Below are 115,343 nucleotides of genomic sequence, written 5' to 3' on the forward strand. Positions count from 1 at the left end.
TCTACAAAACAGAAAATTATGGTAAATCTTGGGATTTAATTGTAAACGGAATTGCGAATGAAGATTTTACAAGAGCTTTAAGAGCAGACCCAAAACGTAAAGGTTTATTATACGCAGGTACAGAAAGAGGTATGTATATTTCTTTTGATGATGGTAAAAACTGGCAAACTTTTAAACAAAATCTACCAATTGTCCCTATTACAGATTTAGCAATAAAAGACGATAATTTAATTGCTGCAACTCAAGGTCGTTCTCTTTGGATTATTGATGATTTAACTCCTTTACATCAGTTAAACACATTAGAAAAAGAAGATGTTATTTTGTACAAACCAAAAGATGCTTATAATTTATCTGGTGGTAGAGGAAGAACTTCTAGAACTTCAGGAACAAACCATTCTGGAGGTGTAAATATTTATTATTATATCAATGAACTAAAGGAAAAAGATGTTGCATCTATTTCTATTTTTGATGCCAATGATAACTTGATTAAAAAATTCTCTACAAAGCCTGATAAAGATAAAAAAGAAGGCAAATTGAACATAGAAGAAGGCAACAATATTTTTAATTGGAACATGATGTATGATGGTGCAGAATCTGTAAAAGGTATGATTTTATGGTGGGCTTCTTTGTCTGGACCAATGGCTTTACCTGGTACTTATAAAGTTGAATTGACTGTAAATGATGTGAAAAAATCGAAAAACTTTTCAATTGTTAAAAACCCAATGTCTGAAGCTTCTGAAAGTGATATGAAAGCTCAGTTTGATTTTATTAATGACATCAACAAAAAAATGACTGAAATTCATAAAGCTTTAAAGAATGTTGCTAAAGTTAAAAATCAAGTTGGTTTGTTAAAAAAATCAATCAAAGACAAAAAGAAACATAAAGATTTAATTGATTTTGCTGATAAATTAGTAAAAGATATGACTATTGTTGAAGAAAAATTATATCAAACAAAATCTAAAAGCGGGCAAGATCCTTTAAATTATCCAATTCGTTTGAATAATAAATTAGGTCATTTAAATTCGTTAACTAGAATTGGAAACTATGCACCAACAAATCAAGCCATTGCTTTTAAAAATGAAATTACAAAAGAAATTGATCTAGAATTGGAGAAGTTATATTCGTTATTTGATAAAAATGTAAAAGAGTTAAATACTAAAGTTAAGGAGAGTAATATTGATTTGATTCAGTTGGATTAATTATAGTGTAATTTATTTTCTTGGTATACTTTTTAAAAAACTCAAAAGAGTGCTAAAAAGTATACCAATTTTAAATTAATTGCTATACATATTCTGTTGAAAATAAAACACGTAAAAACAAAGTCCAAAACAGAAGAGTTGTAATTAAACTTATTAAAAATAAATTATTTCATATTTTTATCTGTCATATACATTCCGTAAAATAAACTCAAAATAATTTTATAAACCCAAAATTGAATCCATTTTCCGTTATTAAAATTTGTTTCTGCAATATTTATTAAATTTCCTGAAAATATATCACTAAAACTATTTATTAGCAATGAAATTATAGTTACGAAAACAAAAAATGGAACTGAAATCTTAAGTGTATTTACCCAAAACTCTTTTTGTTTTACTTTTTTTAAAAACGACATAATTTTTATTTTTAACGGTGAGCAATATTAACAAAATTATAATTATATTTGATACTTATTCAATATCACTTTCATTCTCCAAAATAAATGAAGAGTAGATCACTTTTTATCTTATGTACTTTTATCATCTTATTTGGCATAAATAAATTCAGCTTACATAAAGACATTCACAGACAAAATGAAAATCTTACTGTTGTAAACATTTCAGGTAAACAAAGAATGTACAGTCAAAGAATCTCAAAATTAGTTTTGACATACAACAATGTTAATGAAACTTTTTTTTTGGAAAACACCATAAAATTAGAAGAAATTCTTTCCGAATTTTCTAAAGCCCATCAACTTTTAAAATCTAATTATTTTGAAAAATATGATGATTTCTATTTAAAAGAATATTTTGGTGAAATTGATATGTTTTATTCAAACATCATTAAAAATTCAAGATTACTCATCAAAAATCAAAATGATAAAACTGAAATTAACAAATACATCAACTTAACCTTATTCAACACTGAACGATTTTTACCTATAATGGATAAAATTGTAGTTAGATATGAAGAAATAGGAAGAAATAGAGGGCAGAGTATTCTAAATCGCGAACTTACTTTTAATATAATTCTTGCTATTTTATCTATATATGCAGTTTTCTTTGTAATTTTTCCTTTGGCAAATGCTAAAAGAGAATAAAACTAAGTTAGCTTTATTTTAGTTTTTCATTATTATGATGACGATTATGATCTCGTTTTGTTTTAATATCTAATTTCTTATCAAAAGCATCTTGTAAATCAATACCTGTTTGGTTTGCCAAACATAGTACAACAAACATAACATCTGCTAATTCTTCTCCTAAATCTTTATTTTTATCAGATTCCTTTTCGCTTTGCTCACCATATCTACGTGCAATAATTCTGGCTACTTCACCAACTTCTTCTGTTAATTGCGCCATATTTGTAAGCTCATTAAAATAACGAACTCCGTGAGTTTTAATCCAATTATCTACTTGTTCTTGTGCATTTTGAATATTCATCTTTTTTGCGCTTTCAAATATATTTTAGTTTAATAAAATTGCTAAAAATTCATAGTTACACCTAGAGTTCCAGGTGCAAACTGCAAGTTCCAAGCTACTTTTTTATCCTTTTTAATTTCATTGTATTTATCATCATACTTTGTGTCTAAAAAACGATCTATGGCTTCTACAATAAAAATACTAATTGCTGTAGAAAAAGCAACATCAGAAATCCAATGAAAACGATCTAAAATTCTACTAAAACCTGGTATAGAACCAATGGTATATAAACCAGCTTTTATCCATGGATTTTTAAATTGTTTAGCAATTACGTAAGCATTTGTAAAACCTAACATTACATGACCAGAAGGAAAAGAATCGTAATTGTAAACGCGATCTATATGAAAAGGATCGAATGTAGCTTTACCTACTTCTATTCTAGGTCTGGCTCTACCAATAATTCTTTTTGATACTTGCTGTAATAAACCAGCAGCAGAAGCAGATGAAATCAATAAAACTCCTGTTCTTCGTAATTTAGGGTTTTTAGTAAACAAACCTGCTAAATAAACAGCACCTGTTAATCTGTAATTGTTATTAGGGTCTCCAATATTATTACCATAGTTTACTAACCAATTTGGTGCTTTGGGTCTGTAATTTACAGCCCATCTATCTACATTATCATCAATAAAATAAAAAGTTGTAGTACCAGCTGCAACATAACCTAAATTTGTAAATTGCTTTTTTTGCCAATACAAAGGTCTTGAATATGCATAACCCATACCTCCTGCAATATTACCTAAATCATAGGTAAAATTTTGCCATAGATTTTTTTCTGTATCTAAATTAAAAGATACTTTTTGATTTTGCGAAAAGCTATTGAATGAACAGAAAAATAACAGAAAAAGAAAAACTCTTTTCATCATAAAAAAAAATTTGAATCCACAAATATAGTGGTAATAAAATAATTTAGTTTATTTTATATGCTATTCAATATTAAAACCATAATATATTTTAAGTATCAATAAAGAAGAACGTATAGAGATTATTCTTTTAAGCTAAAAATTCACAAACAGTTTCATAAAAATCTTTGGGATTTTCTGCGTGCAACCAATGACCTGCATTAGCAACTTCTACAACTGTATTATTAGGAAAATGATTATCGATAATAATTTGTTCTTCTGGAATTATATAACCCGATTTCTCTCCTTTTAAAAACAAAGTATCTTTATCAAAGGATGTATTTTGAGGTAAAGGTTTACCAACTTCTGGATTATTTTCTGTTAAAGATTGTAAATTAAATCGAAAGCCTAATTGTCCTTTTTCTACCCAATAAACATTTTTCATTAAAAATTGACGAATGCCCAATTCTGGTATATATTTACTCAATTGCTCATCTACCAGTTTTCTTGAATTTTGGATAGAAAAATCAACAGAATTTAAACCTGCTAAAATTGCATTATGGTGTGGTTCATAGGCTTTAGGTGAAATATCAACAATAATTAATTTATTAACGAAATCTGGATAATTTACAGCAAACAACATTGCTGTTTTTCCGCCCATAGAATGCCCAATAATATTTACATTTTCTATTTGATGATGTTTTATGTAGTTGTATAAATCTTCTGCTAGAAGCTCATAATTAAAAGCATCTGTATGAAAACTGCGTCCGTGATTTCTTTGGTCTATTAAATGTACTTGGTAATCTTCTGAAAACTGATTTCCCAAAGTTTTCCAATTATCAGACATGCCAAAATAACCATGTAAAATAAGCAATGGCTTGCCTTCTCCTTTTATTGTTGAATGTAGTATTGTATTTTCTGTCATTTTCTTTTCGCTGTAAATTTGAGTTAAAAATTGCTGTTAAAACAATTCTTTACTGCTAATGTCTAAATAATTTCGTTTTACAAAAATTAAAATAGTTTCTAAAACTTCGCCCATATTTTTACATTTTTTAAACTCAACATCACCCACATAATCTATTAAATCTTGTTTTAAACGTTCTATATGTTTTGGAAAAGAAATATTATCTTGTTTCATACATCTAATGATGTGCTGAATTCTATCTGGTGAGCTGATCATTCTTTTTGCAATGTAAGATCGTTCTTCAATTTTATACTGATTTATAGAGCTGTTCTGTAATTTTTTACCAACCATTTCTACCATTTTAAAATTCTCTTTTAAGAACTGTAAATTGTACACTTTTAAATTACCTTCAAAAGATTGTTGATCAAAATCTATGGCTCTAATTTTATATACAATATGATCGAAATCGTGAATAGGTGTAATTACATAATTATAAGATCTCATATCACCCAAAAGACGAATAAAACAACGCTCTTTAAACTTCACAAATTCTTTTGCAATTTGCGACTTTTCTGATTCTGTACATTTTGGCAAAAAATTATCGATAAAATCATCACCAGGAATTCCAGAAATATGCTCTTCTATTAAAGTGTCTTTATACACCAAGTAATTCATGGTGTAAGGAGATAAAATGTGCTCTAATTCTAAACCATAAATACGAGAAGCATCAGCCTGTTTTACATAAAAATAGGTAAAATTATCATTTAAAATATTACGAACTTTAATACGAAAAGGTTTAGAATTACCAAACGTACAAAAGTCTATGGCATCTATATTTAAAAAAGGAATGGTATTATCATTACCATCAGAATGTAAAATGGTGTAAATCTTTTTTAAACTTAAATCAATTTCATTTCTATCCCATTCAGAATAATAAGTTCTTACCCAAAGTGTGTCTTCATCATTCTTATCAAACACAGTTACTGAGCCCTGAAAACGCAATAAATCGTTGTACAAAATACTAATTTTAGTACTTCTGTTGTGTTTTTTTAAAAACGCTGTTAGTAACTTACTAACAGGAAAAGTAGGTTTTTTTTTAGATATTAATTTTTGATTATCAGCCATAAATTCTGTGGTATTTTACAAAAATAGGGATTAAATTAGACGATTTCAAACATCTTACCAGGTAAAGGCTTTGTAACACCTTTTAATTCCATTTGTAATAAAATTGATGACAATTGAAAAATAGGAATATTACATTCTAAAGAGATTACATCTAGAACTTGAGCTCCTTTTAGGTGTAATAAATCGTAGATTTTTTGTTCACTTTCATTCAAATCAATAAATAATTGTTTTTGAATTACTATAGGTTGTTCTTTAATATCCCAATTTAGCATTTTAATAATATCTGATGCAGATGTTAACAAATGTGCATTATTATTTTTTATTAAATTATTGCAACCTTTACTATAAATATCTGTTGTTCTTCCTGGCACTGCAAATACATCTCTATGATAAGAATTTGCAATATCTGCAGTTACTAAAGAACCTCCTTTAGATGCACTCTCTACAATAATTGTTGCTTTAGAAATACCTGCAACAATTCTATTTCTCTTTAAAAAATTCTCTCTTAAAGGTTGTTCTTCACTCCAAAATTCTGTTAAAAAACCACCATTTTCATTTACTTCATTAATATATTTTTTATGCACTTTAGGGTAAATTTGCTCAAAGCCATGAGCCAAAACAGCAATAGTTTGCAAATTATTTTTTATAGCTGCTTTATGTGCACAAATATCTACACCATAAGCAAAACCACTAACAATTATTGGGTTATATTCTGCTAATTCAGTAATTAAATTATTTATAAAATCTCTTCCATAAGAACTCATATTTCTGGTACCAACAACAGATATTATTTTATCATTTTCTAGATTGATGTTACCATCTCTAAAAAACAAAATAGGGCTATCAATACAATTCTGAAGATTTTTAGGATAGTTTTTATCTAAAAAATAAGTGTACTTAATATTATTTTTTAAAATATAATCGAGTTCTTTTTCTGCAAGTAATAAATTTTCTTTGTCAAATAAATGTTTTAATGCATGAGCTCCAATACCATTTATTTTTTCTAAAATTGATGTTTTTTCATTGAAAACTTGCTCAACATCACCTACATTAACTATTAATTTTTTAGCCAAAATATCTCCTATAGCTTTGCTTTTTTGTAAGCGTAAAATGGCTAATAATTTTTCTTCTTTCAATAGAACTCAATTTTAAATACAATATATAATTTTTTACTGATATTTTTTTGAAATAATTTAATTTATAAAATAAATATTCTACTTTTGTATTTATGAATTTAGCCAACTATATAAACGATTTACTATACAGATACGATTGCGTAATTGTACCTGATTTTGGAGGTTTTGTAACTAATAAAATAGGTGCAAGTTTAGATGAAAACACGCATATGTTTTATGCACCTTCTAAACAAATTACTTTTAATAGTCATTTAAAAATAAGTGATGGTTTATTGGCTAACTACATTGCTTCTTCAGAAAATATTTCTTTTGAAAAAGCTTCTAATGCAATTACTTTATCTGTAATTAGATGGCAAAATGAATTACAATCTAAATCTTTAGAGATTGGTGCTATTGGTGCTTTATCTTTAAACGATAATGGTCAAATTATTTTTGAACCAAACAGTACAGTAAACTATTTACCAGAATCTTTTGGTTTAACTACAGTTACAAATTCAGCAGTAAAAAGGCATCAAGAAATTGTAAAGCCTTTGGTACCTATTGTTAATAAAAAAGAAAGAAAAGGAATACCTACATTTATTAAGTATGCTGCTACAGCTGCAATTTTATTAACTTTAGGTTTTACAGCTAATAATTTTTATCAACAAGGTAAACAAGAAACCATACTTGCTAATCAGCAAAAATCTTTAGAGAAAAAAATACAGACTGCAACATTTGTAATTTCTAACCCTTTACCAACTATTGAGTTAAACGTGGTAAAAGAAGCTGCAAAACCATATCATGTTGTTGCTGGTGCTTTTCAAATTAAAGAAAATGCTCAGAAAAAAGTTGATCAACTTAAAAAACAAGGGTTTAATGCCAGTATTATTGGTGTTAACAAATGGGGTTTAACTCAGGTTGTTTTTAATAGTTTTGCTGATAGAAATGATGCTATAAATAATTTGTATAAAATACAAGCTACTGCATCTAAAGATGCTTGGTTATTAGAAACAAAATAACTTTTATTTAGGATACTATCCTTATATCTTTGCAGAAATTTTAAAAGAATGGAAGCAAAAAAATCTATAGAATCTTTAACTGTACTTACAGATTTAGTTTTACCTGGAGACACTAATTATTTAGATAATCTTTTTGGTGGCGAATTATTAGCTAGAATGGATAGAGCTTGTAGCATTGCTGCCAGACGTCATTCATCTAGAATTGTAGTTACTGCTTCTGTAAATCATGTTGCTTTTAGTAAGTCTGTACCTGTAGGTAGCGTTGTTACTATAGAAGCAAAAGTTTCTAGAGCTTTTAACTCTTCTATGGAAGTTTATGTTGATGTTTGGATAGAAGACAGACAATCTGGTAAAAGAACAAAAGTTAACGAAGGTATTTATACATTTGTTGCTGTTGATGAAACAGGAAAACCTGTACAAATACCGAGCTTAATACCAGAAACAGATTTAGAAAAAGAACGTTTTGATGGTGCTTTAAGACGTAAACAATTAAGCTTAGTTTTAGCTGGTAAAATAAAACCAAATGAAGCTACTGAGCTAAAAGCTTTATTTAGTTAAAAATAAAAAAAATGGAATTCTTAAATCATTTTAAAATTTTAGAGTCTTTTATTATTCTTATTTTAGGCTTTTTCATTAGGTTACTCGTAACCAACTCTTTAAAGAAAATTCAATTAAAATTCGGTTTTCAACAAGCAAGAATAATTGTAACGAATAAAATAGTTTCTGTACTAATTTACATTACTTTAATTGTTGTTATTGCTTTTATTTGGGGAGTTGATGAAAAGCAATTATTAATTTACATCTCTTCATTTTTAACCATTTTAGGGATTGCCTTTTTTGCACAATGGTCTATTCTTTCTAATATTACAGCAGGTTTAATTTTGTTTATTAATTATCCTGTAAAAATTGGAGATACAATTACAGTACTAGAAAAAGACAATAACATTACTGGAAAAATATTAGATATTGGTGTGTTTTTCATCACTTTAAAAACGCCAGAAGGCGAATTAATTACAATACCTAATTCTGTAATTATTCAGAAAAACATTCGTTTTAAAGCTTAAAATATCTTTAAAAAAGAAAAAGTGCAATTAAAAATTGCACTTTTTTTTATTGACAATAATTAAATATTATGCCATCTGCTCTTCGTGTTTACCTTCGTAAACCTCTTCTACTAATTTATCATTAAATGCAGGTAAATCATCAGGGTTTCTACTTGTTACTAAACCAGCATCTACCACAACTTCTTCGTCTGACCAATTTGCACCAGCATTAATAATATCTGTTTTAATAGAACTAAAAGAAGTTACATTTCTACCCTGTAAAACGTCTGCTTCTGCCAATAACCAAGGTGCATGACAAATAGCTGCAACAGGTTTATGATTATCGAAAAAAGATTTTATAAAACTAATTGCGTTTTTATCTCTTCTTAAAATATCTGGATTAATAACTCCACCAGGAAGAACTAACGCATTATAATCTGCTTGTGTAACTTCGTTTAAAGTTTTATCTACTTTATAAGCTTTACCCCAATCTCCATTGTTCCAAGATTTTATTTCACCTTTTTCTAGTGATACAATTTCTACATCTGCACCTGCTTTTTCTAATGTTTTTTTTGGTTCTCTTAATTCACTTTCTTCAAAACCATTTGTAGCTAAAATTGCTACTGTCTTTCTATCTAAATTTTCCATTTCTATGTTTTTAAGATTCATACAAAAGTTAATACTTTATTAACTCATTTCAAATTTATGAATGATTAAAACCATTGTTTAACTCATTAGATTGTGAAATTGACACAAATACTATTTTAAGAAAATTTTATCTTTTTAAAATCCAAGAAGCAGGATTTAAACGTGTTGTATTTTTAAATAACACAAATACAAGTTTTGTTTTTTTAGAAACTTTGTCTGTAAAAATTCTACCAATATCTTGGCCAACCTCTATTTTATCGCCTTTTTTAACAAAAGAGTTTTCTAAATTATTATAAGAAGTTATGTAGTTTCCATGACGAATTAATACATTTTTTGTACCTCCAGAACCCACCAAAATATTTAAAACTTCACCTTTAAAAATAGCTTTTGCATTGCTACCATTACTTGTTACAATATGTAAACCTGTTCCGTTTATGATAATTCCAGGAAAAGTTGGGTGTGGTTGTTTACCAAATTTTCTAACCACAATACCTTCTTTTACAGGCCAAGGTAACTTACCTTTATTAAGCTCAAATTTAGCTGCTAAAGCTTTTGCTTCTGGAGTTAATATAAAACTACTGCTCTTTTTAACAACTGTTTTATTTGTTTTAGATTTACTTTTACTTAATGCCAATCTATTGGCTTTAGCAATTTCTTCTTTAATAATTTTATCTATTCTAGCAGCAACTTTTCTCTCTTCTTTAGCATTTCTTTGAATCTCTCTTTTGTATTTACCTTCTTTCTTTTTGATTTGAGAGATTAAACTTTCTTGATTCTTTTTATCAGACTCAATTTCATTTTTTTGATTTTTTTCAACCAAAATTAAAGTGTCTTTTACTTTCTTCTGATAAAACAAAGAATCGTTTAATTTTTTAATAAAATTTGCTTGAACCTGAATTTGTTCGCCTTGTTTTTTTCTGAATTGTGTATACTGTTTGGTGTATTCTAATCTTTTATAAGCTTGATAAAAGTTTTGCGAAGACAATAAAAACATTAATCTACTTTGTTGTGATTTACTTTTATATGATTTGTAAATCATCTCTGCATAATCTGCTTTTAAAGCTTTTAATTCTTTATTTAGCTTTGTGATTTTTCGCTCATTTCCATTAATTTCGTTCGTTAAAAGCTTTGCTTCTAAATTAATTGTATTAATTAACTTATTACGAACATCAATTTTTCGGTTGATGTCTTTTAAAGCTTCTAAAGCATTTTTCTCTTTTTTAACTTCATTAAAAAGCAATTTGTTTAATTTTAGAATTTCAGATTTATACTTTTTTCGCTGATTTTCTAACTGCTTTCTAGTTTGACTAAATGCAGAGAAATTCATCAGAAAAACTAATGATAAGAGAAGATAATACTTTATAAACTTCATTAAAAAGATAACTTTTTATAACCTTTTGGTACACTAAAAGACATATTTACGTCTTCATTAAAAATAACAGATTTGTATTCTAAATCTATGGTTGTTAGCGATTTTTTATTCTTTGCTTTAATATTTATCCCTGTAGGGAAAACAACTTCATCAATTAAACTATAAGAAGGGTATTTTACATCTAATCGTAAATCTTTTTCTGTATTTATAATGGTTTGTTCATCTAATTTAAAATGTGCAGGGTTTATATTAAAGAAAACATCAAACAATGCTGCTTGTTTTTCTGGAGATAAAACATACCTGTTATTAACAATTTCTACTTCTTGATCTTCTGCTCTAACATCCATTAAAGATTGCCCTAAAAACAAATTCTGTAGCTGTTCAAAGTTAATTTCTACACCTAGTAATTCTTTTATCATAGAAAAATCGCCCTCAAAAGAATTTTTAAGTAAAGACGAATAATAACGTACAGAAGTTGGTGTAATTTCTGCTTTAAAAACCGTTATAAATTTGCTTCCTTTTAACCAAATTACTTCGTCTTTTTTCATTTTCATGCTAACAGATAAACTTTGCTTTGTTTTTCCATTATCAAAATTCATCTTTAATTTTGCATCAATTGTATTTTTATCAAAATTAGCAGCAACATGTTTTTTTGCTACTTTTCTTGCTGAAATACTTTTGGCTGTTGCAGTTGCATCAATCATGTTTTTTGTTGTTTTACAAGACGTAAATATTATTGTAAAAAAGAGAATGTATTTTATAAACTTCATGTATTAACTCTTCAATTTATTAGCTTTTTGCTGGTATTTATTTTCTTCTTTTACATTGCCTAAACCTTTATAGGTTTTTGCAAATTCATTATAAAAATCTACTTCCATTTTATCTTCTATTACAAAATCGATACCATTTTGTAAAGTAGTTAACGCATTTTTATAATTTTTCTGATTATTTAATGCTTTGGCTTTCATTAAATATACAAAAGGTTGTGCAGGAAAAAGTGTAATTCCTTCTTCACTAAACTTTAATAACTCTAATGGTTTATCTGCAGATAACTTTAAAATCTTTTCTAATACTTTATAAGATTTATCTGTTTTAAATTGATTGATTAAACCAGTTATATCTGTAAGGTTTTCATCTTTTTTTTCAGGTAACTTGGTATTCTCTAAACTATATTTAATTCTTTTTAATCTAGAAGATAACATATTATCCTTTTCTAAAGAATTCATTAAAGCAAAAGCTTTTTGATATTGTCTATCATACAAATAAAGTCTTACTAAAAACTCTTTTTCTTTAGGATTAATAGCTATTATTTTTTGCTGATTTTTAATCGCTTCTTTATAGTTTTTCTCCTTTTGGTTTATTTGAACCAAGTGCTTTAACATCCAAAGATTATTTACATCTTTAGCTAAAGCTCTGTTAATATATTCTTTGGCTAATAAAGTATTATTGAGTAATAAATAATTCTTAGAAAACTCAAAAAAAACTGCAACATCATTAATTAAAAGTTGATTACAATTTTCTAGGTTTTCAATAGCTTTTTGATGATTTCCAATCGATTTTTCTGATAATGCTTTAAAAAAATAATGCTGAAACTTTAATTCTGCTTCTTCAGTTAAATCTTCTTTTTCAGGTATACTGTCTTGCGATAAAATATCAACAGTAATTAGCATAAAGAACAAAGACAAAAGAGACAACTTTATGTTTGTAAAGTGCCTCTTATTATTAATATTTATTTTCTTTATGCTAGACATATATTATGTTAACTCTGTATAATCACCAATACTTACAGAGGTAAATTCGCCATTATATTTTGCGTGATTACCAATCATTGCATTATCTAAATTAGCATTAGAAATGTCTACATTCTTTTGAATTAAAGAATTAACAATTGTAGAATTATTTACTAAACTATTAGAACCAATAGAAACATATGGGCCTACTTTAGAATCTCTTAAAACTACGTTTTCTCCTATATAACAAGGCTGAATAATTTCTGAATTTTGTAACACAACATCATCAGAAACTAAGTTAACACCAGCTTCATGCTCAAACGAAAGAGTTTGTTTGTTAGTATCTACAGTTGGGTCTTTTTTACCACAATCCATCCAAGCATTTACAGTTCCAGGTATAAATTTTGCACCTTGTTGCTTTAAAGATTCAAGAACATTGGTTAATTGGTATTCGCCATTTTCTTTTAAATCATTATCTATTAAATGCTGAATTTCTTTTAAAACTTTTTCACCACTTTTAAAATAATAAATACCAATTATTGCTAAATCTGATACAAATTCTTTTGGCTTTTCTATAAAGTCTGTAATTACACCCTCTTGTAACTTAACCACACCAAAAGCACTTGGGTTTTCTACTTGACTAACCCAAATTGCACCATCTGCGTTTACATCTAATTTAAAATCTGCTTTAAATAAAGTATCTGCATAAGCAACTACACATGGCCCACTTAAAGATTCTTTTGCACAATAAATAGCATGTGCAGTACCTAAAGCTACATCTTGCACATATACAGAACCTTTTGCACCTAATTCTTTTGCAATTTTTAATAATTTTTCTTCTGTATCTGCAGGAAAACCTTTGGCTCTACTACCTATAACAAATGCAATTTCTTCTATTTCTTCATCTATTACAGAGGCAATATCTTCTACCAATCTTTGTACAATAGGTTTACCAGCTATTACTGTTAGCGGTTTTGGAACTGTTAAAGTATGAGGTCTTAAACGAGAACCAATACCAGCCATAGGGACAATAATTTTCATATAATATTTTTTAGTTAAACACTACTGCAAGATAACATTAATTAACAGATACTAAAATTGTTTTTTATTCTAAAAATCTCTTAAAATATTTTAGAATTGTTAACTCTCTCCCCATTTATAGGGAGGCTTCCCCCCATAAATAGGGAGGCAAAAATTTCACCATAAATAGGGATTGACAGATAGCTTTATTTCATTTAGATTTACAGTGTAGAAATAGATAAATAATCTTGTCCCCCAATTAGTTATTTATTTTTACACATAGATAGAAAATAGATAAATAATCCACCCCCCTTTGTTGTTTATTTTAAATGATGTAAAAAACCCAAGTTAACTCTTGGGTTTTTTGTTTCTTTGCAAAAACTTAAATCGTGAATTACCTTTCTGTAGAAAATATCTCTAAATCTTATGGAGAACGTGTTTTGTTTCAAGACATTTCTTTTGGTATTAGTAAAGATCAAAAAATAGCATTTGTTGCCAAAAACGGAACAGGTAAAACATCCATTCTAAATATTATTGCTGGTTTAGATACTGCTGATGAAGGCCAAGTAGTTAGTAGAAAAGATATTTCTATAGCATATTTAGCACAGAGTGATGATTTAGATCCAAATTTAACCATTGAAGAAACCATTTTTGCTACAGATAACAAAATACTTTCTATTGTTAATCAGTATGAAAAAGCATTAAAAAACCCAGAAGAAGCAGAAGCTTACCAAACTGCTTTCGATTTAATGGACCAATACAATGCTTGGGATTTTGAAACACAATACAGACAAATTCTATCTAAATTAAAATTAGACGATTTAACTCAGAAGATTTCATCGCTTTCTGGTGGACAGAAAAAACGTCTTTCTCTAGCTATTGTGTTAATTAGTAAACCAGATTTATTAATTCTAGATGAACCAACAAATCATTTAGATTTAGAAATGATTGAGTGGCTAGAATCATTTTTTGCCAAAGAAAAGATTACACTTTTTATGGTTACTCACGATCGTTATTTTTTAGAACGCGTATGTGATGAAATTTTAGAATTAGACGAAGGTAAAATCTACAAATACAAAGGTAACTACTCTTATTATCTACAAAATAAAGAAGAACGTTTAGCCCTAGAAGCTACCAATTTAAGTAAAGCCAAAAGTCTGTTTAAAAAAGAATTAGACTGGATGCGTAAACAACCAAAAGCTAGAACTACAAAATCAAAGTCTAGAACTGATGATTTTTACGCAATTAAAGAAAAAGCGCATCAACGCAGAAAAGATCATTCTGTTCAATTAGAAATAAATATGGAACGTTTAGGAAGCAAAATTCTTGAACTTCACAAACTGCATAAATCTTTTGGAGATAAAGTAATTTTAGATGGTTTCGATTACGTTTTTAAACGAGGAGAACGAATAGGAATTATTGGTAAAAACGGAACAGGTAAATCGTCTTTTTTAAATATTCTTACACAGAAAAGCCCTGTTGATGCTGGTAAAGTTGTTATTGGCGAAACTATTAAGTTTGGTTATTATACACAGGCAGGAATCAACGTAAAAGAAGGACAAAAAGTAATAGAAGTTATAAAAGAATTTGGTGAATACATCCCTTTATCAAAAGGAAGAAAAATTTCTGCTTCGCAACTTTTAGAACGTTTTTTGTTTGATAAAAAGAAACAATACGATTTTGTAGAAAAACTTTCTGGAGGTGAACAAAAACGTTTGTATTTGTGTGCTGTTTTAATTCAAAATCCTAATTTTTTAATTCTGGATGAGCCTACAAACGATTTAGATGTTGTTACCTTAAATGTACTCGAAAACTTTTTGTTAGATTATCCTGGAAATTTATTGGTTGTTTCTCACGACCGTTATTTTATGGATAAAATTGTGGATGCTTTATTTGTTTTTAGAGGCGATGGTGTTGTTGAAAACTTTCCTGGAAACTACTCAGATTTTAGGGCTTATGATAATTCTACAGAAAAAGAAGTAGAAAAAGAAAAGCCTGTTGTAAAAAAAGTAGAAAAGAAAACTACTAAAAGCAGCTTAAGTTTTAACGAAAAAAGGGAATTTGGTGCTTTAGAAGCAGAAATTGCAAGGTTACAAAAAAGAAAAGACACCATTGAACAACAGTTTGTAAACGTAGAAATTGCTGCAGATGATATTCAGAAAAAATCTGAAGAGTTGCAAGAAATCATTATTACTTTAGAACAAAAAGAGGAACGTTGGCTTGAAATTTCTATGAAATTAGAAGATTAATCTACACTAACAATATTTTTTTCTTTTACTAATTCTTCATTATTAAAGCGTAATAATATTTGTGCAACTGCAACTGTGTCTTTTTCGCAATACCTAACAATTCTTTCGATATCTTTTTCTTGGTAATAAACTTTGGCTACTTCACTACCATCAATATCATCTTTTGGTGATGGCACTCCTAAAATAGAAGTTAGTAGTTTTAAGGAAGTATAATGCTTGTAATCGCCAAATTTCCATAATTCTAGCGTATCTAAATGCGGAACTTCCCATGGTTTTTTACCAAATAAATTCAGTTTTTTAGGTAATTCTATTTGATGTACAATCATTCGTCTCGCAATAAAAGGAAAATCGAATTCCTTACCATTATGAGCACATAAAATATTTGTTTTTTTAGCAAAGTGTTTGTCTAATAAATCTTTAAAATCAATTAGAACCTTATTCTCATCATCACCATAAAAAGAAGTTATTCTTAGTTGTTTTTTGTCTTCTACATCTACAAAATAACCAACAGAAATACAGATTATTTTTCCGAATTCAGCCCAAATTCCTGCTTTTTCATAAAACTGTTTTGCTGTAAATTCATCTTTACGTTGGTATTGGGTTTTCTTATCGAACAATTCTTGAGTTGTTTTAGAGACGTTTTCCCAATTTTCTTCTTGTGGTACTGTTTCTATATCTAAAAATAGAATATCGTTTAATTTATAGGTAAGATTCATAGCTTTATTCCTTTTTCATTTCTATAAATATAATAAAAAAGAAAAAGCTCTGAATAAATCAGAGCTTTTAAAATTTCAAAAAATTTGTTTTTATTTAATCACTAACTTGCTAGTAGCAATTTTAGTACCTTCTGTAACTTTTAAAATGTATAATCCTGATGCTATTGAAGAAACATCAATATTAGATTTTGTTGCAGAAAAGCTAGTAGATAAAACTTGTTTACCTAATACATTAAAAATAGCAACTTCTTTTTTATCTGTACTATTAGTTGTAATTGTAAAACGACTATTTTTTACAGGATTTGGATATGTTGCAAAACCTTCGATTTGGTTATTTTTAACTGAAGCTGTTACATTATAAGTACCTAAAGGAAAAGGAGTAGTTGCAGTTGCATTATTTGTTCCCTCTTCTAAACCATCTACTCCACTGTAAGTCCAGTTCGAAGATGTAAAAGTTGTTCCTTCTGGTCCTGTATTAGATTTTCTGTAAGCCCAACCATCTAAATAATCATAAGCTTCTCCAGAAAAATCATTATTAACATCACCATAAACATCAATAATTTGACCATTTTCATACAACTCTATTGCATCATCTCCGTTAATAGTTAAAACTCCTGAAGTATAAGTTGGATTCATACCAAAAAATGCATTAAAGTTTGTTTCTTCAGTAGAAATATATATAAATGTACCAGCTGTAACTGCATCATCTGGAAAAGAAAACTCTACATTACCAGCAGTAGAACCTTGACCATTTGTTACAGAACTCACTCCGTAAACACTTAAATCTGAAATATCTTTTAAAACATAAATTTCTACACCTTTAGGAGTACCTCCTGAAAGAGATCCATCATAAATACCAGATATTACTAAACTATTCGTATTTGCACCATAAGAATTACCAACAACAGAAAAAGATTTATCGTCAACAGTAATAGAAGTTATAAGAACATCTCCAGTATAATTACCTTCTGATAATCCAGCTTTTAAACGCATGTATATGGTAGTTTCATCAATTGAACCAGAGTTGGGCGTTAATGTTACAGAAGAATCAAAACCAGAACCTGTTGTTAAAGAAACTTCAAAGTTTGTTGGTGCTGTAACTTTTAAATCTCCTAATAAAAACAAAGCTTCAACTGTAAAAGTTTGTTCAGCTGAAGGCAATCCATCAGCAATAGAATAATTAAAATCATCTAAATAAGCTGTATAATAAAACTGAGGATCTGCAGGACTTACAACACCTGTTAAAGTACCAGTGTTATTTACTGCACCTGCAGAAGACGCTACAGCATCTCCTGTATATGTATTTACAGACAACCCTGCTGCAAGCCTTAAATATACTGTTGCAGAAGCAATACCACCTGTTTGAGGAATTGAAGCAGAACTACCAAAACCAGTACCAGATGATAAAGAAACCTCGAAGTTAGCTGGCATTTGTAAGTTAATATTATCTGTTAAGTTTTCTCCTGAAATTACAACAGTTTGTTCTTCTGAAGGACCATAACCTTCGAAATAATCGAAACTAGAAGTTGAACCAGTTACTGTAATAGTTGGAGTTGTAGAAGCTATTTCTGAATATGTACCTACAGGAAATACTGATCCACATTCACCATTTGTTCCAGTATCATCAGACTTATCACAACCATCTAATGCATTTACACCACTAAAAGTCCATTCAGAAGCATCAAAAGTTGTACTTGGACCTTTACCACTATCTCTATAGGCCCAACCATCTAAATGATCCCAATCTGTATTTGAACCATCTTCACCTATTCTACCTAAAAGATCCACAATTGTACCATTTTTATATAATATAATTGTGTCATCACCATTAACACTAGCTACACCATCTTCATATTGAGGTGTAACTCCTAAATATTGTGTAAAACCAGCTGAAGACCCAGTATTACCTAGATAAATATAAGTACCTGCTGAAATATTATCATTAGGAAAAGTATACTCTTCACCTGCAGCATCAGCTCCATTGGTTGTACTTTCTAAACCGTAAATACTTAAATCTGATATATCATTAACTGCATATAACTCAAATCCTTTTGGAAAACCTCCTGGCAAAGGACCATCAATTACTCCTGTAATTAAAAAGTCTTGCCCAAAAGACAGTAACGTAAAACTAAAAGTTAATAATAATGTAAAAAAGTAATTTTTTTTCATGTTTGTTTGTTTTTGAATTAAAGGGATAAATTTAATAAATTTTATTTAGTAATGGTAAATATGTCTGATTATGTTATTGTTAAATGCTAATATTAATATTTAGGTTACAATATTAAATCATTGTTAAGAAGCTGTTATTATAATAGAATTATGAGTATTTTTGAATTTTATCAGATAAAATATTATGAATAAAAAAGATATTAAAATCTTATTAGTTGATGATGAGCCAGATATTATTGAGATTATTGGTTACAATCTAAAAAACGAAGGCTATCAAATATTTACAGCCGCAAATGGTTTAGACGCCGTAAAATCTGCAAAAAAAAATATACCTCACCTAATATTATTAGATATTATGATGCCAGAAATGGATGGTATTGAGGCTTGTGAAAAAATTAGAAAAATTAAATCTCTAGAAAATGTAATAATTGCTTTTTTAACTGCAAGAGGTGAAGATTATTCTCAAGTTGCAGGATTTGAAGCAGGTGCAGATGATTATATTACCAAACCAGTAAAACCAAAAGTTTTAGTAAGTAAAATAAAATCTTTACTAAGAAGACTAAAAACTGAATCTGAGACTGAAGATTCTCTTAAACTTGGTGATATTATTATTGACAGAGATGAATATGTAGTTTATAAATCTGGCAAAAAAATTGCACTACCAAGAAAAGAGTTTGAACTTTTTTCGCTTTTAACATCTAAACCTGGTAAAGTTTTTAAAAGAGAAGTTATTTTAGATACTGTTTGGGGTAATGAAGTTGTTGTTGGTGGCAGAACAATAGATGTGCATATTAGAAAACTTAGAGAAAAAATTGGTGATAACCATTTTAAAACCGTTAAAGGTGTAGGTTATAAATTTGTTTTGTTAGAAGACGAAGGTCAATAAAAAATAATTAAGAGTTAAATACTAGAATTTTTGAAACTAAAAAAAACATACTCTTATGCTTTATGGTCGGCTATTTACCTAACCTTGCTTGCGGTTGTAATTTCCATGATTTCTTATTTTATAATTAGTGAACATTTAGGTATTACCACAATCTTAATTTCTTCGATTGTATTATTTATTATTTCTTTTTTTATTATTCAATACAGAGCTGAACATTTTATTTACAGAAGGTTAAAAAAATTATATCAAGAAGTTTCTATTTTAAATGTAAATGATTTAAAAAGAGAATCTGCAACTACAGATATAGAAAAACTATCTAAAAGTATGCAAAAGTTTGTTGAAGGTAAGCGACTAGAAATAGAAAGCTTAACAGAAAGAGACTCTTTTAGACGAGATTTTTTAGGCAATGTTGCTCATGAATTAAAAACACCCTTATTTACTGTACAAGGTTATATTCTTACCTTAATTGAAGGCGCCATTAATGACAAACAAATACGAATGAAGTATTTAGAAAGAGCTAATAAAGGTGTTGAAAGATTGGTTGCTGTAATTAAAGATTTAGATATGATTGCTAAATTAGAAAATGAGGGAACAAAATTAGATGTAGAAGTATTTAATATCTTAGAGCTGATTCAGAATGTTTTTGATTTGTTCGAAATGAAAGCCAAAAAAAGAAACATCACTTTAACTTTTGATAAAACTCATGAATTTCCTGTTTTTGTAAAAGGCGATATAGAAAAAATTGAACAAGTATTAATTAACTTAGTTGTAAACTCAATTAAATATGGAAAACCTAATGGAAAAACTTACGTTAGTGTTCAAGATTACTCTGAGAAAAAATTTATAATTAAAGTTGTTGATAATGGTGAAGGAATTAAAAAAGAACATATTTCACGATTATTTGAACGTTTTTACAGAGTAGACCAAAGTAGATCTAGAGAGCAAGGTGGCTCTGGTTTAGGCCTTTCTATTGTAAAACATATTGTTGAAGCCCATGATGAAAACATCTTACTAAAAAGTGTTTATGGTGAAGGTTCTGAGTTTTCTTTTACACTCGAAAAAGCGAGGTAAAGAAATATATACATCTTCTGATTTATATAAAAACAATTTGAATGTTAGCTTAAAGCTTTTTTTTTGCTAAACTAAATCAAAACCAATATCTTTTCTGTAATTCATTTTATCGAAATTAATTTTATCAATGCTTTTGTAACTTTTTTGTAAAGCTTCTTCTATAGTATTTCCAAAAGAGGAAATAGCCATAACTCTACCTCCGTTTGTAACAACTTTATTGTCTTTTATCTTAGTACCTGCATGAAAAACAATTGAATCATTAACGTTATCAAAACCAGTTATTTCTTTTTCTTTTTGATATGCCTCTGGATATCCACCAGAAACTAACATTACAGTTGTTGCAGTTTTATCTGTAACAGAAAAAGATTTTTGATCTAAAGTTTGATTTGCAACACCTTCAAATAAATCGAATAAATCAGACTCTATTCTTGGCAATACAACTTCAGTTTCTGGATCTCCCATTCTTACATTATACTCTACTACAGAAGGGTTACCATTATCATTCATTAAACCTATAAAGATAAAACCTCTATAATCAATTCCGTCTTTTTGTAAACCAGCAATTGTAGGTTTAACAACCAGTTCTTCAACTTTATTTAAAAATGATTCATCTGCAAAAGGTACAGGAGAAATTGCACCCATACCACCAGTATTTAAACCAGTATCTCCTTCACCAATTCTTTTATAATCTTTTGCTGATGGTAAGATTTTATAATTTTTTCCATCAGTTAAAACAAAAACAGAAAGTTCTATTCCTTTTAAAAACTCTTCAATAACCACTGTCGATGATGCTTCTCCAAACTTTTGATTTGACACCATTTCTTCTAATTCTGCTTTAGCTTCATCTAAAGAATTTAAAATTAAAACTCCTTTACCAGCAGCTAAACCATCTGCTTTTAACACGTAAGGTGGCTCTAATGTTTCTAAAAATGTAAAACCTTCAGTTAGATTATCTTTAGTAAAAGATTGATACTTTGCTGTTGGTACATTATGCTTTTGCATAAATTGTTTAGAAAAATCCTTACTACCCTCTAATAAAGCTCCATCTTTTTTAGGACCAATTACAGGTATGTTTTTTAATTCTGCATCAGCTAAAAAGAAATCATGTACACCTTCTACTAAAGGCGCTTCTGGCCCAACAACTACCATATTAATATTATTCTGTAAAACAAGATCTTTTACAGCTATAAAATCAGTAGGATTGATATTAATATTTTTTGCAATTTTATCTGTACCAGCATTTCCTGGGGCTACAAAAAGGTTGCTAATTTTATTGCTTTCAGAAAGTTTTAATGTAAAGGCATGTTCTCTACCTCCAGAACCTAAAATAAGTACATTCATTTGTTGAGTGGTTAAGTCTGCAAATATATTTAAAATGTTTAGAATTCTACTTTTGAGAGAAGTACATTTTAATTTTAGTTTACTTTTTATTTAGTAAGCTTTTTCTTCTTTAAGAAAAACATTAAAAAATGTTTGAACAATTATTTTAATATCTAGAAAGAAAGACCAATTTTCTATGTAAAAAATATCTAATCTTACTCTATTTTTAATATCAGATTTTTTAATTACTTCTCCTCTATAGCCGCTAATTTGAGCAAGACCAGTAATACCAGGCTTTACAGAGTTTCTTACCAAATAATTTTCTATTTCGTTGGTATATTTTTTTGTTTGAATATTCATATGTGGTCTTGGACCAACGATACTCATATCACCAAAAAGAACATTAAAAAATTGTGGCAACTCGTCTAAACTAGTTTTTCTTAAAAATGCACCAACTTTTGTTATTCTTTTATCATTTTTAGATGCAGAAACTTTATCAGCATCATTATTAACCGTCATTGACCTTAATTTAAAACAAGAAAACTGACTACCATTAATTCCATCTCTTTTTTGTTTAAAAAACAAAGGCCCTTTAGAATCAATTCTTATAATTATCCATAAAATAGGTAATAGCCATGAAAGAATTGTAACACACACAATTAGTGAAAAAATAATATCTAGAATTCGTTTTGAAATGTGTGTTTCTACTTTCTCAAAAGGAAGTGGTTTTGGTTTTAAAACAGGAATTGTACCAAAATATTCTAAAATAAAATCTTTTCTATAGATCGCTTTATTTTCTGGTAGAATTCTTAGTTCAAGGTCTTTTTCTTCAGCAAATTTTCTAATTTTAGTAAGTTGATTTGCAGTAATCTCTGAAGGATTACAGTAAATTTCATCTACCTCTTCATTTTTAAGGTATTTAAACCCCTTTTTTACTGCTCCTAAATATTCTTGTGATTTGTATTCTGAATTTGAGAAAAAACCATTAAAACGATAACCAAAATCGTTTTTAGAATGAAATAAATCTTTTAATTTTTTTGCTGAGTTAATTCCACCAAACAAAACAATAGATCTATGGTCTTTACCTTCTGATCTAAACTTTCTAAGTATATAGAAAATAAAAAACTTGAAAAAAGTTATAAAAGATAAAATTAATAAGAAAATAAAAATCTGATTACCAACAACTTCCCCTTCTTTAAATACAGAAAAATAACTTAGATAAGCAAGACCAAAAACAAAAAATTGCGACATTAAAAGGGTAATAATAACCCCAACTTGTGTATACCTATAAACGTTGTAAAACTTGGTATAATAGGTTGTTATTAACCAAGAAATAATAATGTAGGTAAGAAATGAAGTATTTAAATAGTCTTTAAATGAAGTTGTAAAAATAATTGAACATATTAAAAATAGATCAATTAAGATTACTAAAGGCTTTATATAAATGGATTTCCTTTGTTTCAATTCCTTATTTTTAAGAAGTTAGTCTAACATTTTTTTAATGTTATAAATTAATGTTAAACAGACTGCTAATATTATAATTTAAAAGGATAATAAAAAATAAAAGTGAAAAATAATTGAATTTTAAACAAAAAAAAGTAAAAAAAATAAAATTAAACTAATAAAAACCTCAAATATTATTGATAATTTATTTTAGAAAAATATAATTTTCTATAAACCCCATTTATAGAAGTATTTAATTGCAGATATAGTATGTCTGAAAAATAATTTCATATCTCTAGAGGATCCTTGTTTTAATACGTGTTTAATTTCTTCTTTAGGAAAATAAAGCTTTCTTTTTCCTGATTCATCTATTTTTTTACAAATATCTACATCTTCCATATACAAGAAATAACGTTCATCAAAACCTTTTAATTTTACATAATCATCAGTTTTGTAAAGGTGAAAACAACCTGCAAGGTAGTCTGCATAAAAAGGATTGGTTAAATCTTTGTCTTGGTATTGCCCTTTAAACACTTTTGGTTTTAAAATGGGTTTAAAAATTGGAAATCTTCTAGCAATGAGTTCTAAAAACTGTGGATATCTTCTACAAGAATATTGGTGTTCTCCATTTGGGAACAACACTTTTGGAGCAATCATCGCTAAAGATTCGTCATTTTTTAATTCTTGAATTAAATTAGGAATGACAGTTTTTTCGAAATAAACATCAGGGTTTAAAATTAGATGAAAATTGGATATATTCTTAATTTTTTCTATTACTACATTATGACCTGCTCCAAAACCTATATTTTCTCCAATTGCTATGTATTCTATTTCTATATCATTAAAAACTCCTTGAAACAGTTTTTCACTTGTATTATCAATTAAATATAATTTCTTGGTTAATGGAACGCTTAAAAAGGATTGTATTGTTTGTGACAGCTCTTCTAAATCTTCATTATAAAGGACAATTGATACTGTTAGTTCTAATTTCTCTTTCATTTTTTAATATGCTTTTTCTTCTCCTTTAAGAACATTTAAAACAGTCTGAATTATAATTTTAACATCTAAAAAAAAAGACCAATTTTCAATATAAAAAATATCTAATCTTACACGGTTTTTTATATCAGATGCTTTTTTTATTTCACCTCTATAGCCGCTTATTTGAGCTAAACCTGTTATGCCTGGTTTTACCACATGTCTTTTCAAATAATTATCTACATCTTTCTGATATTCTAAGGACAAACTTTCTAAATGTGGTCTAGGCCCAATAACACTCATGTCACCAAACAATACATTTATAAATTGAGGTAGCTCATCCATACTCGTTTTTCTTAAAAAAGCTCCTATTTTGGTTACTCTTTTATCATTCTTAGTAGCATGAACTTTATCTGAAAAATCATTTATTCTCATAGATCTGAATTTATAACAAATAAATTCTTCACCATTTAAACCTTCTCTTTTTTGTTTAAAAATTAATGGTCCTTTTGATTCTAGCTTTACTAAAACCCAAAGTATAGGCATTAACCAAGATAAAATAAAAACACAAATAAATAAGGAAAAGAAAATATCAAAAATTCTTTTAATGTATAAATTCTGAGTAAAATCGAATGGTAATTTATTAACATTAATTACCATTAAAGTATCATCATAGTATTCTACACTTTGATTCTTACTGTATAATTCTATGGAATCTGGAATTAATTTTAATACTATATCTTTTTCAGTAGCAAACTTGTTAATTTCATTTATTTGTTCTTTTGTATGTTCTGATAATGACAGATAAATCTCATCAACTTCATTTTTGTTCACATACTCAAATACTTCATTAAACTTACCTATTTTTTTTTTGTTTTTGTATTCTTTATTAGAGAAAAAACCTAAATAGTTATAACCTAAATTAGTTCTACTTTTAAACAACTTTATTACATTTTTTGCTGATTCATCAAACCCTAAAACTATAGTAGATCTTAAATTATTTCCTTTTGATCTATATTTTTTTAGAAGTATAAACCAGAAAAATTTATTCACTATTAAAGAAGCAGTAATTACTGATAAAATTAAAAATTGATTATTAACTATTTCTCCTTCATTAAATAGACCATAATATGCAAAATACCCCAAAAAAAACAAAAAAAATTGTTTTATAATTAGAGAAAATAATCTGAGAATTCTAGTATGTCTATAAACCTTGTAATAACTAGAAATATATGATGTTACACACCAAAATATTGTTAAATACAACAGAAAATAAAAATTAAGATATCCTTTATTATAAAGAAGATAAACTATTATGTTAGTCAATAAAATATCTACAATTAATTGTAATGGTTTTATTAAAAATGAATATCTTTTTTTCAATTATTTTTTTTTAAGAAATTATTCAATGTCGTTTTAAAATTTTCAAGAAAGAACATTTCTTCAAAATTCTTTGAATAATCTCTAATCCATTTTGGATCAAATTTATCTTCAACTGAAATAAAATAATTCAAAGAATTTTGCAAAGAAAAAACATTTTGTTCTTTAAAAAAAATTCCTGATGATTTAGATACATTTTTTTTGTTTTCAATAACTGTTTCTAAGGCTCCTCCTTTTTTAAAGGCTATAACAGGAACTCCTTGAGACATTACTTCTAAAGGTATCATACCAAAATCTTCTTCTCCAGGAAACAACAAGGCTCTAGAATTTTGGATATAAGACTTTAGTTCTGAATCTTCTAAAAAACCTTTAAATTCAATATTGTTATTCGCTTTTTTACTTAACTTCTCTTTTTCTGACCCATTACCTATTATAATTAACCTCTCTCCATTTTCATTAAAACAATCTACCAATAAATCTATTTTTTTATAAGGTGTTATTGCTCCAAAACTTAAAAAATATTTTTTATTATTTGATACAATTAAATCATTATTAAATAGTTCTGAAGATATTGGTGGATAAATAACAGCTGCTTTTTTATTATAAAATTTCTTAACTCTTAATGCTACATTTTTAGAGTTTGCTATATAAAAATCAACATTATCTTTTGTACTATAATCCCATTTTCGTAATCTTTTAAATAAGAATTTTACCAATGGCCTTATTAAAGGATTTATACTATTTAAATACTCATCTGTATATCCCCAACAATACCTCATTGGGCTATGAATGTAACATATGTGTTTTGCATTATTATTAATTAAGACTCCTTTTGCTGGTCCTGATTCTGAAGATATTATTAAATCATAATCATCTTTTAATTTTAACGAGTTTACAGCATTGGGGTATAAAGGAAAAATTTTTTGATAATATTTTCTAAAAAATGGTGTATTATATTTTGAAGTATAAATTTTATGCCCTTTTAAGTGATCTCCATATTGTTCTTTATCATAAAAAAGGGTATAAATATCTGCTTGTGGGTATAATTTTAAAATTGATTCAACTACTTTTTCTCCTCCTCTACGTGTAATAAACCAATAATGTATAATTGCTACTTTCATCTGTTTACATTTTAGTTTAGAAACTTAAAAAATATAAAAATCATTATTATTTAAAAAAAGAAATCCTTTTTTTATCATTCGATATATCTTGATAAATTAAACTCACAAAAAAAGAAAATAGAACAATCCCTCTAAATCTTTCCATTAAAGCTTCTGTAAAGCATTGAAGAAGAAAAAATAAAATAAAAGCTAGTCCCAGATAAGCCTTACCCCTGTAAAAAACTACAATTAGTCTAAAAGTTATAATTAGGAATATTACAAGCATAATTATACCCCCAGAAACAAAATAGTCTAAATATTGATTGTGTGCATTGGTATAAAGCACACTATTCCCTATTTTTTTTTGTTTTTCTATCAATTTTTCACGTCCTTTCTGCATTCCATGACCTTTTAAATATGATTCCATACCTAATTGATATGAAGTCTTGAATATATAAATTCTCGAATCATTTGAAATATTGTAGAATTTATTTTTTACAGAACTTTGAGAACTCAAAATTATTATAAGACTACAAATGGATAAAATAAAGATTAAATATCTCTTATTAATTCGTTTCTGAAAAAGTTTAAACACCATAAATAACCCATAAATAGAAAAGCAAATTATTGACATTCTAGAAATTGATAGAAAAGTAAATATAAGAAATATCATCATAGATAACTTAACAAACTTAACCCATTTCGTATTTAATGAATTTGAATATATGAGATAATGACCTGCTATAAAACCTATAAATAAGTATAGTGATAAGTAAATATGATGAAAACCAACTCGTTCAGAAATAATATGAAAAAAATAAAAGATTCGATAGTTATTATAATGTTCTTCTAATTTCCATAAATTTAAATAGTTATTTAAAACAAATTGTAAAACAAATTCATAAATAAAAAGAAATATTAATGAACATAATAGTAACAAAACAAAACTTTTTAAAATAAGTAAAATTTCATTTTTTTTAAGCTTTCTAACACTAAAATATATAGGAAACAAGAATAGGGTTAAATCTCTATCCCAACCACCAATAGGATCTCTTAATTTCATTAAAATTAGGGTAGCATAAAACAGCAGGACAACTGGATTAAAAAATGTCTTCCACTCTAATTTTTTGATAAAACTTTTCCCTGACAATATGATTTCTACAATAAAAAAAAATATTAACAAAAAATAACTTAATCTTTCAAATGGAAAAACCAAAGCTAATGATAATAAAATAAGATTTATTTTTCTCATTTACTATCTTCTGTTATTTTACTTGTAATAATATAGGAACTTGAAAACCACAAAAATAAACAGACAGGAATATATAAATAAGCTCCGTCAATAAATGCTACAATTAAGTAGGTTAAAACACCAATTCTTAATTGTTGCTGATTTTCATTTAAGTTTTCAATACCCCTTTGAAAACTTAAAATAACAGGGGTGAATACTTGTAGCACAAAAAAAAGTAAACCAATTAACCCCATTTGTTCTAAAATATCTTTGTAGGTCATTTCGCTAATTCCATAAAAAACTTTACCATTAAAAAAAAGAGACAGAGCTATTCCATTTCCCTTTAACCTTCCTCCTAAAGAAGGATCAAATATATAGCTAATATCTCTATCTAAAACAAAGACCATAAATAAAAAAATAGTTAATAGAACTACTAATCCAATATAAAGCATTTTCACTATATGTTTTCTATATGAGATGATTTCATAAATTACCAAACCTGCCCATACTGTTCTTGATAATGTTAATACCATTGCTATTTTCAATAAAATTTTATGATTTTTATGATTTTTTGCAAATGGAAGTAAAAAAAACATACATAAACCGAAAATATTACCATTTGCATAAGTTGATACTAACTTAAAAATTCCATTACCTCTATTATTGTGTTTAGAGTTTAAAAGACCATAATCTTTAATATTTACTGTTAAATAAGGTATCTCAAAAGCTACCCCTGTTTTTATTTTATAAATAAAAAGAAATATTCCAAAAAGACTTAAAAATAAAATACACCTGAGTATTATTTTACTAAAAAAAGCATTGTTTTTTAGAATATACTTTAGAGTTTTATCAAAGAATAATAAAAAAATAATTGGAAATATAACGAAATTTAATATTGCCGAAAACAGATAACCAATTGGTGGGTATTCTTCTACATAAAATAAATATGCTATAAAATAAAAAATAAAAGGTAAAATACATATAAATGCTTGCGCTTTTAGCTTATTTATTTTTTTTATTGATAGCCCTTTAATTAATGAATAACCAATAACTAAAAAAATAATAATATAGCCCCAAGTTATTGGAGTATTGGCTATTGCTACTCCTCCTTTAGGTAAAGCTACATTAAACACAATAGCTAAAACAAGAATTGTTTTAGCTATTGTATATTTAGTTTTTATTCGCATTGAAATAAGTATAATTTATTACACAACTTCGTTTATTTTCAAACGAAAATATATGTTTTTGAACAAATAAATTGATAAAATTTGTAATTATTAAAAAATAAACTTACATAATTTCTTTTTTTCATCTAACAATTCCTAAAATAATATTCATCTCCAAAATATATATCTCCTCGCTATTTCTTATATTGATATTGAATAAAGGAAACCATTCTTTTAACTCTTTAAATACAAAATAGTGTATAATTTATGAAAAACAATAAAAGTATGATTAATATATTCTATAATAATATTTGACTGTATAGGTTTTCATGATTTTGAACCATTTGCTCTACAGTAAAATAAGTATTAAATACATCAATGGATTTATTACTAAACTGTTTAAGTTTTAATCTATTTTCATATAAACTTAAAATATGTTCTATTGCTTTTGACACATCTTTAATAGGATATAGTAATCCATTGATTTCATCAAGACAAACTTCATTATTACCAACTACGTCTGAGGCAACTATAGGTAAACCTATAGAAGCTGCTTCCACCAAGGCAAAAGGAAGCCCTTCCCACCTTGCAGTTGTTAAATATAAATCTGTCACAGAAAAAAATTCTGCTATTTCTTTATGATTCTTAAAGCCAACAAAATCTATATTATTTAAGTCTTCATCAACTGCTTTCTGTTCTAATATAGGTTTATCATCTCCATCACCAATCCATATAAAGTGAATATCTTTATAATCTCTTAATTCCTGTGCAATTTTATACATAAGAATCATATTTTTTTGAATATCAAACCTTGATAAGGTAGAAATAACAAATTTACCTTTATATCTATTTGATAATTCTTCTACTTCTTTTTTCTTTAAAGGATTAATTCCATTATATATTTGACATGATAATGTTTTTTTTAAAACACCTTTATCTATACATTGCTCCTGTTCTCCCTTAGAAACATTAATTACTTTATCAGTAAAAAGTGTCATAAACCTTTCATAGGCAAAGTAGAATTTTCTTTGAATATTACTATATTTATGTATATGAAACCCTCTATATGCATATAGTACTTTAAGTTTCCAATTAAAAAGTTTTATGAATCTGTATGAACCTGCTCCTTTACCATTTGCTTGAAAAACTTGTATTTTGTTTTTTTTCACAAATTTCACAAGGTTAATAAAATGCTTAAAAGAAAACTCTCTGTGAGGTAATATAAACAGCCCCTTTACTCTTTTATTATTACTCCAAATGTTATAATAAGGTTCATCTTTAGGACAAGCTAAATAAATATCAAAATCTTCTGACATATTATTAATCATTGTGTTTATATAATTTGGTGCACCTCCATAATCTGCACGAGAAGTAACATGAATAACTCTTTTCTTCATCTTTTATTTATTTTTTAAAAAAAAATAATAGTAACTAATACTATTGTAAAATACAAAAACTATTAAGGTTGATATTAAAATACCATAAATTCCGTAATTTAATTTTATTCCTAATAAGAAATTAAGCCCAATATTAAGAATAAGTCCTAAGATTACAATAATTATAAGTTTATTTATTTTTTGTTCTCGGTAATAAAATCTATAAAATAAATCCCACACCATATACAATGGAGTTATTAAAATACCTAAATACACAATGTTTTTAAAAAAAATCATTTTTTTTATGTTAAGGTAATTGAAAATAAAATCTTTAAATAATTCAAGACCTATTATTAAAATAATAACACCGATTATAAAAAAAGGGATAAGCTTTTTTAGTGTTTTTAGAAAAATTAATCTTATTTCTTTCATACTTTCTACTTTATTAATTTGAACAAAAAAATTTGTTCTAATATCAAGTGAGCGTCTAATCATTATAGGAGCATATAGACCATAAGTATAATAAGTAATCAAACCCTCTCCCATATAGGATAAAAAATAAATATCTGATAAATCAATAAAAAACACAATAGACAGAATTACAAAAACTTTAATCATAGACTCATTATGAATTTCATTATTAATTATGTCTACTGTTTTATGTTTTATGAATTTAAGTAAAGGTTTTAAAAATAAAAACAGAAACACTATTAACTCCGATAAAAAAACTGATAATGATATTGCTAAATAATCTATCTCAGAATTAAATAAATATAGCAATGCGATTAAAAGAATTATGTCCAATACAATAACTGAACAGTAATATATTAATACAACATTATTGTTATTCTTAAATCTATTAATCAATAAAAATAAGTTAGAATTGATATTAAATACTCCCCATAGACATAATAATATTAAATGAAAAATTAGTTCTTTATTTCTAGAAAAAAAAATAGCTATAATTATGACTATTGAAGCACTAATACAAGCGAATATATTTATCAGCTTAAGTATTTTCCTTAAATATGAGATGTTATTTTTAAACTTGTTAATTTTATTTGAGTAAGTAATTTCAAATAGAATATTTACTAGAACTACAGCACCTATAACAGTTTTTGAAAAATAAAAATTATCTAATGTTGAAGAAACGGAAAAAAAAAACAACAAAAACATTGTTTTAAACACTACCAAACCTTTGGTGATGATTTTGACAAATATTTCTTTTACTAAAAAATCTAGATTTTTAAAATTCAAACGTTATTCTTTAATTTGATAATTTTTTTTGCAAAAATTTAGTAAGAAAATAAATAGATTCTTAATATTTTTATTTGTAATAACTTTTGTACCATTTAACAAAATTATTAACCCCTTCATTTATAGAAACTGAACTCTTATAACCTAAACTATTTAAATATTCATTATCGGCCCAAGTTTGAGAAACATCACCTGCTTGCATTGGCAAATAATTTTTAATCGCTTCCTTATTTAAACTAGTTTCAATTGCTTCAATAAAATCTGTTAAAAACTCTGGTTTTCCATTTCCTACATTTGCAATATGATATGCTGGTTTGTTTTCAGTTTTTACAGGTGGGTGTTTTAAGGTAATTTCTATTCCTTTTATAATATCATCAATATAAGTAAAATCTCTTTTCATCTTACCTTCATTAAAAATCTTAATCGGTTTTTCTTCTAAGATAGCTTTTACAAATAAAAAAATTGCCATATCTGGACGTCCCCAAGGCCCATAAACTGTAAAAAAACGTAAACCTGTAGTTGGTATATTGTACAAATGACTATATGTATGAGCCATTAATTCATTACTTTTTTTTGTAGCTGCATAAAAACTAATAGGGTAATCTACCCTATCTTCTGTAGAAAAAGGCACTTTCTTGCTTTCTCCATAAACACTCGAACTACTTGCATACAATAAGTGTTTTATTTTATAGTGTCTACAGCATTCTAATAAATTAAAAAAACCTACAACATTACTTTGTAGATATGCTTCTGGGTTTACAATACTGTACCTAATACCTGCTTGAGCTGCTAAATTAATAACAACGTCAAATTTATGTTTTATAAAAAGTTTTTCTAAATTTTCTTTATCTTCAAGATTAGTTTTTACAAAAATATAATTTTCATATAATGAGCTTTTAACTTCTTTGTTCCATTCTACCTCATCTCTCTCTATTCCAGTTTCTTTTAATCTAGAAAATTTAAGATCCACATCATAATAATCATTAATATTATCAAGCCCTATTACATAGTTACCTTGTTTAATTAATTTTTTTGCTAAATGGAACCCTATGAAACCAGCTGATCCTGTAATTAATATTTTTAACATTCTATAATTTAAAACTTATAATTTATTTCGTAAAAACCTTTATTTATTAATCAATTATTAAATGATAAAATTTATAAATTCAATTAATGAAGAATCCTTTTCAGATAAAACTATTTCTTCTTCTTTTAATTGCCAATCTATATTTAAATCTTTATCATTATAAACAACCCCGTCTTCTGCTTCTTTATTATAATAGTTATCACATTTATAAGAAAATATAGTGTTATTTTCTAAAACGGAAAAACCATGTAAAAAACCTCTAGGCACAAACAATTGTTTTGCATTTTCTTCTGACAATACACAACTAAAAGATTCACCATAGCTTTTAGATTTTTCTCTAACATCAACAACTACATCTAGAACTTTACCTTTAACAACTCTTATTAATTTAGCTTGTGAAAACTCACCTTTTTGAATATGCAAACCTCTTATTACTCCTCTATTTGATGTAGATTGATTATCCTGTACAAAATCTATTTCTAAACCTGTTTTCTCTTTAAATTTTCTTTTATTAAAACTTTCAAGGAAAAGACCTCTGCTATCCTTAAAAACTTCTGGTTCTATTATATAACAATCTTTTAAACCTGTTTCTGTAACTTTCATTAAATTTCCATCAAATTTCTACCATAACCACTCTTTAATAAAGGTTTAACCAAAACTTCTAATTGTTCTTTATTTATAAACCCACTACTATAAGCAGCTGCTTCTATAGACCCTATTTTTAAACCTTGTCTTTCTTCTATTGCTTCTACAAAATTACTTGCTTGCATTAAAGATTTAAAAGTACCTGTATCTAACCAAGCAGTACCTCTATCTAATATTTTTACTGATAATTTACCTTCGTTTAAATATGCTTTATTTATATCTGTAATCTCTAACTCACCTCTTTTACTAGGGATTAAGTTTTGTGCTTTTTGAATCACTGAGTTATCATAAAAATAAATACCAGGTACAACAAAGTTCGATTTTGGTGCTAAAGGTTTTTCTTCTATTGAAATAGCTATCTGATGCTCATCAAACTCAATAACTCCATACCTTTCTGGATCATTTACATGATAAGCATACACAATTCCTCCATCTGGGTTTGTATTTTCTTTTAATGATTTAGATAAACCTGTTCCATAGAAAATATTATCACCTAAAATAAGCGCAACTTTATCATTACCTATAAATTCTTTACCTATTAAAAAAGCTTCTGCTAAACCATTTGGGTTTTCTTGTGTTTTATATTGAAAATTACAACCAATATTACTTCCATCCCCTAATAAATTTTCAAAAAGAGGTAAATCTTTTGGTGTAGAAATAATTAAAACATCTTTAATACCTGCTGATATTAAAGTTGATAGTGGATAATAAATCATAGGCTTATCATATACTGGCATTAATTGCTTACTTACTGCTAAAGTAAGAGGGTGCAATCTTGTGCCTGAACCACCTGCTAAAATTATCCCTTTCATTAATTATACTTTTTAATGTACCAGTTTATAGTTTTCTTTATGCCTTCGTCAAAATTTTCATCTGCTTGCCAGCCTAATTCTTTTTCAATTTTAGTAGCATCAATTGCATACCTGAAATCATGACCTAACCTATCTTTTACAAATGTAATCTGATTATTATAAGAGTTATTTTTAGGAATTATTTCATCTAAAACACTACAAATCTTGTTAGCAATGTACAAATTATTATATTCATTTTTACCACCAATATTGTAGGTTTCTCCTGCTTTTCCATTTTTAAAAACAAGTTCTATTCCTTTACAATGATCTATAACATATAACCAATCTCTAACATTTTTACCATCACCATAAATAGGAATATTTTCTCCTGAAAGTGCTTTTCTAATTATGGTTGGTATCAATTTTTCGTCATGCTGTTTAGGCCCATAATTATTGGAACAATTTGTTGTAACAACATTTAACCCATAAGTATGAAAATAACTACGAACTAAAAAATCTGATGATGCTTTTGAAGCACTGTATGGACTATTTGGAGCATAAGAGGTTTTTTCTGTAAAACAACCTGTTTCTCCTAAAGAACCATAAACTTCATCTGTTGAAATATGATGAAATCTAGCGTTAATAAAATCATTTTTATAATTGTTAGCTGAATCCATCCAATGATTTTTAGCTACATCTAATAAATTAAATGTTCCAAAAACATTTGTTTTAATAAAACTATCTGGATTATTTATAGAATTATCAACATGAGATTCTGCTGCAAAATGAATAACACTTGTAAAATGGTATTGCTTAAATAAACTTTCTACCAATTTTCTATCACAAATATCTCCTCTTACAAAAGTATAGTTAGAATTACCTTCAACTTCTTTTAAATTCTCTAAATTTCCTGCATACGTTAATAAATCTAAGTTAACTACACTTAAATCTTTCTGTTTTTCTAAAATAAATGGAATAAAATTAGAGCCAATAAAACCTGCTCCTCCAGTTATTAAAACTGTATGCATTATTTATTTTTTATAGTTTTCTAAATATTTATTTACTTTAAGTAAAAGCAAAAATACTATCATAAAACCAGCTGCTAAAACACCTAAAAGAAATGCGTAGTTTTTAGTAACTCCTTTTATTTCATAACCCACTGGCTGAAAATTAGAAATAACATTTATTACTTCATATTTATTAGATTTATCTTTTGCTATATTTCTTAAATCTGAATTTATTTTCCTACTAGTGTCAAATAACTCTAATTCTTTAGAACTTTTCTTTTGCCCTCCTAAATCTATGTTTGTACCAGTAGTTTGTTTTTTTGCTTCTTGGATCATTACATCCATATAAACTCTTCTTAAAGAATCTATTTGCACTAAATTAAGTCGATATAAAGAGTCAGTTCTATTTAAGTCTTGGTTCTGTAATTCTTTTAGTCTGTTAAAATATTTATTGTTAACAACTGAAGAAATAATTACATCATCTAACTTATTAAAAACATTATTTTTAGTAGCAACTACTGATATTTTATGTACTTTATAATTGTAATCTGTAAACGAATTTTTAAAGTCTTCGTACTCATAACTCTTAATAGTTAACGTATCTACTGATAAAATTAAATCGTTATATGCATTAATTTTATCTGTATCTACTATTAAAGGTTCTATAGAAAATTTCTTTAAGGAAGAGGCATCTTCCATATTTAAATCGAAAACTTTACCTAAAGTTATAGTGTCTTTCTGTTTTACTAAATCATTATAAAAATTAACATTATTATATAGCTGTAAAGCACTATTAAAGTTAGGTTCTACCAATAATTCAGAACCATATTTTTTTTCACTTTTTACTTCTAAAAACACACCTGCTATTATACCAATTATCCCAGCAATTCCAATTTTTATGAAATTGTCTTTAAGAAAAATTAAAATTGATATGAATATGTGAAATATCCCTTTAAGAATATTACCAATAAAGTTGAAAAGTCGAGAAAAACCTTTACCTATAATTACAAATAAAGAACCTAAATCTATTTCTTCTTCGTTTTTATTTTTTTGTGTATTTGTTGACATTTTTTTTAGTTTGGTTGTAAAATCTGTCTATTTTATATTAAAAAATTTGTTCTAATATTTTTTGCGTAATTGCATAAGTTGGTGTAACACCTGTCATACCTAAACCTCCAGAAGCTAAGGTAGCTCCAGTTTCTAATGGATTATCTGATGCATAATATGCATACCTAACTTTTACATCTTCTGAAATATTACCTCTAATTTTTGATGCAGATTGTATGGCTTTTTGGTAATGTGCACCTTCCATTTCTAAACCAATTACATTCCATGTAGAATCATGGAAAAACTTTAAAAGATCTTTATTTTGGAGTGATGTTCCTAGAACAGAAATCATTGTACCATCAAAAACTTGTACTCCAAAGTCTTTTAAATCTTCTTTGGTTAACTCATTTTTAAACGGATAATTATCTGCTGTACCTTCAAAAATATGAGCAGAAGGTATCATAACATCTCCTTTACCTCCTTCTAAAATACCTGCTTTACCCATAATTGAAACAGACTCTACATCTAAATGAATCTTCTCTTTATCAGAGTTATATGGCTTCAGTAACTCATCCATAGTTTCATAGGCTTGCTCTCCAAAAGCGTAATCCATAACAATAATTACCGGGTTTTTATCCAAAGAGTTTTCTCTTTGAAACGAAGAAACATCAAAGTTTATTTTATTAGTATCAATTATTTGTACATTTATATTTGTACCAGAGGTGTCTTTTACGTAAATCAGTCCATTTTCTGATGCATAATCTTTTACTCTTTTCTGCAAAGGCTTACTATCTGCATTACTCAATAACTGAAAAAGCTCAAATCCTTTATGGGTTGCTGCTTCATCTGGCAATGCCCCTTTTGCATAAATCGAATTTAAAACACTGTGCATATTAGCACTAATAATGTGTATTGGTCTTTTAAGAAGATTGTATTCTTTTAAAATGTGTTTTATATCATTTGCCCAAATTTCACCATAAATGTGATGCCCTATTTCTTCTATTAAAAGTGAGCTAAAAGTTACAGTTCGTTTTTCTCCTTCGTAAACTTCTTTAATAGCGAGTTTACCCAACCAATAAATAATATCAAAAAATTTATATGGTCTTTTTTCTGTAGAAAAAACTTTAAATATTTCAGAAACCTCATCAAAAGTTCTTCCTAAAATATTACCTAAATGAACTATTAAAACTTCTTTTTCTTTTTCTGATATTTTCTTTTGATGTAAAACAACATCTTCTAAATGAAGCCACTCTCTTGTAAAATTTTCGCCTTCGTCTAAAGAAACACGTTCTTGAATTTTATGAGATTCTATAAACAAAAAAGTAAGATGCGTAAGAATATCGTATATTTCAGATCTACCTCTGGTAATCTCAATATTCATTTGATCTTTGTCTATTCTATAACAGTTTCTTCTCCTTTTTGGGGGTATAATAGCCTCAAAATGAGAATTTTTATAGCCTTCATCTGCAGTTAAATTTATAAACTGGCATTGTTCTATACCTTCAGGCAATCTTTCTATCACATAAACTAAACCATCTAACTCTATTTTTTCTTCTGCAATAGAACCATAAATCTCTGGTCTTAATAAAAGTAAAGATTTACGTAAAGTTTCTCCTGACACTCCCATTGGTTTATAAAATCCTCTACTAAACAAATGACGCATAGAAATGTAAAGTTTTTCTATTGCATTTGTAGATTCTTGAGCCCTGGTTCTTTCTATGTTTTTTGTATCTAGCATTTTATTTGTGGAGCAAATATATAATTAATTAATAGATAAAATTTGATTAAATTTATCTTGATTTTTTAGTAAGCTTATAGCTTCAGATATAACAATATCTTGCTTTAAACTATGTTTATAAACACCTTCTTTATAATAATATCTTTTTAAAATCTCTTTCTCTACCAACGAACTTACAATGTCTTGATTTTTAGAAACTTCATTAATTTTATCTTCTAAAAGAATGTTTTTAATTTTATTGTATTCTTTAGAAATATTATTTTTTTCAGATGATAAAAACGCCTTTTTGAACAACCTTTCTTGCTCAATAACAAAAGTTGTATCCTTTTTTAAATACTCTGAAAATAATTTAAAATCTGCATTCTTAAATTCGTAATTTTCAGCATCTGCAATGCTTGTATTTTTATAAAAATAATCGGTAGCAAAGTTAAAAATGGCCTTAGAATTTAATAAACTTTCTGTTGCTTTTGTTCTTTTAGTTTCTTTAATTTCTACATCAGGCATTACTCCTCCTCCATCAAAAACTGTACGCCCATTCTGAGTTTTAAATTCGTTAATTCCTGAATCAGAAAATTTTGGAACCTTACCAGTTTTATTATCTCTATTTGTATAATCTAATTCTTGAATGCACCTACCACTTGGTGTGTAATATTTTGATATTGTAACCTTTAATTGTGTACCATATGTCAATTCTTTTTGACGCTGAACTAAACCTTTACCAAAAGAACGTTGCCCCATTATTACAGCTCTATCATAATCTTGCAAAGAACCACTAACAATTTCTGATGCTGATGCAGAACTACCATTTACTAAAACCACAATTGGTATTTCTAAATCTAATGGTTCATTTGTGCCTTTATAAGTCTGACTCAGTTTTTTGGTTTTTGCTTTGGTAGTTACAATGGTTTTACCTTTTTCAATAAAAAAGTTTGAAATATTTATAGCCTCTAGTAATGAACCTCCAGGATTTGATCTAAGATCAAAAACTAACTTTTTCATTCCTTGTTTTTTTAAATCTATAAATGCTTTTTTTACTTCGGATGAAGCTTTGTTATTAAAACGTGTTAAGGTAATATACCCTGTTTCGTCATCAATCATATTAAAAAAAGGAACAGGATTAATTTCTACTTTTTCTCTTTTTAATTCCTTTTTAATAATTTTTCCTTGACGATTAATTTCTAAAGATAATTGAGTGTTTGGAGTTCCTTTTAAAAACATAGAGAGTTGATCTATTTCCATATTTAATAAAGATTCTCCATTTACAGAAACAATCATATCTCCAACTTTTAAAGATGCTTTATCAGCAGAAAAACCTTTATAAATTTCTTTTAACTGAATCCCTTTTTTAGTATAGTAAACAGAAACTCCTATACCTGCATACTCACCTTCTCTTCTTATTCTAGCATCTTCTACATCTTGCTCATTATAAAAATTGGTGTAAGGATCTAAATCTTGTAGTGTATTTTTAATAACTTTATCTGTTAAATCTGCAGGATTAATTTCATCAACATAATACATGTTTAATTCTTTAAACAAAGAATTGTAAATTTCTATCTGTTTAGCTACTTCAAAAAAATTAGATTTAAATGAAAATGATAAAAAAACCGTTGCTACTAATAGAATTAGTATTGTATATCTTTTAATTTTAAAGTTTTTCATTTGCTTTATTTTTCGTTTTTTCTATAAATAAATTTAATAATTTATTCATTTTAGAAAAAAGTTCTTCATAAGGTTTTTCTTCTTTACCAATATACGAAATCATAAAAACGTAGGGTTCTTCTAAATTATTGTAAATAATTTCTTTTTGTAAACGATACGTTTCTCTCATTAATCTTTTTAATCGATTTCTGTGAGGTGCTCTTTTAAAGTTTCTTTTTGCAACCGAAACTCCAACTTGTGCAGGAAAATCTGACGTATGTACTGTTTGAAGATAAACCATTCTTAATGGAAATGCTTTTACAGAATTACCTTCTTTATATAGCTTTTCTATTAACTTTCTACTTTTTAGTCTTTCTTGTTTTCCTAGAGTAAACTTCATTACTACAAACTTAATTGAAAAGGATAACTTTTTATGCCTTTACTACAAAGAAAATCAAAAATTCAGTATTTTTATAAAAGTAAATTAACAATTATTTTCTGAACATTTATCAATAAAATTAAACAATTATCAATATTTTTGTTAAAATTTATACGTTTTGCAATTTTCTAATATCAAACAATAAAGATGAAACCAGATTTATTCCAAGCTCCAGATTATTATAATTTAGATGATTTATTAACTGATGAACACAAATTGGTTAGAGAAACTGCTAGAAGCTGGGTAAAACGTGATGTATCTCCAATTATTGAAGAATATGCCCAAAAAGCAGAATTCCCAACTCAAATTATAAATGGTTTAGCAGAAATTGGTGCTTTTGGACCTTATATACCAGAAGAATATGGTGGAGCTGGCTTAGACCAAATTTCTTATGGCTTAATTATGCAAGAAATAGAACGTGGAGATTCTGGAGTTCGATCTACAGCTTCTGTACAATCTTCTTTAGTAATGTATCCTATTTATAAATACGGATCAGAAGAACAGCGAAAAAAATATTTACCAAAATTGGCTTCTGGAGAATGGATGGGCTGTTTTGGATTAACAGAACCTAACCACGGATCAAACCCTGCAGGAATGGAAACTAAATTTAAAGATATGGGAGATCATTATCTTTTAAATGGAGCAAAAATGTGGATTTCTAATGCGCCTTTTGCTCAAATTGCTGTGGTTTGGGCAAAAAACGAAGAAGGTAGAATTCATGGTTTAATTGTAGAACGTGGTATGGAAGGTTTTTCTACTCCAGAAACTCACAACAAATGGTCTTTGCGTGCTTCATCTACAGGTGAATTAATTTTTGATGATGTAAAAGTGCCTAAAGAAAATTTATTACCTAACAAATCTGGCTTAGGTGCACCTTTAGGTTGTTTAGATTCTGCAAGATTTGGTATTGCTTGGGGCGCAATTGGTGCTGCTATGGATTGTTATGACACTGCTTTACGTTACTGTAAAGAACGTTTACAATTTGGCAAACCTATTGGTCAGTTTCAATTACAACAAAAAAAGTTGGCAGAAATGATTACTGAAATTACCAAAGCACAGTTATTAGTTTGGAGGTTAGGTGTTCTTAGAAACGAAGGCAAAGCATCATCTGCTCAAATTTCTATGGCAAAACGAAATAATGTAGAAATGGCTATAAATATTGCAAGAGAAGCAAGACAAATGTTAGGTGGAATGGGTATTTCTGGTGAATACTCTATTATGCGACATTCAATGAATTTAGAAAGTGTAATTACTTACGAAGGTACACATGATATTCATTTATTAATAACAGGTTTAGATATAACAGGTTTAAATGCATTTAAATAAAATCTTTAAAAAATCATATTTTACTATAATTTTATTTTTGATTATCTGTTGTGCAAACAACAATGATATTGAAATTATTGATGAAGAAGTTTTTGAAGATACAAATGCTGATGTTCTAAAAATTTTATCTTTAGGTGATAGTTATACCATTGGCCAAAGTGTTTGTGAAAACTGTAAATTCCCATCTCAATTAGTAGATTCTCTAAAAAAGAGAAATAATCTATTAGAAATAGAATTAAACGTAATTGCTACTACTGGTTGGACAACGAGTAACCTTATTAATGCAATTAATAATCAAGATTTAGATGATAATTATAATTTTGCAACTTTATTAATTGGTGTAAACAATCAATATCAAAACATTCCATTTTCTGTTTATGAGAAAGAATTTCCAGATTTAATTCAAATAGCAACAACTGCTGTTGGTGGTAATAAAGAAAAATTAGTAGTCTTATCTATACCAGATTACGCTTTCACTCCTTTTGGAAATGCCAACACAACAATATCCGAAGAAATAAAAAAATACAACGATTTTGCAAAAACTTATTGCGAAAATAAAAACATTACTTTTCTAAATATTACAGATATAACTCAAGAAGGTTTAACTAACACAAGTTATGTTGCCAATGATGGTTTACATCCTTCTGAAGAAGCATATTCTCTATTCATAGAAAGGTTATTACCTATTGCAATTCAAAAATTAAACTTGCAATAATTATCTAAATTTATTTTAAATTTTCTACAACGTATTCGCTAATTTTTTGGTTATATGACATTTGACAGCTTTTTTACGTAAATGATAGGCTAGTTTTGCTAAAGAAATTATTCTAATCATTTAAAGTGAAACACCATGCAAGAAACTAGAAAAGACGTTGTGCAGTTTATTAACTTACAGTTAGCTTCATTAGGTCAGCCTACTTTTAAAGACAAAAAAGGGGAATTTATAGATCCAAAATTTGAAGAATTAACTAGTGGCCTAGTAAAAAGTTTACAAGAAAAATCGAGATTATTATCAAATCATCATTCTCCTGTAGATACTAGGATTCAAAGTTTTATAGATGATTATTTAAAAGAAATTAAAATAGATAAACCAATTATTGTACCTAATAACACTTTAATTTTATCTAAAAAAGGACAAGCAAGAGAGGTTAGTTTACCTGTAGATGGAGATTCTTTTAAAAGCGATTTAGTAACATCAAGCAGAATAAAACAAGGTATTTTAAATAATCCTTTACATGATAAAAGAACTACAAAAGGTACTTTTCATATTGTAGAAGGAGATTTACCTGTGCCATTAGATAAATTTGAAGTACCAAAAATTGTATTTGCCCACTTTTTAAATGCTGCCTTTAATCCTTCTGACGATTTAAAAATATTACCATTTACTGCAGATCAAGACAATAAAGCAAGGGTAATGGCTTCTATGTTATTAAGACCAATTGTATGCCCAGAGGTTAAAGGTGTAATTCCAGAAAAATCTTTAGAAGTTCGCTTTTTTGTGCCTGGTAATTTAGTAAGTAATTTAGATTTTGTTGAATCTATTTTTGGTAATGCTGGCGATCCTAATTTAGCTCAAAATGATGCTGCTTTAGACACAGAACATTGGACAGGACATACAGGTTGTATTGTTTTAGCTCCACAATTATTAAAACTTAAAAAGAAAGAAGTTGGTTTACCTCATTTTGATGATGCCACAGAACGTCAGAAAAAAGATGGTATGTGTTGGAAAGATGAAAACGAACTTTATAATGAAGGTGGTGCCTTTAAAATAACATGTAGAGATGAAAGAGGAGTTGTTGTTACTTTAATTGCCGATAATTATTATGGGTATTCTAAAAAAGAAATAAAAACACAAATTAGTTATTCTGCCAATTTATATGGTTTATTAGAAGAAGAACATGCAGGTGGTGCAATTGCTTTTGCAAGAAGAGTTATGGGTGATACTTTAGATGGTAGAGACTATTCTGAGTTTCATAATTTTGAACATACTTTTGAGGATGTAAAACGACTTTTAGGAGATACAATTGATGTACAACCAGAGAATTATGCAATCGATAAAAAATACCCAAACATTATCTATATTCCTGAGTTTGCTTATGTAAACATCAACAAAAACAATATAACTTGGATGCATAATAGCAGAAAGCAAAAACTAACGCTTTCTCCTTACAAAACTTATGTACACCCAACAGGAAACAAATTTAAACTAGAAAAACATAAAGCTGTAAATTCTTGGAGAATTATAGATACGTTTGCAGAAGGTGTATTTTGCCATAAACCATGTACAGTTTCTGGTGGTGGAAAATCTGAAATTTCTAAATCGATGCAAAATGCAATTACATATAGTAATTTTAACATTATAGATATAGAAGAAGATTTTAAAAAAGCAGATGAAATTATTGAGTTTGTATATTCTAACCGTTGGAAAATTAAAGACCCAAATAGACCAATATCTAGATCTTTTTTAAGTGAAAAAAGAAGTTTAAGTTCTGCTGTGAAATTATTAATACCTTCAGAACATAACTCAGATGAGTTTAATGAATTCTTAAAAAACATTCCTGTTCATATTCGTTCTTTAGTGCTTTTTGTAAAAAGATTGTACAGACAAGCTCATGGATATTTAAACTGGAAAGAATATATGTCTGTAGAGATTATCAACGGAAAAAAAGGTACTGGTTTATTACACAATAACACACCTGTTGTGGGTAGTTATGTTAGAATTGGTTTTAATGAACAAGGAAATTGGATGTTAAATAAATTACGTTCAGATTTTTCTCCTTGCGAAAAAATTCAAACAGAAGATGATATTACTGCTTCTATTACTTTACCTAGAGAATCTTTAAAAAATCTAAATCCTGAGTTTACAAACAAAAGTTTAAAAATAGTGGCTAATTGTGAGGCTCATTTATTTCAAAGACCAGATGAGGCTGTTGTTAGAGGTTATGATAAAGGTGCTGAGTTAGATTTGGTAACAGAAGGTCGTTTTTTAACCAATTACGAATTATTAAAAAAAGCAGATGCTATTGTGTTGTATGAAGATACCATCAACTTTGATAAATACACAAAACCTGTACAAGATTTTATAGAAAGTATTGCTAAAAGCGATAAAGAAGAAGAATATTTTGCTGTTCCTTCTCATACTAGATTAGTTAATGGAGAACCTACCAAAAACCCTCGTTATTTAGAGCCTAATAAATTTATAGAAGAAACAGAAGCGAGTTATTTAGCAGATATTGGTATTCGATTAGTAAGAAAAATAGAAAAAAATGAGCCTTTAAATCACGTTGTAAATGCTGTTTTACCTGGTAGAAGAAATAACCCAGTAGACAAAGCAAATGGTATTAGACCATTAGCGGTTTACAACCCAATTCATTACCAAGAAACACCTGAATTATTTATGGACTTTATTTGTAGTTTAACAGGTAAATCGCCTTCTACTACAGGTGCAGGTTCTGAAGGGGCTTTAACAAAAGCACCTTTTAATATGCTAACACCAACAACAGATTTAAACAACGCTTTATTATCGCATATTTTAACAGAATCTAATGGTTTTAGTACTGCTGCTGGTTATGTAGGTGCAGAAAATAAAATAGACCATGATATAAGCTTATTAATTCCTGAAATTTGGGCAAGATTAGAACCCGTTGATAGAAGCCCAAATAACCTAATTGCAAACGGATCTTTAGAAAAATTAGAAGATTTTGAATATGAAGGAGAACAAATTTTAGCAAGTAGATTAGGTTATAGAATTACTAAAAAATTCTCTTACAGATGCTTAAACCGTATTTTTGATGAACCAACTGCTGTTTTTAGTGAGCGAATGTTAAAACCAGAGTTACAAGGTTTAGAAGATTATGTAGATGGTATTAAGAATATTTGTGAAGCTCAACAAAAAGTAGCTTTAAATTATTTTGAAGATGGTAGTGTTGTAGATGCAATACCTCCTTTACAAATTTTACTACACATAATGGCTTATGGCAATTATGAAGGTAAAGAAATCAGCGACCCTGAATTACGTAAATATTTTGATAGAGATTATGTAATTAATAGTGATTGGTATAAAGAACGATTAAAATTAAAACAAGAAAAAGATATTGTTTTTTACAAAAATCAAATCGACTATTTAGAGGCTTTTATATCTAATTTAGGTAATAAAGATTTAGTAGCAGAAATGAGTATTCATAAACGATTAGAAAAAGTACAAGAGCTACATAAACAATCTAAATCTAAGTTTTATTTAGAGAGTTTAAAAGGTACAATTGGGGCAGATCCTTTGTGCAAAAAGAAAAAGTAATTTAATTTTCTCCTACAAGGTTCATTCAAAAACCTTGTAGGATTTTTTTTAATACGATAAATTTAACTGACCTTCAGTAATCGAAAAAACTTCGGTAGAGGATGTAGAACTTGCAGTAAACTCAAAAGTTGCAACAATATCATTAGTTGTAGTATTATGACTTAGAATTGTAATTTTTCCATCAGCTTCATAAGTTAAACCATTTACAGTGTATTGAGCTGTAGGATAAGTTTGAGCTGCAAAACTACCAAAATTATATTCACCTACTAGAACATTGTAAGGTACAGTAATACTAATAGTTTCTGTAGCACTTTTATTGGCATCTATAGTAATTAATTTATTATTACCAATAGTAACCAAATTACCAAAAAGACTTATTTCATCATATTCAACACCATTAATTTTTGCAGTAAAACTCTCATTACCAATTGGAAAATCGCCTTTTGGCACCTCATTAAAACTACCACTTAAAAAAGCTTTAGAACTACCAGAAATACTATTTCTACCTATAAAATTAAAATTACCAGAAATAGTATTATATACATAATCTATATTTGTAATTTCTATGGTACCTCTACTAGATGTTTCACTAAAAGTAGTCCAAACATCAGAAGAGTTAGCCTTATCTTCTGCATAAGTTGCAACATTATTAAGACCTTCAAAACTAAAAACACCTAAATCGTAAGTATCAATTCTAAGAGTAAAGGATTCATTTGTGGTAGCATCTACTGCATTTACAAAAAGGTCTTCACCTTCTAATGTAAAATTAACATCAGTTGTTAAAAAAGTTTCGCCATCAAATGTTGCTTGAAAATTTGCATTATTTTCATAACTAGGAAAAAATATTCCATTTTCTTCACATGAAGAAAAAATCAATAAAAAAGATAAAAAAAGGGAAAAAGCCTTTATATACTTCATAGCTTTAATGTTAAAAAACAAAAGTAAGGATATTAATTATTTAAATAAACTCCAAAACAAAAGTTTAAGAAGCTAATTCTAATAAAACTTTTGGGCACCTTTTACAGTTAACGCCTTTTTTCTTGTATTTATTGCAACATTTACTTTTCGCTTTTAAACAATTTGACGCACAAGCACTGTTACATATTGAAGCACTCTCAATAGGAATAATCGATTTTTGTGAAGTATAAAAAACAATCATTAGTAATAATTAGACTGCAAATATAATTCTTTATTTAGAATAAATAAAAATAAAAAATCAATTTTAAATATTATTACACTTATATTTTTTGATTCTAAGTTAATTTTGTTTTTTTTCAAAAAACAAAGTGTATAAAAAGGTAACTCTTTTATTATTCATTAAATTAGCTTTATATGATAAAAAAAGAAGAAAAAGACACAAAATTAAAGTTTAAACTAAAACATTTACCTCAGTTATTAATTACAAGTGTTAAATCTTGGTTTAATGATGATCCTTTTAATAAAGCTGCAATTATTGCTTATTACGCAATATTATCTTTACCTGCACTTACCATTATAATTTTTAATTTAGTAGGTTCTGTTTGGGGAAGAGAAATTGTAGAAGGGCAAATTTTAAATGAAATATCTAACGCAATTGGTAAAGAAACAGCCCAAACAATTAAAGAAATGATGGTGAACGATGGTAATAAAAAAACCTCATTTTTTACAACAATAATTGGTATTGCTACTTTGTTATATGGTTCTACAGGTGTGTTTTTTCAACTACAAAACATTTTAGACTCTATATGGAATGCAAAACCTAGATTTGAAAATGGAGTTTTACAAACCGTTTTTGGTAGATTAAAAAGTTTTGGTTTTATCTTAATAATTGTTTTTCTATTACTGATAAGTCTTGTTTTAACATCCTTATTAAGCACTTTTGGTGAAAACTTAAAAAATATTATTTCTGAGAATTTAGTTAAATATCTTTTTACTTTAGATATTTTTATCTCTTTAGGTTCTATTTATTTTGTTTTTGCTGCCATGTTTAAAGTGCTACCAAATGTAAGTATCCCATGGAAAGCTGTTAGAATTGGTGCTTTACTAACGTCTATTCTTTTTGTCTTGGGTAAATACTTATTAGCAATTTATTTTAGTGAACTAGAACCAGGCTCAACTTACGGAGCAGCTGGTTCTATAATTTTAGTTATGCTATGGGTTTCTTATACTAGTTTAATCCTATTTTTTGGAGCTCATTTTACTAGAAACTATTCGCAAAAATATATTTTACAACAACCTGAGTAATAGATTATTTCTTAACACCTAATTTTAACAATATAGTTTCTAACAAACACCATTTTGTAAATGCAGACTGAATCATATTTACACCAATAAAAACTCCAAACCACAACCAGTTTATGCTTACATAATAAGATAAGGTTACCATTAATAACACCATAAATCCTACTATAACTCTAAAATATTTATTTAACATTTTTATCTTCTTTTTTTAATTTATATAAATCTTTCTATTGGTAATACAATCGCTTTTAAAGGATTGTTTGTTTTTAAATTTTTATTGAATTCTTCTATCAAAATAAACAAACCATCAATCTTTTCTTTTTCTGTAAAAGAGAAAAACATTGTAGATTCATTACCACTTTTTTCGCCAGAAAACCAACTAGAAGCTTTTAATAATTGAGGTAAATTTTTATACCCATCAATATCTGAACTACTAAAATTTTCAATATTTGCTTTTTTGAAGATTTGTAAAACTTCTTTTTGAAATTCTTCTACGGCTGTAACTAATACTAATTTCATATTATATTATTTTATTTTAATGTCCATTCGAGCGCAGTCGAGAACTATTTATAATTCTTCTTTTCTATCATGTAATATACTAATGGCACAACCAACAATGTTAACACTGTAGAAACAATGGTACCTCCCATTAATGAAATTGCCAATCCTTGAAAAATTGGATCAAATAAAATCACAAATGCTCCAATTACAACAGTTCCTGCCGTTAATAAAATTGGTGTTGTTCTTACGGCTCCGGCTTCTATTGCTGCTTGTTTTATTGGCACTCCTTCTTCAATTCTTAGATTTATAAAATCTATCAATAATACCGAGTTTCTTACCATAATTCCTGCCAGCGCAATCATTCCAATAAATGAAGTTGCAGTAAAAAAGGCGCCCATAATCCAATGTCCTAAAACAATTCCAATTAATGATAATGGTATTGCAACCATCATTACTATAGGTGCTTTAAAGTTTTGGAACCAACCCATAATTAAAATATAAATCAAAATAATTGCGCCTAAAAAAGCAATTCCTAAATCTCTAAAAACCTCTAACGTAATTTGCCATTCTCCATCCCATTTTACAGTATAATCATCTTCAAAATCTGGCTGACCTAAATACATTTCGTTTAATTTATAACCTTCTGGAAGTTCAATTTTATTCAATTTTTCTTCCATACCAAGAATTGCATAAGCAGGACTTTCTAATTCTCCAGCCATATCTGCCATCACATAAACAACACGTTTTTGATTTTTCCTATAAATACTTTTGGCAGCAATCGTCTCTTTAATTTCAACCAAATCAGCAATTGGAACTAGATTTCCCATTTTAGATTTTACTTTCAATTGAGAAATATCAGAAATTGTAGATTTTTCTTTTTCATCCAAAGTTAAAACTAAGCCAATTTGATTTACTGCATTTTCGTCATACAAATTTGTAATTGGCCTGTTTGATAAAGCCATATTCATTGTGTATGCAATTTGCTCTGGTGCAACACCATACAACATTGCTTTTTCTTTATTGATTTCAAATTGATATTCTTTTTGATCGGCTTCTACCATCCAATCAATATCAACAACATCATCTGTATTTTTTAAGATATTTTGAACATCGTTTGCTATTCTTATTTGTTCGTCATAATCTGGTCCATAGATTTCTGCAACAATAGTTGATAAAACTGGAGGTCCAGGTGGAACTTCTACCAGTTTTACATTTGCATTGTATTTTGATGCAATTTTCTGAATTTCTGCTCTTAACAATTTTGCAATTCCATGACTTTGAATTGTTCTTTCACCTTTATCAACTAGATTCACTTGAATATCTGCCATATTAGATCCACCACGTAAATCGTAATGACGTACTAAACCGTTAAAAGTTATTGGTGCAGAAGTACCTACATAATTCTGATAATTAACTACTTCTGGTCTCGTAGATAAATACTGCGCAATTTCTTGTGTAACAACTCCTGTTCTTTCTAAAGTTGTGCCTTCTGGCATATCAATTACTACTTGAAACTCGTTTTTATTATCAAAAGGTAACATTTTTACAGCCACAGAATTGGTTACAAATAACCCCATTGTTGCAATCAAAAGAAAAAATGTTCCTCCTAAAAACAACCATCTTTTGGTTCCGTTTTCTAACAAAGGTCTTTCTAACTTATTGTAAACTTTATAAATAAAGGTTTGCTCTAAAGGTTTTTCTGATTTTTCTTCACCTCCTTTTTTGTCTTTTTCTCTTAAGAAAATATATCCTAAATAAGGCGTAATTGTTAACGCTACAAATAATGATAAAATCATAGCAATTGATGCTCCAATTGGCATTGGTGCCATATAAGGCCCCATTAAACCAGACACAAAAGCCATTGGTAAAACAGAAGCAATTACAGTAAATGTTGCTAAAATTGTTGGGTTACCAACCTCATTAATCGCATATAAAGCAGCTTGCTTAAAAGGCAAACGTTTCATTTTAAAATGCCTGTGCATATTTTCTGCAATAATTATAGAATCATCAACCACAATACCTGTTACAAAAACCAATGCAAATAGTGTAATTCTGTTTAAGGTATAATCTAACATGTAATAGCTTAGCAATGTTAAAGCAAACGTAATGGGTACTGATAAAAACACGACCAAACCACCTCTCCAGCCCATAGCTAACATTACAACAAGCGTAACTGCAATGATAGAACCAATAAGGTGTAACAATAATTCTGATACTTTATGAGAAGCTGTTTCTCCGTAATTTCTAGTCACTTCTACATGAACATCATCAGGAATTAAAGTAGTTCTTAAATGAGCTACTTTATCTAAAATAACTTCAGCAATTTTCATTGCATCTGCCCCTTTTCTTTTGGCTACAGAAATAGTTACTGCAGGATATTCTGATTGATATTCAGACGATTTTTCACTCCCTTTTCCAAAACCTAATGACACATAATTTTGTGGAATTTCTGGTCCGTCAACAATTGTTGCAATTTGTTTTAAATAGATAGGTTGATGCTGTTGCACACCAACCACTAAATTTTCTACATCTGTAACAGAAGCTAAAAACTTACCTGTGTTTACCAGAAATTCAGTATCATTTTTATCAAAACTACCAGAAATTAATTGTGAATTGTTAGCTTTTATCATTTCTGAAACCGTCAAGAAATCTAATCCGCTTGCAGCTAATTTATCTTTATCTAAAACCACTCTTAACTGACGATTTCTTCCGCCAATTTTATGTGTAATAGAAACATCATTAACTTTCTTAATTTCTGTTTCTAACTCTTGTGCCATTTGCCCAAGTTGAAAATCGTTATAATTTTCGCTCCACAAAGTTAAACCTAGCATTGGCACATCATCAATAGCACGTGTTTTAACTAACGGAAACGTAACACCTTGTGGCATTTGGTCCATGTGTTTGCTAATTTCGTTGTACAATTTTACAAACGAACGCTCAATATCTTCGCCCACATAAAACTGCACAATTACCATTGCTTTTTCGTTCATTGCAGTGGCATACACATACTCCACACCTTTAATATTAGAAATTAATTTCTCTAAAGGTTTTACAACTCTATTTTCTACTTCTGTAGGACTTGCTCCTGGATAACCCACAAAAATATCTGCCATTGGCACATCAATTTGTGGCTCTTCTTCTCTAGGAATTAAAAACGAAGCATATATACCAACAACCATAAAAACGATCATTAGAAGCACTGTAAGTTTAGATCCTATAAAGACTTTTGCAATTTTACCAGCTAAACCTTCTTTCATATTATTTATATTTTTGGGCGTTTTAACAGGCTATCCATTTCAATCTTTTTTTGCCATAAATGGCAGCAAAAAAAGGATTTCCATTGCTATCCTTAACGCGGAATGTTAGTTATTGAATTGTAATTTTTGCTCCGTTAAATAATTTTCCTTGCGCAGAAACTATGTAAGATTCATCTGCATTTAAACCAGATAAAACTTCAACTTTATTTCCGTAAGTTCTACCTAAACGCAACCAACGTAATAATGCTGTATTACTTTCACTTACTGTATAAACTCCAGATAATTGTCCGTTTTTAACAAGAGCTTCTGTTGGAATTAAAACCATAGAAGAAGTCGATTTTCTTTCCACAGGAAACTGAACCGTAGAAAACATACCCGATAAAATATTAGCAGTTGTTTTTTCTAAAGCAATTTTTACTAAAAATTGACCTCCAGTATTTTTTGCAGAGGTACTTACTTCACTCACTTTTCCTTGAATAGTTTTGTCTATTGCTTTTACTAAAACATTTACAGTTGTTCCTTTTTTAATTTGAGAAATTTCTGTTTCTGGTACCATTGCAATTACCTCAAAATTATTTGGTGTTTCTAAACTAATTAAAGGCATTCCTGGGTTTGCCATATCTCCAGTTTCAATATTTTTACTTGTAATTATTCCGCTAAAAGGCGCAGTAATATTGCTGTATGTAAACTGTGCATTAATCTCATTTTTCATTTGTTTTGCAGATTCTAAACCCGCTTTTGCCATTTGGTAATTTGCTGTCATATCATCCATTTCTTTTTGAGAAATGCTATTACTTGCCATTAAATTTTTAAAACGATTGTAGTTTTTTTCTGCATTTGTAAAAGCTGTTTGTGCCTGTACAATTCCTGCATCTACTTGTGCTTTTTTTGCTTGTAAATCTGTATTATTAATAGAAACTAACAACTGACCTTTTTTTACTTTATCGCCAACATTTACGTGTACATTTTTTACAAAACCCATCATTCTAGTACTTAAATCTGCACTATTGGTTGCTTGTATTTTTCCACTTACAGATAAAAACGGATTGTTATTATTTGTTGTAATTTTATTTACAACAACTTTGATTGCTAGCGAATTATCAACGATTGCTTTTTTATCTTCACTACCACAACTTGTTATAAAAATTGATAAAGCAATTAGTGTAATTATATTGATATGTTTTTTCATTTTATTTATTTTAAATTAGGTTTCGACTACGCTTAGCAGACAAGATTCTGTATCCGGTAGCGCATTCTAGAGGTTTTATTGTTTGGTTAAAAATTCTAAATAAGTTTGTGTAAAATTGTATTCGAAAATAGTTTGATAATACTCTAATTGCTTTTGAGAAAATTGCGTTTCTGCCATTAACAAATCTGATGTTTTTTCTAAACCTTCTTTAAATCTATTTTTTCTAATTCTTAGAGATTCTTCTGATTGTTGCACTGCTAAACTTGTTAATTCCAATCTATTCTTAGCATCAATCAATTGTCGTTTTACTTTGTTTAATTCCAAATTACTTTTAGATACATATTGATTGTATTCTAATTTCGATTTTTCGAATTCAGCTTTACTTTTTTGTGCTTTTCCAAAACGTTTAGATCCTTGAAACAAATCCCAACTTAATTGTGCACCAATAATGTAACCATTGGCATCACCAGAAAAAACCTTGTTATCATACATTTCATAACTACCAAAAGCATTTAAACGAGGTAAAAAAGCCATTTTATCTGCTTTATTCATATCCTCATAAGCTTTAGACGCTAAATGCATTGCTTTAATATCAGATCTGTTTTCAGAAATATTTTTATCACTTGTATCAATACTAAAACCAGTTAAACTTTCTGTTGGTTTATAAATAAAATCACTTTTGTCATTCATCAAAAAAGACAAATAATTAGAAGCATTTTGTACATTACTTTTTGCAGTTTGTAGTTGGTTTTTAACTTCGGTAACGCGTATTTCTACATTTAAAACATCTGCTCTTTGTAAAAAACCTTCTTTATAACTATTATCTGCCATTTTTTTATTGGCATTTGCTGCTTCTAAAGCTTTTTCTAAAACATCTACTGCTTTGTATGCCAATTGTAATTGCATATAAGCTTTATCAACTTCAAACAGTAAATAATCTTGGGTTCTTTCTGTCTTTAAAGACATCGCATTCATTTTAGATTTCGCTGCTTTTCGCTGATAAAAACCATCAAGATTTATTAATGGTTGCTGAACTTCTAACTTTGTTGCAAAATTTCTAGTAACTGATGGATCATTTAACAAAGCAGGATTAAAATCGTTTGATGTTAAAACTTCTTGATTTAATTTAGAGCCAAAAGCCATTAACGGATTTGTTGTAGAAACACCTGTATGGCTTGCAGTAATGTTTGGTAAAAAAACTGCATTTGTTTGATTGTAATCTGCTTTTGCTGCGTTAAATTCTTCCTTAGAAATTTTAATACTGGTATTATGCTCTTTTACTTTTGCTAATACATCACTTTTAGAAATCGGTTTAACTTCTTGGGCTTCTAAAAATAAAGCTGATATACATAAGAAAAATATTAAAAATGTGTCTTTCATAATTGTTTAATTATCTGACACAAAAGTAAGTTGAGAAAACATCTTAGTCTGTAACCTATGTTACAGGCTAAAGAATGAAAAAGGAATACTATTATTTTTATCGCACAAAAAAAGCAGCTAATTAGCTGCTTTTTTATTCATTATAAAATATATTTTTTTCAGAAAATAGAGACCTAAAACGCCTCCTAAAAAAGAAACCAAACAGTTAATGACAAATAACCAACTATTAAATGTTTCGTTTTGCATAATGTACCAAGGATTAAAACCTAACCTGCCAAAAACTTTGATAAACAAAATGCTACCAAAAACACCTATTAAGGTATTTCCTGTAAAACCAAAAGAGTATTTTTTCTTAAAAAAACCAAATAGGTTTGCGCCTAAAATGCCAATAAAAACACTAATTAAAGAGATTAATGTTCCTGTCATAATTCCATTTTTTAATGTTCTCCATAACCAACATCATCCATTTTTCCTTTAAAAACTTTATACTGAATTATCATATAAACAGTTACTAAAACTGCAGCAATTGCAAACCAGTATACACCAACAGATAATCCATATTCATCTGCAGCAACATTGTACAAAGTTAAATCTGGATTGATGTTATTTGTTGATGGCAATACTTTTGGAAAAATTGATGCCACTGTTGATGTTAATCCGCCAAATAAAAACAACGAACTGAACAAAAATCCAATTCCGTGTTTTTTAAATGATTTTACTTTGAAGAGACCAAACAATCCTGTAAAACAAATTATCGGAAAAATAATTAACCAAGGTTTATCTATAAAATTTTTAAACGGTTCTGGATCTATAATATGCCAAATAAATATTGAAATAATCACCAAACCTACTAACACAATATTTAAGTTGAAAACTACTTTTTTTAGTTTTTCGTTGATATCTGAATTGGTTTTAAAAATAATCCAATTGGCACCATGAATGGTTAATGCAACAACACCAATAACGCCTAATAATAACGTAAACCAATCTATGATCCCTAATTGTTCTGCTTGCGGACTAAAAGTCGGATTCCAAAGTGGTAAAAAGAAAAAATGTGCTTCTTGGGTAGAAACTCCATTTACCACATTTCCTAAGTTTACACCTCTTACAACATTTCCTAAAGCTACTCCAAAAAATAAAGCCAGTAATAAACTTGAAATTCCAAATGCTTTATCCCAAATAGACTCCCACATTTTATTGTGTACTTGCCCTCTTAATTCTAATCCAATTGCTCTAAAAATTAGTAACCATAAAATCATCATTAATGGCAAATAAAAACCACTAAAAGAAGATGCATATAAAGTAGGAAAAGCAAAGAATAAAACTCCACCTGATGCAATTAACCAAACTTCATTAGCATCCCAAAAAGGACCAATAGCATTTGTAATTGCTTTTTTATCTTTCTCTTTTTTAGCAAAAAATAAATGAATAATTCCTGCACCAAAATCGTAGCCATCTAAAATTACATAAACAGCTAACATTGTCATTAAAACGATATACCAAAATAATTCCATAATTTATTAGTGTGTTTCTGGTTCTGGACCTTTATTAATAATTTTTCCTGCTAACATTAAAAACAACATTCCTAAAAGAAGGTATAAACCAATAAAACCTAATAAAGTAAATAATGTATTTCCTGATGAAACTGTTGGAGATGCTCCTGCAGATGTTCTTAATAAATTATATACTAACCAAGGTTGTCTACCCAATTCTGCTGTGTACCAACCTGTAGTATTTGCAATATATGGAAAAGGCAACATAAACATTAATGCCCATAAAATCCATTTAGTTTTGTATAATTTTCTTCGGAATAATTGCACTGTTGCCAATAACATTAATCCTATAAAAATAGTACCTAAACCAACCATAATATGATACGAATAATACAAACCAGGCACATTTGTAGGATGAACGCTTTTATCAAACTCATTTAAACCTTTAATTTCTGCATTCCAATCTTGGTAGGTTAAAAAGCTTAAAATGTTAGGTACAGCAATTTTGTTATCTAATTTTTTTTCTAACATATTTGGCTGACCAATTAATACAATTTCAGAACCTCCTTCTTCAGTTTCAAAAATCCCTTCCATAGCTGCAAAAGTTGCTGGTTGATATTTAACCACATTTTTTGCTACTAAATCTCCTGTTGGAAAAGCGACTAACAAACTAGAAATCAATCCAAAAACAACTCCTGTTTTTACAAATAATTTTCCGAATTCATGATGCTTATTATTCAATAAATAAAAAGCACCAATTGCTGCCACCACAAATGATGAAGTAACTAAAGAAGCTGCTTGATTGTGCAAATAAGAAGGTAATAACCAAGGATTAGAAAATAACGCACCAAAATTGTTTAACACAAATTTTCCGTTTTCAATAATTTCATATCCTACAGGATATTGCATCCAAGAATGTGTGGCTATAATTAAATAACCACTAGCCCAAGAACCTAAAAAAACCAAAAAACCAGTTACAAAATGGAGTTTATGCCCTAAGAGTTTTTCACCAAAGAGAAAAAGTCCTAAAAAGGAGGATTCTAAAAAGAAGGAAAACATACCTTCCATAGCTAAGGTTTGACCAATGATTCCTCCTGTTAATTCAGAAAATTTTGCCCAGTTTGTACCAAATTGGAATTCCATGGGAATACCAGTAACTACACCCATTGCAAAATTAAGTGCAAAAATTTTCATCCAAAATTTTGCAGCATCGTTGTATTTTTCTATTTCTGTTCTTAAAAATTTCCATTTAAAATACACAATCATCAATGATAAACCCATTGTTAATTGCGGAAATAAATAGTGAAATGTGATCGTAAACGCAAACTGCATTCTATCATAGAATAACATATCTTCCATATCCTGATTTTAAACTATAAAAATACAAAAACAAGTTTGGTCTTTTGTAACATTTATTACAATTATATTCCTTTTTTAACAAACTTCACAAACAACTCCATTTCTTGTCTGTTAGGATAAGAATTATAACATTCTGTAAAAATTTCTAAAGAAAAATAGGGTTTAAAATATGTTTTGTATTCTTCTTTATTTCCACCAAAAGGTGGATGATCTTCATTAAGTTTTGCATCGAAAAGTAAACCAACCAATTTTCCGTTTTTATTTAAATATTTATGCATTTTACTTGCATATTTTTCTCTTAAATTTGGGTTTATGGCACAAAAAAAGGTTTGTTCTATTATTAAATCAAATTTTAAATCAAGATCAAAAAAATCAGCAAAAATTAATTGCGAATCTGGAAAATTAGCAACTCTATTTTTTATGTTCTCTAAAGGCTGTTTAGAAATATCTACCACATATACGTTTTTAAATCCTTTTTTAAAAAGATATTCTGCTTCGTAAGAATTTCCTCCTCCAGGAATTAAAATTTTTAAATTTTTATTGGTAAGTTGATCAAAATAACTTTTTAATGGTGGTGAAATTTCACCCAAATCCCATCCAATTTTATTAGTTTTATACTTGTTTTCCCAAAAACCTTTCGATAAATTCAACATTTCTTATTTTATAGTTATAATTTCATAGAATTCAGTCAATAATCAGTTTACAAAAAAAATAGGGTTTATATTTGTAAGCTACATCAAAATAAACATTTTTTATGACATCTTTAGAAACAGCCAAGAAAAATCTAAATACAAAAGGTTTTTTAGAAGTTAATACTGAAAACATTAATTATAAAGAAGAGATTTTAAAATTAAAGAAAGAAAAAAACGCTGTTCTTTTAGCTCATTATTATCAAATTGATGAAATACAAGAACTCGCAGATTTTGTAGGTGATAGTTTAGCCTTGGCCCAAAAAGCAGCACAAACAGATGCAGATATGATTGTTTTTGCTGGTGTTCATTTTATGGCAGAAACCGCAAAAATATTAAATCCTACTAAAAAAGTTTTATTACCAGATTTGTTGGCTGGTTGTTCTTTAGCAGACTCCTGTCCTCCAGAAACATTTTCAGCATTTAAAAAGCAACATCCAGATCATATTGTGGTTACTTATATAAATTGTTCTGCAGAAATAAAAGCTTTGAGTGATTACGTTTGTACGTCATCTAATGCAAGAAAAATAATTGATTCTATACCTAAAGAACAACCAATAATTTTTGCTCCTGATAGAAATTTAGGCGATTATTTAAACAAAGAAACAGGTAGAGAAATGCTACTTTGGGATGGAGCTTGCATTGTACATGAAGCTTTTTCTATGGAAAAATTAATAGATTTATACAAAGAACACCCAGATGCTGAATTAATTGCGCATCCTGAATCTGAAGCTCACATGCTTAAAGTTGCTAAATATATTGGCTCTACTTCTGGTTTATTAAATCATGTAAAAAACAGTAATAAAAAGAAATTTATTGTGGCTACAGAAGCTGGAATTTTGTTTGAAATGATGCAAGAAAATCCTGATAAAATAATAATTCCTGCACCTGCAAAAGAAGATAATACTTGTGCTTGTAGTGAGTGTGCTTACATGAAAATGAACACCTTAAAGAAACTATATTTGTGTTTAAAATATGAATTACCAGATATAGAAGTTGATGCTGAATTAGCCAAAAAAGCTATAATTCCTATTAATAGAATGTTAGAATTATCTAAATAATATTTAGATGAAACATGAAAATAAAATAATTACAACCGATTTTTTAGTAATAGGTTCTGGAATTGCAGGCCTAACTTTTGCTTTAAAAACCGCTACTAGGCTTAAAGAAGCTATAGTAACTGTTATTACAAAAGATGAGCAAAGTGAATCTAACACCAAATACGCACAAGGTGGTATTGCAAGCGTTTATAATAAAACTGTAGATAGTTTTGAACAACATATTACAGATACTTTAATTGCTGGTGATGGCTTGTGTGATGAAGATGTTGTTAAAATGGTTGTAGAAGATGCACCTGACAGATTGCAAGAATTAATTGATTGGGGTACAAAGTTTGATAAGAATGAAAAAGGAAAATATGATTTAGGACGTGAAGGAGGACATTCGCAAAACAGAATTCTACATCATACAGATATTACAGGTGCAGAAATTGAACGTGCTTTATTGGCACAAGTAAATGCTTTACCAAACATCAAATTTCTAACTCATCATTATGCAATAGATTTAATTACAGAGCATCAAGTTAAAAAGAAAAAAACCAAAAGAAACAGTAAAGTTTCTTGTTATGGTGCTTATGTTTTAGATATTAAAAAATCTAAGGTTATTACTTTTGTAAGTAAATTTACGGTTCTAGCTTCTGGTGGAAATGGGCAAGTTTATGAAACTACTACAAACCCAACTGTTGCTACTGGAGATGGAATTGCAATTGCTTATAGAGCCAAAGCAGAAATTTCTGAAATGGAATTTATACAGTTTCATCCAACTGCTTTGTATAATCCTGGTGAGTATCCTGCTTTTTTAATTTCTGAAGCTGTTAGAGGTTTTGGTGCTAAATTAAGAGATTTTAATGGTAATTACTTTATGCATAAGTATGATGAACGTGAAGAATTAGCATCAAGAGATATTGTTGCAAGAGCCATAGATAATGAACTAAAAAAAAGTGGAAAACCTCACGTTTATCTTGATTGCACACAACTAGACATGAAGAAATTTGTAGCACATTTTCCTAATATTTCAGAAAAATGTGCTTCTTTAAATATTGATGTTGCAAAAGATTACATACCTGTTGTACCAGCTTCTCATTACATTTGTGGTGGTGTTAATGTAAATAAAAAAGGAAAAACTTCTATTAAAAAACTGTACGCTTGTGGAGAGGTTACTAGAACTGGTTTACATGGTGGTAATAGATTGGCTTCAAACTCTTTGTTAGAAGGTTTAGTATTTGCTCATAATGCTTTTGAAACCATTTCTAAAAAGTATAATAAAGCTAAATTTCCAAAAGATGTACCTGAATGGAATGATGTTGGAGTAATAAAAAATATGGAACAAATTTTAATTACTCATGATCGAAATGAAGTAAAAACAATTATGACCAACTATGTTGGTATTGTACGTTCTAATGAGCGTTTAAAACGTGCTGAAAAAAAACTAAGAGTTTTGTATGAGGATAACAAACGTTTGTATGATAACTCTGAACTTTCTGTAGATTTATGTGAATTGAGAAACCTAATAACTACAGCCTATTTAATTACACAGTTTTCTAAAAAAAGAACCGTGAATTGTGGTGGTTTTTATAGTTTAGATTGCCTAAAATAAACAAAGCATCTGAAATAAATCAGATGCTTATCAATCAACATACTTACTATTATAATACAATCAACCAAAACTATTTATAATAGAAATAAGATCGTTTTTAGTTACCACTCCAGATTGCCTCCAGACTTGTTTGCCAGATTTATATAAAACTAAAGTAGGCACACCTCTAACCTGATATTTTGCTGCCAAAGCTTTGTTTTTATCAACATCAATTTTAATAATTGAAACTTTATCGCCTAAAACATCTTTTACTTCTTTTAAAATTGGCGACATCATTTTACAAGGACCACACCACTCTGCAAAAAAATCTACCAAAACTGGTTTGTCTTTATTAATAATCTCTAAAAAATTTTTCATGATTTCTCTTATTTATCAAAAGTGATGCTCCAAATACCTCTAACTTGATTTTCTTGATAACCAGTTGCTAAATCTTCTGGATATAAATTTTTAATTTTATCTAATGTACTAAACTCAATATCCGAATTTGTATTTCCATGACATTGCAAGCACATTCTGTTGGTGATAATAGGATAATAAAACTTTACTTTTTTCTCTGAAATCACCAAAATTGGATCTGATTTTGTATTAGTTTTTACATTTTCTTTAAAAATATTGATATACCCGTTTTCGATATTAGAAGCTATATTTTTTTGATCTCTAGGTTTGTCTGATACTCTTTTTATTGTTGCCTTATTTACAACAGACATGCTATCTGTTAACGGATAAGCTTTAATATTACAAAATTCTAAAGCTGCCAGCGTTCCATTTTTTTGAATTTTACTCATTAAGTTTTTGCCTAAAACAGCTTTTGTAGAAAGAGCATATTCTAATCCTCTTTCTTTATAAGTTAAACTGATTTTTTTTCTTTTTGGATGTTGATTTTTATGATGCTCATCAAACCATTCTGGTTTTTCAATATCATAATCATACATATATTCAGAAATTTTTTGAATGGTTTCTTCAGGATATCCTAGTTTTGGCATCAAACCAAACCTTTTTACAGCTCCATGCATTTTAGCCTTTTCGTTGGTTGGATTTTTCATCCAATTTTGCATATCATTTACAAACTCTTCTTTAGTTGTATTTTTAGTAATATATCTATTTTTAATAGCAATCATTGGTGGTGCAATTCTACTATTTTCTGGAGCAGTAAGACTATGACAAGAATAGCAACTTGTTTCCATCAATTTTTTTCCTGGATGTTTTTGTTGATGATTCTTGGTCTCTGAAATCGATTTTTCTAAGGCAGTTAAAGGTCTATTAGAATTTTTACATCCTATAAAAACAACAAAAATTAGTAGCAAAGTAATGGGTTTCATATTTCTTACAGTTTGCTAATAAAATTAAGACAAATTAGGTGCTACATCTGTAACTTATGTTACAGTTCTAAAACTTTTATACTATTTCTAAATAGTTTAATTTTTCCTTCATTTTCTAATTTTTTAAGCAATCTAGAAATTACAACTCTAGATGTATGTAAATCTTGCGAAATTTCTTGATGTGTAGTAAAAACAACATCATTATGGGTTACCATTGCTTTGTCTTTTAAATAACGAAACAAACGTTCATCCATTTTTAAAAAGGCAATCGTATCTACAGCTTCTAAAAGCTCATCCATTCTGTTATGATAACTTTGTAAAATAAAAGATTGCCAAGATTTATAAACACCTAACCATTCTCCCATTTTTTCTTTAGGAATCATAATTAGCTCTACATCTGTTTCTGTAACTGCTCTAATTTTACTTTTTGTTTGCCCTAAACAACATGACAAAGTCATTGCACAAGTATCTCCTTTTTCTAAATAATAAAGAACCAATTCATCTCCATTTTGGTCTTCTCTTAAAATTTTTATGGCACCATTTATAAGTAAAGGCATAAACTTAATATAATCATCTATTTCTATGATTATTTCATTCTTTTTAAATGTTTTTAGACTGCCAATTTTATCGATTTCAGTTATTAGTTCATCCTCTAAAAGGTAACCAAAATTAGTTTTTAGATTATTTATTATATCAGACATTTAGTTGTTTTCTTTTATCATATAAATTTAATGAAATAGAAATAAAAAATCCGAGTTAAAAACTCGGATTTTTCGTAATCAACAAAATACAAAACTTACTTTTGAGTTTTTTTATCGCTATTCATTAAAAGATAAACAGCTATAATTAAGCCTACAACAACCAAGGCAAAAACTCCAATCATTATTGTTCCATTAATCCATGAAACTAGTGGTATTCTAAAAAAACTCATATTCTACAAATTTCTACTGTAAAATTAGAGCTTATACTTCTTTTAAAATATGATATAAATCAGTTTTCTAAAAATCTACATTTAAAATATCTCCACTTAATTGTAAAAGTTCTAATTCAATTAATTTAGCATCAAATTTTGCGTTATTTAAAGCTGTTTTTGCATTAATTAAATTAATTTGAGCTTGTCTAAATTCTATAGATGTTACTTGCCCAAGTTTATAGCGCTCTTCTGTTCTTTCGAAATTATTCTGTGTAGTTGCTACATTTTTTTCTTGGGCACCAATAATAAAAAGTTGATTATTATAATTTTCCCAAGTATTTTTTAAGTTATTTTCTATGGTAACTTTTTGCTGCTCTAACAAAATTTGCTCATTTTCTAAAGCTATTTTAGCATTAGCAACATTTGTTTTTGTTGTTCCACCATCAAACAAGCTCCAAGATAAACTTAAACCCGCATTTAAACCTGAAGATGTAGAACCTGCTAAGAAAGATGTTGCTGGGTTTTCGCTTTTATTCCATCCATAAGAGGTACTAAAGTCTAAAGAAGGCATATAACTAGCTTTGTTTATTTTGATGTTAAACTCACTAATTGCAATGTTTTGCTCATTTTGTTTTAAAAGTGAATTGTTTGCTAAAGTTTTAGTTTGTAACTCACCAAAATTCATAATATTAATAAAATTAACATCAGTTTCTACAGTATAATCTACTGCTTTTTCAACTCCTAAAATAATATTTAAACCACGTTTTGCATTATTTAATTGTTGTTTAGCAGATATTAAAGTAATACTATCATTATTTACATCTACTTCTGCATTTAACATTTCCAATTTAGTAGTTTGTCCATAATCATACTGATATTCAGCACGTTGTAAACGTTTTTTAGAAATAGCTAATGCCTCTGATAAATTTTCTTTGTTTTCTGATAATCTTGCAATTTGAAAATATGCTGTAAATAACTGTAAATAAGTATTTTCTATAGTTTCTTTTGCTTGATATTCTGTTAAATTATAAGTTTCTTTTAATTGTTGATAATTATATTTTCTACCTAAACCATCAAAAATGGTGTAATTTAAACTTAAAGAAGCATTGTACGATTTTGTTACAGCACCATCAATACTTGTAGAAGTACCATCTTGACGCGTAATAGTTTGATTATTTTTACTATAATTTGCCCCAGAAGAAATTGCTGCTGTTGGTAAAAAACCTGTATTATAAATACTAGTATTATTTTTAGCTACTTCTAAATTATTATTAGCAATTTTAACCCCGAAATTGTTTTCTAAAGTAATTGCTAATGCTTCTTTTTTTGTTAATATTTCTTGAGAAACAAGTTGTAAAGTCGATAAAAAAACGACTACTACTATTGTGTTTTTAATGATCTTCATTTTCATCGAATTTAGATTCTATAATTGCTCTTTCTACCTCTTCTTTTGTAACCTTTTCTCCTGTTTTTAACCATTTAATTCCTACTTTCATAGAGTTAGAAACCGATAATAATAATGGTAACATTACCAAAGTTAAAACTGTAGCAATTGCAATACCATAAGAAATAGAGATTGCCATTGGTATTAAAAATTGTGCTTGTCTACTTTTCTCTAACATTAAAGGCGCTAAACCAGCAATAGTAGTTAAAGAAGTTAAGAAAATTGCTCTAAAACGAGATTGACCTGCTGCAATAAGAGCGTCATCAAACTTCATACCTTCTTTTAAATAAGCATTAAATTTACCAATTAAAACCAAACCGTCATTTACCATAATACCTACCAAAGCAATAATTCCTAAAAAGGATAAAATACCAATTGAAAAATCGTGAATAAAATGCCCCCAAATAACTCCAATCATACTAAAAGGAATCATAATTATTAATAAAATTGGCTGGCTGTAAGAACGGAATGTAAACGCAATTACAATATAAATTAAGAGTAAAATAATTGGCCCAACTAAATTTACTGAGTCTGTCGTTTTTTTAGCTTCTCTATTTTGACCTTCGTAAAGTGGTGTTACTGTGTGATATTTAGATAAAATCTCTGGCATAACCTTAGTTTTTATATCATCTAAAATCTCAGTTGCACTCGTTTCTAAATCTCTTAAATCTGCAGTAACTTGTATTTCTCTTTTACCATCTAAATGATTAATAGCAATGTCTCCTCTTGCAATGGTATAATTTGCAATTTCAGAAAATGGAATTCTAGTTCCTGTAGGAGTTATCACACGCATATCATCTAAATTTTTAATAGATGATCTGTCTTTTTTATCATAACGAACCCAAATTTTAATTTCGTCTTGCCCTCTTTGAAAACGCTGTGCTTGTAATCCGAAGAAACCATAACGCACTTGTGCCATAACAGATTGCAGATTTAAACCTAATAAATATGCATTATCTTTTAAAGTAATTTTAACCTCTTTAATACCTGCAGGATCGTTATCAGAAATATCTTTTAAAAGTGAATTGTTTTCTAAAACTAATTTTAATTCTTCTTTGGCTGCTTTTAATTCTGTAATATTATTACCTAATAAAGAAACTGCTACAGGGCTACCACCAAAATTACCACCAGAACCAAAAACTAAACTTTCTACACCATACACTTTACCAACTTTATCGCTAATTGCATTTGTTATTTCTGGTGATGAAAAATCTCTAGCTTCACCTGGTAAAAGGTTAACACTTAAAGTTGCATTTGCACTACCAGGACCAACTCTTTTTATTACATTTTCTACAACATCTATATCTCCTGTTTGTTTGGCAGAATATTCTTTATTAATCAACCAAACTTTTTCTTCTATGGATGAGATAATAGAATCTGTAATTTTTTCGTTAGTACCTTGAGGCATTGTAAGGGTAATCTTTACTTGATCACTTGCTACTCTAGGAAAAAATGATTGTTTTATAATTCCTGCATTCATAGCTAGAATACTAAAAATTAACATTGCTATTGGAATTCCGAAAGCAAAAACTTTATTCTGCAAACTAAACCTTAAAAAGGGCATGTAGTATTTATCTCTAATTTTCATTAAAAAAACATCTGCTCCTCTGTTTACTTTGTTAAAGAAATCATCAAGTTTATTGCTTTTTTTCTTTTCACCATTTTCTAATCTTTTTCTATCTAAAGCTTTAGAGTGCGCAATATGTGCAGGTAAAATAATTAAGGCTTCTATTAATGAAACTGTTAGTGTTAGCAAAACAATTGTAGAAACTTCACCAAAAAAACTACCTATTCTACCATCTACAAAAAAGAAGGTTGAAAAAGCTATAATTGTAGTTAAAATTGCTGATACAATTGGTGGAATAACTTCCATTGTTCCATCTATTGCTGCTTGTATTTTAGTTTTTCCTAAATCGTAATAATGATGATAAATATTTTCACCAATTACAATTCCATCATCAACCAAAATACCGATTACAATAATCATCCCAAAAAGAGATAATACATTTATAGTTACGTCAAATTGAGCTGCGAAAATAAACATACCAAAAAACGCAACTGGCAAACCAAATGCTACCCAAATTGCTAAACGTAAATTTAAAAAGAGTGCTAAAAAGAATAAAACTAATAGAATACCTACAACACCATTTTCTACTAATAGCTTTGTTCTTCCATTTAAGGTTAAACTTCTATCGCTAGTAACACTTAATTTTACATTTTGGTTTTCTTGATTGTATTTATGAATGTATTCTTTAATTTTATCAGCAGAAGAAATTAAATCTTCGTTATTGGTATTACTTACTGTAATATCTATAGCTAAATTGCCATTATAATACAATCTATCTGGTGTTTCTGACCAAGTATCTCTAACTGCTGCAATATCTTTTAAACGGATAATATTACCATTAGTTTCTGTTCTAACAATTAAGTTTTGTAATTCTAAACCATAATAAGATCGATTACTTGCTCTAATTAAATAATCTTCTTCTGATGTTTTTATATTACCACCAGTTATTAAAATATTAGAATTTGTAACTGCACTAGAAACCTCTGCAAACGATAAATTGTAAGCTCGTAAATCGTTTTCTCTTACTGCAATTTCTATTTCTTCATCTGGGAAACCAGAAAGCGAAACTTGAGAGATACCCTCCATACCTCTAATATCATTTTCTACATTTCTAGCATATTGTTTTATCGATTTTAAAGAAAGATTATCACCACTAACCGTAAAACTAATTGTTGGTCTTATACTCTCTACCTTAGCAATAACTGCAGGTTCCATACCAGAAGGGAATGATGGAACTCTATCTACTGCATTTTTTACATCAGATAAAACAACATCTATATTTTTACCTTTTTCTACTTCTATACTTACAGTTGCAGAATTTTCTCTAGATACAGAAGTTACTCTTTCTACACCTACAATTCCTTTTAAATTATCTTCAATTTTAAGCACAACACCTTCTTCCATTTCTGCAGGAGATGCACCAGGATAAGCTAAAGAAATATTTATTAGTTCTGAATCTACCAATGGAAAAAAGGAAGATTTCATGCTAAATATACCTACTGCCCCAAAGATGATAAATGCAATAATAACTACATTTACGGCTACTGGGTATTTTATAAAATACGTAATTATTTTTTTCATATAATTACTTTTTATTAATTTTTACAATCATACCATTAAAAGCACCAGGTAAAGTTTGCGACAATAATTTGTCGTTATTTTTAAGGCCTTTTATTACTACAGTTTCTGCCCCAAAATAAACAGGGTCTATTTTAGAAAGTGTTAAGACACTATCATTTTTTACAGTATATACAGCTGAATTATCTACCAATAATTTTCTAGGGATCTCAATAGCTTCTGTTTCTGATTTAGCAACCAAATTGGCTTCTAAATACATACCTTCTTTTAAATCTGAATGTTTTACATCAATAAAAGCTTTAATAGTTTGCGAAACTTGATCTACTTTACCATTTACACGAACTACTTTACCAGAATATTTTTTTGTTTTTTCTAAATTAGTAAGTGCAACAGAATTGCCAACTTTTAATAAATCTGCAAATTCCGAATTTATAGACACTTCCATTTCATAAACTCTTGGATCTATAAATTCTCCTAATTTTTGCCCAACCCTAACTAAAGAACCAGGACTTACTAATGCTTCTGTTAAAATACCAGAAAAAGGCGCTCTTATTTGATATTTAGTTAAACGAACTTCTAAGTTTTTTACATTATAATATGCAGTTATTATACCTCTACCAGAAATAAAATACCTCTCTTTATCCGAAGAAAATTCAGGGATTTTAGGTGTTGATTTATTCATATCAAAACCCTGTAAATATTTCTCCCATTTTGGGAATTCTGATGGGTAATCTAATCTTAAATCTGGTAAAACTGAAGTAATTAAATTATATAAATTACTTTTTTGAGATTGAATACTTGCGTAAAACTCATCGTTATTTAGGCTTAATAAAGTTTCCCCTTTATAATAATTAGAACCAGCTTTAAATAACTTTTTAGATGGTTTTAAAACTCCAGAAACCTCTGAATATATTTCGATTTTATTTTTAGCAGTTAAATTTCCGCTTGCAGATAAAATAATAGGAATTGATTTGTTTTCTACATTTTCTACAAAAACAGTTTTTATTTGTTTCTTAAATGTTGGTTTAGGTTTTTGGTTTTTATCGATTAAAAATTTACCTAATAAAATCGCACCAATTATGGCTGCAATTCCTAGTATAGCAAGTATTGTTTTTCTCATGTATAGTTAGTTAAATATGCTCTATGCTAGAGCTAAAATTAGTCTGTATTTTTTTAAAAATTTTAATAATTTGTTGTTTTTCTTCTTTAGAAATATTTTGCTCCATTGTTGTTATTAAATTCTGAATAACAGGTTTGGTTTTATTATATATATCTTTCCCGTACTTTGTTAAGTACACATTTTTAATACGCTTATCTTCTTTACTTTGTTTTCTAAAAATGTAATTTTTCTTTTCCATTTTTGTTAATAAACGTGTTAAAGAAGACTTGTTTCTTAATGTTAAAAAAGCCAATTCATTTTGATTTAAACCATCTTGAAATGTTAATTTTTTTAAAACAATCATTTGTTCTTTGGTTAAATCTAAACCTATAGCATTAAAAGATTCTTGAAAAAAATAATCTACCATTTTGCCTGTTCTACCAAGCCAAGGCCCAATAGAGTTCTCAAAATCAATATCTATTTTTTTTGTTTTCACCCTGCAAAAGTAAATAAACCAGCTCCTTAGTTGCATGTGCAACTATTTAATATTTTGTTAAAAAAAAATTAACATTTAAAAACATTTCTAATGTTTTAGAAAGTATAAAAAGAAATAAACGACAATTATAAAGTAACTTTTATAGAATCACATTTTTTTAGCATCTTTATACTTTTAAAAAATATAAAGGATGTTAACAGTTTTTAGAGGGTTTAGAAAGTTAAAACCATTAATTTTTTCTTAATTTGATTTGCTTCTCTAACACAAACACAGCTTTGTTTTTTTCTAAAATTGATGAAATTCCTTCTGAAATTTGGGAAGATTTAGATTGTACAAAAAACTTTTATTTTCATCCTAATTATTTAAACTCATTAGAAAAAAATCATCCAAAAATCAATTTCACCTACATTGTTTTAATTGATAATGATAAAAAACCAACTGCAATTGCACATCTTAAAATTGTTGATTTTCATTTAAATTCGATTAAAAATGATTTAGAATTTTTAAGAAATATTGGTAAAAAATTACATATAATTCCGGATAACAAACCTTTGAAATTGCTAATCTGTGGAAACATTTTTGTGAGTGGAGAACATGGTATTTTTATCAAAAAAAATGAAGATAAAAATGCAATTCTTAAAGAACTAGCAGAAAGCATAAACCACTTTTTAAACTTAAACAAAGACCTTAAGAAAAAAATTGATGCTTTTTTAATTAAAGACTTTGTAAATGAATCTCTACTTATAACTGATGAACTAAAAGATTTTAATTATCATCCTTTTTCTGTAGAGCCTAACATGAAACTTGAACTACAAGAAAACTGGCAAACTTTTGATGATTATTTGGCTGCAATGAAAACAAAGTTTAGAGTAAAAGCAAAAAGAGCTTTAACTTTAAGCGAAAACCTTAAAATTGAAGATGTTACTTTAAATAACATTGATGAAAAACTACCCAAAATGACTGCTTTATATGAAAAAGTTACCTCTAAAGCAGATTTTAATCTGGCCAGTTTTAATTTAGAAACCTATAAAGATTTTAAAGCAAAATTAGGTGATAATTATATATTAAAAACCTATTGGGTTAATGATAAAATTGTTGGTTTTATGTCTGCTGCTATCAACCAAAAATCTTTAGACGCCCATTTTGTAGGTATTGATTATCAACTAAATAGAGAACATGCAATTTATCAAAGAATATTGTATGATTATATAGAAATTGCGATCAGTAAAAAATTAAAAACTATAAATTTTGGAAGAACAGCTAGCGAAATTAAGAGTTCTATTGGTGCAGTTCCACAAGATTTAACAATGTATCTTCGTCATAAAAAAAGTATTACAAATAAAATTTTAAAGTTATTTTTGCAGCGTGTACAGCCTACACCATTTCGTCAAAATTTTCCATTTAAATTGAAAAATTAATGAATAACAGCAAAGAATTAATATCACTTTTATCTTTAAAAGAATTAGAAAAAAATAAATTTTTAGGAGAAAGTGTAACCATAGGAAGCGCAATTGTATTTGGTGGACAAGTATTGGCACAAGCTGTGCATTCTGCTTACAAAACTATACCAGAAAATCGCTTTTTACACTCTTTACATTCTTATTTTTTAGAACCTGGAGATTTAACGATTCCTATTACTTATGATGTTACTGAGGTAAGGAATGGAGGTAGTTTTTCTACAAGAAGAGTAACCGCAAGTCAGAATGATAAAACCATATTTATTTTAGCGGCTTCTTTTCATAAAAAAGAAGAAGGTTTTGAACACCAAGCAATAATGAAAACAGATATAAAACAACCAGAAGAATTATTGAGTTGGGATGATATGGCTGTTCAATTTGGAGATTTTTTACCAAAAAGTCTTAAATCTTTTTTAAGCATAGAAAGACCAATTGCATTTAAACCTGTGGTAATTCCTAATCCTTTAGAGCCTAAAAATAGAGCTCCAAAAGAAGAAGTTTGGTTTAAATTAAAAGGTGATATTCCAACAATGGACATCCAAATGAAACATCAAATCTTAACATATATTTCTGATTATAATGTTTTAAACGCGGCTTTTAATCCGAATGCAAAAGATTATAGTTTTGGTAATACAATGACTGCAAGTTTAGATCATTCTATGTGGTTTTTTAGAGATTTCGATTTTAATGATTGGATGCTTTTTTCTGCAGAATCACCCAATGCTTATGGTGCAAGAGGTTTGTGTAAGGCAAATATTTTTACAAGAGATGGTAAATTAATTGCATCTGTTAGTCAAGAAGGTTTACTTAGACCTAAAAAGTAATTATTACTTTAGTATTGAGTTACTTATTTTAAGTAAAAGCTAATTAAAAAAATAGATAAAATGAGTCCTTTTATATATGTGTTAACCACAAATGGTTTGTTGTTTTTATTGAGTATTATTTTTTGGAAATTTCCGCCAAAAAAAATCAATAATTTATATGGTTATCGAACTTTTAAAGCAATGCAAAATCAAGAAATTTGGGATTTTGCAAATGCTAATTTTAACAAAACACTACTTTTTTATTCTGGTATATCTTTTATTGGAGGTTTAGTTCTTGCTCAGTTTTCTGCCAAAGAAATTTCTTGGGAACCTATGGTTTTGGTAATGTTATCTATTATAGTTTCTATTATAAAAACTGAACGTGCTTTAAGTGATAACTTTACTGATGAAGGGAAAAGGAAAAAGTAATCTCTTAAAAATAATTTAAATCTAGTTTCTTTGTACTTGTTATAAAATACAAGATTGAAAATGGTAAAATCATAGTAAGATAAGAGATATCAAAAGAACTATTATATAAAGTATTCTTATAACCTTCATCTACGATTTCTATAATAAAACTTAAGAAAAGTAATAGGGTTAAAAATAGTAAAGATTGAAAAATTACTTGATGTATTTTTTTTATTCTGAAACCAAAAATAAAAGGTAATATTATAAAAGTTATTTGAACCCATTTTGGTGTAAACCTTGTTTGATGATTAAAAGGATTATGTTCTTTTATAACCTCTATTTCTGGCAATGTAATTAGAAAAGGAAAAGAAATTAAAGTCAGATTAATTAGAAAACCTACAGAAAACTTAAACTTTTCTTTATTCGTAGATTTAATAAATGAACTGAATAAAAAAAGTGTAAGAGGTATAACTACAATACCTCTTGTTAAAACTAAAAATGCTATAAAAAATGATAATAGAAAAGGGTATTTAAAATAGTTTAATTTAAACTTATTATCCCATAAAATTATAAAAAAGACCAATATAAAGATATTACTTAACAAATCACTTTTTGCAAAAATCTCCCACAAATAAGCTGGTGAAGCTATTAATAAAAAAACGATAATTGCTTTTTTATACATCTCTAATTTAGACTTAAAGAGCAACAAGCTTATAATTAAAAAAATAAAAGGTTGCAGCAAACTTACATTTCCAATTAAATAAAAAGGTAAGCCAATAAAAAATAATCCTGGTAAATTAGATGATGTTTGCCCTAAATGATCTTTTAAACTATAAGGATAATTGCCATTTAGAACACCATTAATAGTGGTATGCATAGCAGACCATCTATCAGAATTTAAAGTGTTGCCGTCAATAAAAATATTTATTAAAACAAAAACTACAAAAATTAAAATGCAAACTGCTAAAAAGTAATAATCAACTTTTTTAACCTTGCTAATAAAGTCTCTAAAAAAATAAATTAAATAAATACCAATTATTACTAAGATATTATAAATTACAAAAAGAGATAGGGTTGAAAAATAATCTTGCCTAACTGCATACTTTATAATGAAAAAGCTGTTAATAATCAGATACACAACTAATGCAATTATCTTTTTGTAACTATCTAAAAGCTTTTCCATTTATGTTATATAATAAGTAAACAAAATAAAGGTTTATTCTTTAAAAATTAGCCATAAAAGAAATTGATAAATTTCTACCAGGAGAAGAAACTCCAGAAGCAAATTCTATATAATGTTCATCAAAAAGATTATCTAATCTTGCTTGTACAGAAATGTTATTATTTACATCATAACTTCCATTTAAGCCAAAAGTCATCCAACTTGGTGTTCCATAATAAATATCTTCATCATTTATAGCATTTGCATCTACAATAGGCGTTAAATCATGATTATCTATACCTTCTGTAAAGTTAAAATCTTCAATATCTTTTTTACTATTAAATCTAAATTCTGCTCCTAAAGCTATTTTATCTTTTTTATAATTTAGTTCAAACTGACCAAATAAAGGCGGAATTGAAGACATTGGTTCTTCAGTGTCGTAAGTTCTTCCTTTGGTATAGGTTATAAATCCTGATGTTTTTATTTGGTTAGAAATTTTACCCAAATAATTAACTGTGTAACCTAAAATATATGCGTTTCCTTTATTCTGATTGTTTACAGCATTACCAAATTCACCATCGAATTCTACTTGTTTTATACTACCATCATCATTTAAAACATAATCTCTTTGTATATAATTATCTAGTAAAGTATAATAAATATTTGCCCCAAACCTAAACTTTCTATCATTAAAATACTTTTGCACACTAAATTCTGAACTATAAGCAAATTCAGGTCTTACATCAAAATTAGGCACAGTAACATTACCAGATTTTTCACGAACTCTACCCATATCATCTATATTAGGAGAACGAAAACCAGAGGACAAAACTCCATTTAACTGCCAATTTCTATTGGGTTTATAAGCATATCCTAAAGTTGCAGTTATTGCTGAATTATTTGCACTTACTGTTGTAGTTGGCAAATCTAAAAAGGTTTCATCTATCCATCTTGCTTTTAAATGAGTGTTTGTAAAACGAATACCTGAGTTTAAAGTAGATTTACTATTTACATCTTGTCTGTAACCTACATAAAGTGCAGAGCTTAAATAACTGCTTCCTCCATCAGGATAACGTGATTGCACTTTAAAATCATCAGAAAAACCATTAATTTCTCCATCTACTATATTTAAAGTTTTTCCATAAGAATTAGATTCTAAATCATTGTGTGCAACCTCAAAACCATAAGAAAAAATTCTTGTTTTATCAACATCAATAGGTACTGAAAAATCTCCATTAACACTAAAAACATTAACTGTTTCTTCTCTATAAGATCGCTCTAAACTTCCAAATTTCCTTTGAATTCTACTCTCTTTAATATTTTGATAAGCAGTAGTAATTGAACCACTTTCTAACCAATTTTTGTTCGGATTTATTAAAAGTTGAGATGAAATTAACAACCTGTCTTGAGGTCCATAATACCATTCTGCAAACTTTAAAGAAGATACATCTGTGGCATCTGTTAACTCATTTAATCTATCAAATCTTTGTATGTCTGAAGAAGTAGAATACTGTAAATTAACTTTTAAATCGGTGTTTTTAGATAATGGCACAAAGAATTTTTGTAAAACATCTGTTTGATTATAACCTGTGTTTTTTAATCTATTTGGATCTGTATTTAATGTAGGATTTTCTGAATAATTTCCGTTTACATTTTCTGAATAATAAAAGACTTTTCCCCAATCTTCAAAACCATGATTTCTATTTGTACCCGCTTTTAAATTACCAAAATCAGAATAAGAAACACTTGTAAAAGAGGCCCAATTACTAAAACTAACCTCTGCAGAAACATTGGTAGTTATTTCTTGATTTACAGAAGAATATCTAGAAAATAATTGACTATTTACTTTAGTTTCTTCGGATAATTTAGGTGTTTTTGTATAATAATGAATAACACCACCCAAAGCATCAGATCCATACATTACAGAAGATGGTCCAAAAACAACTTCAGTTTTGTCTAGTAAGTTTGGTGATAAAGTAATTGAGTTTTGCAAATGCCCTTTTCTATAAATTGCATTATTCATTCTAACACCATCTACCACTAACAAAACACGATTAGACTCCATACCTCGAATTACAGGGCTACCTCCACCAAATTGCGTTTTTTGAACTTTTATACCAGGTATTGTAGCTAATAAATCTGCAGATGTTTGTGGTGATATTTTTTGAATATCTTTGGTAGATAGCACTGCAATTTGTTCTGCAATTCTTTTTGCTTTTTCTTCTTTCTTAAAGGATGAAATTATAACTTCATCTAACTCTTCTGATTCTTTTGTAAGATTTACAATAAAATTATGTAATCTAAGCTTCGATTTTTTTATTTTAAAAACAGCATAGGATAAATGAGAAAAAAAGATTACTTCATTTTCTTCTATTGATGAAATATCAGTAAAACCATTATTATCAGTAGTTAAACTTACTGTATTTTCTGAATTAAAAACATTTACGTTTTTAACAACTTTGCCTGTTTCTTTATCAAAAATTTTAACTTTTTGACCAAAAGAAATGCTACTTATACATAAAAAAATAACAAAAATATATAGCTGCTTCATCATTAACTAAAAACGGTTTCTAAAACTTGTAAAGATTTGGGTTCTCTAAAACTGCCCAAATGTAATTTAAAATACTTAATAATCATTTGCAATACCAATTGTCTTTCAACTTTACTATAAGACACGTTTTCTATACCATCAAAATTTATGCCTAGCAGCTTTTTAAATTGATAAAAATCGTTTTTATGAATCACATTTTTATCTTGGATGTTATCAGAAAAATTTCCTTCTAAAAGATTAAAGCCAATCTTTTCTTTTTGAGACATGTCTGGGTAAAACCCTAAAAAACCAGTTAAATTTAATAAAAACAATAAATGAAAATTTGGAATCTTGTTATGAACATCAAACCAAATAAAAGCAGTTTCTAAATAACTATACAGTGTTTTATTCTGCTCTTCTTCTTGTATAGAACTCGTTAAAATTTCTGACAAAAAAAACACCACAGATTGTTTTATAATATCTGTATGGATGGTTTTGTATGGATGAATAACTTGCACATCTTTAATAGAATTTAGGGTGCTTTTATTATTATGATTTGCAACAATTCTTAACTGTGTAAGTGGCTGAAAATAGGCTGCTTTTATACCTTTCTTTTTAGGTTTAAGAACACCTCTAATTAAATAAGTTTTTACACCTTCTTCTTCTGTGTAACATTTTACAATTAAACTGGTATCACCATATTTTAATGTGCTTAAAACAATTGCTTTTGTTGTTACAACTGCCATTAATTTACAATTGCAATTTTTGCTGTTGCAGTTTCTGTTGCATCATCATTAGATAATAAAACAATATAAATACCAGAAGCTACTTTATTACCAGCTAAATTTTTCTTGTTCCAAACTACTTTACCTCCTTGTAATTCTTGCCCTTCTACAACATTGGTTTCATATACTAAATTACCTGCAACATCTAAAATTTTCACGTTAGTGCCTTGAGGCAAATGAGTACCATTTCTACCATCAATAGTTACAGTTTCGTGATTTTTTAAAGCGGGATTTGGATATGCATAAACCTCTGCTAATTCTTCTCCAAAAGGTGCAACATTACTATTATAAGCTACAATTCCTTTATCTGTTGCAAAGTAAACTTTACCAGTACTATCATCTACTCTAATTTTTAAAATTCTGTTAGATGGTAATGGAGAATTATCTGAACTAAAATTTGCCAAAGTAGTTTGCCCAGAAGGGTTTGTGTATAAAACACCTCCATTATCTGTACCAAACCATTTATTATCTGCACCATCTACAAAAATGGTATTTATTCTTTGGTCTCCTAACAAACGTTCTCCTACTCCATTTTCTTCTATAACAACTGGTTCTGCATTTAAAACATCTGCATCAAAAACTGTAGATGCATTTCTAAAAACAACCATACCAGCTCTAGTACCTAACCAAACTCTACTACTTTTATCAACTGCAACAGTTAACACATCTGTATCTGGTAAATTTCCTAAATTTGGTGTTGCAATTAAAGCTCTTTTTCTATCTCCAGTTTCATTATAAGCATATACTCCATTTCTTCTAGTACCTACCCAAATTGTATTATTGCTACTAATAGCCATTTCACTTAATCCAAAAGCAAAAACAGTTTGTATAGAACTGATATCGTAGCTACTCCATTGTCCATTTGGGGTTAATTTCTTAAGCTCTTCATCTTGATTGATGTTTGCTACCCACAAATTACCTTGGCTATCAAAAGCAGTTGCACTAACTCTAACTGTTACATAGTTTGGATTAGCTGATTCTATATCTGCTAAAGGACTATTTAAATGATTATAAAATGTATTTATTTCATCGTTTTCTACAACTAGCAAACCTCCTGTAGAAACTGAATTAACATTATTTGTACCTCCAAAAGAACTTATGTAAACTTTATTTTCTTCATTAGGATCTATAGAAACATAATTTAAATCTGTTACAGGAAAATTAGGATCATATTGTGTATTTAACCAAACTTCTCCATTATAATGACTAAACCCTTTTTTAGTTTGTGTTGGAGAATAAGTACCATCATAACCCCCATAAACCACCCATAAATCACTATTTTTAACATCAATAGAAAAAACTTCATTAGATAAAGGGCCTTCTGGATGAATTTCTTCGAAAGTATTCGCTAGAGAAGAAGAAGTTTTTAAAATTCCGAATTCTTCTGTTGCTAAATAAATGGTTTCATCTATAAATAAAGCATTTGATAGCGTAAAATCAAAATCTGTAATTGTTGTAAAATTTTCACTTTCGTTATTTGCTGTATCTAAAATAATTGCATTTTTATTTAGCGAAATTGCTAAATGTGAACTCGATGATTTTAAGCCATATATCGTCTGAAAAAAATCTCTAACTTGTGTTAAAATTCCATTATTCAATTGATATAATTTATTGCCTTCAGAAACATAAACTTGATTATTAAATACTGAAATGTTACTAAAATCTCTACCTTCAAAACTTTGATTCCAATTATTAAAATCTATTAATAAATTGCTATTTACATCTGCAGTAAAAACACCATCTTCAGTAGCTGCATAAATAGTATTATTATCAATTAAAGTTTGGTTAATGTTTAATGAAGTAGAACTATTACCTATAAAAAAAGTATCACCAAATTCTAAATTTTCAATATCATATTCAACAACAGCAAAAGGTGTAGACAAATATAAAGTTGTACCAAATTCAGAAATATGATTAATGCTCTTATTACCAGATTGACTAAAATTAACAATATCCGAAGAAATAGTTATGCTATTATCTTCATCTATAACCTCTACTAAACCATTTTCATAGCCAATTATTAATCGATCAAAAGCATTACTGTAATAAATTGCAGAAGTAGTTTCACCAGATAAACCTTGTATAGATGAAAACTTCTCAATTTCAGAAGTAGTTTCGTTAAAAGTAAAAACAGCATTATCTGCTAAAGCATAGATAATATTATCAACTTTTATAAAGTCTTTTACGTTATTATAGGAATAAAAATCTTCCCAAGAATCGCTATAATCTATTTGAGAAAAAACTGTAGAATAAATGGATAAAAGAATAAGAAAAATTACTTTTTTCATAAAACTGCTTATATTATCAAAGATATTTAATTATTGTAAACTAACGATAAAAACGGGTATATTAGTGCAAAAATCAAGTAATTTTTATGAGTTTAGAAATAGAAAGAAAATTTTTGGTGATAAATGACGAATTTAAATCTGAAGCTTATCAAAAAAAAACGATAAAACAAGGGTACTTAAATTCTGATAAAAACAGAACTGTTAGAATTAGAATTGCTGATGACAAAGCATTTTTAACCATAAAAGGAAAAACAAATTCTTCTGGTACAACTCGTTTTGAATGGGAAAAAGAAATTGATAAAAAAGAAGCTGAAGAATTACTTTTGTTATGCGAACCTTCAATTATTGATAAAACTCGTTTTTTAGTAAAAAGCGAACATCATACTTATGAAGTTGATGAATTTTATGGTGATAATGATGGTTTAATTGTTGCAGAAATTGAACTAAAATCTGAAAATGAGCCCTTTAAAAAACCTAATTGGTTAGGTAAAGAAGTTACAGGTAAAGTAAAGTATTACAATTCCAGTATCAGTAAAAATCCTTTTAAAAACTGGGTTTTATAAATTGTAAATTCCTAAAAAATGACTAAAACTACCTAACAGTACAAAAAGATGAAAAATGGCATGATTGTAAGGTATTTTCTTAATGGAATACAAAATTGCACCCACTGAATAAAACACACCTCCAGCCACTAAATATTGAAAATTCTCGACAGAAATACTACTCATTAATGGTTTTATAAAAAACATAACTTGCCAACCCATAAGTAGGTACATTGCTGTAGAAATTTTATCGAATTTGCCTGTAAAAAACAACTTTAAAATGATACCTGTTAATGCAAAAAGCCAAACAAACAGAAACATATACCAACCTAATTTAGAATCTAAACCTACCAAACAAAATGGCGAATAACTACCAGCTATTAAAACATAAATAGCTGCATGATCAAAAATATTTAAGCGTCTTCTTTTCTTCGGATGTTTTGCTGCATGGTAAAAAGTAGAGGCAGCATACAAAATAATCATACTTAATCCATAAATGATAAAACTAGCTGGTTTCCAAAAGCCATCAAAATTAAATGATTTTATCACCAAAAAAGGAAAAGCAATTACACTTAAAAACAAGCCAAAACCATGAGAAATTATATTTAATTTCTCTTCTTTACTGCTATATAGGTGATTTAAATTCTCGCTCATTATTAGGTCTGTTTGTGTCTTTCATAAATTTTTTGTCGTTTACTAAATCATCATACATTAAATCAAAAGTTTGTTGTTTTAAACGTTCTACATCTTCCATTTTTAAATCTTTGGTTTCAATAAATCTATGTTGATGAATTCTAAAAACTCCTGGAGATCCTTTAAAAAAATCCCAAGAAAAAAGTCTCTTACAATCGTAATAAATTTGTGGTACAATTGGCATTCCGAATTCGATTGCTAAACTAAAAGCTCCCTTTTTAAAAGGGGCTAAAACTTTATTTTCAGTTGGCACTAATCCTTCAGGAAAAATAGCCATACTTGTACCATTCTGTAATTTCTTTTTAGCCAATTCAAATACTTGTTTTCTACTTTTAGGATCGCTTCTATCTACCATAATAACTACCTTTTTATAGAAAAAACCAAAGATTGGTATTTTTACAAACTCTTTTTTACCTACAAAAACTATAGGATTTTTACTTAAAGCAACCAAAACAAAAGGATCCATTAACGAAGTGTGATTTGGACAAAACATATAACTTTTGTTTCTTTCTATTACTTGATCGTTTTGTATTTTTAAACGAAAACCCATTCCGTAAATTAATACTTTAGACCAAATTCTAACCATTTTCCAAAAAGTAGGATAGTAAGATTCTTTTGCTGTTAATACAAACAAAAAAGGGAGCATCAACAAAATTGTTATTACCATTAAAATGTAAAACCAAGCTCGCCAAATTAATAGAAAAGGTATTTTTAAATACTTCATAAACATCAAAAATACTAATATTCTTTTGTTTATTGATTTTATAAATCAAAACCTTATTTTTGCGCTCTTAAAGTGTTTTTTATAACACACTTTTTTAATTTTATCTTAAAATTATAAGTAAATGTCAAGAATTTTAACTGGAGTTCAAAGTACAGGAACACCGCATTTAGGAAATTTATTAGGTGCTATTTTACCTGCTATAAAAATGGCTAATAGCCCAGAAAATGAATCTTTTATTTTTATTGCAGATATGCATTCTTTAACGCAAATTAAAGATGGAGATTTATTAAGAGAAAACACTTATAGTGTTGCTGCTACTTGGCTTGCTTGTGGTTTAGATATTAACAAAACTATATTTTACAGACAAAGTGATATACCACAAGTAACAGAATTAACGTGGTATTTAAGCTGTTTTTTTCCTTATCAAAGATTAACTTTAGCTCACGGTTTTAAAGACAAAGCAGACAGACTTGCAGATGTAAATGCAGGTTTATTTACTTACCCAATGTTAATGGCTGCAGATATTTTATTGTATGATGCAGAAATTGTACCTGTAGGTAAAGATCAATTGCAACATTTAGAAATGACTAGAGATGTTGCCAATCGTTTTAATAACATTGTTGGTAAAACATTAGTTGCACCAGAAGCTAAGATTCAAGAAAACACAAAATTAGTACCTGGTATTGATGGCGAAAAAATGAGTAAATCTAGAAATAACATTATTAATATTTTTTTAGCGGATAAAAAGCTAAGAAAACAAGTAATGTCTATCAAAACTGATAGCAAAGGTTTAGAAGAACCTAAAAACCCTGATACTGATAATATTTTTGCACTTTATAAATTATTAGCTTCTGATGATCAAATTGCTGAAATGAGAGCAAATTACGAAGGTGGAAATTATGGTTATGGACACGCAAAACAAGCTTTGTACGAATTAATTCTAGAAAAATTTGCTACAATTAGAGAACGTTACAATCATTTTATGGAAAACAAAAATGAAATTGATGAAGCGTTAACTATAGGTGCAGAAAAAGCAACTTTGGTAGCTAACGATGTTTTAAAAAGAGTAAGAGAAAAAATAGGATATTAAACTATATATCACCAACAAAAAATGCCGCTAAAAAGCGGCATTTTTTATGTGTAATTATTTTTCTCTATAACCATTGACAGATAATTCCTCCCATAATTGCAAGGGTAACAATCCAATATCCTGCATTTATAGCTACATATTTTAGTGTTTTCTTTTCAAACATTGCTATTATAGATAAAACTGGCAATACAAAAAACAGCCCAGACATTACTCCATGTATTGCTCCATGTCTAAAGTTTCTAAAACGATCTCCATAATTCGCAATAAAATCTTTAAAATAGGTAAATGCTTCACCTGTTTCATCATTAAAACCAGGCTCATTTACCAAAGTTTGGAAAATACCCATTTGATGTATAACTATAAATTGTAAAAAGAAAGCAACAATAAGACTAAAAATGTAACTCAATATAAAAATCTTAGCCATATTTTGCCCTTCTAAAGATTCTTTTGTGAAGCCCATTTCGTTCATCCAGGCATTACCAAATAATGGGCCATACCAAACAAAACCAATAATCATTGGTACAATTGCTGCAATAAATAAGATGTAAAAATTCATTTCCATGATAAAAAAGTTTTGGTTTAACATCAAATATAACAAAATAGCATTATGATTATAAGCTTGTTATAAATTTTATTTAAAGAATATTTTTGATGTGCCGTAATTTACCTCTTTACCAACTACCTTTAAGAATAATACTCCTGGGTCTACTTTAACACTAAATTGAATTTTATTTTCTCCTTCATTTAGCCTTTCTTTAACTGAATAAATTTCTTTACCAGTAATATCAAATAAATAAACATTTACTTCTGTGTCTTTAATACTATTCAATAAAAGGTTTACATTTCCTTTTGATGGATTTGGATAAGCCACAAAATTTAAATCTTCTTTTATATAATTATCACTTATACCAAGAACATCATCAACAGTAATAGAGACAGATTCTTGAAATACACATGTGTTTCCTGCTCCTTTTATTTCTACAATATAATCACCAGAATTTGATATACTTACATCATTAAAAACTAATGTATTAGAAGTAGATACAACTAAATTTAAATTATCTTTTCTATACCATTTATATTCTATTAAATCTGATGTTTCTAAACCATAAGCATCTGAATAATTAGGGACCCCTAAATTAAAAGTAGCAGTTTTAATAGCGGAAGCAGTAACAGTTACACTTACATTATCACCAGAATTTGCACTAATATCAGTAAGAGGTAAAATGTTTAACTGTTCAGAAATTATTGCTGTATTATTATTACTTTGCCCTATAGTTTCATTTCCATTGATAGTACCTAAAGGTAATGGAATTCCATAATTATTAGAGATTACACCTAAGTTTTCTAAACTACCTCCATTTATACTACCACCAATTAAAGTAGCAGTTGTTGGTATATTATTCTGGGCTTCTATTGCATCTGAACATCCATCATTATCTGAATCTGTATCTCTACTATTAATTAACCCATCATTATCTGTATCTAATTCTATAGCTTCCCAAATTTTACCAGAAGTACTCAAATAGTCAGAAATTATAACTTTATCTAAATACATAATACTTGCAACACCATAACCTTCGTCTTCATCTGCCAGTGCAACAGGAGCTATAATACCTCCATTATCAAAATCATAATTTAAATTAGTATCTAAATCTGGGTCATTACCAATAGTATGTTTTGCAGTTGTTTGAATAAATTTTATGCCATTTTCAGTATTTTCAAACCTTATCCTTACTGCTTTAACATATTCTAAACCCAAAAATGGAACCCAAAACTCATCTCCATGACTTAAATCTGGAGGAAGAATAAAATAGACTGATGTATCTACTAAAACCCAAGAACCATTAATCGTTATTACTATACCCTCATTTTTTAGAGAATGGAGGTTTCTAAAGCCTTCATCATTATCTAAAATACCATCATTATCATCATCTAAATCTAAAATATCTGGAACACCATCTAAATCTGTATCTAAATCTGAAACTTTATAAACAGTGGTTTTAGGTAATTTTAAAGAATCTGATTTACTAAAATTTCTATAATCTAGTATTTTAGCTTTTGATATTTTAGTTGTCGAAAAGCAGAAAAAAGGAGATATTGATAATAAAAAAATTATCAATTTAAGATTTAAGTTTATTAAAAATTTTTTGTGTTTATAACTAATTTTTAATTTCAAAAAATTAGTAAATACAGTTTTAGCTGTAGAACTAAATGCAATTTTCATAATGGGGGGATTATGGTGATAAAAAACAATATTAACCTTTTTATTTTAAAAGGCAAAATTACAGCAGTTAACAAACCACACTAAACAACATAATATTAGTAAGTTACAATTACATTTAGTAACACATTATTAAAACTAAACAATAACACTATTACTAAATGTAATTAATAAAACAAAAAAACTTTAAAACTATAGCTATTTATGTTTTTTACAAAAAAAACAAAAAACCACTTATATTTTCATAGATTTTGCAATTGCTTCTAACTCAAACAAGAAAGCTCTTTTACTTACAGAAGGTGCATAAGTAAACCCTTCAAAAACAATTAACCTATTATTTTTTTCATCGATAATAGTGTAATTTAAAAATGGACCTGCCATAAAATCGTCTTTTACTTCCCATTTACCACGAGTTTCATAGGCTTTTTTACCATCAATTTCAGCATCGAAAGTAAAAGGCGTATATGCTTTTTCTGTTATCATATACATCCCTTCTTTAGAACCAGGAATGTATTTTTTACCAATTCTATTTCTAATGGCTACAATACTATCAGAAACAGTTTCTTTATCTTCTAAAGGTACTGAATAAACCAAAATATTATTGCTACCCGATTTTGCTATTCCACTTGTTAAATGATTACGTAGCCATAAAAATTCTCCTGTATCATCTACTTTATTAAATTTATCTGGTATAGTTAAAGAAATTCCAAGATTTTTCAATGTTAAAAACTGAGAATCATCTAGTCTATCTTTATAAAAAATGTTTTTTGTAAAATTGATATCAGCATCTAAAAATATTCTTCTTATTTCCATTTTACGGTCTTGAAGAATTTTTATAATACTAGCATCATCTTTTGCTTGAATATAGACAATTGTTTGTGGTTTTGCATACACATTCTTTTTAACCGTAAAGTTTTCTGTATCACCCTGGTTAATTATTAAAATGTTTCTGCTGGCTTTCATCATAGAACTAAAACCATTTGGCGCAACTTGAGATACAGATAAAATTGGTTCTGGTTGTGGCAACCCAACTTGTAATTCACCAAAAGAGTTTCTAATTTCTGAGCCAACATCTCCTGTCCAATCGCTAATTTTTGCAACGACCATTACTTTATTAATTTTACCTATAGATTCTCTTAAAATCATTTTATCATTCCCAACACAAGAGGATAACAAAATCGTTAAGGTTAATATTGAAAGTATTTTTTTCATCAGATTCGTTTTTATGTATTTAAAGTTAGTTTTTCTTCTATTACCAAAAATTGTTCCATTTTTAACTAAATCAAAACAGATTACAATTTTACTATAAAAATAAAGAATTTATCGAATTCTCTTAGGATAAATATAAAGTCTTTGACCAATTTTTAAATTACTAGTTTTTAAACCATTCCATTGTTTAATATTACTAACTCTTACTCCGAATTTATTGGCAATTTTACCTAAATAATCGCCACTTTGTACTTTGTAACGAATACGTTTATCCATTTCAAAATACTTAGGTAAAGGTTTTTCTCTTTTAGCATCATCTAAATCTGCTAAAGCATATAATTCTTGCTCTTTATCTAAAAAGTCGATAATTTTATTTGATGGAAGCCTAACTGCATAATTACGATCTTTTATATGTGGAATTATATCTAACTTGTAAGCTGGATTTAAGAAAGATAAAACTTGTTCATCAACATTAATTGTTTCTGAAATCTGATCAAAAGAAATGGTTCTTTTTACTTGAATTGTATCTGTCTGAAAATTAAAAAACTTAGGTAATTCTGAATGAATATTATGCTCATTTGCAAATTCAAAAATATACATTGTTGCATAAAAAGCTGGTACATAACCTGCTGTTTCTGTTGGTAAATAAGGCCTTATATTCCAATAATTTTTAAAACCTCCAGAACGTTTTATGGCTTTAGATACGTTTCCTGGACCAGAATTATAGGCAGCTAATGCCAAATCCCAATCACCAAAAATTCTGTACAACTGACTTAAATATTTACAAGCTGCAATTGTAGATTTTACAGGATCGTATCTTTCATCTACATAAGAACTTACTTTTAAATCGAACTGTTTTCCTGTGCCATACATAAATTGCCATAAACCAGAAGCACCAACTCTAGACCTTATTTTGGGTCTTAAAGCTGACTCTACAATAGCTAAATATTTCATTTCTAAAGGAATGTCATATTGATCTAAATACTGCTCAAACATTGGAAAATAATACTTTGCTTTTGCCATTAAAGCTGGGTAATATTTTTTTCGATATTTAAGATAGCTATTAATCACCTTTTCTAAAGCAGGATTAAAAGCTAAGTTAAAAGGTGTTTTTTCGTTTAAACTAGCCAAACGAATCTTCATTAAATCTGTAGTTAATACTGGATTGTAATTGCCTTTTATATCCTTATCATCTATAACATATTCTAAAGTGTCTATTAAAGGTGAGCTGAATCTTTCATCAACCAAAAGACTATCTATAAGGTTTAAATCGTTATCTGTAAAAAATTCTTTAACAACAGGTGTTTTTATAGCATCTTTTGCAACAATTAAAGTGTCTATTTTTACATTTGATACACTATCTGTTTCTTGTTGCGAAAAAATAGCATTAGTAATTAAAAGGAATAAGAAAAGTTTCTTCATTTATTTTTATAGGCTTCACATCTGAGAAACCTTGTATTTTTTATTATAAATCTAATTCTAAAGCTATAGGACAGTGGTCTGAGTGTTTTGCTTCGGATAAAATATAAGCTCTAGAAATTTTGTCTTTTAAAGGCTCTGAAACCATTGCATAATCTAAACGCCATCCTTTATTATTTGCTCTAGAATTTGCTCTGTAGCTCCACCAAGAATATTGTTGTATATCTTGATTTAAAAATCGGAAACTATCTATAAATCCGTTATTGATAAATTTGCCTATCCAAGTTCTTTCTTCTGGTAAAAAACCAGAAACACCTTTCATTTTTGGGTTATGAATATCAATTTCTTCGTGACAAATATTATAATCGCCACAAATTACCAAATTCGGAATTTCTTGTTTTAAATTGTTGATGTATTCCTGAAATTCATCCATATAAGTAAACTTATAATCTAACCTTGCAGAATTGGTACCAGAAGGCAAATACAGACTCATAATAGAAACCTCATCAAAATCTACTCTTAGGTTTCTACCTTCAAAATCCATAGTTTCAATTCCTGTACCATATTCTATATGATTTGGTTTTTCTTTACACAAAACTGCTACAGATGAGTATCCTTTTTTTTGTGCTGAAAACCAATAATGATAAGGATAACCTGCTTCTTCAAACAACGATAAATCTAGTTGTTCTTTATGCGCTTTGGTTTCTTGTATGCAAATTACATCTGGACTCGCTGCTTGCAACCAATCTAGAAATCCTTTTTTTAATGCTGCTCTAATTCCGTTTACGTTGTATGATATTATTTTCATTTGTCACTTTTAATTATCCTCTAGGGAAAAATCTCTTTACTTTATTATTAATCTACAAATATTGGTTCTTTTAAAAAAAACCAAGTTATTTGTGTTTTATCTCCTGCTTGTGTCTTAATTTTCTTTTTTCTTGGTGATAAAAATGCGGCCAAAGGTGCTGCAATTACAACTCTAATAATTGAATTATCAATTTTAAAAACTAAGTCTAAAATTGTTATAAAGATTAGCATTAAGAAAAAAATTACCAATCCCGGTTTTTTTGCTAAATATTCCATATTAATAACTATCTCTTAATGTTCTTCTCATTACTTTGTTTGATGCTGTTCTTGGTAACACATCAATCTTTACTAAATCTGAAACTTTAAATAAAGGATTTAATTGTGTTTTTACAATTTTTTGAGCAGCTTTTAAAAAATCTTCATCAACCTTAATATTATTATTTTCAACATAAAAAACAACTAGTTTTGCTGGTCCACCATCTTTTGGAGCCACAGCAATTGCTGCAGATTCTAATACAAATTCTAACTGATTAATGGCCTCTTCTATTTGAGTTGCACTTACTTTAATTCCACCTAAATTCATAGCATCATCTACTCTACCTAGAATTTTAAAATAACCATTTTCTAATTGATGTATTTCATCTCCATGCCTTCTTAAAACTTGATTATATTCTGGAGTATCATCATAATATATTTTTTGATGATCTTTGTTTAACAATTCAGTAGAAAGCCCCATAATTGGCGGAATTAAAAACACTTCACCTTTTTTAGTTTCTTGATGATCATCACCTAACAAAGCAAAATCTGTACCTAATGCTTTTGCAGAAAAAGTACTTGGTATATTTTCTTGCACTACTGTACTTGTAACATAACCACCACCAATTTCTGTACCTCCACAATACTCAATAACAGGTTTATTATTGGCAAGTTTCATTAAATATTCCATTTCTGTAGGGTTAGAAACTTCTCCTGTAGAACTGTAGTTTTTAATTGCATTCCAATCTAAAGTTTCCATACAAGCAGAATTTTTCCAATGTTTTACAATACTCGGAATTACACCCAACATTGTAACTTTTGCATTTTGTACAAAGGCTCCAAAATCTGCACTTAAAGGCGCATCATAATACAAACCAATAACTGCTTTGTTAATTAATGCAGCAAAAATTAGCCAAGGTCCCATCATCCAACCTAAATTAGTTGGCCAACAAACCACATCATTTTGTTGTATATTTTGATGATAAAAACCATCAGAAGCCGCTTTTATTGCTGTTGTATGATTCCAAGGAATTGCTTTAGGCGCACTTGTAGTTCCTGATGAAAAAAGAATTGTGATACAATCTTGAGGCGATTGTTTTACACTGATAAAATTGCAATTATCAGACAAGAAATCATCCCAAAAAAGATCATTATCTCTTATGGAAAAATCTTTATTTTTTATTGTATTTATTACTACAATTTGCTGAGCTTCTGCATCTACTACTTTCTCATAAAGTCGAAAACTTTTACCTGCTCTAACTAAATAATCTTGCGTAAAAACTACTTTGGGTTTTGTTAAATCTAATCGTACTTTAATTTCATTTACAGTAAAGCTATCAACAATTGTTGCTACTTTAATTCCTGCTTTTATTGCTGCCAAATAAATTGCAACACATTCTAGCGTCATTGGTAAATCTATAGCAATAGTATCACCTTTTAGTACATCAATATCAACAAAACTATTGGCTATTTTATTAACCAATAACTCTAATTCTTTTTGCGTAATTTTTTGAACAGATTTGTTTGGTTTTTGCAAGACAATTGCAGTTGCATTATCATCATTCTGAAAACAAGAATCTACAATATTCAATTGAGCACCAAATAACCATTTTACTTGAGTTACACCTTCATCAACATTTAAAATTTGATCGTATTTTTTTTCTTGAATGATGTTTAAAAACTCGACTGTTTCTTGCCAAAAATCTTCTTTATTTTCTACAGACCAACTCCATAACTCCTTATAACTAGTAAATTGATGCTTTAACATCAATTTACTAATATTAGACGAATTTTTATGTTCTTTAGTTGGTTTCCAAATCATTAAAATGAGCTTTTAAAAATCGGTATCTTCTTCTACTGGAATTTTAGCATTCTCTTTTCCTTCTTCTTTAACAGGCTCATCACAATCAATATTAATAGATAAGTTTTCTGGTTTTTCAAAATCTTCTTTACTAATATTTAATGTTTTATCTGCATAACATTTTTTCATAAATAAAGCCCAAGTTGGTAAAGACATTGTTGCTCCTTGCCCTTTTGTAATACCTGCAAAATGAGTTGCTCTATCTTCACCACCTGTCCAAACACCTGTTGCTAAATTGGGTACAATTCCCATAAACCAACCATCAGATTGATTTTGTGTTGTACCTGTTTTACCTGCAATTTCATTATCAAACTCATAAGGAAAACCGGTTACAGCTTTTCCTCCAGATGTCCATTTAGAACGTAGTCTAATTCCTGATCCAGAATCTGTAACACCTTGCAATAAATTTAAGATTACATAAGCAGATTCTTCACTTAAAACCTCTTGTGTTTTAGGTACAAAATCTTTTAAAACGGTTCCGTTTTTATCTTCAATTCTTGTAATAATCATTGGTTTTACTCGCAAACCTTTGTTAGCAAACGTACTGTATGCACTTACCATTTCGTATAAAGATAAATCTACAGCACCTAAAGCTATTGATGGATTTGGTTTAATTTCTGTTTCTATACCTGCAGAATTTGCCAAACGTACAACATTTATTGGTGCAACTTGATCTATTAAATTAGCAGTTACCACATTTGTAGAAGTAGCTAAGGCATCTTTTAAACTTAACATTCCTCCATATTTATCATTAGAATTTTTTGGAGTCCATTCTTCTGGAATTCCATATTTACCTGCAGGAATTGTATAAGGCGTATTTGGTAATAAATCGCAAGGAGATTTCCTTAATTGATTAATAGCAGTTGCATATACAAAAGGTTTAAACGTAGAACCTACTTGTCTTTTTTGTTGTGCAACAGCATCGTATTTAAAATGTTTATTGTTAATACCACCAACCCAGGCTTTTATATGACCTGTTTGTGGTGCTATGGATAATAAGCCTGAACGTAAAAAGTGCTTATAATATCTAATAGAATCTAAAGGAGACATAATTGTATCTATATTTCCTTTCCAAGAAAAAACTTTCATTTTGGTTTTCTTGTTAAAAATTTCATCTATTTCTTTGGATGTTTTTCCTGCAATTTTTAGACGCTTATATCTTTCTGAATTCTTTTTTGCTCTATTTAAAATACCCTTAATTTGATCTTTTTCTAAATCGTAAAAAGGTGCAGTTTTATTTCTTTTTTGCTCTTTAAAAAAGTAAGATTGCAAATTTGCCATATGTTCTGTAACTGCTTCTTCTGCATATTTTTGCATTCTAGAATCTATAGTTACGTATATTTTTAATCCATCTCTAAAAATATCATATTGCTCACCATTTGGTTTTGGATTTTCTTTAACCCATTTACGCATCATTTTTTGTAGATGCGTTCTAAAATAAGTTGCATAACCATCACTATGACTTTCTGGTGTATAATTTATTGTTAGAGGTAACTTTTGTAAAGAATCTTTTTCTTGAATAGTTAAAAAACCATTTTTAGCCATTTGTGCAAAAACTACATTTCTTCTCCTCAAAGATTTATTTTTTGAAATTTCTCTATGAGGATTATATTGTCTTGGGTTTTTTAACATCGCTACTAAAATAGCTGACTCTTGAACGTCTAAATCTTTGGCTTCTTTACCAAAATAAATTCTTGCGGCTGAACGAATTCCTACAGCATTAAAAATAAAATCTTGCGTATTTAAATACATTGCAATTATTTCTTTTTTGGTGTATTGCCTTTCTAATTTAGTGGCTACTACCCATTCTTTCATTTTTTGACCTATTCTTTTAAAAATATTTCTAGAAGCTCTTTTCGTAAAAAGATTTTTAGCCAATTGTTGGGTAATTGTACTTGCTCCACCATCTTTCCCTAATTTAATTACAGCTCTTGCAGTTCCTCTAAAATCGATTCCAGAATGTTCATAAAAACGTTCATCTTCAGTAGCAACTAAAGCATTTACTAAGTTAGATGAAAGTTCATTATATTTGATTGGTGTTCTATTTTCTTTAGCATATTTACCAATAGTTACACCATCTGCAGAAATTACTTCTGTTGCTAAATTAGTTTGCGGATTTTCTAATTCTTCGAAAGTAGGTAAAGCACCCAAACCTCCTGAAGCTGCTGTATAAAACAACAATATAAAAATTAATAAGATCGAAAAAAGAATACCCCAAAACCAAAGTAGGTATTTTCTAAAACTTGTTTTTTGTGTCTTTGCCATTTTATTCTGTTTTTTCTATGCTAAAACCTACATCTTGTACACCTTGCAAAAAAGGAATTGTATTAACTTCTCCGTTTTTACGCATTGCGTGACGTATGTTAAAAACATATTTTCCTGATACAGGAAATACTTTTTCTTCTTTATAAAATAATTTATTTTCTTTAATATCTGTAAAACCTTTTCCTAAAAACTGACCAGAATTATCTGCCATTTCATATTGTAAGGTGTCTATTATTTTATCTCCATTTGGAAAATTAAGATCTGTAATTACGTATAAATTACTGTAAGGATAATCTTTATTATTTCTAATATTTATGAATAAGTTATTAGATGAAATAGTATCACTTATTTCAAATTCGAATGAAATATTTTTATTTGCTTCCCAAGAAGCATTAGACAACGAATTGTATTTAGTGAACTCAATTTTATCACTACAAGAAAACAAGAAAAGAAGCGTTATTAAAAAAACAAAAGGTTTATTTTTCTTGAGAATTGTTTCCATTTTTAGGTCTATTCTTATTTCTGTTTCTATTATTTCTTCTTGGCTTATTAGGCTTTGCCCCTTCTGCTTTTGGTTGATTTGGTTTATTTGCAACCTTTGGCTTTTGATTAGGGTTCTGCTTTGGTCTTCTTTTTTGTTGCTGCTTTTGGGGTTGTTTTTGTGTATTTTCTTTTGTTTGGTTTGCTGCAACAGCTACTGGTTTTTTTCTTCTATTATTTCTGTTGTTTCTCCTTCTTTTACTAACTTTAGGAGTATCGAAACGTGTTAAACTATCTTGCCCAACTGCATCTTCAAAATCTACTGTTTCAGGTATTTCTACATCAGATTCGTAATCTTCTAAAGAAATAGATTTCTCATTATTTTTATTTAAATCGATAATTTCTTGAACCTGATCTAATGTTAATCTAAACCATTTAAAACGTTCTTCTTTGTAGGTATACCATAGGTGTTTCTTAAAAATATCCATCTTTACAAAAACTGCATCTCCTTTTTCTGTTCTTAAAACAAGATCTTGTTTTGGAAAAGATTTTAAAGCATCTAAATAGGTATCTAACTCAAAATTTAAACAACATTTTAATTTACCACATTGCCCTGCTAATTTTAACGGGTTTAAAGATAATTGCTGATAACGTGCTGCAGAAGTTGTTACTTTTCTAAAATCTGTTAACCATGTTGAACAACATAATTCTCTACCACAAGAACCTACACCACCTAATCTTGCTGCTTCTTGCCTTGCCCCAACTTGCTTCATTTCTACACGAATAGAAAATGCACTTGCTAAATCTCTAATTAACTGTCTAAAATCTACTCTTGCATCTGCTGTGTAATAGAATGTTGCTTTATTTCCATCACCTTGAAATTCTACATCAGAAAGTTTCATTTGTAAACCTAGTTTACCTAAAATCTCTCTTCCTTTTCTTTGGGTTTCTTCTTCTCTACCTCTGGCTTTTTGCCAAATATCAATGTCTTTTTGGCTTGCTTTTCTGTAAATTTTCTTTACATCTTCATGATCTGCAGTAATTTTGCGCTTTTTCATTTGCACTTTTACCAATTCACCTGCCAAAGAAATTGTACCAATATCATGACCAGGAGAACCTTCTACAGCTATAATATCTCCCATAGTTAATGGCAGATTATCTATGTTTTTATAAAAATGCTTTCTTCCGTTTTTAAAACGGACTTCAAAAATATTGAAACGCTCTTGACCACTTGGTAAAGTCATATTAGACAACCAATCAAAAACAGCTAGTTTTTCGCTACCACTTCCACAGGTTCCTGTGCCACAATTTCCATTACTTTTACAACCTCTAGGTACACCATTTTCTGATGTACCACAACTTCCACATGCCATGTTAAGTAAATATATTATATAATTTTTATCTTCTGAATTCTGAAATTTTCAATAAAATATCAGAAAAAAATAAAAAACATTTTGATTCATAATTTGATTATCAGATCAATACAAAAGCATCACCTAATTTTCACTAATTCGTAAATATACGCATTCTTAAAGAATGAAAAAATAGGTTTTTAAAGTTATCTAAACATCTTTTCTTTGAATACAATACAAATATATTTTAAAGATGGATTAAAGTTTTATACACTTTAGAATTTGTTGATGTTTAATTAGAATTCGTATTAAAAGATGATATCGAATCAAAAAAAACCTCAATTTTTGAGGTTTTTTTAAAACGTTTACTAAATACTTTTTATACCTGCTTTACTTGAATTATTTTAACAGGAAACTATTTTTTAAACTTCAAAACTTCACTTCGTCCTTTTTTAAAGATTTTATTGCTATTTCCCTTTCCTTTTCTAAGCTCTTTTTGTTCTTCGAAAGAGAGTTGAATTATTTCTTGACAATCTGTAGAACAGGTATTTTCCATCTTTTCAGAGCATTCATCACACTGAATAAATAATAAATGACATGCTTCATTTGCGCAGTTTGTATGCGTATCACAAGCTTTTCCACATTGATGACAGTTAGAAACAACATCATCAGTAATACGTTCTGCTCTTCTGTGATCAAAAACAAAATTCTTACCAATAAATTTATTTTCTATTCCTTCTTCTTTTACTTGACGTGTGTATTCTATAATACCACCTTCTAACTGAAAAACATTTTTAAAACCTTTGTGTTTGTAATAGGCAGAAGCTTTTTCACATCGAATTCCACCAGTGCAATACATCAATAAATTTTTATCTTCTTTGTTGTCTTTTAAATCTTCTTCTATAATATCTAAAGAATCTCTAAACGTATCTACATCTGGAGTAACTGCTCCATTAAAATGCCCAATTTCACTTTCGTAATGGTTACGCATATCCACACAAACCGTCTTAGGATTTGCTAGCATTTCATTAAATTCTTTGGCACTTAAATGCACACCTTTGTTGGTAACATCAAAAGTTTCATCATTTAAACCATCAGCAACAATTTTGTTTCTAACTTTTACTTTTAGCTTTAAAAACGACTTATTATCTTGCTCTACAGCAACATTTAATCTAATATCTCTTAGAAAAGAAATACTATCTAATTGATCTTTTAAAGCATAAAAATTTTCTGAAGGCACAGATAACTGAGCATTTATACCTTCGTAAGAAACATAAATTCTACCTAAAACATCTAAAGAGTTCCATTCTAAGAATAACTTATCTCTTAATAATTGTGGGTTTTCTATCTTGTAATATTGATAAAAAGAAATTGTGAGCCGATCTTTACCAGCCTCATCTATTAATGCAGCGCGTTCTTTTGCGCTTAACTTATTGTACAGTTGCATGCTATACTAATTTAGTTAAACAAATATTTTTTTTGCAAATGTAGTTATTTCTTTAAAATCATAGAATCAATATTTACATCTTTTATATTGTTGATTATCAAATAAAAAACTACAACGTTTTCTTAAAAAAAAACTAAAACCTAACTTTTATCATATTTTAAATCTTAATCAGATTCTAAATTTGTAGAGTAATGATATAGAAAACAAGTTAAAACTTAAATACATAAAAAGATGGAATTAGATGAATTAATTTTAGAAGAACCAAAAAATTTAGAATTTAAAGCAGGTGTCTGGAACACATCTATTAATGTTAGAGATTTTGTTATCCAAAACATTGTTTCTTATTATGGAGATGATCAATTCTTAGTTGGCCCAAGTGAAAAAACTGAAAAACTTTGGGGAATTTGTAAAGAAGGAATGCAACAAGAAAGACAGAATAATGGTGTACATTCTGTTGATACAGAAACTATTTCTGGTGTTGCTAGCTTTGGTGCTGGATATATAGATAAAGAAAATGAAGTAATTGTTGGTTTGCAAACTGATGGGTTATTAAAAAGAGCAATGAAACCTTTTGGAGGCTACAAAGTTGTACAAAAAGCCCTAGAAGAACATGGTTTAAAACCTAGTGAAGATGTAAATGAATTATTTACAAAATATGTAAAAACCCATAATGATGGTGTTTTTGATGCATATACAGCAGAAATTAGAAAATTCCGTTCTTTAGGTTTCTTAACAGGTTTACCAGACAACTATGCTCGTGGACGTGTAATTGGTGATTACAGACGTATTGCATTGTATGGTATTGATAAATTAATCGAAGTTAAAAAACAAGATTTAGCAGAAATAGAAGGACCTATGACAGATGCTGTTATTCGTTTAAGAGAAGAAGTCTCTGAACAAATAAAAGCATTAAAAGATATGATTGTAATGGGTAATCATTACAATTTAGAATTAAACAGACCTGCGCAAAATGCCCAAGAAGCTGTGCAATGGACGTACATGGCATATTTAGCTGCTGTAAAAGAACAAGATGGAGCAGCAATGTCTTTAGGTAATGTATCTACTTTCTTAGATATTTTTATTGAAAAAGATTTACAAAACGAAGTTATTACAGAAACAGAAGCACAAGAATATATAGATCAATTCGTAATGAAATTGAGAATGGTGCGTCATTTACGTATGGCTGCTTATGATGAAATTTTTGCTGGAGACCCAACTTGGGTAACAGAAGCAATTGGTGGTATGTTAAACGATGGTAGATCTAAAGTTACAAAAACTGCTTTCCGTTTTTTACATACTTTATATAACTTAGGGCCATCACCAGAACCAAATATTACAGTTTTATGGTCTCCATTATTACCACAAAAATTTAAAAAATTCTGTGCAAAAGTATCTATTGATACCTCATCTATTCAATTTGAAAATGATGATTTAATGAGAAACTTAAGAGGTTCTGATGATTATGGTATTGCTTGTTGTGTTTCTTACCAAGAAATTGGAAAACAAATTCAGTTTTTCGGAGCAAGAACAAACTTGGCCAAAACTTTATTATTAGCAATTAATGCTGGTAAATGTGAAATTACTGGCAAACAAATGGTTGATGGAATTGCACCTCTTACTGATGAATTCTTAGGTTTTGATAAAGTAATGGCAAACTTTAAAATTGCAATGACTAGAGTAGCAAAAGTTTATAATGATGCTATGAACATTATACACTATATGCATGACAAATATTACTACGAAAAAGCGCAAATGGCTTTAATAGATACAAATCCTGATATTAATATCGCTTATGGTATTGCAGGTCTATCAATAGTAGCTGACTCTTTATCAGCAATTAAATATGCAAAAGTAAAACCAATTAGAAACGAAGAAGGTTTAACAGTAGACTTTAAAATTGAAGGAGAGTTCCCTAAATATGGAAATGATGATGATAGGGTTGATATTTTTGCACACAATGCTGTAGAAGACTTTAACAACGAATTAAAACTGTTAAAAGTGTATAAAGATGCAGAACCTACAATGTCTGTTTTAACTATTACATCTAATGTTGTGTATGGTAAAAAAACAGGTGCAACTCCAGATGGTAGAGCTTCTGGCATTCCTTTTGCTCCTGGAGCAAACCCAATGCATGGTCGTGATACAAATGGTGCAATAGCCTCTTTAAACTCTGTTGCTAAAATAGACTATAAAGATTCTCAAGACGGAATTTCAAATACTTTTTCTATTGTACCTAAATCTTTAGGCTCTACTCAAGAAGATAGAATTGATAATTTAGTAGCCACCTTAACTGGTTATTTTGAACACGGAGCACAACATTTAAATGTAAACGTGTTAGATAAAGAAACTTTATTAGACGCAATGGAACACCCAGAAAAACACCCACAATTAACCATTAGAGTTTCTGGTTATGCTGTTAATTTCATCAGATTAACAAAAGAACAACAGATGGAAGTAATTTCGCGTTCTTTCCACGAATCTATGTAGTACTTTTTATGTATTTACAAGGGATTCAAAAAAAATAGAAATTAAACTTTGATAACAAAAAGTAACTATTCTCTTTTTTGAATCCCTTTTTTATTCACTTAAATTTTAAGAAAATTAAAACTTCAGACAACATATTAAACGTGCATTCTATAGAGTCTTTTGGCACTCATGATGGGCCAGGAATTAGATTAGTTATTTTTCTACAAGGCTGTAAATTAAAATGTCAATATTGTCATAATCCTGATACAATTGATACACATGGAGGACAAGAATTTCACATAGAAGATCTAGTACAAAGAGCTATTAAAATGAAATCTTATTTTGGCAATAAAGGTGGCGTTACAGTTTCTGGTGGAGAACCACTTTTACAAGCACATAATCTTATCCCTTTTTTTAAAAGACTAAAAGAAGAAGGCATTCATACTAATTTAGATACAAATGGTAGAATGTTAAATCATCCAACAATAGAATTACTAGACAATTATGCAGATTTAGTAATGTTAGATATTAAGCACATGACAGAAGAAGGTTTTCAAAAAATTACCGGAAAAAGAAACAAAGAAACTACATTCAATTTCGCAAAACACAGAGAGGCTTCTGGCAAAAAAATGTGGTTACGTTATGTTTTAATTCCCGAAATTACCAATACACCAGAGTTATTGCATCAATTGGGTAATTACTTTAAAAACTATAAAAATATAGAACAAATAGAATTGCAACCTTACCATAAATTGGGTATCCATAAATGGGATGCTTTAGGTTGGGAATACGAATTAAAAGAGGCAAGAGAAAACACAAAAGAAGAACTAGATCTAGCGTCTAAGATTTTAAGCGACTATTTTAAAAAAGTAAAGATTAACTAACTACTTTTAAACCTTTTAACAAACATCTTATTAATCTAAAAAGGCAAGTTTCTTAATGTTATAAACACATTAAGTAGAATAGTACTGCATAAAAATAGCTTTAAGTCACACAAACATTATCAGCATGAAAACCTACAAAGAACAACATAAACCTGCTTCAGAATTTGAAAATAGATCAGAATATTTAGATCATGAATTACAAATAATGAAACCTAGACGATTTAAATTAAATTTTCCTGGAAGAGATTATAGATTCGAATGGGAAGATTTAGTACCAGCTTTAGCTGGTACTTTAGGTATTATTGCTATGTATTCATCTGTAATGATGGCTTGGGCAGAAGGTTTAACAAATGCTTGGGACCACATAACACTTGGTAAAGAATTTGCCATTGAAGTTTCTAGAGTAGAAATGATTATTCCTGCATTTTTATTTGTAATTCTAGCTTCCGGTTTTTTTAATCCGAGAGCAAATTTAGCAGGTAATCATGGCCCAATGATTCCTTTAATTGCAAGCATCGCTTTAGCTGGTGCACATCCATTAGCTTTGGCAATTTTAATTGGTGTTTTTGGTTTGCTATTGAGTTTTTTTAAAGGAGGGTCTCGTTTGGTAAATTTAACGAGTAAAGGTGTAGCTGGTGGTTTACTAATTTTCTTAGGATTTTCTGGAGCTCTCAGCCAAATAAAAACCATACAAAATTGGAGCATGGGGCTTTCATCATCAACTATAGAAATGGGTTCTATGGGATATTTAGGCCTTATCATTTTAGCTATTACTGTTATTTTATACAGTTATTTGGCAAGGATTGATAAACGTTGGCTTGCAATACCTGCTTGTGCCATTACAGCCTTGGTAATTGCTTTAATTGGTGGTGCTAGTTTCGATTTACATTTTACAACAGAAATGGGTTTACCAAATCTTAATCCTGCATATTGGTGGGGCAGCACAGAAGATGGCTGGATGCTTGGTTTACCCAAAACACAGCATTTTATTGCTTCTTTACCTTTTGCAATTTTAGCAGTAGCAATGTGGTCTCCTGACTTTTTAGGACATCGAATTTTTCAGGAAATGAATTATCCTAAAAAATCTGAAAAAGTTTTAATGGACGTAGATGATACAATGACAATGTGTTCTATAAGGCAAATGGTTGGTACTGCAGTTGGTGGTGGTAATATTACTTCTTCTTGGGGAACTTATTTAATACCTGCAGCTATTGCAAAAAGACCAATTCCTGCTGGCGCCATACTTTTAGGAATAATGGTTATAGCTGTCGCAATCTTAGGTAGCCCAATGGATGTTGCTGTTTGGCCACCTGTAAGATCTATTGCTTTACTAGTAGGTGTGTTTTTACCAATGATAGAAGCTGGTGTACAAATGATAAAACAAAGTGCCTGTGCACAAGCTGCTGGTGTTTGTATTTTTATGGCAATGGTTACAAACCCTGTTTTAGCTTGGGCTTTAGCAATGTTCTTAGATAATAATGGCTTAATTGGTGATAAAGATAGAGCCAAAAGACTTTCTATGGTAGATCGTTTGATAATTCCTTTAAGCATCTTAATTATTTGCGTAGCTGCTGTTCTTGCTGTAGGTATGTTTAAAGGTAATTATGGTATTGATGCTTTTTTATGATAAATATTTTTGAAAATAACTATTAGTTTCTGACTACTAATAAGCGTTAAACCATTCAATTTAATATTGGATGGTTTTTCATTTATAGAAAATTTATATCAACTTGTTAAAAATTAAACATCCTGAATTATTTTGGTAAATATTTATTAAAATAATGGTTAGCATTTTTTTTGTTAGCATCTTTGCAGTACAAAATACAATACTAAATTAAAAAGTAATGAAAATAGCTGTAGTTGGAGCAACTGGAATGGTTGGAACTGTAATGTTAAAAGTTTTAGAAGAGCGTAATTTACCGATATCAGAATTAATACCTGTAGCATCAGAAAGATCTGCTGGTAAAAAATTATCTTACAAAGGCAAAGAATACACTATTGTAACTTTAGCTGATGCAGTAAACTTAAAACCAGATGTAGCGCTATTTTCTGCTGGTGGAGATACCTCTTTAGAATGGGCTCCTAAATTTGCAGAAGTGGGCACCACTGTAATTGATAATTCTTCTGCTTGGAGAATGGATCCAACTAAAAAATTAGTAGTTCCAGAAATTAATGGCGATGTTTTAACTGCAGAAGATAAAATTATTGCAAACCCTAACTGTTCTACAATTCAGTTAGTAGCTGCTTTATCTCCTTTACATTTAAAATACAAAATGAAACGTGTAGTAATTTCTACTTACCAATCTGTTTCTGGTACTGGTGTAAAAGCTGTACAACAATTAGATAATGAAGAAGCAGGTATAGAAGGAGAAATGGTGTATCCTCATAAAATTGGTAGAAATGCTTTACCTCATTGTGATATTTTCTTAGATAATGGTTACACAAAAGAGGAAATGAAATTGGTAAAAGAACCTAAGAAAATTTTACGAGACGATTCTTTTTCTGTAACAGCAACTGCTGTTCGTATTCCTACTGCTGGTGGGCACTCAGAAGCAGTAAACGTGCAGTTTGAAAATGATTTTGAATTGGCTGAAGTTCGTCAAATTTTAAGCGAAACTCCTGGAGTTATTGTAGAAGATGATTTAGCAAACAACGTTTACCCAATGCCAATTAACGCTCATAATAAAGATGAAGTGTTTGTTGGACGAATTAGAAGAGATGAATCTCAAGAAAATACCTTAAATTTGTGGATTGTTGCAGATAACCTTAGAAAAGGTGCTGCTACAAATACAGTTCAAATTGCCGAATATTTAATTGCAAATAGTTTGGTATAAAACATATTTAAATGGCAACATTTCACAAAGTAAACATACAAGAAGTTAAACAAGAAACCGCAAATGCGGTTTCTGTTGTATTTGAGATACCTCAACATTTAAAATCTGATTTTAATTTTGAAGCAGGACAATACATTACTTTACAAAAAGTAATAAATGGCGAAGAAATTAGAAGAGCATATTCTATTTGTTCATCACCAAAAAGTGATGAAATTAGAGTAGCCATAAAAGCCGTAGAAAATGGAACGTTTTCTAAATATGCAACTTCAGAATTAAAAGCGGGTGATGAAATTGAAATTTCTGCTCCAGAAGGTAGATTTGAGTTAAAACCAGAAGCAAACAAAAACTATATTGCTTTTGCTGCAGGCTCTGGAATTACACCAATTTTATCGATGATAAAAACGGTGTTAGAAAACGAACCAACTTCTAAATTTACTTTGGTTTATGGTAATAAAACTGCTGCTGACACTATTTTTTATGATGAGTTAAACTCCTTACAAACATCATATTCTGATCGTTTTAAATTGCATTATATTTTTAGTAGAGAAGATGTAAAAAATCAATTAAGAGGTAGAATAGATAAAAGTGTAACCAACTACTTTGTAAAAAACATGTATAAAGAAAACCCTTTTGATGCTGCTTTTTTATGTGGCCCAGAAGAAATGATTAATGAGGTTACCAATACTTTAAAAGGTAATTACTTTACTAAAGAAAATATTCATTTTGAATTATTTACAGTTTCTATTGATAAAGAAGCTGCTTCTGAAGTAAAAGAAGGAATTACAGAAATCACAGTGTTGTTAGATGATGAAGAAACAACCTTTACAATGCCACAAACTGATGATATTTTAGCAGCTAGTTTACGTAATGATTTAGATGCACCTTACTCTTGCCAAGGTGGAGTTTGTAGCTCTTGTATGTGTAAAGTTACTGAAGGAAAAGCAGTAATGGTTAAAAACTCTATTTTAACTGATAGTGAGGTTGAAGAAGGTTTAATCTTAGCCTGCCAAGCTTACCCAACTACACCCAAAATAAGCATCGATTTTGATGATGTTTAAACAATAGCAAACATATATTTAATCGTAAAGGATGGGTTTTCCATCCTTTCTTTTTTTGACTTCAATTAAAAAATGGTATTTTTAAAAAATGGACATTTACGATTTTAAAAACGCTTTATTTATAGGTTTTTTTATGGCTTTTATGATTGGCCCTGTTTTTTTTATGTTAATACAAACCAGTATTTTAAAAGGAGCAAGAGCTGCTATAATTTTTGACTTAGGCGTAATTTTAGGTGATATTTCTTTTATTTTAATTGCTTATTATGGCAGTAGGTCTTTATTAGAAAAAATTAAAGACGACCCAAGATTGTTTTTTATAGGTGGTTTAGTATTAATAATTTATGGTTTAATTACCTATTTTGATAAGCAGAATAAAAAAGAAGCAATTGCAGATGCAAAAACTATAGAGGTGCCAATTGTAAAAAACAATTATCTAAAATTATTTTTAAAAGGATATTTCTTAAACTTTATAAATATTGGTGTTTTGGCTTTTTGGCTAGGCACAGTTTTAGTAATTGGCCCTACTCTTAACATGAATCAGAATGCTATTTTTAGTTATTTTGGAGTAATTATTTTAGCCTATTTTATTACTGATTTAGGTAAAATATTATTAGCAAAACAGTTAAAAAACAAAATGACACCATTATTAATCTTTAAAATAAAAAGAATAATGGGTATTATTTTAATTGTTTGTGGCGTGTTTTTAATCTTAAAAGGATTTATACCAAACGAAAAAATAAATGAATTTATACATTAAAAAAAGTGAGGTAGAACCTCACTTTTTTTTTAATATACTATGTAATAAAGTAGATTAATTTACTTTAAAAACATTGTTTTCATCATTAATATCTGCCATTAATTTTTCAGTATCGATTTCTACAGATTTTACTGTTTTTGATGTTTCAAAAGAATACGTTGGGTATGCCCATCCCCAATCTGCAATAACTGTAGCTGTTGTTGGTTTTGCAGATCTCATCATTCTTAAAGGAATATTAAAATTCTCTTTACTTCCATCTGTGTAAGTTACTTCTAAATCAATAGGCATTGGCATTTGACCAATTCTTTCTAAAGTAATTTTTTTACCATCAACAGCTTTAATACCATAATCTATAGTATGTAAAGTTTGTGTCCATTCGTTTAAATACCAATCTAAATGAATACCAGAAACTTTTTCCATAGAACGTTTTATATCATTAGGTGTTGGGTGTTTAAAACTAAAATCATCAAAGTATTTTTTTAATCCTTTAGCAGTATTTTCTGGGCCAATAATATATTCTAACTGACTTAAAAACATACTCCCTTTACCATAACTTGCAAAGCTATAAGCTCTATTGGTATGAAACCTGTCTGCATGTGTTGTTAAAACCTCTTCTGTACCAGATTTTACCATATTATTATAACCTCTATATGGACCAGCACTTGGGTTTTTATTTCCTTTTTTAAGAATTTCGTGAGATGCTTTACCAGAAATATAAGAGGTGAAACCTTCATCCATCCAAGGATGTAAACTTTCGTTAGAAGCTAATAAAAACTGAAACCAAGTATGTGCCATTTCATGTGCTGTTACTCCAAAAAGGCTACCAAATTTACGTTGACCAGTAATTAAAGTAGACATTGCATACTCCATACCTCCATCTCCACCTTGAATTACTGAGTATTGCTTATAAGGATATTGCCCAACATTTTCAGAAAAATAAGTCATTAATTCTGCTGTTTTTGGTTGCAGATTTTTCCAATTTTCTAAATATTCGCTTTTTAAAGTTTTCTTATATAAAAAGTGTAAATCGATTCCATTTTCCATAGTTAAAACATCATGTTTGTATTCTGGATCTGCAGCCCACATAAAATCGTGCACATTTGGCGCTTTAAAATGCCAAGTTAATTTATCGCCTTTAGGCAAGGTTAATTCCTTGTTTTTATCTTCATAATTAAAACCAACTTCTTGCGGGTTTTGTATGTATCCTGTACCACCAACTACATAATTTTTATCTATGTGAAGCGTAACATCAAAATCTCCCCAAACTCCGTGAAATTCGCGTGCAATATATGGTGGTGTGTGCCAACCTTGAAAATCGTATTCTGCCATTTTAGGATACCATTGACTCATAGAAAGTGCAACACCTTCTTTACCATTTCTTCCTGAACGTCTTATTTGCTTTGGAACTTGAGCATCGAAAAGCATATCAAAAGTTACAGTTTCACCAGATTTTATTGGTGTACTTAATTCTACTTCTAAAATAGTACCTACAGTTTCATATTTTAATGTAGCTCCATTTTGCTTTAAAGAATTCACTTTAATATAACCTATTTCATTAGGCTTTAATTTGCTAATTCTATCTCTAACTCTACCATCAGGATCTTTAATGTTTAACGAACGAACATCCATCTGAGAACCTGGCTGAAATGCATTAAAATACAAATGATAAAAAACACGATCTAAAGCTTCTGGTGAGTTGTTTGTATACACTAATTTCTGTGTACCTTTATATTGATAATTGTTTACATCCATATCAATATCCATGGTATAATCAACCTTTTGTTGCCAATAAGTAGCATCGAAATCTTTAGCTGTTGTGCTTTGTTTATTCACTTTAACAACCTCTTTAGTCTGCGTACAAGCCATAAACGCGAACGTAAATAATGATAAATAGAGTAGTTTTTTCATTGTAAAAATTTTAATTTGATTTGAAAATAAAAAACACTTATTTAAAATAAGCGTTTCGAAAAAATGTTATTTTTTATTTGATAAATATTCTGCCAATTTAAGTGCATTATAAGCGTTTACAATTTTACCAGAAACACTTAAATCTGAAAAAGGAACCAATTTTCCTTTCTGATTTGTTTGTGATTGAGAACCTGGCTGAATAACCTTAAAGTTAATTTTTACTCCAGAATTCATTAAAATTGATTTTACTTCTTTTGCTGATAAATTAGGATAATAAGCACGAATTAATGCTGCAACTCCTGCTGTAGAAGGTGCAGCCATAGATGTTCCGCTTAAAGCTTCATATTCGTTATTTGGTGTTGATGCATAAATATCTACTCCAGGAGCAAAAACATCAACATTAATTTTTCCATAATTAGAAAAACTTGCTGGTAATTTCTCATCATAATGTAAACTACTTGCACCAATTGTTATTACATTGTCTGTAAATTCTGTAAGCATATCTTTAGAGTCTGTTGGATAAGATTCTCTAACATCGATATTTTTGCCATCATTACCAGCTGCATTTACAATTAAAACATCGTTTTCTGCTGCATATTTTATTGCATCATAAACCCAATCTTTGTTTGGTGAAAAACGTTTCCCAAAACTTGTATTTATAATTTTTGCGCCATTATCTACTGCATATCTAATACCTAAAGCTACATCTTTATCGTGTTCATCTGCTTCTGGCACAATTCTAACAGCCATAATTTTTACATTATTAGCTACACCAATAGCACCAATATTATTCATTCTATTAGCAGCTACAATACCAGAAACATGTGTTCCATGCAAAGCAGCATCTGCAGTACCTAAAACATTATTGTTACCATAAAACTTGTCTGTAATATCATATAAATTATCGCCTAAAGATTGACGGTAATTCATATCTAAGTCATACCCTTTTATTGCTTTCTTGATGTCTTTGGTATAATTTTCTACCTGCCCTTTATATTCTAACAAAGTTGCTTCGCTCATACCTTGTTTTAAAATATTTTCTACATTTTGTTTTTGCATTACACCTGTTAAACTTGGTGGATTCAAATTCTGAACCACTTCTAGGGTTAAACTATCTGTTTTTGCTAACTTTTTTACAGCCGCAAAATTTTCTTGAACTCGTTTTAAGTTAACAAGCGTAGCTGCCATTTGCTGAATTTCTGATTCTTTTTCAACAATTGTAGCTTTAAATTCTTCGTCTAATTTTAAAAATTTTTGATATTCTAATTTATCTTCTTCTACAATTTCTGAAACTTTTTTATCTGCAAATTTAGCTCTACCTCTTTTTACAATACGAGTAATTTCTAATTGATCTGTAGTTACAATTTCACCTTTTGCATTTCCTAAAAAGTTCCATCCAAAAACATCATCTACATAACCATTGTTATCATCATCTTTATTATTATTTGCAATTTCATTTGGATTCATCCAAAGAACATCTTTTAAATCTTCATGATTAACATCTACTCCAGAATCTGCAATTGCAACAATTACAGGATTGGCTTTTTTACCTTCTAAAAACTGATAAGCTTTATCTAAACTCATACCAGCAATAGAGTCTTTGGTAATATCTAAATGCGACCAAACTTTAAAATCTGCTTTAGACAATTCTGTTTTCTTGGCAGGTGTTGTTAAAATTTCATCTAAAGCCGGTTGTGAAACTACCACTTGTGTGGATTTACAACCCGTAAAAATAAGTGCTGCAACAGCACTAAAAACCAACGTTTTTATACTCTTCATAGATCTACTTCTCTTAATTAAAAATTTCTGAAAATTTATGTGTAGTGTTTAATCTTACTCCTTTTTCTGTATGCTTTACAGTACAAATTTCGTTGTTAGCATCGTGTTCTAAAAACAAGTAAAATTCTTTATCTGCAGCCAAGTCTAAAAAGGCTGCTTTTTCTTTAATAGTTAGCAATGGTCTAGTATCATAACCCATTACATATGGCAAAGGAATATGCCCAACTGTTGGCAACAAATCTGCCATAAATACTAATGTTTTTCCTTGATATTCTAATTTTGGTAACATTTGTTTTTCTGTATGACCATCTACAAATAAAACATCGAAACCAATTTGATCTTTATAATTTCTGTGGATAAATTCTAACTGACCACTTTCTTTTATTGGACTAATATTTTCTGTTAAAAAAGATGCTTTTTCTCTTGCATTTGGTAGTGTTGCCCATTGCCAATGTTTATCATTAGACCAAACTTTGGCATTTTTAAAAGCAGGAATTAACAAACCTTCTTTTGTACGTTGAATTACACCTCCACAATGATCAAAATGTAAATGTGTTAAAAACACATCTGTAATATCATCTCTGTGAAAACCGTGTTTTTTAAGTGAACTATCTAAAGAAAAATCGCCAAAAAGGTAATAATATCCAAAAAATTTATCTGATTGCTTGTTCCCCATTCCTGTATCTACTAAAATTAAACGATGTCCATCTTCAATCAAAATAGAACGCATACTCATATCAATCAAGTTATTAGCGTCTGCAGGATTTGTCTTTTGCCAAATAGTTTTAGGTACCACACCAAACATTGCACCACCATCTAATTTAAAATTACCTGTTTCTATGGGATAAATCTTCATTATTACAACTTTTTGATTGTTACAAAGATGTTAAAAAAATGATGATATTACGTTAAGAAAAATCTAAAGGTTTAGTCTTTAACAGTAATTTTTTGATGAATTTCATTCCCAAAATTATCCATTACTGTAAAATTAAAATCGCCTGTTTTGGGTTGAAATGCAAAACTGTGCAATTCTTTTGTAGTACCTAAAAAAATATTGTTTGCATACCAATACAAAATTGCATCGTTATTGGAGTGTGCAACTTTTAAAATAAGCTCATTCTGCTTACCATTAAAATCTTTTGGTAAAAAAATGGTGCTTTTTTCTGTGGGATAAATAAATTTCATGGAGTTGTTTACATCACCCAAACAATCTTTTCTAAACTTAGGAAGTGGTTTATAAAACGGATTTTGCTTCTTATAATAATATTCCATTAAAAGAGGCAAAACAAACCAAGATTTTTGCTGAATATTTTCTAGTTTTTCGCAAGAAGTATTTACTTGATAACTCGCAGACTCATCAACATTAACTTGAATATGATAAGGACAAGGCTTGGTTTTTAAACCCGAATTTTGAACGAATTCTAACGTTTTTTCTTCGCAAATATCTGTTGCTCTAAATCCGCTTTTTGTACAAATTTCAATTTCGGTCATTTCATCAAAAGGTTTTTCGAACCAAGTAGCATTTGGTAATTTATCAAAAACATCAAACAAAATTGGACCAGCAGTTTGTACACCTACTAAACCTGGCCTACCTTCTCCATCTGCATTACCCACCCAAACACCAACCACATAATCTTTGGTTGTGCCAATTGCCCAAGCATCTCTAAAACCAAAACTTGTACCTGTTTTCCACGCAATTTGTTTAGAAGAATCAAAAAACTCCCAATTTTCTTCCGCATTTGGTCTGTTTACCTCTTTTAAACTCTCTAATGTTAAGTAAATTGAAGCTGCATCAAAAATTATTTTTTCTGATGTTTTACTACCAAAATCGATGTTTTTATTCGCATAAAAAGTTGGTACACAAAACTCTTTTGTAAAATATCTACTAGAATTTTCTGAATAATGATTTACGGTGGATGCCATTGCTGCGTAGCTTTTACATAAATCCCAAAGGTTACTTTCTGCACCACCCAAAGCCAACGTTAAACCATAATGATTGGCAGATTTTTTGATGTCTTTCAATTCCAATTTCTGTAAATAGTGATGAAATTTTTCTAAACCAAAACTTTGCAACATTCTAACAGTGGGCACATTTAAAGATCTAGACAAAGCTAATTTTGCTGATATGGCTCCAGCATATTTTTTATCAAAGTTTTCTGGTTGATAACTTCCAAAATTTGTAGGAATATCTGCAACCAAAGTATTGGGTAAAAGCTCTCCATTATCTAACATTGCTGCATATAAAAATGGTTTTAAAATACTACCTGTACTTCTGGGTTTATCAATAATATCTACACTTTTTTGATGCTTATTGTCTGTTGGTGCATTACCTACATAACTCAAAACTTGCCTTGTTTTTACATCTAAAACCAAAACTGCAATGTTGTAAATTCCGTTTTTAGACAATTGATTGTAATGATTTTTTACAATGGTATTGGTTTGATTTTGCAGTTTTTTATCAATAGTAGTTTTTACAAATTCGCCTTTTTTTTCTTTATTAATTTTCTGTAATAAATGTGGAACCATTTGCGGAATTGCATAGGCCTTTTGTGGTAAATCTTCTAAAATAGATAAGTTGTAAGTTAAAGAATCTATCACTTTTTTTGTGAGTAATTTTTTTAACAATCGGTTTCTTTTGACTAATAACCTATCTTGATTTTTACCTGGATAAATAAGGTTTGGTGCATTTGGTAAAACCGCCAAAGTTGCAGTTTCTGACCACGATAATTCTGAGGATTTCCGATTAAAATAACGCCAAGAAGCAGCGTCTAAACCCACAACATTTCCTCCATAAGGCGCATTTGATGCCCAAAAAGTTATTATTTTTTCTTTGGAATATTTGAACTCTAAACGCGTTGCCAAAATCAATTCTTTTAATTTTTCGAAATAGGTTCTATCTCTATTATTTCTACTTAATCTTATGACTTGTTGTGTAATGGTGCTTCCTCCTCTTTTTACCTTTCCTGCTTTTAAATTTTCTTTGAATGCCTTAAAAATTGAAATCGGATTAAACCCTGGATGTTTGTAAAAATGCTCATCTTCAAACTGAATTAAACAGGTTTTAAATTTCTCTGGAACTGAATCATTATGTGGAAATCTCCATTGACCATCATCAGCAATTAAAGCTCCTAATAATTGACCATTACTACTTGTAATAACTGTTGATGTTGGTTTTGTAAATAAATCATTTGGTAAACAAAATGCATAACATATCAACAAAACAACGAGAACAATTGTTTTCTTTTTATGACGTTTAATGTAATTTGTTATTTTCAATTTTTGATGTTTTTTTTCCTGCAAAGCAACAAAGACCTACCTTGTAGATATAGTTTAGAATTCGTTTTATAAACCTACAAGGTTAGAAAAAACCTTGCAGGTAATTTATGAGATTAATTCGTTCTTCTTAATGAAGTTTACTTATTTTACAACCTGAATCCAACTTCCTTTGGTTCTTACCAAATAATCATTATCATACATTGCCTCTACTTGAATACCTGGTAAATAATACTTTCCTAAATACGCAGCATTTAATAAAACTGTAAAGGTTTTTGTTTCTGATTTATTCCTTCCTTTGTTTAAATCGAAATAGAAATTAACACGATCGTCTCTAATATCTGTATACCTTGCTTCGCTTTTTGTGGTGGTTCCAAAATCCGTGAAACGTGTGTTTACAATTTCCCAACCAGAAGGAAAAATCTGAGTTAAAGCAATATCTTTTACAGTTTCGTTTTTTGGATTACTCACTGTAATTTTTGCTACAAAATCTTGACCTTGTTTTAAGTTTTTTACATCAATAGTAGTGCCTTTTAAATCTTTGTAAATTACAGATGCACTTAAACCTCTGCTTTCGGAAATTTCATCACCTAAAGGCAACTTACCAGAATTTATAATTCTTGCAAAAACAATATTATTCTCTTTGTTTTTTAGGGTGATGGTATTCAATCCCTTTTTAACATTTAAAGTTCTTTGCACCATAGAACTTGATGTTTTTATACTCTCTGTTTTACCATCTTTTGTAAATTGAATATCAATTGCTTTTCCTCCATTTTCCACTACCATTTTACCAATAGCAAGTAAACTATAAGCTGTAGATTGTGTGCTCATCCATTGATTACTAGACAATTCTTTTGCTATAGTTTTTGCAACATCTTTTGTACTTTTATCGTTAGTTAACAACATCGTTTCTAAAGCCATAGCTCTATTTCTAGTTACAGAACCATAATTGTAATATTGATAACCAGAGAAATTTAAATTGGCTTTTTGCATAATTTCAAGAGCTGCTTCTTTTTGGCCAACCAAAGCATACGTTGCAGCCAATCTCCATTTTGTATCATTAGAAATTTGTTTAAATTCTCGCAAACGATTCATAGCAGATAAATCTGGACTACCAGCTAAAGCCAAAGTATATAACCTGTATGCCTGCGATAAATCTCTTGAATAATTACCATAACTTGGTCTCCAATTTCTAGCTGCTTGCTTTTGATATCTTACAAAATTACTCTTAAAAGTTAATGGCAAAACAAATCCTTTTTTCTCAGCTTCTAACATAAAATGACCAGCATAAGTTGTTCCCCAATCACTAACATAGCTTTCGCCCAACCAATAACTTAAACCTCCATTTGCTTTTTGAAAATTCCCTAAACGTGTGATACCTTTTTCGATATTTTTTTGGATTTCTGCTTTCTTTTTTGATGTTAAATCAAACAAATCATTTAAAAATAATTGTGGGAAAACACTTGATGTTGTTTGCTCTACACAACCATGAGGATAGCGAATTAAATATTCTAATCTACCTGAAAAATTAATTGGCGGAATTGTAGATAATTCTAAAATTGCAGTGTTAGAGCCTTCAACACCAAACGTATTAAAATCGATGGTTTTTGTTTGATTTCCTTCAATATTCTGATCGATTACTTTTGATGTAATTGGATTAGGATTTACAACATCTAACTCCACTTTATAAGATGATTTTTCTCCTGCTCCAGTTGCAATTACCTCAACTGTGTTAATGCCATTTGCTTTTAAAACATCCAACTCAAAATAGAGCATTTTTTCATCAGGTTTTTCAAAATTAATTTTTTGAGTTTTATTTCCTAACACCGAAATTCCAGTTGAAGTTTTAACTTGTACTGTTACATTTTTCACTTTTTTATCCATTGCAAAAACAGAAACTGGCAATGTTACCTTTTCTTTTGGAGATAATTTTCTTGGTAAAGTAGCCAACAACATTAATGGTTTTTTAACAGGTGTTGCTTTTTCTGCATTCCCAAAAGCCTCATCAATAACATTACCTGCAACAACCATTGTTCTAACAGAACCAATATAATTTGGTAAAGTAATTTTATGCATTTTTGTGCTACCTTTTTCCAAATGAAAAGGACCTAAAAATTTTACAACCGGTTTAAATCGATTTGCTTTTTGATTTTTTCCTTTCGCTAAACTTCCATCTCCACCTATTGCAAAAATTTGATCTACACTTCCTGAATATGCACCAATTACATCATCAAAAATATCCCAAGTTTTTACTCCCAATGCTTCTCTTTTGTAAAATTCTGAATATGCATTTGGCGTTTTAAATCTTGTTAAATCTAACAAACCTTCTTCTACAACAGCCAAAGTATAGGTCATTGATTTGTTATTATTTTCAGATACTTTAACCGTGAATTCTTTTTCTGGTTGCAGTTCTTTTGGCATAATTATTTTAGGCTCTAATTTGGTGTTTTTGTCCTCTACTAAAATCGGAATTACACCAAACAAACGAATTGGTAAATCGTTTTCTGTCACTTGATGTGGTTGCAATAAAGAAATATTTACAAAGACATTTGGAGTCATATTTTTGTTAATCGGAATTTCTACAGAAGTAGTTCCTTTTTCAGTATTCACCCATTTTGTTTCTAATACTTTTGTACCATTTTCGATACTGACTAAAGCACGACCTTCTGAACCTGAAGGAAACGTAATTTTTGCAGTTTCGCCAACATTATACCTTTCTTTATCCGCAGAAAACACCAACATTTTTGCAGCTTCTTTATCACCAGAACTAGAATTTTGCCACCAATTTTTATAAAAATATGCTGTTCTACCAGTTGCATGTCCACTTTGTTTATCAATTACACGAATTAAAAATCGTCCTCTATATCTATCAGGAATTTTTAGGTTAAAACTTCCTTTTCCTTTAGCATTTGTTGCAATTTTTAGCGTTTTGTATTTACTATGATAACTGCTAGATGTGTATCTTGATAAATTATCTTCAGATGAACTCCACCACCAACGCCATTTAATTTGATAAACTTCAATTTCAATTTCATCTCTTTGTACAGGATTTCCATTTTCATCAACAGAAACCACTGAAAAAGTTTGATTTTCATCTGTATAAAAAGAGCCATATCTGTTGCCTTCTGGTGATTTTAAACCCACAAAAGAATTGAAAGGCGCATATTTTTTTGAAAAAGCATCAATAGAAAAATCGCCACCATTTTCGAAAGCTCTTATCAAAAATTGCACATTTAACATTCCTGGAGCGTTTTTACCCACTTTTAAATCGCTATTAATTTTAGCAATTCCATTTTCATCTAATTTACCTTCGAAAACATTCATTTCTTCGGATGAAAATTTTCTTGACGGATCTGAAAACACATAATCTTTATAGTTTTTAAAACTATAATTCGTTGCAGAAACTTTCGCTTTTATTTCTGCTTTTAAGTTTTTTGCAGGCGTTCCATGCAACCATTTTACATCTAAAGTTCCTTTGATTGGTTTTTTACTTGATAGGATTTCATCATCAAAATCAACCTTAATTTTTAAACGATTTGGTTTTACAGTTTCTACTTTTAAAGTTTTATAAAACTTTGCACCACCAACAGAAATTTTAGCTGAATAGTTACCCGTTTTTGCTTCTTGATTTGTTTTTACATTAAATGTGTAAAAATTATTAAGATTTTCTGCTTTTACTTTTTTGTAGATTAATTTTCCACTTGGGTCTGTAACTTCTAGTTTTACTGGATGATTTTCTGGCAATTTATTATCAGCATCATTCAATAAAAAAGTTAAAAACATGGCATCTCCAGGTCTCCAAACACCACGTTCTCCATACATATATCCTTTTAACCCTTTTTGAGTTTTACCTCCAGAAACATCAAACTTACTTAATGACAAAGAATTACCATCAAATAATTTTACATAACCTTTATTGTTGTTTTTAGATGCAATTGCAAAAGCTGCATTTTTAGGCGATTTTATGGTTACAATTCCCTCTGTACTTGTAGTTCCTGATGCAATTTCTTGCTGTTGATAATTGTATAATTTAACAGTTGCACCTGCTATTGGATTGGTATCTAAAATATTGGTAATAGCAAAAAAGTACTCATCATTTTCTCCTTTTTTCGCAATAATTCCTAAGTTCGATGCTAATAAATTTTGAGTGATTTCTCTATTTCTAAAGTAAGAATCTGTACAAGGATTTTCTCTATCTCTCCAATTATAATTGTGATTTTTGTAGTTGTAGAGTTTATTATCCCAATACATTTCTTCTCTTTCTTCTTCATCTTCTATTTCACTAAAATCATCATATTCCTCATAATATTCATCTTCAAAATCGTCATAATCTTCAGTAGAAGCACTACTTTCTGAACAATGATAAAAAACTTGATCTTTGTTAAAACCCAACTCAACTCTGTAAATTGCTCCAGGTTCTACAGCTACCAATTTTGAGATATCTATACTGTACGCTTTCCATTTTTGAGTGTTATTTTTTTCATCAACTAATAAAGTAATTGTTTTTTTAGCGATTCTTCTTCCTACTCTTTTTATACCATATTCATTAGTATTGTTGATGTTGTTTTCTTGCAAAAACTGCAATACATTATCTTCGAATATTTTAATTATTCTAACGTCTACTTCTCTTACATTTATGGCTTCGAAATTGTATTTTAAATCGTTAGAATTTGGTAAAATGGTTCCATTACTAATGGCTCTTATTTGTGGTTTTTTCTGCTCGAAAGTTATAGTTTCTGTAAACGTTTCTTTTAATTTATAGTTCTCTGAATTTTGAATTCCTTCAAAAACAGAAACCATAACATCACCTTGAAACTTGTTTTCTGAATATACTTTTAACTCATTTCCGTTAACTATAAATCTTGGTTTTTTAACATTTTGTAAAGTTACCAAACCATCAAAGTTTTGTTGTTTTTTTAAGGCATCAGAAAAATTAATAGAAATATACTGTTCTGCAAACTTCTTTATTTTAATATCTATTACTTTAAAATTATTTTTACCAGGAATTACAATTTCATTTTCGCCTTTATTATCAGATTGAATCGGTTTGCCATTCCAATTAATTGCCAACTTACTATCATTTTCAAAACGCTGAATGCTATCAATTTTAAACTCAAAAACTTTTGCTTTATCAAAAGACTCGTTCCAAACAATATTTTTTTGATTCCCTTTTTGCGATGCTTTAATAAGTTGTTTTGCATCATTTAGATTGATAATATCCGCAGATTTTACAACCCCTTCTAAGTACTGATATTCTGAAGAATAAGATTGCAATACTTGAGTTTGAATATTAAAATTTGGCGTAATTGTTTTAAATTGAAAAGTGTATTTTTTAAACTCATCAGAAATATTTTTATAAATTTCTTTTAAGTTGATGGTAACTGTGTACTCTTTATCTGCATCTAAGCTATCATCTGGCGTAAAAACAAATGCGTGTTTATTTAATGTTTTAATTTTACCCTCTACATAAGGTTTTATCGAAATAACATCCGAAGAAATTTTTTGATCTGCTTGCCAACCGTCAATATCTTTTGCAAAATTAACACCTATTGTACCTGAAGTAGAAATAACACCAGAAGTTGT

General features: G+C 28.6%; 95 protein-coding genes (2 of these 95 cut by a window edge). 25 read left to right on the forward strand and 70 right to left on the reverse strand.

Features of this window, described 5'->3' with window-relative positions:
- Positions 1-1,199: the final stretch of a WD40/YVTN/BNR-like repeat-containing protein gene (locus ACJJVK_RS03215; protein WP_405563090.1), read on the forward strand. Its footprint begins 1,906 nt before the window's first position; only the last 1,199 of its 3,105 coding nucleotides appear in the window; its start codon lies beyond the left edge, outside the window; its stop codon occupies positions 1,197-1,199.
- A 164-nt stretch (positions 1,200-1,363) separates the two neighbouring features.
- On the opposite strand, the gene ACJJVK_RS03220 is transcribed toward ACJJVK_RS03215, so the two are convergent.
- Positions 1,364-1,612: a hypothetical protein gene (locus ACJJVK_RS03220; protein ID WP_215993945.1), complete on the reverse strand. Its 249-nt coding sequence runs from the start codon at positions 1,610-1,612 to the stop codon at positions 1,364-1,366.
- 87 nt (positions 1,613-1,699) lie between these two features.
- On the opposite strand from ACJJVK_RS03220, the gene ACJJVK_RS03225 reads away from it, so the two are divergent.
- Positions 1,700-2,296, forward strand: coding sequence for a hypothetical protein (locus ACJJVK_RS03225; protein WP_405563093.1), 597 nt, complete (start codon positions 1,700-1,702; stop codon positions 2,294-2,296).
- A 13-nt stretch (positions 2,297-2,309) separates the two neighbouring features.
- On the opposite strand, the gene ACJJVK_RS03230 is transcribed toward ACJJVK_RS03225, so the two are convergent.
- From ACJJVK_RS03230 to dprA, 5 genes are all read right to left on the reverse strand, one after another.
- Positions 2,310-2,636 (reverse strand): nucleotide pyrophosphohydrolase, encoded by a 327-nt coding sequence (locus ACJJVK_RS03230; RefSeq protein WP_215993947.1) that lies wholly within the window; start codon positions 2,634-2,636, stop codon positions 2,310-2,312.
- Positions 2,637-2,677: 41 nt separating this feature from the next.
- Positions 2,678-3,538, reverse strand: coding sequence for a phosphatase PAP2 family protein (locus ACJJVK_RS03235; RefSeq protein WP_405563096.1), 861 nt, complete (start codon positions 3,536-3,538; stop codon positions 2,678-2,680).
- A gap of 127 nt (positions 3,539-3,665) precedes the next feature.
- Complete coding sequence (locus tag ACJJVK_RS03240) at positions 3,666-4,439, reverse strand: alpha/beta fold hydrolase (RefSeq protein ID WP_405563098.1); 774 nt, start codon at positions 4,437-4,439, stop codon at positions 3,666-3,668.
- A 36-nt stretch (positions 4,440-4,475) separates the two neighbouring features.
- Positions 4,476-5,543 (reverse strand): hypothetical protein, encoded by a 1,068-nt coding sequence (locus tag ACJJVK_RS03245; RefSeq protein WP_215993950.1) that lies wholly within the window; start codon positions 5,541-5,543, stop codon positions 4,476-4,478.
- Positions 5,544-5,578: 35 nt separating this feature from the next.
- On the reverse strand, positions 5,579-6,679 hold the full coding sequence (gene dprA, locus ACJJVK_RS03250) for a DNA-processing protein DprA (protein ID WP_405563101.1): 1,101 nt from the start codon (positions 6,677-6,679) through the stop codon (positions 5,579-5,581).
- Between the two features lie 92 nt (positions 6,680-6,771).
- On the opposite strand from dprA, the gene ACJJVK_RS03255 reads away from it, so the two are divergent.
- From ACJJVK_RS03255 to ACJJVK_RS03265, 3 genes are read left to right on the forward strand one after another with little or no spacing between them, the layout of a single operon-like run.
- Positions 6,772-7,677, forward strand: a complete 906-nt coding sequence (locus tag ACJJVK_RS03255) for an SPOR domain-containing protein (protein WP_405563104.1) — start codon at positions 6,772-6,774, stop codon at positions 7,675-7,677.
- Positions 7,678-7,725: 48 nt separating this feature from the next.
- Positions 7,726-8,235 carry an acyl-CoA thioesterase gene (locus ACJJVK_RS03260; RefSeq protein WP_215993953.1) on the forward strand — a complete coding sequence of 170 codons (510 nt, stop codon included), beginning with the start codon at positions 7,726-7,728 and terminating at the stop codon, positions 8,233-8,235.
- 11 nt (positions 8,236-8,246) lie between these two features.
- Positions 8,247-8,741 (forward strand): mechanosensitive ion channel family protein, encoded by a 495-nt coding sequence (locus ACJJVK_RS03265; protein ID WP_215993954.1) that lies wholly within the window; start codon positions 8,247-8,249, stop codon positions 8,739-8,741.
- A gap of 66 nt (positions 8,742-8,807) precedes the next feature.
- On the opposite strand, the gene ACJJVK_RS03270 is transcribed toward ACJJVK_RS03265, so the two are convergent.
- The 5 genes from ACJJVK_RS03270 to ACJJVK_RS03290 all read right to left on the reverse strand — a co-directional run bounded on the left by ACJJVK_RS03270 (position 8,808) and on the right by ACJJVK_RS03290 (position 13,511).
- A complete protein-coding gene (locus ACJJVK_RS03270; protein ID WP_405563108.1) occupies positions 8,808-9,368 on the reverse strand; it encodes a type 1 glutamine amidotransferase domain-containing protein in 561 nt (186 codons plus the stop codon).
- Between the two features lie 127 nt (positions 9,369-9,495).
- Positions 9,496-10,740: a murein hydrolase activator EnvC family protein gene (locus ACJJVK_RS03275; protein ID WP_405563110.1), complete on the reverse strand. Its 1,245-nt coding sequence runs from the start codon at positions 10,738-10,740 to the stop codon at positions 9,496-9,498.
- Positions 10,740-11,510 carry a DUF4292 domain-containing protein gene (locus tag ACJJVK_RS03280; protein ID WP_405563113.1) on the reverse strand — a complete coding sequence of 257 codons (771 nt, stop codon included), beginning with the start codon at positions 11,508-11,510 and terminating at the stop codon, positions 10,740-10,742. The genes ACJJVK_RS03275 and ACJJVK_RS03280 overlap by 1 nt, the downstream gene beginning before the upstream one ends.
- Positions 11,511-11,513: 3 nt before the next feature.
- On the reverse strand, positions 11,514-12,425 hold the full coding sequence (locus ACJJVK_RS03285; protein ID WP_405563116.1) for a tetratricopeptide repeat protein: 912 nt from the start codon (positions 12,423-12,425) through the stop codon (positions 11,514-11,516).
- Between the two features lie 69 nt (positions 12,426-12,494).
- The gene (locus tag ACJJVK_RS03290; RefSeq protein ID WP_215993959.1) at positions 12,495-13,511 is read right to left on the reverse strand and encodes a sugar phosphate nucleotidyltransferase; all 1,017 of its coding nucleotides are present in this window, start codon (positions 13,509-13,511) and stop codon (positions 12,495-12,497) included.
- A 368-nt stretch (positions 13,512-13,879) separates the two neighbouring features.
- Between ACJJVK_RS03290 and ACJJVK_RS03295 the strand changes: the two genes are divergently transcribed.
- On the forward strand, positions 13,880-15,739 hold the full coding sequence (locus tag ACJJVK_RS03295; RefSeq protein ID WP_405563119.1) for an ABC-F family ATP-binding cassette domain-containing protein: 1,860 nt from the start codon (positions 13,880-13,882) through the stop codon (positions 15,737-15,739).
- Here the strand turns inward: ACJJVK_RS03295 and ACJJVK_RS03300 are convergent.
- The gene (locus ACJJVK_RS03300; RefSeq protein ID WP_215993961.1) at positions 15,736-16,455 is read right to left on the reverse strand and encodes a 3'-5' exonuclease; all 720 of its coding nucleotides are present in this window, start codon (positions 16,453-16,455) and stop codon (positions 15,736-15,738) included. The two genes, ACJJVK_RS03295 and ACJJVK_RS03300, sit on opposite strands and share 4 nt — an antisense overlap.
- 90 nt (positions 16,456-16,545) lie before the next feature.
- The gene (locus ACJJVK_RS03305) at positions 16,546-18,624 is read right to left on the reverse strand and encodes a T9SS type A sorting domain-containing protein (protein WP_405563121.1); all 2,079 of its coding nucleotides are present in this window, start codon (positions 18,622-18,624) and stop codon (positions 16,546-16,548) included.
- A gap of 184 nt (positions 18,625-18,808) precedes the next feature.
- Between ACJJVK_RS03305 and ACJJVK_RS03310 the strand changes: the two genes are divergently transcribed.
- The gene (locus tag ACJJVK_RS03310) at positions 18,809-19,510 is read left to right on the forward strand and encodes a response regulator transcription factor (protein ID WP_215993963.1); all 702 of its coding nucleotides are present in this window, start codon (positions 18,809-18,811) and stop codon (positions 19,508-19,510) included.
- Between the two features lie 30 nt (positions 19,511-19,540).
- On the forward strand, positions 19,541-20,581 hold the full coding sequence (locus ACJJVK_RS03315) for a sensor histidine kinase (protein ID WP_405563124.1): 1,041 nt from the start codon (positions 19,541-19,543) through the stop codon (positions 20,579-20,581).
- Between the two features lie 66 nt (positions 20,582-20,647).
- On the opposite strand, the gene purD is transcribed toward ACJJVK_RS03315, so the two are convergent.
- The 17 genes from purD to rnpA form a co-directional block, all read right to left on the reverse strand.
- On the reverse strand, positions 20,648-21,922 hold the full coding sequence (gene purD / locus ACJJVK_RS03320; protein ID WP_405563127.1) for a phosphoribosylamine--glycine ligase: 1,275 nt from the start codon (positions 21,920-21,922) through the stop codon (positions 20,648-20,650).
- A gap of 90 nt (positions 21,923-22,012) precedes the next feature.
- Entirely contained in the window at positions 22,013-23,365 is a 1,353-nt protein-coding gene (locus ACJJVK_RS03325; protein WP_215993966.1) for an exopolysaccharide biosynthesis polyprenyl glycosylphosphotransferase, read from the reverse strand.
- A gap of 207 nt (positions 23,366-23,572) precedes the next feature.
- Complete coding sequence (locus ACJJVK_RS03330; protein ID WP_405563131.1) at positions 23,573-24,343, reverse strand: glycosyltransferase; 771 nt, start codon at positions 24,341-24,343, stop codon at positions 23,573-23,575.
- 3 nt (positions 24,344-24,346) lie between these two features.
- A complete protein-coding gene (locus tag ACJJVK_RS03335) occupies positions 24,347-25,702 on the reverse strand; it encodes an undecaprenyl-phosphate glucose phosphotransferase (RefSeq protein ID WP_405563133.1) in 1,356 nt (451 codons plus the stop codon).
- A complete protein-coding gene (locus ACJJVK_RS03340) occupies positions 25,699-26,820 on the reverse strand; it encodes a glycosyltransferase (protein ID WP_405563136.1) in 1,122 nt (373 codons plus the stop codon). The genes ACJJVK_RS03335 and ACJJVK_RS03340 overlap by 4 nt, the downstream gene beginning before the upstream one ends.
- A 46-nt stretch (positions 26,821-26,866) precedes the next feature.
- On the reverse strand, positions 26,867-28,051 hold the full coding sequence (locus ACJJVK_RS03345) for an O-antigen ligase family protein (protein WP_405563138.1): 1,185 nt from the start codon (positions 28,049-28,051) through the stop codon (positions 26,867-26,869).
- Positions 28,048-29,217: a hypothetical protein gene (locus tag ACJJVK_RS03350; protein ID WP_405563140.1), complete on the reverse strand. Its 1,170-nt coding sequence runs from the start codon at positions 29,215-29,217 to the stop codon at positions 28,048-28,050. Before ACJJVK_RS03350 ends, ACJJVK_RS03345 begins: the two co-directional genes overlap by 4 nt.
- Positions 29,218-29,495: 278 nt before the next feature.
- Positions 29,496-30,593: a glycosyltransferase gene (locus tag ACJJVK_RS03355; protein ID WP_405563142.1), complete on the reverse strand. Its 1,098-nt coding sequence runs from the start codon at positions 30,591-30,593 to the stop codon at positions 29,496-29,498.
- 3 nt (positions 30,594-30,596) lie between these two features.
- A complete protein-coding gene (locus ACJJVK_RS03360) occupies positions 30,597-31,829 on the reverse strand; it encodes a hypothetical protein (protein ID WP_405563145.1) in 1,233 nt (410 codons plus the stop codon).
- A 70-nt stretch (positions 31,830-31,899) separates the two neighbouring features.
- The gene (locus ACJJVK_RS03365) at positions 31,900-32,916 is read right to left on the reverse strand and encodes an NAD-dependent epimerase/dehydratase family protein (RefSeq protein ID WP_405563147.1); all 1,017 of its coding nucleotides are present in this window, start codon (positions 32,914-32,916) and stop codon (positions 31,900-31,902) included.
- A gap of 57 nt (positions 32,917-32,973) precedes the next feature.
- Positions 32,974-33,519 carry a dTDP-4-dehydrorhamnose 3,5-epimerase gene (rfbC, locus tag ACJJVK_RS03370; RefSeq protein WP_405563150.1) on the reverse strand — a complete coding sequence of 182 codons (546 nt, stop codon included), beginning with the start codon at positions 33,517-33,519 and terminating at the stop codon, positions 32,974-32,976.
- On the reverse strand, positions 33,519-34,373 hold the full coding sequence (gene rfbA, locus ACJJVK_RS03375) for a glucose-1-phosphate thymidylyltransferase RfbA (RefSeq protein WP_405563152.1): 855 nt from the start codon (positions 34,371-34,373) through the stop codon (positions 33,519-33,521). The genes rfbC and rfbA overlap by 1 nt, the downstream gene beginning before the upstream one ends.
- The gene (gene rfbB, locus ACJJVK_RS03380; RefSeq protein ID WP_405563154.1) at positions 34,373-35,380 is read right to left on the reverse strand and encodes a dTDP-glucose 4,6-dehydratase; all 1,008 of its coding nucleotides are present in this window, start codon (positions 35,378-35,380) and stop codon (positions 34,373-34,375) included. The genes rfbA and rfbB overlap by 1 nt, the downstream gene beginning before the upstream one ends.
- A gap of 3 nt (positions 35,381-35,383) precedes the next feature.
- Complete coding sequence (locus ACJJVK_RS03385) at positions 35,384-36,427, reverse strand: hypothetical protein (protein WP_405563156.1); 1,044 nt, start codon at positions 36,425-36,427, stop codon at positions 35,384-35,386.
- Between the two features lie 37 nt (positions 36,428-36,464).
- Positions 36,465-38,144 (reverse strand): DUF6909 family protein, encoded by a 1,680-nt coding sequence (locus tag ACJJVK_RS03390; protein WP_405563159.1) that lies wholly within the window; start codon positions 38,142-38,144, stop codon positions 36,465-36,467.
- Between the two features lie 24 nt (positions 38,145-38,168).
- Positions 38,169-39,803 carry a S41 family peptidase gene (locus ACJJVK_RS03395; protein ID WP_405563162.1) on the reverse strand — a complete coding sequence of 545 codons (1,635 nt, stop codon included), beginning with the start codon at positions 39,801-39,803 and terminating at the stop codon, positions 38,169-38,171.
- A complete protein-coding gene (rnpA, locus tag ACJJVK_RS03400) occupies positions 39,790-40,182 on the reverse strand; it encodes a ribonuclease P protein component (protein ID WP_215993985.1) in 393 nt (130 codons plus the stop codon). The genes ACJJVK_RS03395 and rnpA overlap by 14 nt, the downstream gene beginning before the upstream one ends.
- A 186-nt stretch (positions 40,183-40,368) precedes the next feature.
- Here rnpA and ACJJVK_RS03405 point away from each other — a divergent pair, with 186 nt between their 5' ends.
- The 3 genes from ACJJVK_RS03405 to ACJJVK_RS03415 all read left to right on the forward strand — a co-directional run bounded on the left by ACJJVK_RS03405 (position 40,369) and on the right by ACJJVK_RS03415 (position 45,841).
- Positions 40,369-41,547 (forward strand): acyl-CoA dehydrogenase family protein, encoded by a 1,179-nt coding sequence (locus ACJJVK_RS03405; protein WP_405563164.1) that lies wholly within the window; start codon positions 40,369-40,371, stop codon positions 41,545-41,547.
- Positions 41,548-41,584: 37 nt separating this feature from the next.
- The gene (locus tag ACJJVK_RS03410; RefSeq protein ID WP_405563167.1) at positions 41,585-42,262 is read left to right on the forward strand and encodes a GDSL-type esterase/lipase family protein; all 678 of its coding nucleotides are present in this window, start codon (positions 41,585-41,587) and stop codon (positions 42,260-42,262) included.
- A 135-nt stretch (positions 42,263-42,397) separates the two neighbouring features.
- A complete protein-coding gene (locus tag ACJJVK_RS03415) occupies positions 42,398-45,841 on the forward strand; it encodes a hypothetical protein (RefSeq protein ID WP_405563169.1) in 3,444 nt (1,147 codons plus the stop codon).
- Positions 45,842-45,889: 48 nt separating this feature from the next.
- On the opposite strand, the gene ACJJVK_RS03420 is transcribed toward ACJJVK_RS03415, so the two are convergent.
- Entirely contained in the window at positions 45,890-46,759 is an 870-nt protein-coding gene (locus tag ACJJVK_RS03420; protein ID WP_405563171.1) for a DUF6252 family protein, read from the reverse strand.
- Positions 46,760-47,173: 414 nt separating this feature from the next.
- Between ACJJVK_RS03420 and ACJJVK_RS03425 the strand changes: the two genes are divergently transcribed.
- On the forward strand, positions 47,174-48,064 hold the full coding sequence (locus tag ACJJVK_RS03425) for a YihY/virulence factor BrkB family protein (protein WP_405563174.1): 891 nt from the start codon (positions 47,174-47,176) through the stop codon (positions 48,062-48,064).
- A 4-nt stretch (positions 48,065-48,068) separates the two neighbouring features.
- Here the strand turns inward: ACJJVK_RS03425 and ACJJVK_RS03430 are convergent, their stop codons facing one another.
- The 9 genes from ACJJVK_RS03430 to ACJJVK_RS03470 form a co-directional block, all read right to left on the reverse strand.
- Positions 48,069-48,254: a DUF2892 domain-containing protein gene (locus tag ACJJVK_RS03430; protein ID WP_405563177.1), complete on the reverse strand. Its 186-nt coding sequence runs from the start codon at positions 48,252-48,254 to the stop codon at positions 48,069-48,071.
- 20 nt (positions 48,255-48,274) lie between these two features.
- Positions 48,275-48,580: a hypothetical protein gene (locus tag ACJJVK_RS03435; protein ID WP_405563179.1), complete on the reverse strand. Its 306-nt coding sequence runs from the start codon at positions 48,578-48,580 to the stop codon at positions 48,275-48,277.
- Between the two features lie 44 nt (positions 48,581-48,624).
- Positions 48,625-51,819, reverse strand: coding sequence for an efflux RND transporter permease subunit (locus ACJJVK_RS03440; protein WP_405563181.1), 3,195 nt, complete (start codon positions 51,817-51,819; stop codon positions 48,625-48,627).
- 109 nt (positions 51,820-51,928) lie between these two features.
- On the reverse strand, positions 51,929-53,008 hold the full coding sequence (locus ACJJVK_RS03445) for an efflux RND transporter periplasmic adaptor subunit (RefSeq protein ID WP_405563183.1): 1,080 nt from the start codon (positions 53,006-53,008) through the stop codon (positions 51,929-51,931).
- Between the two features lie 75 nt (positions 53,009-53,083).
- Complete coding sequence (locus ACJJVK_RS03450; protein ID WP_405563186.1) at positions 53,084-54,388, reverse strand: TolC family protein; 1,305 nt, start codon at positions 54,386-54,388, stop codon at positions 53,084-53,086.
- A gap of 117 nt (positions 54,389-54,505) precedes the next feature.
- A complete protein-coding gene (locus tag ACJJVK_RS03455) occupies positions 54,506-54,814 on the reverse strand; it encodes a hypothetical protein (RefSeq protein ID WP_215993996.1) in 309 nt (102 codons plus the stop codon).
- A gap of 11 nt (positions 54,815-54,825) precedes the next feature.
- The gene (gene cydB, locus ACJJVK_RS03460; RefSeq protein WP_215993997.1) at positions 54,826-55,902 is read right to left on the reverse strand and encodes a cytochrome d ubiquinol oxidase subunit II; all 1,077 of its coding nucleotides are present in this window, start codon (positions 55,900-55,902) and stop codon (positions 54,826-54,828) included.
- A gap of 6 nt (positions 55,903-55,908) precedes the next feature.
- Positions 55,909-57,240, reverse strand: a complete 1,332-nt coding sequence (locus tag ACJJVK_RS03465) for a cytochrome ubiquinol oxidase subunit I (protein ID WP_405563189.1) — start codon at positions 57,238-57,240, stop codon at positions 55,909-55,911.
- 62 nt (positions 57,241-57,302) lie between these two features.
- Complete coding sequence (locus tag ACJJVK_RS03470) at positions 57,303-57,890, reverse strand: methyltransferase (RefSeq protein WP_405568300.1); 588 nt, start codon at positions 57,888-57,890, stop codon at positions 57,303-57,305.
- Between the two features lie 104 nt (positions 57,891-57,994).
- On the opposite strand from ACJJVK_RS03470, the gene nadA reads away from it, so the two are divergent.
- Complete coding sequence (nadA, locus tag ACJJVK_RS03475; RefSeq protein ID WP_405563192.1) at positions 57,995-58,990, forward strand: quinolinate synthase NadA; 996 nt, start codon at positions 57,995-57,997, stop codon at positions 58,988-58,990.
- A gap of 7 nt (positions 58,991-58,997) precedes the next feature.
- Positions 58,998-60,584 carry an L-aspartate oxidase gene (gene nadB / locus ACJJVK_RS03480; RefSeq protein ID WP_405563194.1) on the forward strand — a complete coding sequence of 529 codons (1,587 nt, stop codon included), beginning with the start codon at positions 58,998-59,000 and terminating at the stop codon, positions 60,582-60,584.
- Between the two features lie 60 nt (positions 60,585-60,644).
- Here nadB and trxA read toward each other — a convergent pair whose 3' ends face one another.
- The 8 genes from trxA to ACJJVK_RS03520 form a co-directional block, all read right to left on the reverse strand.
- Positions 60,645-60,941 (reverse strand): thioredoxin, encoded by a 297-nt coding sequence (gene trxA / locus ACJJVK_RS03485; RefSeq protein WP_405563197.1) that lies wholly within the window; start codon positions 60,939-60,941, stop codon positions 60,645-60,647.
- 8 nt (positions 60,942-60,949) lie between these two features.
- Positions 60,950-61,903: a DUF3365 domain-containing protein gene (locus ACJJVK_RS03490; protein ID WP_405563199.1), complete on the reverse strand. Its 954-nt coding sequence runs from the start codon at positions 61,901-61,903 to the stop codon at positions 60,950-60,952.
- Between the two features lie 59 nt (positions 61,904-61,962).
- Entirely contained in the window at positions 61,963-62,604 is a 642-nt protein-coding gene (locus ACJJVK_RS03495) for a Crp/Fnr family transcriptional regulator (RefSeq protein WP_215994002.1), read from the reverse strand.
- Between the two features lie 95 nt (positions 62,605-62,699).
- Positions 62,700-62,834, reverse strand: coding sequence for a hypothetical protein (locus tag ACJJVK_RS03500; protein WP_289851789.1), 135 nt, complete (start codon positions 62,832-62,834; stop codon positions 62,700-62,702).
- Positions 62,835-62,901: 67 nt separating this feature from the next.
- Positions 62,902-64,221, reverse strand: a complete 1,320-nt coding sequence (locus ACJJVK_RS03505; RefSeq protein ID WP_405563203.1) for a TolC family protein — start codon at positions 64,219-64,221, stop codon at positions 62,902-62,904.
- Positions 64,208-67,408: an efflux RND transporter permease subunit gene (locus ACJJVK_RS03510; protein ID WP_405563205.1), complete on the reverse strand. Its 3,201-nt coding sequence runs from the start codon at positions 67,406-67,408 to the stop codon at positions 64,208-64,210. The genes ACJJVK_RS03505 and ACJJVK_RS03510 overlap by 14 nt, the downstream gene beginning before the upstream one ends.
- 4 nt (positions 67,409-67,412) lie before the next feature.
- A complete protein-coding gene (locus ACJJVK_RS03515; RefSeq protein ID WP_405563207.1) occupies positions 67,413-68,525 on the reverse strand; it encodes an efflux RND transporter periplasmic adaptor subunit in 1,113 nt (370 codons plus the stop codon).
- 10 nt (positions 68,526-68,535) lie between these two features.
- Complete coding sequence (locus ACJJVK_RS03520; RefSeq protein ID WP_215994006.1) at positions 68,536-69,000, reverse strand: MarR family winged helix-turn-helix transcriptional regulator; 465 nt, start codon at positions 68,998-69,000, stop codon at positions 68,536-68,538.
- Between the two features lie 245 nt (positions 69,001-69,245).
- Here ACJJVK_RS03520 and ACJJVK_RS03525 point away from each other — a divergent pair, with 245 nt between their 5' ends.
- Genes ACJJVK_RS03525 through ACJJVK_RS03535 form a run of 3 tightly spaced genes read left to right on the forward strand, consistent with a single transcriptional unit; the run spans position 69,246 to position 71,689 of the window.
- A complete protein-coding gene (locus ACJJVK_RS03525; RefSeq protein ID WP_405563210.1) occupies positions 69,246-70,418 on the forward strand; it encodes a peptidogalycan biosysnthesis protein in 1,173 nt (390 codons plus the stop codon).
- Positions 70,418-71,281, forward strand: a complete 864-nt coding sequence (locus tag ACJJVK_RS03530; RefSeq protein WP_215994007.1) for an acyl-CoA thioesterase II — start codon at positions 70,418-70,420, stop codon at positions 71,279-71,281. Before ACJJVK_RS03525 ends, ACJJVK_RS03530 begins: the two co-directional genes overlap by 1 nt.
- A 60-nt stretch (positions 71,282-71,341) precedes the next feature.
- Positions 71,342-71,689, forward strand: coding sequence for an SdpI family protein (locus ACJJVK_RS03535; protein ID WP_405563214.1), 348 nt, complete (start codon positions 71,342-71,344; stop codon positions 71,687-71,689).
- A 4-nt stretch (positions 71,690-71,693) separates the two neighbouring features.
- Here the strand turns inward: ACJJVK_RS03535 and ACJJVK_RS03540 are convergent, their stop codons facing one another.
- The 4 genes from ACJJVK_RS03540 to ACJJVK_RS03555 are packed head-to-tail and all read right to left on the reverse strand — an operon-like array spanning position 71,694 to position 78,433.
- Complete coding sequence (locus ACJJVK_RS03540) at positions 71,694-72,851, reverse strand: hypothetical protein (protein WP_405563216.1); 1,158 nt, start codon at positions 72,849-72,851, stop codon at positions 71,694-71,696.
- Between the two features lie 40 nt (positions 72,852-72,891).
- Positions 72,892-75,384 (reverse strand): TonB-dependent receptor domain-containing protein, encoded by a 2,493-nt coding sequence (locus ACJJVK_RS03545; protein WP_405563218.1) that lies wholly within the window; start codon positions 75,382-75,384, stop codon positions 72,892-72,894.
- Positions 75,384-76,106, reverse strand: coding sequence for a DNA repair protein RecO (gene recO / locus ACJJVK_RS03550; RefSeq protein WP_215994010.1), 723 nt, complete (start codon positions 76,104-76,106; stop codon positions 75,384-75,386). Before recO ends, ACJJVK_RS03545 begins: the two co-directional genes overlap by 1 nt.
- The gene (locus tag ACJJVK_RS03555) at positions 76,106-78,433 is read right to left on the reverse strand and encodes a hypothetical protein (RefSeq protein ID WP_405563221.1); all 2,328 of its coding nucleotides are present in this window, start codon (positions 78,431-78,433) and stop codon (positions 76,106-76,108) included. The genes recO and ACJJVK_RS03555 overlap by 1 nt, the downstream gene beginning before the upstream one ends.
- Before the next feature lie 86 nt (positions 78,434-78,519).
- Between ACJJVK_RS03555 and ACJJVK_RS03560 the strand changes: the two genes are divergently transcribed.
- Positions 78,520-78,996 carry a CYTH domain-containing protein gene (locus ACJJVK_RS03560; protein ID WP_405563223.1) on the forward strand — a complete coding sequence of 159 codons (477 nt, stop codon included), beginning with the start codon at positions 78,520-78,522 and terminating at the stop codon, positions 78,994-78,996.
- On the opposite strand, the gene ACJJVK_RS03565 is transcribed toward ACJJVK_RS03560, so the two are convergent.
- Together ACJJVK_RS03565 and ACJJVK_RS03570 are read right to left on the reverse strand one after the other, a co-directional pair.
- A complete protein-coding gene (locus ACJJVK_RS03565; protein ID WP_405563226.1) occupies positions 78,991-79,629 on the reverse strand; it encodes a hemolysin III family protein in 639 nt (212 codons plus the stop codon). The two genes, ACJJVK_RS03560 and ACJJVK_RS03565, sit on opposite strands and share 6 nt — an antisense overlap.
- Positions 79,601-80,392, reverse strand: coding sequence for a lysophospholipid acyltransferase family protein (locus ACJJVK_RS03570; protein ID WP_405563228.1), 792 nt, complete (start codon positions 80,390-80,392; stop codon positions 79,601-79,603). Before ACJJVK_RS03570 ends, ACJJVK_RS03565 begins: the two co-directional genes overlap by 29 nt.
- Positions 80,393-80,513: 121 nt before the next feature.
- On the opposite strand from ACJJVK_RS03570, the gene trpS reads away from it, so the two are divergent.
- On the forward strand, positions 80,514-81,482 hold the full coding sequence (gene trpS / locus ACJJVK_RS03575; protein ID WP_405563230.1) for a tryptophan--tRNA ligase: 969 nt from the start codon (positions 80,514-80,516) through the stop codon (positions 81,480-81,482).
- Positions 81,483-81,546: 64 nt separating this feature from the next.
- Here trpS and ACJJVK_RS03580 read toward each other — a convergent pair whose 3' ends face one another.
- The 11 genes from ACJJVK_RS03580 to ACJJVK_RS03630 all read right to left on the reverse strand — a co-directional run bounded on the left by ACJJVK_RS03580 (position 81,547) and on the right by ACJJVK_RS03630 (position 94,801).
- The gene (locus tag ACJJVK_RS03580) at positions 81,547-82,044 is read right to left on the reverse strand and encodes a DUF1761 domain-containing protein (protein ID WP_405563233.1); all 498 of its coding nucleotides are present in this window, start codon (positions 82,042-82,044) and stop codon (positions 81,547-81,549) included.
- A gap of 69 nt (positions 82,045-82,113) precedes the next feature.
- Positions 82,114-83,604: a T9SS type A sorting domain-containing protein gene (locus tag ACJJVK_RS03585; RefSeq protein WP_405563235.1), complete on the reverse strand. Its 1,491-nt coding sequence runs from the start codon at positions 83,602-83,604 to the stop codon at positions 82,114-82,116.
- A 336-nt stretch (positions 83,605-83,940) separates the two neighbouring features.
- The gene (locus tag ACJJVK_RS03590; RefSeq protein WP_405563237.1) at positions 83,941-84,918 is read right to left on the reverse strand and encodes a DUF4837 family protein; all 978 of its coding nucleotides are present in this window, start codon (positions 84,916-84,918) and stop codon (positions 83,941-83,943) included.
- A 108-nt stretch (positions 84,919-85,026) separates the two neighbouring features.
- Positions 85,027-86,337, reverse strand: a complete 1,311-nt coding sequence (locus ACJJVK_RS03595; RefSeq protein WP_405563239.1) for a transglycosylase SLT domain-containing protein — start codon at positions 86,335-86,337, stop codon at positions 85,027-85,029.
- 43 nt (positions 86,338-86,380) lie between these two features.
- Complete coding sequence (locus ACJJVK_RS03600) at positions 86,381-87,142, reverse strand: exodeoxyribonuclease III (RefSeq protein WP_215994021.1); 762 nt, start codon at positions 87,140-87,142, stop codon at positions 86,381-86,383.
- A 47-nt stretch (positions 87,143-87,189) separates the two neighbouring features.
- Complete coding sequence (locus ACJJVK_RS03605) at positions 87,190-87,417, reverse strand: hypothetical protein (protein WP_405563242.1); 228 nt, start codon at positions 87,415-87,417, stop codon at positions 87,190-87,192.
- 1 nt (position 87,418) lies between these two features.
- Positions 87,419-89,218: an AMP-binding protein gene (locus ACJJVK_RS03610; RefSeq protein WP_405563243.1), complete on the reverse strand. Its 1,800-nt coding sequence runs from the start codon at positions 89,216-89,218 to the stop codon at positions 87,419-87,421.
- Positions 89,219-89,230: 12 nt separating this feature from the next.
- Positions 89,231-91,522, reverse strand: a complete 2,292-nt coding sequence (locus tag ACJJVK_RS03615; protein ID WP_405563246.1) for a transglycosylase domain-containing protein — start codon at positions 91,520-91,522, stop codon at positions 89,231-89,233.
- A 1-nt stretch (position 91,523) separates the two neighbouring features.
- The gene (locus ACJJVK_RS03620; protein WP_405563248.1) at positions 91,524-92,024 is read right to left on the reverse strand and encodes a gliding motility lipoprotein GldH; all 501 of its coding nucleotides are present in this window, start codon (positions 92,022-92,024) and stop codon (positions 91,524-91,526) included.
- Positions 91,999-93,375, reverse strand: a complete 1,377-nt coding sequence (locus ACJJVK_RS03625) for a stage 0 sporulation family protein (RefSeq protein ID WP_405563250.1) — start codon at positions 93,373-93,375, stop codon at positions 91,999-92,001. The genes ACJJVK_RS03620 and ACJJVK_RS03625 overlap by 26 nt, the downstream gene beginning before the upstream one ends.
- A gap of 394 nt (positions 93,376-93,769) precedes the next feature.
- The gene (locus ACJJVK_RS03630; RefSeq protein ID WP_215994027.1) at positions 93,770-94,801 is read right to left on the reverse strand and encodes a rhodanese-related sulfurtransferase; all 1,032 of its coding nucleotides are present in this window, start codon (positions 94,799-94,801) and stop codon (positions 93,770-93,772) included.
- Positions 94,802-95,032: 231 nt separating this feature from the next.
- Between ACJJVK_RS03630 and pflB the strand changes: the two genes are divergently transcribed.
- The 6 genes from pflB (at position 95,033) to ACJJVK_RS03660 (ending at position 102,800) form a co-directional block, all read left to right on the forward strand.
- Complete coding sequence (gene pflB / locus ACJJVK_RS03635) at positions 95,033-97,288, forward strand: formate C-acetyltransferase (RefSeq protein ID WP_405563253.1); 2,256 nt, start codon at positions 95,033-95,035, stop codon at positions 97,286-97,288.
- Between the two features lie 77 nt (positions 97,289-97,365).
- Positions 97,366-98,151, forward strand: a complete 786-nt coding sequence (gene pflA, locus ACJJVK_RS03640) for a pyruvate formate-lyase-activating protein (protein ID WP_405563256.1) — start codon at positions 97,366-97,368, stop codon at positions 98,149-98,151.
- Positions 98,152-98,275: 124 nt separating this feature from the next.
- A complete protein-coding gene (locus tag ACJJVK_RS03645; protein ID WP_405563257.1) occupies positions 98,276-99,778 on the forward strand; it encodes a DUF3360 family protein in 1,503 nt (500 codons plus the stop codon).
- Between the two features lie 217 nt (positions 99,779-99,995).
- Complete coding sequence (locus ACJJVK_RS03650) at positions 99,996-100,985, forward strand: aspartate-semialdehyde dehydrogenase (protein WP_405563259.1); 990 nt, start codon at positions 99,996-99,998, stop codon at positions 100,983-100,985.
- 11 nt (positions 100,986-100,996) lie between these two features.
- Complete coding sequence (locus ACJJVK_RS03655; protein ID WP_215994031.1) at positions 100,997-102,043, forward strand: ferredoxin--NADP reductase; 1,047 nt, start codon at positions 100,997-100,999, stop codon at positions 102,041-102,043.
- An 88-nt stretch (positions 102,044-102,131) separates the two neighbouring features.
- Positions 102,132-102,800: a LysE family translocator gene (locus ACJJVK_RS03660; protein WP_405563263.1), complete on the forward strand. Its 669-nt coding sequence runs from the start codon at positions 102,132-102,134 to the stop codon at positions 102,798-102,800.
- 54 nt (positions 102,801-102,854) lie between these two features.
- Here the strand turns inward: ACJJVK_RS03660 and ACJJVK_RS03665 are convergent, their stop codons facing one another.
- The 5 genes from ACJJVK_RS03665 to ACJJVK_RS03685 all read right to left on the reverse strand — a co-directional run.
- Positions 102,855-104,708 carry a M1 family metallopeptidase gene (locus tag ACJJVK_RS03665; RefSeq protein WP_405563265.1) on the reverse strand — a complete coding sequence of 618 codons (1,854 nt, stop codon included), beginning with the start codon at positions 104,706-104,708 and terminating at the stop codon, positions 102,855-102,857.
- A 66-nt stretch (positions 104,709-104,774) separates the two neighbouring features.
- A complete protein-coding gene (locus ACJJVK_RS03670) occupies positions 104,775-106,487 on the reverse strand; it encodes a S8 family peptidase (protein ID WP_405563268.1) in 1,713 nt (570 codons plus the stop codon).
- Between the two features lie 13 nt (positions 106,488-106,500).
- Positions 106,501-107,343 carry an MBL fold metallo-hydrolase gene (locus tag ACJJVK_RS03675; RefSeq protein ID WP_405563271.1) on the reverse strand — a complete coding sequence of 281 codons (843 nt, stop codon included), beginning with the start codon at positions 107,341-107,343 and terminating at the stop codon, positions 106,501-106,503.
- A 71-nt stretch (positions 107,344-107,414) separates the two neighbouring features.
- On the reverse strand, positions 107,415-109,763 hold the full coding sequence (gene pbpC, locus ACJJVK_RS03680; protein WP_405563274.1) for a penicillin-binding protein 1C: 2,349 nt from the start codon (positions 109,761-109,763) through the stop codon (positions 107,415-107,417).
- Between the two features lie 141 nt (positions 109,764-109,904).
- Positions 109,905-115,343, reverse strand: the 3' portion of a protein-coding gene (locus tag ACJJVK_RS03685) for an alpha-2-macroglobulin family protein (protein ID WP_405563277.1). 114 nt of this gene lie beyond the right edge of the window; 5,439 of the gene's 5,553 nt are visible here — the last part of the coding sequence; the start codon falls outside the window, past its right edge; it ends in the stop codon at positions 109,905-109,907.

Origin of the sequence: Polaribacter sp. Asnod6-C07, from assembly GCF_045063625.1 — a bacterium.
GTDB classification, from domain to species: Bacteria; Bacteroidota; Bacteroidia; order Flavobacteriales; family Flavobacteriaceae; genus Polaribacter; species Polaribacter vadi_A.

Bases quoted from the DNA above. Each gene is read 5' to 3' on its own strand.
- ACJJVK_RS03220 (WP_215993945.1), bottom strand. From the start codon at position 1,612: ATGTCGTTTTTAAAAAAAGTAAAACAAAAAGAGTTTTGGGTAAATACA.
- ACJJVK_RS03225 (WP_405563093.1), top strand. From the start codon at position 1,700: ATGAAGAGTAGATCACTTTTTATCTTATGTACTTTTATCATCTTATTT.
- ACJJVK_RS03230 (WP_215993947.1), bottom strand. From the start codon at position 2,636: ATGAATATTCAAAATGCACAAGAACAAGTAGATAATTGGATTAAAACT.
- ACJJVK_RS03235 (WP_405563096.1), bottom strand. From the start codon at position 3,538: ATGATGAAAAGAGTTTTTCTTTTTCTGTTATTTTTCTGTTCATTCAAT.
- ACJJVK_RS03240 (WP_405563098.1), bottom strand. From the start codon at position 4,439: ATGACAGAAAATACAATACTACATTCAACAATAAAAGGAGAAGGCAAG.
- ACJJVK_RS03245 (WP_215993950.1), bottom strand. From the start codon at position 5,543: ATGGCTGATAATCAAAAATTAATATCTAAAAAAAAACCTACTTTTCCT.
- ACJJVK_RS03255 (WP_405563104.1), top strand. From the start codon at position 6,772: ATGAATTTAGCCAACTATATAAACGATTTACTATACAGATACGATTGC.
- ACJJVK_RS03260 (WP_215993953.1), top strand. From the start codon at position 7,726: ATGGAAGCAAAAAAATCTATAGAATCTTTAACTGTACTTACAGATTTA.
- ACJJVK_RS03265 (WP_215993954.1), top strand. From the start codon at position 8,247: ATGGAATTCTTAAATCATTTTAAAATTTTAGAGTCTTTTATTATTCTT.
- ACJJVK_RS03270 (WP_405563108.1), bottom strand. From the start codon at position 9,368: ATGGAAAATTTAGATAGAAAGACAGTAGCAATTTTAGCTACAAATGGT.
- ACJJVK_RS03275 (WP_405563110.1), bottom strand. From the start codon at position 10,740: ATGAAGTTTATAAAGTATTATCTTCTCTTATCATTAGTTTTTCTGATG.
- ACJJVK_RS03280 (WP_405563113.1), bottom strand. From the start codon at position 11,510: ATGAAGTTTATAAAATACATTCTCTTTTTTACAATAATATTTACGTCT.
- ACJJVK_RS03290 (WP_215993959.1), bottom strand. From the start codon at position 13,511: ATGAAAATTATTGTCCCTATGGCTGGTATTGGTTCTCGTTTAAGACCT.
- ACJJVK_RS03300 (WP_215993961.1), bottom strand. From the start codon at position 16,455: ATGAATCTTACCTATAAATTAAACGATATTCTATTTTTAGATATAGAA.
- ACJJVK_RS03305 (WP_405563121.1), bottom strand. From the start codon at position 18,624: ATGAAAAAAAATTACTTTTTTACATTATTATTAACTTTTAGTTTTACG.
- ACJJVK_RS03310 (WP_215993963.1), top strand. From the start codon at position 18,809: ATGAATAAAAAAGATATTAAAATCTTATTAGTTGATGATGAGCCAGAT.
- purD (WP_405563127.1), bottom strand. From the start codon at position 21,922: ATGAATGTACTTATTTTAGGTTCTGGAGGTAGAGAACATGCCTTTACA.
- ACJJVK_RS03330 (WP_405563131.1), bottom strand. From the start codon at position 24,343: ATGAAAGAGAAATTAGAACTAACAGTATCAATTGTCCTTTATAATGAA.
- ACJJVK_RS03340 (WP_405563136.1), bottom strand. From the start codon at position 26,820: ATGAAAGTAGCAATTATACATTATTGGTTTATTACACGTAGAGGAGGA.
- ACJJVK_RS03345 (WP_405563138.1), bottom strand. From the start codon at position 28,051: ATGAGAAAAATAAATCTTATTTTATTATCATTAGCTTTGGTTTTTCCA.
- ACJJVK_RS03350 (WP_405563140.1), bottom strand. From the start codon at position 29,217: ATGCGAATAAAAACTAAATATACAATAGCTAAAACAATTCTTGTTTTA.
- ACJJVK_RS03355 (WP_405563142.1), bottom strand. From the start codon at position 30,593: ATGAAGAAAAGAGTTATTCATGTTACTTCTCGTGCAGATTATGGAGGT.
- ACJJVK_RS03365 (WP_405563147.1), bottom strand. From the start codon at position 32,916: ATGTTAAAAATATTAATTACAGGATCAGCTGGTTTCATAGGGTTCCAT.
- rfbC (WP_405563150.1), bottom strand. From the start codon at position 33,519: ATGAAAGTTACAGAAACAGGTTTAAAAGATTGTTATATAATAGAACCA.
- rfbA (WP_405563152.1), bottom strand. From the start codon at position 34,373: ATGAAAGGGATAATTTTAGCAGGTGGTTCAGGCACAAGATTGCACCCT.
- rfbB (WP_405563154.1), bottom strand. From the start codon at position 35,380: ATGCATACAGTTTTAATAACTGGAGGAGCAGGTTTTATTGGCTCTAAT.
- ACJJVK_RS03385 (WP_405563156.1), bottom strand. From the start codon at position 36,427: ATGTCAACAAATACACAAAAAAATAAAAACGAAGAAGAAATAGATTTA.
- ACJJVK_RS03390 (WP_405563159.1), bottom strand. From the start codon at position 38,144: ATGCTAGATACAAAAAACATAGAAAGAACCAGGGCTCAAGAATCTACA.
- ACJJVK_RS03395 (WP_405563162.1), bottom strand. From the start codon at position 39,803: ATGAAAAACTTTAAAATTAAAAGATATACAATACTAATTCTATTAGTA.
- rnpA (WP_215993985.1), bottom strand. From the start codon at position 40,182: ATGAAGTTTACTCTAGGAAAACAAGAAAGACTAAAAAGTAGAAAGTTA.
- ACJJVK_RS03405 (WP_405563164.1), top strand. From the start codon at position 40,369: ATGAAACCAGATTTATTCCAAGCTCCAGATTATTATAATTTAGATGAT.
- ACJJVK_RS03415 (WP_405563169.1), top strand. From the start codon at position 42,398: ATGCAAGAAACTAGAAAAGACGTTGTGCAGTTTATTAACTTACAGTTA.
- ACJJVK_RS03420 (WP_405563171.1), bottom strand. From the start codon at position 46,759: ATGAAGTATATAAAGGCTTTTTCCCTTTTTTTATCTTTTTTATTGATT.
- ACJJVK_RS03425 (WP_405563174.1), top strand. From the start codon at position 47,174: ATGATAAAAAAAGAAGAAAAAGACACAAAATTAAAGTTTAAACTAAAA.
- ACJJVK_RS03430 (WP_405563177.1), bottom strand. From the start codon at position 48,254: ATGTTAAATAAATATTTTAGAGTTATAGTAGGATTTATGGTGTTATTA.
- ACJJVK_RS03435 (WP_405563179.1), bottom strand. From the start codon at position 48,580: ATGAAATTAGTATTAGTTACAGCCGTAGAAGAATTTCAAAAAGAAGTT.
- ACJJVK_RS03440 (WP_405563181.1), bottom strand. From the start codon at position 51,819: ATGAAAGAAGGTTTAGCTGGTAAAATTGCAAAAGTCTTTATAGGATCT.
- ACJJVK_RS03445 (WP_405563183.1), bottom strand. From the start codon at position 53,008: ATGAAAAAACATATCAATATAATTACACTAATTGCTTTATCAATTTTT.
- ACJJVK_RS03450 (WP_405563186.1), bottom strand. From the start codon at position 54,388: ATGAAAGACACATTTTTAATATTTTTCTTATGTATATCAGCTTTATTT.
- ACJJVK_RS03455 (WP_215993996.1), bottom strand. From the start codon at position 54,814: ATGACAGGAACATTAATCTCTTTAATTAGTGTTTTTATTGGCATTTTA.
- cydB (WP_215993997.1), bottom strand. From the start codon at position 55,902: ATGGAATTATTTTGGTATATCGTTTTAATGACAATGTTAGCTGTTTAT.
- ACJJVK_RS03465 (WP_405563189.1), bottom strand. From the start codon at position 57,240: ATGGAAGATATGTTATTCTATGATAGAATGCAGTTTGCGTTTACGATC.
- nadA (WP_405563192.1), top strand. From the start codon at position 57,995: ATGACATCTTTAGAAACAGCCAAGAAAAATCTAAATACAAAAGGTTTT.
- nadB (WP_405563194.1), top strand. From the start codon at position 58,998: ATGAAACATGAAAATAAAATAATTACAACCGATTTTTTAGTAATAGGT.
- trxA (WP_405563197.1), bottom strand. From the start codon at position 60,941: ATGAAAAATTTTTTAGAGATTATTAATAAAGACAAACCAGTTTTGGTA.
- ACJJVK_RS03490 (WP_405563199.1), bottom strand. From the start codon at position 61,903: ATGAAACCCATTACTTTGCTACTAATTTTTGTTGTTTTTATAGGATGT.
- ACJJVK_RS03495 (WP_215994002.1), bottom strand. From the start codon at position 62,604: ATGTCTGATATAATAAATAATCTAAAAACTAATTTTGGTTACCTTTTA.
- ACJJVK_RS03500 (WP_289851789.1), bottom strand. From the start codon at position 62,834: ATGAGTTTTTTTAGAATACCACTAGTTTCATGGATTAATGGAACAATA.
- ACJJVK_RS03505 (WP_405563203.1), bottom strand. From the start codon at position 64,221: ATGAAGATCATTAAAAACACAATAGTAGTAGTCGTTTTTTTATCGACT.
- ACJJVK_RS03510 (WP_405563205.1), bottom strand. From the start codon at position 67,408: ATGAAAAAAATAATTACGTATTTTATAAAATACCCAGTAGCCGTAAAT.
- ACJJVK_RS03515 (WP_405563207.1), bottom strand. From the start codon at position 68,525: ATGAGAAAAACAATACTTGCTATACTAGGAATTGCAGCCATAATTGGT.
- ACJJVK_RS03530 (WP_215994007.1), top strand. From the start codon at position 70,418: ATGAATAACAGCAAAGAATTAATATCACTTTTATCTTTAAAAGAATTA.
- ACJJVK_RS03535 (WP_405563214.1), top strand. From the start codon at position 71,342: ATGAGTCCTTTTATATATGTGTTAACCACAAATGGTTTGTTGTTTTTA.
- ACJJVK_RS03540 (WP_405563216.1), bottom strand. From the start codon at position 72,851: ATGGAAAAGCTTTTAGATAGTTACAAAAAGATAATTGCATTAGTTGTG.
- ACJJVK_RS03545 (WP_405563218.1), bottom strand. From the start codon at position 75,384: ATGATGAAGCAGCTATATATTTTTGTTATTTTTTTATGTATAAGTAGC.
- recO (WP_215994010.1), bottom strand. From the start codon at position 76,106: ATGGCAGTTGTAACAACAAAAGCAATTGTTTTAAGCACATTAAAATAT.
- ACJJVK_RS03555 (WP_405563221.1), bottom strand. From the start codon at position 78,433: ATGAAAAAAGTAATTTTTCTTATTCTTTTATCCATTTATTCTACAGTT.
- ACJJVK_RS03560 (WP_405563223.1), top strand. From the start codon at position 78,520: ATGAGTTTAGAAATAGAAAGAAAATTTTTGGTGATAAATGACGAATTT.
- ACJJVK_RS03565 (WP_405563226.1), bottom strand. From the start codon at position 79,629: ATGAGCGAGAATTTAAATCACCTATATAGCAGTAAAGAAGAGAAATTA.
- ACJJVK_RS03570 (WP_405563228.1), bottom strand. From the start codon at position 80,392: ATGAAGTATTTAAAAATACCTTTTCTATTAATTTGGCGAGCTTGGTTT.
- trpS (WP_405563230.1), top strand. From the start codon at position 80,514: ATGTCAAGAATTTTAACTGGAGTTCAAAGTACAGGAACACCGCATTTA.
- ACJJVK_RS03580 (WP_405563233.1), bottom strand. From the start codon at position 82,044: ATGGAAATGAATTTTTACATCTTATTTATTGCAGCAATTGTACCAATG.
- ACJJVK_RS03590 (WP_405563237.1), bottom strand. From the start codon at position 84,918: ATGAAAAAAATACTTTCAATATTAACCTTAACGATTTTGTTATCCTCT.
- ACJJVK_RS03595 (WP_405563239.1), bottom strand. From the start codon at position 86,337: ATGAAGAAACTTTTCTTATTCCTTTTAATTACTAATGCTATTTTTTCG.
- ACJJVK_RS03600 (WP_215994021.1), bottom strand. From the start codon at position 87,142: ATGAAAATAATATCATACAACGTAAACGGAATTAGAGCAGCATTAAAA.
- ACJJVK_RS03605 (WP_405563242.1), bottom strand. From the start codon at position 87,417: ATGGAATATTTAGCAAAAAAACCGGGATTGGTAATTTTTTTCTTAATG.
- ACJJVK_RS03610 (WP_405563243.1), bottom strand. From the start codon at position 89,218: ATGATTTGGAAACCAACTAAAGAACATAAAAATTCGTCTAATATTAGT.
- ACJJVK_RS03615 (WP_405563246.1), bottom strand. From the start codon at position 91,522: ATGGCAAAGACACAAAAAACAAGTTTTAGAAAATACCTACTTTGGTTT.
- ACJJVK_RS03620 (WP_405563248.1), bottom strand. From the start codon at position 92,024: ATGGAAACAATTCTCAAGAAAAATAAACCTTTTGTTTTTTTAATAACG.
- ACJJVK_RS03625 (WP_405563250.1), bottom strand. From the start codon at position 93,375: ATGGCATGTGGAAGTTGTGGTACATCAGAAAATGGTGTACCTAGAGGT.
- ACJJVK_RS03630 (WP_215994027.1), bottom strand. From the start codon at position 94,801: ATGCAACTGTACAATAAGTTAAGCGCAAAAGAACGCGCTGCATTAATA.
- pflB (WP_405563253.1), top strand. From the start codon at position 95,033: ATGGAATTAGATGAATTAATTTTAGAAGAACCAAAAAATTTAGAATTT.
- ACJJVK_RS03645 (WP_405563257.1), top strand. From the start codon at position 98,276: ATGAAAACCTACAAAGAACAACATAAACCTGCTTCAGAATTTGAAAAT.
- ACJJVK_RS03650 (WP_405563259.1), top strand. From the start codon at position 99,996: ATGAAAATAGCTGTAGTTGGAGCAACTGGAATGGTTGGAACTGTAATG.
- ACJJVK_RS03655 (WP_215994031.1), top strand. From the start codon at position 100,997: ATGGCAACATTTCACAAAGTAAACATACAAGAAGTTAAACAAGAAACC.
- ACJJVK_RS03660 (WP_405563263.1), top strand. From the start codon at position 102,132: ATGGACATTTACGATTTTAAAAACGCTTTATTTATAGGTTTTTTTATG.
- ACJJVK_RS03665 (WP_405563265.1), bottom strand. From the start codon at position 104,708: ATGAAAAAACTACTCTATTTATCATTATTTACGTTCGCGTTTATGGCT.
- ACJJVK_RS03670 (WP_405563268.1), bottom strand. From the start codon at position 106,487: ATGAAGAGTATAAAAACGTTGGTTTTTAGTGCTGTTGCAGCACTTATT.
- ACJJVK_RS03675 (WP_405563271.1), bottom strand. From the start codon at position 107,343: ATGAAGATTTATCCCATAGAAACAGGTAATTTTAAATTAGATGGTGGT.